Origin of the sequence: Spongisporangium articulatum (genome assembly GCF_044465595.1) — a bacterium.
In the GTDB taxonomy this organism is placed as follows: Bacteria; Actinomycetota; Actinomycetes; order Actinomycetales; family Kineosporiaceae; genus Spongisporangium; species Spongisporangium articulatum.
On the sequence record NZ_JBITLV010000004.1, the window covers coordinates 169498 to 279485 of the forward strand.

Sequence of the window (109988 nt, forward strand, 5' to 3'; positions counted from 1 at the left end):
GCACGAACGGGCAGTAGGGCAGCACCTGCTTGCCCCGGCCGCGCAGGTCGTCGAGCGTCGAGCGGATCAGCGTCGACCCGAGGCCCTGCCCGCCGAACTCCTCCCCGATCTCGGTGTGCATCAGCGCGTACGTCTCGCCCCGCAGCTCGTAGGCCGTGAAGCCGGCGAGGGCGCCGTCGACGGTGATCTCGAACCGGTTCTCCGCCGGGTTCTCCCGGACCGTGATGTCGGCCATGCGCTCATGCTCGCAGACGCGTCGCGGGCGGTCACCGGCCCGGTGGACCGGCGACCGCCCGCGGGATCTACTGGGGCGCTCCGGAGTCCCTAGTGAGCGCCGATCTCCTTGGCCCGGCGGCTGATCAGGGCCAGCGCCGCACCACCCATCGCGACCGCGACCAGGCCGAGCAGCCCGCCGCCCGAGGCGCCGCCTCGCAGCGGGGACTCGGTCAGGCCGGTGGCCCGACAGAGCCGGGCCAGGGCACTGTCGCCCGAGCCCGAGCCCGACCCGGTGCTCACGCCGGCACCGACCCCGACGCCCGAACCCGAACCGGTGGCCGGGTCGCCGATCACGCCGCTGCCGTTCCCGTTACCGCCGGGGGTGCCGTTACCGCCGGGCGTGCCGGGGGTCCCGGGCGTGCCGGGGGTGCCGGACGTGCCGGGACCCTCGACGCCCAAGTCGCCGAGCAGGCCGCCGAGGTTCAGGGACAGGAAGGCGTGGACGCCGTCGAGCAGCGTCGCGTCGACGGTCGCCGGGCTGAGGTCGCCCAGGTTCGCGTCGAGGGCGACGAGGTCGCCGACCCCGAGGCCGTCACCCGTGTCGCCGAGGGTCAGACCGTCGCCCAGATTCCCCAGCGACAGGCCGTCACCGATCGTGCCCAGCGAGAGTCCGGAGCCCGAGTCGGTGCCACCGGACGGCGTCCCGCCGAGCGACAGACCGTCGCCCAGCCCGCCGCCCAGGTCGATCACGTTGCTCAGGTCACCCAGGTCGATCGGGGCGCTCCCGCCACCGACCCCGCCGAGGTCGATCGGCAGCGCGACGGGGGTCGATCCACCGGCCCCCGGTACCGCCGTGTCGGCGGCCGAGCTGATCACGACTTTGGCCGTGCTGGGCAACAGCACCTTCAGGATGCCGTGCCGCCCGGCATCGGCCGGGTCGTCCGCGACGGTCGCCCCGGAACCGAGCCCGACGTCGACCTTCAGCCCGCCGACGTGCCCGGACCCGCCGGCCCCCGCCCCCGTGCCGGTCGACGTGGCGCCGCCGGTGGCCCTCTTCACCGTGTCGGTGGTGCTCTTCGCGCCGCCGGTGACGCGGTTGACGGTGTCGTTCACCGTGTCGGTCACCTGCTTCACCGGGTCCTTCACGGAGCCGGTGGAACCGCCCGACGAGCCGGAGCCCGCCGAACCACCGAGGTCGACCTTCAGGCCACTGTCACCACCGAGGGTGATGTGCAGGCCGCCGTCGGCCGCGGAGGCCGCCCCGGCCCCGGCCACGAGCAGCGTGCCCGCGGCGACGGATGCGGTGAGTACGCGGCGGGAGACCCCGCCGGCGCGCATGGAGTTGGTACGCATGGCTTTCACTTCCCTTGGAACAGCTTTCGAACGAACAAGTACGGGCTCTGGCGTGCGCCGTCTGCTGGACGCCGGACTTGTAGGTGCGAGAGCTGGTCAGTCGGGGGTGAAGGGCGGCGCGTCCGCGCGGTCGCGGGGATGCAGGCCGGACGGGTCGGCCGTCGTCCACCACAGCGGGGACGGCGTGAGCCCCGCCAGGCTGGGCGCGCTCACCCAGCCGAGCTGCAGGTGGAGGGAGTCGGCAGCGCCGGCCCCCGTCCCGGCGGGCAGGGCCGGGACGGGGCCGGTCGGCCGGGGCCCGGTGGGTGCGGCGGGTACCGAGGGCACCAGCGACAACGCAACCCGTTGCAGGAGCGCGACTTCGGCTCCGGCAGGGCCCTGTGGGGGCTCGTCGATCAGGAGCGCGGGGAGGGCGCGCGCGGCCAGCCCGGGCAGCAGGTCGGGCAGTTCTCCGGGCAGCTCGGCCGGCGCGAGGTGGTCGAGGGACGGTCCGTCGAGCCTCGGGTGCAGCCCGACCGGGCCGCGAGCGAGGGCAGGCATCGGCGATGCGACCCGGTCCGAGAGGTCGCGCGGAAGGGTGAGGTTGGGTTCGCCGGTGATGGTGCTCAGGAGCCTGGGGACCTCGGTCGTGGCCCGGTCGGGTTGGTCGGGGGTGACGCTCACCCTGACGTTCTTCGTGATGCTCAGCGTGGCCGGGGTCGAAGGGCTGGCGGCACAGGCGGTGGCGGCTGCTGCGGCGCAGATCCCCGCGCCGAGCAGCACGCCTCCACCTAGTCGCAGCGCCCAACGCCGGAGTGCAGACGGTTCCGGCGCCAGCCGTTGCTTCGCGTCACGAAGCATGCACACATCGTGGCTCTGCGGTCGGAATCCGGCTACTCGCGTGCGAGTGAAATCGAACGGAGCACACGTACACGCAGAGTGAACGTGAGCACGCCCGTCACGTGTGGAGCGAGCTCAGGAACGCCTGGGTCCGCGCCTGCCGTGGGGACTCGAGCACGGTGGCCGCCGGCCCACGCTCGAGCACGCGCCCGCCGTCCAGGAAGCACACCTCGTCGGCCGCCCGCCGGGCGAAACCCATCTCGTGCGTCGCGATCACCATGGTCATGCCCTCGGACTTGAGGTCCTGCAGCATGGCCAGCACCTCGCCGACCAACTCCGGGTCGAGCGCCGAGGTCACCTCGTCGAAGAGCATCAGCTTCGGGTCGTTGACCAGCGACCGGGCGATGGCCACCCGCTGCTGCTGCCCGCCGGACAACTGGTCGGGGTGGGCGGACGCGCGGTGCTTGAGGCCGACGCGCTCGAGCATGGCCAGCGCCTTCTCCTCGGCCTCGGCGCGGGCCACGCCGTGCACCTTCCGCGGGGCCAGCGTCACGTTGTCGAGGACGCTCAGGTGCGGGAAGAGGTTGAACGACTGGAAGACGATGCCCATCCGCGACCGCACCGCGTCGGCGTCGACCCGCGGGTCGGTGATGTCCTCGCCGTCCAGCTCGATCGTGCCGTCGTCGACGACCTCCAGCAGGTCCACGCAGCGCAGCAGCGTCGACTTCCCCGACCCCGACGCCCCGATCAGCACCACGCACTTGTGCGCGTCGACGTCCAGGTCCAAGCCGTCGAGAATGACGTTGTCCCCGTAGGACTTCCGTAACCCGGTGACCTTCAGCAGAGCCATCAGAGGTGGCCGCCCATCGGGAGGAACCCGCGCCGCTTCGAGTAGGCGTCGGTGAACCGGGTCAGCGGGATCGTCAGGGCCAGGAACAGCACGCCGGCCACCACGTAGGGGGTGAAGTTGTAGGTCTCGGCGGTGGCGATCTGGGCTGCGCGCACCGAGTCGATCGCCGCCCCGAGGATCGAGATGAGCCCCGAGTCCTTGGTCAGCGCGACGATGTCGTTCAGCAGCGGCGGGACGACGTTGCGCACCGCCTGCGGCAGCACGACGAACCGCATGGTGGCCGACGACGACAGCCCGAGCGAGCGGGCCGCCGCGCGTTGGGAGGGGTGCACCGACTCGATGCCGGCGCGGAACACCTCGGAGCAGTAGGCCGAGTAGGTCAGCACCAGGGCCAGGCCGCCGAGCACCGTCGGGTTGTTCGTCACGCCCTGCAGCCGCAGCCCGGGCACCCCGAAGCCGACCAGCAGCAGCACCAGGATCAGCGGCAGCCCGCGGAACACGTCGACGTAGACCGTCGCGACGATCCGCAGCGGCGTGAAGACCGGGCCCTTCAACGTCCGGGCCAGGGCCAGCAGCAGGCCGAACGTCAGCATGCAGACGGCGCTGACCGTGAAGACCTCGACGTTGATCCAGAACCCGCGCAACACGTCGCCGAACGAGTCCCGGGCCACGCCCCAGTTGAAGAACGTGTCCCGGGTGCGCTCCCAGCCCGGCGAGCTGACCACCCCGGCCACGAGCCCGCCGAGGATCACGACCGTGCTGACGACGGCGATCAGCACCGAACGCCGGGCCTGCGCCCGGCGGTAGGCGAGCCGCTCGACCTGCCGGGCCGACGGCGTCCAGCTGCTTGTACTGCCGGACGCCGTCGGGCCTGACCCGCTCACCGGTGTTACTTCAGGACGGGCGCGCCGGCGCCCTGGGCGAGCCACGTGTCGGCCAGCTGCGCGAGGGTGCCGTTGCTGCGCAGCGTGTCGACGGCCTGGGAGACGCACGGGGTCAGCGACGAACCCTTCTCCAGGACCATGCCGAACTGCTCGGGCGTGCCCGTGGTGTTCTCCAGCTGCCCGACCACCAGGCCGTCGTCGAGCTCGGCGGCGGTGATGTACAGGCCGGTCGGCAGGTCCACCACGAGGGCGTCGACCTGGCCGTTCTTCAGCGCCAGCTTGGCCTTGTCGTTGTCGTCGAAGACGGCGGGCGTCTGCGTCGGCTTGATCTGGTCGGTGATCGCCTTGTAGCTCGTGGTGCCCACCTGGGCGCCCAGCTTCAGGGCCTGCAGCCCGGCCAGCGTGGTGACGCCGTCGGCCTCGCTGCCCTTGGTGGTGATCACGGCCTGCGTGACGTCGTAGTAGCCGGAGCTGAAGTCGACGGCCTTCTTGCGCTCGTCGGTGATCGAGAACTGGTTGATGTCGACGTCGAAGCTCTTCGCGCCGGGCTGGATGACGGAGTTGAAGCTCGCGGTCACCCACTTCACCTGGTCCTGGGTGTAGCCGAGCTGCTTGGCGACCGCGTAGGCCACCGCCGACTCCAGGCCCTTGCCGTTGCTGGGCTTGTCGTCCACGAACCACGGCGGGTACGCCGGCTTGTCGGTGCCGACCGTCAGCGTGTTCGCGGTCTTCGTCTTCAGGTCCGCGGGGGAGCAGGACAGCGAGGCGGAGGGGGTCGCGGCGTCCGACGCGGAGTCGGTGGGGGCGCAACCGGCCACGGCCGCGATCAACGCGACACCGGCCAGCGGGAGGGTGACCTTCTGGATTCGCACGGTCGAGATAGTAAGGCCAGTAGAGTCTCGTTCGTGCATTCGTCACAGGTCGCTGACCAGCCCTATCTGGTCGTAGCCGCTGTTACTGCGGCCGGGGTGCTGCTCTTCGCGGGAGCCATGGCCGCGCGCCGCCTGCTGGCCCCGAGGGTGCCCACCACCGGCAAGCTGACGACGTACGAGAGTGGCGTCGACCCGGTGGGCGGCGGCTGGGCGCAGAGCCAGATCCGCTACTACCTCTACGCGTTCCTGTACGTCGTGTTCGCCGTCGACACCGTCTACCTGTTCCCGTGGGCGGTCGTGCTGAAGCGGCTGGGTTGGGCGTCGCTGGCCGAGATGGCGGTGTTCCTCGGGATCATCGCCGTGGGCCTGCTGCACGCGATCCGGCGAGGAGCCCTCCGATGGTCGTAGACCTGCCCGAGCCGAAGGTCGGCGCCGTCGGCTCGGTGGCGCCGTACCCGCTGCGGCTGGTGCTCAACTGGGGCCGCCGGTACAGCCTGTGGGTGTTCAACTTCGGGCTGGCCTGCTGCGCGATCGAGTTCATCGCCGCCTCGATGAGCCGGCACGACTTCATCCGCCTCGGGGTGATCCCGTTCGCCAACGGCCCCCGCCAGGCCGACCTGATGGTCGTGTCCGGCACCGTGACGGACAAGATGGCCCCGGCCGTGCGCCGGTTGTACGACCAGATGCCCGAGCCGAAGTACGTCATCTCGTTCGGCGCCTGCTCGAACTCCGGTGGGCCGTACTGGGATTCGTACAGCGTGACGAAGGGCGTCGACCAGCTCATCCCCGTCGACGTGTACGTGCCGGGCTGCCCGCCGCGGCCCGAGGCGCTGCTGCAGGGCATCGTGAAGCTGCAGGAGAAGATCGCCGCCGAGCACCTGGGCCGCAAGTACCGCGGCATGCGCGAGCAGCAGCGCGCGGTCAACGCCGCCGCCCTGACCCGGCCTCTCGTGCACCCGACGGGGCAGGGCCGGCAGTGAGCGAGTCCCCCCCGACCCAGCCGATCATGGTCCCGTTCCCGGACCCGCTCGCCGACACCGCGCTGAAGGTCACCTTCGCACCGGCCCTGGTCTCGCGGGACGGCGCGGGCACGCCGGTCATCGACGTGCCCGAGGGGCAGTGGATGCACTGTGCGCTGACCGCCCGGCACGAGGTCGGCATGACCTTCCTCGACTGGCTGTCGGCCGTCGACGAGCCCGACGGCGACCCGCCCGGGGTGGACGTCGTCCTGCACGTGGCCGCTCCCGGCTCGCTCAAGACCCGCGGCATGGAGCGGCTGATGCTGCGCACCCGCGTCCCGGACGGCGGCGCGCTGCCCAGCCTCACCGGCGTGTGGCCGGGGGTGGCCTGGCACGAGCGCGAGACGTTCGAGATGTTCGGTGTGCGGTTCACCGGCTTCGACGACGGCTCGGGCCTCGGCCTGCGACCGTTGCTGCTGCCCGACGGGTTCGAGGGCACGCCGCTGCGCAAGTCGTTCGTGCTCGCCGCCCGTGCGTCGAAGGCGTGGCCGGGGGCCAAGGACCCGGGGGACTCCGAGGCGAAGCCCGCCCGGCCCGGCGGCAAGGCGCCCGCGCGGCGCAAGACGCTGCCGCCCGGGGTGCCGGACCCGTCGTGGGGGCCGCGCGAGGTGGGCGAGGAGCAGGTGGACGCCGCCCCGCCCGTGCGCCGGGCCCCCGCCCGTCCCGCGGTGGTCACCCCTCCGGTCGTCGAGGCGCCGGTCGTTGAGGCGCCGGTCGTTGAGGCGCCGGTCGCCGAGGCGCCGGTCGTTGAGCCGCCCGCGCCGCGCGTGATCGACGTCGAGTCGCTGCCCGTGCTCGAACCGGCCGCCGAGCCGACCAGCGACTCCGCCGAACCGATCGACCCCTCCCCGTCCGCCTCAACGATCGTTGATCCGTCTCTCGTGGAGGCCCCGGAGGCCGAGGTCGGTGCAGATGCCGAGGCCGAACTCGAGGCCGAACCCGAGGCCGAACCCGAGGCCGAACCCGAGGCCGAACCCGAGGCGGAGGAGCCGGTCGCGGGGCGGGCGCGCGACGTCCTGCCGGCCATGCCACCGACGCCGGTGACGAGCGAGATCCCGGTGATCGCACCGCCCGTGGCCCAGGAGCCGGAGCCCGAGGACGAGCCGGAGGAGGAGTCGTGACCTTCTCCGTCGACGTCCCGCTGCTCGTCGACGTCGTGGTGCGGGCGGCGTCGGTGCTGGTCGCCTTCCTGGTGCTGCCGCTGCTGGTCGGGCAGACCGAGCACAAGGTGATGGCCCACATGCAGGGGCGGCTCGGCCCGATGTACGCGGGCGGCTTCCACGGCTGGGCGCAGCTGGTCGCCGACGGGGTCAAGTTCGCGCAGAAGGAGGACGTGATCCCGGCGGCCGCCGACCGGGCCGTCTTCAAGCTCGCGCCGGCCGTCGCGCTGGTGCCGTACATCGTCGCGCTGGCGGCCATCCCACTGTCGCCGACGCTGGTCGCCGCCGACCTGAACGCGGGCCTGCTGTTCGTGCTGGCCGCCTCGGCGGTGTCGGTGCTCGGCACGCTCATGGGGGGCTGGGCCAGCGGCAACAAGTACGCGCTGCTGGGTGCTCTGCGTTCCGCCGCACAGCTTCTCGCCTACGAGCTGCCGCTGGTGCTGGCCGCCGCGTCGGTCGCGCTGGCCGCCGGGACGCTGTCGCTGACCGGCATCGCCGCCTCCTGGCACTGGTGGTGGTTGATCTGGCAGGCGCCCGCCGCGGTGGTCTTCCTGGTGGCCGGGCTGGCCGAGGTGCAGCGCCCGCCGTTCGACATGCCGCTGGCCGACTCGGAACTCGTGATGGGCCCGTACACCGAGTACACCGGCCTGCGGTTCGCGCTGTTCCTGCTGGCCGAGTACGCGGGCATCGTGGTGCTGTCGGCGCTGACCGCCGTGCTGTTCCTCGGCGGCTGGCGCGGGCCGTTCGCCGAGTACCTGGGCCCCGTGTGGATGCTGCTGAAGACCGGGGTCGTGGCCGTCGTCGTGATCTGGGTGCGCGTCGCCTGGCCGCGGCTGCGCGAGGACCAGCTCCAGCGCCTGGCCTGGGCCGTGCTGGTGCCGGTGACCCTCGCGCAGCTGGCGATCACCGCCGTCCTCGTCGTCTGACCTCCAAGATCACCGAGAGGGTGCACTGATTGCGAGTCTGACTCGCAATCAGTGCACTCCAACGGTGATCACGGTCAGCTCAGGCCCAGGGAGTCGCACTCGGCGGCGGCCTTCTGCACCTCGGCGATCCGGTCAGGCAGGTTCTCGCGGCGGTCGAGACGCTTCTGCAGGGCGTCGGCGCGCTTCGGGAAGTTGTGCTCCTTCAGCTTCGCGAGCCGCTTCTCGGCCTTGGCCCGCGCGTCGTCGCCCTTCTCCGCCAGCGCGGCCTGACGCTTCTGCAGACGCTCGACGATCTCGTCGGAGTTCCCGCAGAACGTGGTGACCCGGGTGGCCAGCACGCTGCCGGCGGGCAGGGTGATGGACGAGCTGGACGAGCTGGACGTGGTGGTGGTCGGGGTGTCCGACGTGGTGGCGATGGCCACCCCGCTCACGGCGAGGAGACCGGCGGCGCCCACGGCGCCGAAGACGATGCGTGAGTTCATGACCTGAACCCTGCCCGCCCCGGGTGGCGGCCGGGTCAGCGCAATGTTCGGGGAATGTACGGATCGTCGGCGGGAGTCAGATCCGGGGCAGGTAGAGCACGAACGACGCGCCCCCGGCCGACGAGTGACCGGCCTTGGCCTGCCCGCCCAGGCGCCGCACCAGCTCCCCGACGAGAGCGAGCCCCAACCCGGTGCTGACCGCCCGCTCGCCCGAGTAGCGGTCGCTCAGCCGCCCGCGCTCGAACGCGACGGCCAGGTCGTCGTCGGCCAGCCCCGGACCGTCGTCGCTGACCTCCACCCAGGCCAGTCCGGGGTGCTCCCCGCAGGTCAGCTTCAACCGGGACTCCGGGGGCAGCACCCGCAGCGCGTTGTCGAGCAGGGCGTCGATCGCCTGCCGCAACCGGTCGGCGTCCGTCACCAGTGGCAGCGTCGCCGGGGCCGCGACGTCGAGCCGGACGCGGGCGTCGGTGGCCCGCGCCATCCAGGCGGCCCCGGCGGCCCGCACCAGATCGGCCAGGTCGGCCGGCGCCGGGGAGACCGTGAAGTCGTCGGCTTCCATCCGGGCCAGGGCCATCAGGTCCTCGACCCGCCGCGACAGCCGCGCCGACTCCTGCTTGATCACGACGCCGGCCCGCTCGGCCTCGAAGCCCACGATGACGCCGTCGGCCAGCCCCTCCGCGTAGCCGTTCACCGCGGTCAACGGGGTGCGCAGCTCGTGCGAGACGTCCATCAGGAAGCGCCGTTGTCGTTCCTCGCTGAGCGACAGCGCCGCGGCCAGGTCGTTCAGCGCGTGCCCGACGTCCGCCACCTCGGCCGGGCCGCCCGGCGTGACCTGAACGTCCCGCCGTCCGGCCCCGATCTCCCGCGCCCCGGCCGCCAGCCGGCGCAGGGGCGCGCCGAGCTGACGGGCCAGCAGGGAACCGACCAGGACCCCCGCCGCGAGACCGACCAGCAGGGCCAGCACGAACCGCCGGCCCACCGGCGAGGCGCCCGACGCCCCGGCCGCCGGCTCCGTGACCAGCACCGTGATGCCGTTCTCGGTGACGCCCTCGGCCAGCCACTCCTGACCGTCGAGCCGGCGTCGGTCGGACAGGCCCGCGGGCGAGCGGGCGGCCTCGCCGTCACCCGCGACGAACGGCGGGTCGACCGGCGCGGCCGGGTCGGTCAGCACCACCAGCGTGATCTGGCGCCGGGCCAGGTTCTTGGTCAGCGCGGCGGTGCGGGCCCGCAACCGGGCCGGCCGGTCGTCGAACGCGGCCAACGTGTCGGCCACCGTCTGGGCGTCGCGTCGCAGGGCCGTCGACGCCTGGTCCGAGGCGCCCGCCCGGTACAACCCGAGCGTGGTCAGGCTGGTGAACGTGACGCTGATCAGGGCCACCACCACGGTCATCCCGATCAGCCGGCGCTGCAGCGTCACGAGGGACGCTCCGAGCGCTCGACCGAGTAGCCGACGCCCCGCACGGTGCGCAGGTCGAGCGCGGCGCCGAGCTTGGCGCGCAGTTGGGCGACGTGGACGTCGAGGGTGCGCGTCGGCGTCCCGGGCGGGTAGCCCCACACGTCGGCGAGCAGTTCCTCGCGCGGGAAGACCCGGCCGGGACGGCCCATCAGGTGGCGCAGCAGGTCGAACTCGGTGGTGGTCAGCGGCACCGGTACCCCGTCGGCCTCCACCTTCCGGCTACCCGCGTCGAGCCGGACCGCTCCCACCGAGAGCACGTCGTCCACCGCGCCGGAAGGCCCGGCGGGCACCCGGCGCAGCACGGCTCGGACCCGGGCCACCACTTCGCGCGGGCTGAACGGCTTGGTCACGTAGTCGTCGGCGCCCAGCTCCAGGCCGAGCACCCGGTCGACCTCGTCGTCGCGCGCGGTGACGAACAGCACGGGGGTGGCATCGCCCGCGGCGCGCATCCGCCGGCACACCTCGATGCCGTCGATGCCGGGCAGCCCGACGTCCAGGATCACGGCCGCCGGGTGCAGCGCCGCGAGGTCGCGCAGGGCGTCCTCCCCGGTGCGGGCCAGCGCCACCTCGAACCCGTCGCGGGCCAGGTAGGAGCCGAGCAGATCGGCGATCGGCCGCTCGTCCTCGACGATCAGCACGACCTGCGCCGCCTCCTGTCCCGCCGACATCACGGGGGACATCCTGCCCGCAAACACAGGAAACGTGTGAGGGGCGATACGGGTGCACGTCACAGTGGGCGCGCGGTTGCGGCAAGATGCAGCCCGTGAGCGAGCGGGACGACGAGCAGGCGGCCGGACTGCCGGACGGGCAGCCGGCGGAGCACCCGCATCCGCGACCCCATCGACACCTGCCGGGTGCGGGGCTCGTGGCCGGTCTGGCGACGACCGCGAAGACGATGCTGCGCCCCTCGCGCACCGCCGAGTACCCCGACGTGAAGCCGCCGTTGCCGCCCCGCAGCCGCGGGGTGATCGCGCTGCTCGAGGAGAACTGCACGGTCTGCATGCTGTGCGCGCGCGAGTGCCCGGACTGGTGCATCTACATCGAGTCGCACAAGGAGACGGTGCCGGCCGCCGAACCCGGCGGTCGTGACCGGCAGCGCAACATGCTCGACCGGTTCGCCATCGACTTCTCGCTGTGCATGTACTGCGGCATCTGCATCGAGGCCTGCCCGTTCGACGCGCTCTTCTGGAGCCCCGAGTTCGAGTACGCGGAGTTCGACATCCGCGACCTGACGCACGAGAGCGACCGGCTGTCGGGCTGGATGGGCAGCGTCCCGCCGCCGCAGCTGCCCGACCACCGGGCCGCGCCGCCCAAGGAGCTCGAGACGGCCCGCGCCACCGTCGAACGAGCCGCCGAGCGCCACCAGCCGTGACCGGACTCGAGATCGTCTTCATCGCCCTCGCGGTGCTGACCGGTGCCGCGGGCCTGCTCTCCGTCACCAGCCCGCGGGTGCTGCACAGCGCGCTGTGGCTGGTGGTCGCGCTCGGCGGGTTGGCCGGGGTGTACCTGGTGCTGGGCGCCGAGGTGGTCGCCCTGGTGCAGTTGCTGGTCTACGTCGGGGCGGTCGTCGTCCTGGTCGTGTTCGCACTGATGCTCACCCGGGCCCCGGTCGCGCCCAGCGCCCGGTTGGACGCCGGCCCGACCCAGCGGCTCGCGGCTCTCGTCGCCGGGGTGGCCACCACCGCGCTGATCGCGGGCGTGCTGATCTACGCGGTCGGCAGCGCCACCGTCGAGGTCGAGGCGAACCGCGGCAACGCCGGGGCCCTCGGGACGGCGGTCTTCGCCGGGTGGGTGCTGCCCTTCGAGCTGCTGTCGGTGCTGCTCCTGGCCGCCCTCGTCGGGGCGCTGGCCATCAGCCGGGACACCGGCCGGGACGAGAAGTGATCCACCTCGTCGGGCCGCTGGTGCTGGCCGCCGCGCTGGCCGGGATCGGCGTCTACGGCATGCTCGCCCGCCGTAACGCGGTACTGGTGCTGATCGGCGCCGAACTGCTGCTGAACGCCGGCTGCCTGCTCCTGGTCACCGCCTCCAGCCTGCCCAGCGGCGGCCTCGGAGCGCTGCCCGGCGTCGGGGTCTCCGACCCGACCGAGGGGGGCGACCCGCTGCTGTCCGGGCAGTCCATGGCCGTCTTCGCCATCACCATCGCCGCCGCCGAGATCGGGCTGGCGCTGGCCGTCGTCCTGCTGCTGTTCCGGGCCCGGCGGACCGTCGAGCTGTCCGAGGTGCGCGAGCTCGGCGAGGCGGCCGAGGGCGGCGCCGTCGGCGAGCCGGTCAGCGAGGCCGAGCTCTGATGGACTACTTCACCGCTGCCAACCTGACCCCGACGACCCTGGCCGGGGCGGCCGTCCTGGTCGGCGTCTGCCTGCCCGCCGTGGCCGCCGCCACCGGGTTGTACCTCGGCAGCCGGTCGCGGGGCTTCGGCTCGGACTTCGCCGTCGTCGGCGCGTTCGTGGCGATGGTCGCGGCGTTCGTCGAGACGTACGCGGTGCTGGACGGCGGTCCGGTCGACTCGATCCCGTTCCTGGGCAGCGCGCGCACCGGGGGAGCGCTGCTCGACCTGTCCCTGCAGGCCGACGAGCTGAGCGCGTTCACGTCGCTCGCCGTGACCGTCGTCGCGTTCTGCGTGCAGCTCTACTCGGTCGCCTACCTGGCCGGCGACGGCACCCCCGAGCACCCCACCCGGTACGCCGGGTACGCGGCCACGGTCTCGCTGTTCACGTCGGCGATGCTGCTCGTCGTCCACACCGACGACCTGGTGCTGCTGCTGGTGGGCTGGGAGCTGATGGGCCTGGCCTCCTACCTGCTGGTCGGTCACCACAGCGAGCGGGAGGCCGCGCGTGCGGCCGCGGTCAAGGCCTTCCTCACCACCCGGGTCGGTGACGTCGGGCTGCTGCTGGCGGTCGTCGTCCTGTTCGCGGGGGCGGGGACGACGAGCATCGGTGGCCTGACCGCGGCGATCGCGCAGGGGGACGTCGGGCACGGCACCCTGCTCGCCGCCGCGCTGCTCGCGCTGGCCGGGGTGGCCGGCAAGTCGGCCCAGTTCCCGCTGCACACGTGGCTGCCCGACGCGATGGAGGGCCCGACCCCGATCTCGGCGCTGATCCACGCGGCGACCATGGTCGCGGCCGGCGTGTACCTCGTGATCCGGCTGCTGCCGGTCTATCTCGCGGTGCCCGGCGCCCTGCAGGTGGCCGCCGTGATCGCCGCGATCACCATGGTCGGCGCCGCCGGGGCCGCGTTCGCGCAGGACGACCTGAAGCGCCTGCTGGCCTACTCGACGATCAGCCAGGTCGCGTACATGCTGGCCGGCGTCGCGATGACCGCGGGTGACCCGGCGGGGGCGCAGGCCGGGCTGTTCCACCTGCTGTCCCACGCCGCGTTCAAGGCCCTGCTGTTCCTGGCCGCCGGCTGCGTGGTGCACCTGGTCGGCTCGACGCTGCTGGCCGACATGGGCGGGCTGTGGCACACCCACCGGTCGCTGGCCGTCCTGTTCGGCCTCGGGCTGGCCGCGCTCGCGGGAGTGCCTCCGCTGAGCGGGTTCTGGTCGAAGGAGGCCGTGCTGACGGCCGCCGAGGGCGCCGCGCACGACGGGCTCTGGACCGGGTGGCTCGTCCTGCTGGCCGGGCTGGCGACGGCGTTGCTGACCGGCCTCTACGCCGGTCGGGCCTGGACGATGGTCGCGCTGGGCGAGCCGGTGCTGCCCGGTGCGCCCGTGCGCGGCGACGCGGAGACCGAGAAGCCGCACCAGGCACTGGAACCCGGTGCCGACGAGGAGCTGGTCGAGGAGACCGGCCACGCCCACCGGCTGCCGCGCCGGATGACTTTCCCGCTGTACCTGCTCGCGGTCCCGACGGTCGGGCTGGGCCTGGTGCTGCTGCACCCACCGGCCCTGCTCGACGGGCTGGGCGTCGACGTGATCACGGGCTACACCGGGTCGGTGCTCGCGATCGCCGGTCTCGGGTGGGCCCTCTCGGCGCCGCGGCTCGGGACCGTCGACATCGCCGACACCCTGCCCGCCGACCTGCGCGGCCTGCTGCGCGACGGGTTGCGCGTCGAGGCCGCCCAGCGAGCGCTCGTCGTCCGGCCGGTGCAGGCCCTGGCCCGCTGGGTGCAGGTCGGCGACCGCGACGTCGTCGACGCCTACGTCCGGGCCACCCCCGTCGTCGTGGCGATCGGCGGGCGCACGTTGCGCCGGTTCTCGACCGGGCTGGCCACCGGCTACCTGGTCTGGGTGGCGGTCGGGGCCGTACTGGCCGGCATCGCGGGGGTGGTGCTCTCGTGATCTCCGAGAGCTGGCTCGTACCGGCGCTGTCCGTCGTGCCGATTCTTACCGCGTTCGTCGTGCTGGCCGTGCGCGGGTTCGACGGCCGCCGGCTCGAGGCACTACCCGCCTGGCTCGGCGCCGTGGCCTGCCTCGCGGTGACCGTCGTGGCCGGTGTCGCCACCGCGCTCGTCGTCGACCGGGGCTCGAGCCGACCCCGGCTCGAGGTGGACGCGCAGTGGATCCCGGCGCTCGGCGTCCGGGCGCACCTCGGCCTGGACGGCGTGAGCGCGCCGCTCGTGCTGCTCACCTCCGCGCTGGGCGTGCTCGTGTGCGTCCACCTGGCGCTCACCGCCCGCAGTCTCGACACCGGGCGGCGCCTCGTCGGCTGCGTGCTGCTCGTGGTCGGTTCCGCGAACGCCACGTTCACGGCGCTCGACCTGGTCCTGTTCTTCGTCGCCTTCGAGGGCGTGCTGATCCCGATGTGGTTCGTCATCGCCGTCTGGGGCGACGACCGGCAGTCGGCGGCCAAGCCGTACCCCGGCGCGAAACCCCTCGGGGGTGAGGCGGCCCGCCGCGACGCCGCCGGCCGGTTCGTGCTCTACACGGCCACCGGGTCGGCGCTGATGCTGCTGGGCATCCTGCTCGTCGTCCTGAAGACCGGCAGCTCCGACCTGGTCGCCCTGGCCACCGACCCGTCGTCCCTGCCCGGCGGCACGCTGTCGCAGGCGACGCAGTTCACGGCCGCCCTGCTGATCGTGGCCGGGCTCGCGGTGAAGGCGCCGATGTGGCCGCTGCACACGTGGCTGCCGCCGGCCCACACCATCGCCCCGACCGCGGGTTCCGTGCTGCTGGCCGGGGTGCTGCTGAAGCTCGGCACGTACGGGCTGGTGCGCGTCGCCGTCCCGGTGCTGCCCGACGGGTTCCGCGAACTGGCGCCCTGGCTGGGGGTTCTCGGCGCGGTGGGCGTGGTCTGGGCCGGGCTGGCCTGCCTGGTCGAGCGGGACCTGAAGCGGCTGGTGGCGTTCTCGTCGGTCGCGCACATGGGCTTCGTGCTGCTGGGCATCGCGTCGATGTCGCCGGTCGGTATGCAGGGCGCGCTGTACGCGAACATCGCGCACGGCGTCGTCAGCGCCCTGCTGTTCTTCGTGGTCGGCGCGCTGAAGGACCGGACGCACTCCGCCGACCTCGGCGAGATCGGCCCCGGTCTGCGCGACCGGGTGCCGCGGCTCGGTTGGCTGCTCGCGTTGGGCGCCGTGGCCGGGATCGGGCTGCCCGGCCTGGCCGTGTTCTGGGGCGAGCTGCTGGCTGTCGCCGGGGCCTGGCAGTCGGGTGCGGACGACGGTGCGCTCGGTGCGCTCGGCCGCCCCCTGGCCGTCGTGGCGGCGGTGGGCACGGTGATCGCGGCCGCCTACTGGTTGCGCGTGCTGCGCGAGATCTGGATGGGTGAGACCGACCCGCAGCGTGCTCGCCTCCCCGACGCCTCGCGCGGTGACACGCTGACCGTCGCGCCGCTGGCCCTGGCCACCGTCGCGCTCGGGCTGGTGCCCGGGCCGCTGCTGGCCCTGACGAGCTCCGCCGCGCGCGGGCTGCTGCAACTGGTGGGTGCGCCATGACCCTCTCGCCGCTGACCCTCTCGCCGCTGGCCGCCGGGGTGACGCTGACCGGCGTCCCCGGGATCGACTGGGGCCTGCTGGCCCCCGTCCTCGCGCCCGTGGTGGCGCTGCTGCTCGTGCTGCTCCTCGACGCTGTCGCGCCCGGGCACCGGCTCCTGCGCCCGGTGCAGGACGCCGTCACGCTGCTCGGCCTGGCCGCCGCGGCCGGGCTGGTGGCCTGGCTGTCCACCACGGAGCAGCGCTCGACCGCGTGCCTTTCCGGGTCGGACTCGCTGCTGCCGGAGTGCTCGTTCGAGGTCGACCGGCTGGCGCTGGCGCTGATGGCCGTGGTGCTGGTGGCCGCCTTCGGCTGCGTGCTGCTGGCCTTCGACTCGCCGGTCACACGCGCCGACGAGAAGGCCCACGCGCCCTACCAGGTGCTCCTGCTCACCGCGGTCGCCGGGACGCTCGCGCTGGCCGGCGCCCGCGACCTGGCCACGCTGGTCATCGCGCTGGAGACGGCGTCGCTGCCCGCCATCGCGCTCGTCGCCCTGCGCCGCGACGGGCAGGGCGCCCAGGCCGCCGTGACCATGCTGATCACCGCCGTCGGGTCGCTCGGCCTGCTGGTCACCGGGGTCGGGTTGCTCGTGCTGACCACCGGCTCGCTGCACTTCGAGGTGATCGCCACCGCGCTGTCCGGCGGCACCGCGACCGGTCCCGGCACGGGCCTCGACCCGCACCTGGCCGCCGTGGCCGGGCTCGGGGCGCTGCTGGCCCTGGCCGGGCTCGCGTTCAAGCTGTCGTTGGTGCCGTTCCACCTGTGGACGCCGGACACCTACGCGGGCGCGCCGCTGCCCGTCGCCGTGTTCCTGGCCACCGTCTCCAAGGTCGCCGGCCTGGCCGCGGTCGCGGTGTTCCTGACCATGGCCGTGATGCCGCTGGCCCACGCCTGGGCGCCCGTCCTCGCCGTCCTGGCCGGGGTGTCGATGACCGTCGGCAACCTGGTCGCGCTGCGGCAGACGCACGCCGTCCGGCTGCTGGCCTGGTCGACCGTCGCGCAGGCCGGCTGGGTGGTCCTGCCGTTCGCCGCAGCCGACGCGACGCCGGGCGGTGCGCTGCCGGTGCTGTCGGCCTCCGTCGGCTACCTGCTCGCCTACGTGGTGGCCTCGCTCGCCGTGTTCTCCGTCGTCGTCCTCGTGGCCCGGCACCAGCCCGACGGCGAGGAGCACTCGCTGGAGACCTACCGCGGGCTGTCCCGGACCGAACCGGTGGCCAGCGGGGTGCTCGTGCTCGGGCTGCTCTGCCTGGCCGGGTTGCCGCCCGGCGTGATGGGCCTGGTCGCCAAGGTCGTGGTGCTGCGGCCCGTGGTCGACGCGCAGCAGTGGGGGCTGGCCGTCGTCGCCGCGCTGAACGTGGCCCTGGGCCTCGCGTACTACCTGCGGTGGGCCGGGCTGGTCGCCGCGCGCCCGGCGTCCGGGCAGGTCCTGCTGCGCTGGAAGGTGCGCCCGGCCGAGGGGATCGCGCTCGGGGCGGCCGGCGCCGCGTGCGTGGTGCTGTCGGTGGGGGGACAGTTGATCGCGGGCTTGTTGGGCTGATCCAGCGATCGTTCAGGAAGCTCCCAGGTAGCCACGGGAACGTGCACCTGTCCGAATCCGTTGACCAGCACGTCCCCTCACGTAAGGAACCGGAGGCCCGCCTCGATGGGTCACAACCACTTCAACGGTCTCAAGACCGCTCTCCTGCTCGGTGCCATGTCGGGCATCATCCTGGCGTTCGGCTACCTGATCGGTAACTCGACCGGGCTGGTCATCGCCCTGTTCATCGCCCTCGGCATCAACTTCTACAGCTACTGGAACAGCGACAAGCTGGCCCTCAAGGCCATGCGGGCGCGACCGGTCAGCGAGGTCGAGCAGCCGGCGATGTACCGGATCGTGCGCGAGCTGTCCACGCGCGCCGGGCAGCCGATGCCCGCGCTGTACGTGTCGCCGACCGATGCGCCGAACGCCTTCGCCACGGGCCGCAACCCGCGCCACGCGGCGGTCTGCTGCACCGAGGGCATCCTGAAGATCCTCGACGAGCGCGAGCTGCGCGGCGTCCTCGGCCACGAGCTGATGCACGTCTACAACCGCGACATCCTCACCAGCTCGATCGCGGCCGGCCTGGCCACCGCGATCACCTTCATCGCCCAGTTCGCGTTCTTCTTCGGCGGCGGCGGCGACGACGAGGACCGGCCGAACCCGATCTTCGCGATCCTGTTCGCACTGCTGGCGCCCCTGGCCGCGGCCGTGGTGCAGATGGCGATCAGCCGCACCCGCGAGTACGACGCGGACGAGGACGGCGCGACGCTGACCAACGACCCGCTGGCCCTGGCCAGCGCGCTGCGCAAGCTCGAGCGGGGGACGCAGGCGCTGCCGCTGCCGCCCGAGCGGGAACTGGTCAACGCCAGCCACATGATGATCGCCAACCCGTTCCGGATGGGCGGTGTGCAGCAGCTGTTCGCCACCCACCCACCGATGTCCGACCGGATCGCCCGGCTCGAGCAGATGGCGGGCTACCGCCACTAGTTCGCTCGGGAGGAGGCGCCGCCAGGCGCCGACGGGCATGCACGACCAAGAACGCGGTGATCATGCAGAAACGCGCGGCCCCCAGGCCGGCGAGTGTTCAACCTCGCCGACCGAGGCCGCGCGTTTCTGCATGATCACCGCAGGTCGTGCATGATCACGACCGGCCCCGGCTACGCCGGGGGGTAGACGCCCATGCCCTTGGCCTTCTCGGTCTGCCAGAAGATGGCGGCGATCTCGTCGATCAGGTCGACCAGCTTCTGACCGTCGGCCGGGTCGACCGACTTCTTGGCGTTGCCGGCCTGGTTGATGGCCCGCCACACCAGGTCGTCCAGCTGCGGGAACTGCTGGCGGTGGTCCGGCGTGAAGAAGTCGGTCCACAGCACCATGATGTGGTGCTTGGCCAGCTCCGCCCGCTCCTCCTTGATGGTGATGGCGCGGGCGCGGAAGACCTCGTCGTCCGAGTCCTGGTACTTCTGCGCCGACTTCAGCACCGACAGCGCCTCGATCTTCGCCTGCGCGGGGTCGTAGACACCGCAGAACAGGTCGCAGTGCGCGTGCGCGATGGTCGGGGTTGCGAACACGTCTCCTCCTTCTGATCCGCCGGGCCGGACGGCCCGCCGGGCGCCAGGTTTGAGCAGAGCCTGGCCTCTCTACACTCGCTGCGATGCCCACTCTAGGCCGGTCGTGATGTTGAGGCGCTTCGTGGTGGCGGAGCTGTCGATGTCGCCTGCGCTACAGCCCGGCCAGGAGATCGACGCGGAACCCGCGAGCGCCCCGGGGCGCGGCGTCGTCCTGTTCTTCGCCGACCCCACCCAGGACGACTTCTGGCTGGTCAAGCGCGTGGTCGGGCTGCCGGGGGAGACGGTGACGATCGCCGACGGCGAGGTCCGGCTCGATGGGCGGCCCTACGACGACCCGTGGACGTTCGACCACACCGAGCCGCCGGGGGAGTGGCACGTCCCGCCCGGGCACGTCTTCGTGCTCTCGGATGCGCGGGGCCGCAGCCTCGCCGACTCGCGCACCTTCGGCCCGGTGCCGGTCGCGGGCGCGTACCAGCCCGTCGGCTGACCCGCGTCAGGCGTCGGGGCTCATCCGGTTCCGGCGCCGGGGGCCGCCCGGCCGCTTGGCGGCCGGGGTCACCGACTCGGGGGGCAGGGTGCCGGCCAGGACGACGTCGTCGGCGATGTCGCGCAGCTTCCGGTTGCTCTGCTGGCTGGCCTTGCTGAGCAGCATGAAGGCCTGCTGCTCGGTCACCTTGTGGATCGTCATCAGGATGCCGATGGCGGCGCCGATCTGCCGGTTGCTCTGCATGGCCCGCTGCAGGTTGGCGCTGCGCTCGCGGTCGAGGTGCGCGGTGGCCGCGGACGTCAGGTCGGCCTGGATCGTGCGGGCCACCTTGTTCAGGAACGACTGGTACTCGGCGTCGGGCGTCAGCCGGTTGCTCACCCCGAGGATGTGCACGGCGTTCGGCAGCCGCTCGTGGTCGAGGTTCGCGAAGCTGACCAGGGCCCGTTCCACCCGGTCGCCGTGGGGGCCCGCCGTCAGCCCCGGGAACCGGCGCTGCACGTCGTCCACCAGCAGAGGTTGGCCCGTGGCGATCGCCTCGGCGATCGGCCAGCCGTCCGTCGCGTCCAGGCGGATCCGCTCGGGGGCCGCGTCCGGCACGGCCCCGCTCAGCCCGGTCGCGAACTTCAGGGTGGCCGAACGGTCGGACGGCTCGATCAGGTACGCCAGCGTGAACGGGACGTCGTCGGTCGCGCCGGACAGGGCGCGGGCGAGGCGCTGGTACAGCTCGTCGACGGGGAGGTCGGCGACGCCCTGGGAGGCGATCTCGGCGAGCGTCGCGAGCCGGCGCCGGCGCAGGACCTCGACCGTCGTCTCGAAGACGGGGGCGAAGAGGCCGATGACCGTGCCGTCGTCGGCCCGCACCGGGGTGAGGGCATAGCTGAAGTAGCGGTCGAGGGTGTACGGCCCGCTCTCGATCGGCACCCACTTGTCGACGATCGTCTGCGACTCGCCGGTCCGGAAGCCATGGTCGATGAGCTCGCCGAAGACCGCCCAACCCTCCGGCCACCCGGCGGGCAGCGACTCGCCGAAGAGCTGCGGGTGCAACGCCGGGATGATGTCGGTGTAGGCCTGGTTGTAGATCATCCAGCGCTGCTCGCCCCAGATCAGGGCGGTCGGCGAACTGGACTCGAGGCACAGGTTGACCGAGGCCATCAGGCCCGCAGGCAGCCACTCGTGGCTGACCCTCCATGGCAGGTCGTCGATGGTCACGCCCTCGGGCAGCGGGCCCAGGTGGTGGCTGGGCACGGGCAGGTCGGCCGGCCCGGCTCCGGGCCCCGGCTGCTCGAGGACGACGCCGCGCACCCGACCGGACGCTCCCGTGCCGTCCGGCAGGCCGACGATCACGAGCTGGTGGGGTGCGCCGTCCTCGTCGAGGAGGCTCTCCTCGACGCTGAAGGGCAGGCCGTCGCGCAGGCAGGCCTCGACGGCTTCGACGACGGCCAGGCGCTCGGCCAGCTCACCGGTCCGCAGCCGGGGCGTACCTGTTTCGGTTGTGGGATTGCGCGGCGCGTAACCGTGGCCGCCGGCCGTCTTCTCCAGTGCCGTCCACGCCCACGAGCGCGTGTCACCGTCGTAGCTGAACTCGCCCCGGATCGTGTTCTCGGGGCCCGGTTTCCGCCTGACGTCTTCGGCTGCCTGTCGAGCTGATGCCATCGCGTTCTCCCCCGGCTGACCGGTCGACGGTGACCGTCAGAGATGCGGTAACGAGCGCGCTGTTCGACTCAGTGGTGCTGGGTACATCCCGCATCTTAGACACTTCTAATGCGTGGGCCCGTTCGCAAGGCGCAATCGCTTGTTCACTGGCAGCCATGAAGTGAGGGCCAACATCACACCACGGTTGAACAGCCGTTGAACAGGTTCCGTGGCGAGTCAGGAGTGGATGTCGACCCGGTGGTCATCACCCCGGTGCATCGACCGTAACGGCGACCCGTGAGTAGGCGGTAGGAACGACTCCCTCGTTTTCAGGCAACGTTCAGAAACGGTGGTTCGCCCGGTCGCCCCGCGTGCGGTCGTCGGGGTCGAACATCAATCGGTTGACGGGTCGGGCCCAGAGGCGGGTCAGCCTGCCGACCGGGTCGGGCCGGTGGTGCCGGACCCGGGCGTCGCGGCGATCGGCGGCCGCCGTCCACGCGTCGAAACCGCTTACCGGGTCGAGCATTTCGTCGTCGGACGGGCCGTCCCCGAGGTGCTCGCGCCACAGCGCGAGCCGCACGTCGCGCGGAAGCCGGCGGGCGCCGTCCCCGTGCCTCGTGAGATCCCGCGGTTCGCGTTCGTCGCGTTCACCATCGATCACCGCACACGTGAGCTCCGTGTCCGTCGTCCACGAGCGCAGGTTGAAGTTGTCCGACCCGCACGTCAGCCACAGGTCGTCGACGATGCACACCTTCGCGTGCACGTAGATCGGCGTGCCGTGCGCGTTGACCAGGTCGTAGACGGCGAACCGGTCGCCGCCGGCCCCGCGCAGCACGTCGATCGCGTCGAGCTGGGCGATCCGGTTCGGCGGGCCGTTCCACCGGTCGTCGGCGTCGGGGTAGCGCGGGACGACGGCGATCACCCGCAGGTCGGGCTCCCGTTCGAGCGCCTCGGCCAGGTTGCGCGCGACCTCCACCGACCACAGGTACTGGTCCTCGATGTAGATCAGGCTGCGGGCCTGCGCGAACGCCTTCGCGTAGCCCCGGGCCACCGACCGCTCGCCGTCGGGCGCGAACGGGAAGTGCGGGCGCTTGCGCGCGAACGTGCGCAGCAGCTGGACGGCGACCTCCCCCTGCGCGGGCGGGTCCGGGAACGCTTCGGGCAGGTCCTCCGGGTGCCGCGGCATGTGCTCGCGCCTCTGGATCAGCATCCGGTAGGGCGTGCGGCGGTCGAGGGGCGTGTCGTCGTCCCAGCGTTCGACGAACGTGCGCAGGAGGTCGCCCACCACCGGGCCGCGCAGCTCGAGCACCGCGTCGTGCCAGGGCGGGGTCTCGCCGTAGCGTGGGTCCATCGGCATGACCTGCGGGTCGCCGCCGTGGTGCTCGTCGTCGCGGCGCGAGTGGCACAGGTCGATGCCGCCGACGTAGGCCACGTCCTTCTGTGGTTCGTCCTGGTGGCGGATCACGAAGAGCTTCTGGTGGTGGCTGCCGAACGTGCGGACCCGCTGGTCGAGCAGCACCTCGCCGCCGGCCGCGTTGACCCGGGTGCCCAGGTGCTCGTTGTCCTGCGCGTTGTACGACAGCCTGCGGCTGTGGCTGCGCCAGAGGAGACCGCGCACCTCGACGCCCTTGCGGGCCAGGTCGGCCAGGACGTCGCCGATCTCGGTGCCGTCGTCCAGCAACAACTGGTCGGCGTCGCCGCACCAGTCGGTGAAGAAGACGCGGTCCCCGTTCTTCAGGGCGCACAGTTCGTCGTACAGACGGCGGAAGTAGTGCGCGCCGTGGACGACGACCTCCGCGTGATTGCCCGCCACCCAGGCGCGGCCGTCGTCGTGCGGCTCGCGGTCGATCTTCGTGAACGGGTTGCCGCGCTCCTCGGGGGTCAGGAACCAGCGGTCGGGGGCGTCGTCCGTCACGTCGGCATCCGTCACGCCGACATCGTGCGCCGCACCCGCGCCGGGCGCGCGCCGAACCCTTGGCGGATCTGCGACCGTTCTGGTCGCCACGGTGGGCGCAGGGACGTTCCTGGCGACCGAAACGGACGCGGATGTCGGCCTTGCCGGCCTGCGGTCGCCCCCGGTCAGCCGGGGATCAGCGGGTCGAGGTCGAGGGCCTGCATGTCGACGTCCACGTGGGCGCCCTGCCTCAGCAGCATGGCCTTCCCCTCAGAGTCCGTGACGCCGACCTCGTCGGGGAAGCCGGGCCCGTCGGTCACGAACGTGCCGGTGAAGCTGACCGTGTCACCCTGGTCGACGTCGTAGGGCGACTCCGGCGGGGGCGGCAGCAGCTGCACCCAGACCGGCTCGCTGTCCGGGTCGTCCGGGTCGACCACCCAGAACCCCTCGTCGGCCGGGACCGATTTCACCAGCAGGTCCGTGCCCGTGGCCCGCTGGCCCGCGTACCCCTTCAGACTGCCGTTGCTGTCGACCTTGGTGGCGAAGCGGCGGGGGATGACGACGTCGTCGGGGCTCGCGACCAGGGTGCCGGGGTCACCGGCCTTCGGCGTGGCTCCGGACGGCTCGGTCGAGGTGGGGGCCGCCGGTGGGAACTCGTCGCGGCGGACGACGCTCGTCGCGGACGGCGCCGGCCCACCTCCGCGGACGATGCCGTCGCTCTTGTCCGGGTCGTTGCGCGCGCCACCGCACTGGGTGACCGCCGCCAGGATGAACAGCACGGTCAGCCCCATCAAGAGCCACCAGTTCGGACGCTCGTCCATGAGGACAATTACGGACCAAAGATCACCGTAGGCAAGTCGAACCGGCCGCCCGTCCCAAGATCATCGCTAGCGCCGCGTTTCGGCGAGTCGAACTCGGTGAAACGCGGCAGCTACGGTGATCTTGACCGGCCGAACCTACGAGAACGGCCCCTCTCCCGCGCATCCGCAGGTGAGGGGCCGTTCCAGCTGGTGTGGCGGGTAGAGGATTCGAACCTCTGAAGGCGTTGCCGTCTGATTTACAGTCAGATCCCTTTGGCCACTCGGGCAACCCGCCTGGATCACCGCTGCACGCCAGACCTGCTCGTGCTGCGGCGGATGGCAGGATAGCAAGCCCGGCGGGGTGCTCGCGCCACGTGCTCGTGATGCGGACGGGTGCTGACCGGCGGGGAACCAGCCGTACCGAGAGAGGCATGCATCGTGGCAAGCGAGTCGTCGTTCGACGTCGTCAGCAAGGTCGACCGGCAGGAGGTCGACAACGCGCTGAACCAGGCGGGCAAGGAGATCTCCCAGCGGTACGACTTCAAGAACACCGACGCCTCGATCGAGTGGTCGGGCGAGAAGATCGTCATCAAGGCCAACTCCGAGGAGCGGGCCAAGGCGGTGCTCGACGTGTTCGAGACGAAGCTGATCAAGCGGCAGGTGTCGCTGAAGGCGCTGGACGCGGGTGAGCCGAAGCCGTCGGGCAAGGAGTACCGGATCGAGGCCGGCATCAAGGAGGGCCTCGACCAGGAGCACGCCAAGAAGATCGGCAAGCTGATCCGCGACGAGGGCCCCAAGGGTGTGAAGGCCCAGATCACCGGCGAGGAGATGCGCGTCTCCAGCAAGTCGCGCGACGACCTGCAGGAAGTGATCGCGCTGCTCAAGGGCGCCGACCTCGATGTCGCCCTGCAGTTCGTCAACTACCGCTGACGGAGCGGTTCCGCGGAACCGCTCGTGGTGGCAGCCCTGGTGGCAGCAATCGGGCGCAACGCCAGTGCGCCGGCTGCCACCACGTAGGTCACCACGACAAACTCAGCCGAGAGCCTCGACCAGGACCAGGGTCACCCACGAGAGCCCGCTCAGCGTCAGGGCCGCGAGGGACAACCGGGTCGTCCACCGGTGCAACGTGCTCCAGCGCCGGAACCCGAGGGCGAACCAGGCGACGACCATCATCAGGGTGAGGACCGCCGTCCAGACGAGTGCGAAGTTCTTCAGGAGCCCGCCCGCCTGCGGGCCGCCGTCCGGCGCGAAGGCCACGAAGAGCAGGAACAACAGCATCGGCAGCGTCACGACAGTCGCCAGGACGCACAGCGCGACCTTCGCCCACCCACGCCATCTCACGGGCACAGTGTGCCGTGATGCGGTGGGTGGCGAGGGGCTGAAGATCAGCGTTCCGTCACACCACGGCGGGTTCGTCGTACACGGTGGGTGCTTCTCGCGGTGCGGGGTGCCGCGCCGCGCCGCACGATGTGGTCCATGGTCACCGTGGAGCGCACGTTCGTCGTCCTCAAGCCCCGGGACGTCGTCCTCGACTACCTCAAGGACTTCGCCCACGCCGAGGAGTGGGACCCGGGCACGAAGTACTGCCGCCGGAACGACTCGGGGCCCGTCGCGGTGGGCTCGACGTGGCACAACGTGTCCGAGTTCAACGGGTCGGAGACGGAGCTGGAGTACCGGCTGGAAACGTTGGAACCGGGTCGTCTGACGTTCGTCGGCAACAACAAGACGGCCACGTCGACCGACGACATCACCCTGGTCGACAACGAGACCGGCACCACGATCACCTACCGCGCCAACATCGCGTTCCACGGGATCGCGAAGCTCGCGGGCCCCTTCCTCCAGCGGACGTTCGAGAAGCTGGCGGACGAGACCCGCGAGCAGATGACCCGCACGATCAACGCGCTCGAATGATGCGTTTGTGCATGATCACCGCAGAAATTCTGCGTTTGCGCATGATCAACGTGCGGGGGTGAGGGGGTCGGGGACGACGTCCGCCGGCTCGGGCTCGGCGGTCGCCTCCTCGCGGTGGCGGGCGGGCAGGAAGACCAGGACGGCGAGCGCGGCCACGGCGGTCAGGCCGGCCGACACCCACGAGCCGGTGCGGAACCCGTCCATGAAGGCGACGCGGACGCCGTCCACCGCCTGCGGTGAGATCGAACCCGCGACCTGGAGCCCGGCGATGATCGACTCGCGGGCGGTGTCCACGGCGGCGGCCGGGGCGCCGAGCGCGTGCAGGGCGTCGGCGACGTGCGAGCCGAACACCGAACTCATGGTCGAGCCCACCACCGCGACGCCGAGCGTGCCGCCCACCTCGCGGGTCGTGTCGTTCACCGCCGATCCGACGCCGGCCTTGGCGGCCGGCAGGGCACCCATGATGGCGTCGGTGGCGGGCCCCGCGGTCAGCGCGAGCCCGACGGCCATCAGCAGCATCGACGCGACGATCCGCCCCCAGTAGGCCGACTCGAGCCCGGTCGTCGCGGCCAGCAGGAACCCGCCGCTCATCGACGCCAGGCCGGTGGCCACGACCCGGGTCGAGCCGAGCCGGTGCATCAGCACGATCGCCACGGGCGACATCACGCCGACGACCAGCGCGAACGGCAGCGTGGCCAGGCCGGCCTTCAACGTGTCGTACCCGCGGACGGCCTGGAAGTACTGCGTGACCATGAAGATGAAGCCGAACAGCCCGAAGAACGCGGCCGTGATGGCGCCCGACCCGGCGGAGAACCGGGCGTTGCGGAACAGCCGGACGTCGAGCAGCGGGTCGGTGCGCCGCGCCTGGTGCGTGATGAACCCCGCGACCGCGGCGACCGACAGCGCGAAGCCCGCGAGCGTCGTCCCGCTGGTCCAGCCGTGGTTCGGGGCCTCGATGACCGTCCACACGAGGAGGCCGATGGCGGCTACGGAGCCCAGGGCGCCGAGGCCGTCGAAGCGGCCGGGGGCGTCGTCGCGCGACTCGGGCAGCCAGCGGCCGGCCAGCAGGGCGAGGACGACGAACGGCACGTTGACCAGGAACACCGAGTTCCAGGAGAAGTGCTCGAGCAGGACGCCGCCGCTGACCGGGCCGATCGCGACCGCGAGGCCCGAGACCCCGGCCCAGATGCCGATGGCCGCCGCGCGCTCGCGGGCGTCGGTGAACAGGTTGGTGAGCAGGCCCAGCGTGGCCGGGTAGATCAGGGCGGCCGCGGCGCCCATGGCCGCGCGGCCCGCGATCAGCTGGCCGGACGTGGAGGCCAGCGCCGACAGCGCCGAGGTGACGCCGAAGGCGACCAGCCCCGCGGACAGGAAGCGGCGGCGTCCGAACCGGTCCCCGAGGTACCCGGCGACCAGGAGGAGCCCGGCGAAGACGAGCGTGTAGGCGTCGACGATCCACTGCAGGGAACTGGTGGAGGCGTCGAGCTCGCGGCTGAGGGTCGGTAGGGCGACGTTGACGATCGTGTTGTCGACGGTGACCAGCAGGACGCTGAGGCAGAGCACCGCCAGCAACGGCCAACGGTTCGGGTGGCGGTCCATCGGAACTCCTCCGGGCTATAGAACGTTGTTATAAACTTATGGAACACTGTTCTACAGACGTCGGGGGGCGTCAAGGGCTGGGAGGATGAACAGGTGAACGGCCGGTCGGAGAGCACGCGAACGCGCAGCCGGGACGTCGAGGGCGCGCTGGTCGACGCGGCCGAGGCGGTGCTGGTGCGGGAGGGGGCGGCGGCCCTGACCGTGCGGGCAGTGGCCACGGAGGCCGGGGTGGCCCCGATGGGCGTCTACAACCGGTTCGGCAGCAAGGACGGCCTGCTCGACGCGTTGCTGGTGCGCGGTTTCCGCCGGTTCGAGGCCACGCTGCGGTCGAATCCCGAGGTGCTGCCGCTGCCCCGGCTGCGGGCGTGCGGGCAGCAGTACCGCACGTTCGCGCTGGCCAACCCCCGGTTCTACGAGCTGATGTTCCAGTACGCGGGCAGCCTGGACGCTCACTCGCAGGAGCTCGACGCGGCGGGCGGCGCGGCCTTCGGCGTCCTGGTCGAGAACGTGGTGGCGGCCCAGGCCGCCGGGGGGATCCGGCCCGGCGACCCGGCCGAACTGGCCCAGCTGATCTGGAGCGCCGTGCACGGCGCGATGTCGCTGGAGCTGGCCGGGCGGACCCTCACGCCCGACCCGGAGGCGTCCTACGAGAACCTGCTCGAGCTGATCGTCGAGGGCTTGCAGACCCGGCCCGCCGAGCACGGGTAACGATTTCTTTCCGGCGGCCTGTTGCCTGTACGCTGAACCGCCGCCGGGTAGCAGTACGCCGCCGGAGGCAGGCCCCAGTAGCTCAGTCGGCAGAGCGTCTCCATGGTAAGGAGAAGGTCTAGGGTTCGATTCCCTACTGGGGCTCTGGTCGGTGCCGCAGCCGTTGACTCGGCCGGGCGCCGGGCATGGCGGAGTAGCTCAGTTGGTAGAGCAAGCGGCTCATAATCGCTGTGTCGTGGGTTCAAGTCCCGCCTCCGCTACCGACGACAGCCCAGAATTACGAAGGAAGGCACGACCGTGGCCAGCAAGTCCCAGGATGTCCGCCCCAAGATCACGATGGCCTGCGTGGACTGCAAGGAGCGGAACTACATCACCAAGAAGAACCGCCGCAACGACCCCGACCGGCTGGAGCTGAAGAAGTTCTGCCCGCGTTGCCACAAGCACACCGAGCACCGCGAGACCCGCTGAGGTCAGCGCTCGTCGGAAGGCCGTCCCCGGGTGGGGGGCGGCCTTTCTGCCGTTTGGGACCCGGGTCACAGTGCCGGGCCGTGTGTGGTTACGGTGCCTTTCATAAAGTCGGCCCGCGCCGATCGGCGTGACCGCACACGGAGAGCGAGGGCGACATGGGCGTGAACCCGGAGATCGCCGGGCGGGTGTACCCACCTTCCCCGGCGTACGAGGTGGGCCGGGAGAAGATCCGCGAGTTCGCCGAGGCGATCAACTCGTGGGACCCGCTGCACCGCGACCCCGAGGCCGCCCGCGCCAAGGGCTACCCCGACGTGATCGCCCCGCCGACGCTGGCCGTGCTCGTGGCCCAGCGCAGCGACGCGCAGGTCATCATCGACCCCGAGGCCGGCATCGACTTCTCCCGCGTCGTGCACGGCGAGCAGCGCTTCATCCACCACCGGCCGATCGTCGCCGGGGACGTGCTCGTGGCCACGCTGCACGTCGACGAGGTCGACACCCGCGGCCGGCACGCCATGGTCAGCACGCGCGTCGAGATCGCCGACGCCGATGGTTCGCCCGTCACCACGGCCAAGTCCACGATCGTCGTCCGGGGTGCCGGCGAGGGCGCCAAGGAGGGGTCCTGATGAGCGACCAGCCGACCTACGACAGCGTCTCCGTCGGTGACGAGCTGCCCGCCGTCTCCTACCCGGTGCGCCGCTTCGACCTGATCCGTTACGCGGGCGCCAGCGGCGACTTCAACATCATCCACTGGAACGAGCGCATCGCGAAGGCCGTCGGCCTGCCCAACGTCATCGCGCACGGCATGTTCACCATGGCCACCGGCGGCCGGTTCGTCACCGACTGGGTCGGCGACCCGGGGGCGGTCGTCGAGTACGGCGTGCGGTTCACGTCGATGGTGGTCGTGCCGGACGACGACGCCGGCGCCACGGTCGAGATCAGCGGCGTCGTGGCCGAGAAGGACGACTCCTCGAAGACGGTGTCCGTCGACCTCACCGCGATCTGCGACGGGCAGAAGGTGCTGGGCAAGGCACGGGCCGTAGTTCGTCTCGCCTAGCCTTGGCGCGTGGTCTCTCTTGCTGAACTGACGACGCTGCGGGTCGGGGGGCCCGCGGGGTCGTACGTGGTGGCACGCTCGTCGGACGAACTGGTGGACGCCGTCCGCGCGGCCGACGCCGCCGGCTCGCCCGTGCTGCTGGTCGGGGGTGGGTCGAACCTCGTGGTGGCCGACGCCGGCTTCCCGGGGACGGTGATCTCGGTGGCTTCCCGAGGCGTCACGCCCGAGTCGGTGGACTACTGCGGCGGGGCCGTCGTGCGGGTCGCGGCGGGGGAGCCGTGGGACGCGTTCGTCGAGCACGCCGCCAAGTCGGAGTGGATCGGCATCGAGGCGCTGTCGGGGATCCCGGGTTCGGTCGGGGCCACACCCGTGCAGAACGTGGGCGCGTACGGGCAGGAGGTTTCCTCGACGGTCGCCCAGGTGCGGACGTGGGACCGGGTCGCGTCGAAGGTCAAGACGTTCGCCGCTGCCGAATGCGGATTCGGCTACCGGGACTCGCTTTTCAAGCGCACCCGGCTGACGTCCGGGCCCTCGGCCGGGGGGCCGCGGTACGTGGTGCTGGAGGTCGTGTTCCAGTTCGTGGTCGGGTCACGCGCCGAGCCGGTGCGCTACGGCGAGCTGTCCCGGGTGCTGGAAACGGGCGAGGGGGAGCGGGTCTCGCTGTTCGACGTGCGCGAGGCCGTGCTGGACCTGCGGCGCGGCAAGGGCATGGTGCTCGACGCTTCGGATCACGACACCTGGAGTGCCGGTTCGTTCTTCACCAATCCCGTGCTGTCGTCGGTGCCCTCGGCGGTTCCGGACGACGCGCCGCGCTGGCCCGCTGGTTCGTCGACCAAGCTGTCGGCCGCCTGGCTGATCGAGCACGCGGGGTTTGCGAAGGGCTACGGGCTGCCCGGCCCGGCGTCCCTGTCGACCAAGCACACGCTGGCCCTGACCAACCGCGGATCGGCCTCGGCCGCCGACGTGGTGCGTCTGGCGCGCGAGGTGCGCAACGGCGTTCAGGCCCGGTTCGGTGTCACGTTGGTCCCCGAACCCGAACTGGTCGGCCTGACGCTCTGAGCTGTGGCCTCAGAGCCTGTAGACCATCTGCTGTTCGGACTCTGTGGGTTGGCCATCGGCGACGAATCCCAACTGCTCAAAGATGGGCCTGCGTTCATCGTTCGAGTGAAGAACGGCGAGTCGTAGCCTCTTTCGCCCGTCTGCGGCCGCCAATCGGGCCACGTGTGCGATCAGCCGGCGGCCGATTCCCTTGTCACGGTGGGCGGGATCGATCCAGAAGGCTTCGAGGTAGTACTCGTCAGGCGCGTCGTCGTATGTGCGCGTCCGGGCCAGCCCGACCCATCGACCCTCGACTTCGGCGACGTGCCACGAGCCGTCGAAGAACGTCGCCCGCCAGCCCGCCTCGTCCCGTGCTGACCCTTGAGCGAGACTCTCCAAGAAGGATTCCGGGGAGTCGGCCAGGGCCCGCAGGCGTACGTCCTTGAGCGTGGGCCATTCGTCGACCCGTGCCACGCGACAGATGACCGCACCTCCCCGTGACGACCTCGGAATGAGACCACGGTGACACGAGTCGCCTGTTTTGGCATCAATCACTCACATTGGCGAAGATCGCGGTCTCAGCCCTTGCGATCGGCCACGGGCATATGGGCGAGCCAGCCGTCGATGTCGGCGTTCAACCGCTGCTTGGTGCCGGCCGGAGCCCGCGAGGCCTCGATCGAACCTCGAGCGAGGTCGGCGAGTGATTCGTCGTCCATGGCGTGCACGTCTCTGGCCGCCTGGTACTGGGCGGCAAGTCGCGGGCCGAACAGCAGTGGGTCGTCGGCGCCCAGGGCGATGGTCGCGCCGGCGGCCGCAAGGTCGGGCAGGGGGACGTCCTTCATGGTGTGGTAGACGCCGAGCGCCACGTTGGACGCGGGGCACACCTCAAGGGCGACCCCGTGATCGATCACCCGCTTGAGCAGGTCCGGATCCTCACCGGTCCGCACGCCGTGACCGAGTCGGTCGGGTTCGAGGGAGTCCAGCGTGTGCCGTACGTGGTCGGGCCCCAGCAGTTCGCCGGAATGGGGCACCGAGGCCAGGCCGGCCCGCTTGGCGATGCGGAAGGCGCCCGCGAATTCCTCGGTGATGCCTCGTCTTTCGTCGTTGCTGAGGCCGAACCCGACCACCGTGCCTGGTCCGTCTCCCGCGTACTGCGCGGCCAACCGGGCCAGGGTGCGGGCTTCCAGCGGATGGCGGGTGCGGCTAGCGGCGACGACGATCGCCACCTCGCAGCCGGTCGTCGCACTGGCCTCGCGGGCGGCGTCCAGCACGATCTCCAGTGCAGGCGTCAGGCCACCGACATGCGGCGCGTAGGACGTCGGGTCGACCTGCATCTCCAACCACCGGCTGCCCTCGGCCGCGTCGTCCTCGGCGGCCTCGATCACCAGCCGGCGCATGTCGTCGGCGTCGCGGACGCAAGCGCGTGCCGCGTCGTAGAGGCGTTGGAACCGGAACCAGCCGCGCTCGTCGGGGGTGAGCCGCAGGAGGTGGTGCTCGCGCAGGGTCTCGGGCAGCCGGATGTGGTGTTTGGCGGCCATGTCCTGCAGGGTCTGAGGCCGCATCGAGCCGGTGAAATGGAGGTGCAGGTGGGCCTTGGGCAGTGACGTGACGGATCGAGGCTCCTCCATGAACAGAGTGTGCCAGCAGTCGTCCGACGATCCGGCCCCGTGGCCCGGACGTCGCGTGTCACCGCCTGGCCCAGCCGGTCCGACCCGCCCCCGCGGCGGATCGGACCGGCTGTTCCTAGGGGGCGCCGCCGTTCTGCATCAGGGTCATGAAGAGGACGCCGATGACCAGCCCAGCGAACAGGATCGCGCCGAACACCCCTGAGCCGCCGCCGTTGTCGACGATCACGGTGGGGGCCCGGAAGAGGGCGCCGAGCAGGACCACGAACAGTAGGAGCCCGGCGACCCCCAGACCCATGAGGGTGAGAGCGGACGTCAGGTTCAGACCTGACTGGGGGGCGCTGCCGTAGACGTGCTCTGCGAGTGCGGTGACGGGCGACATGGTGGGCTCCTCTGCGTGGTGCGGTGCGCGGCTCCTGGGTTGATGTGATGCGGATCCTCCGCATCTGACACTTACGCGACTTGCATCGGTAAATTCAGCTGGTTTCAGTGCAACTACTGAAGCCAGTGTGAATGAGCTGAATGGGTGAGCGCAAGGCGATATCCGGAGAGGTTCTGGGGGCAAACGGAGGAGCGCCGGTCAAGTTCTTGTTACGAACCCCTTCGGATATTCGTGGCGCGGTACACCTCTGGGGTTAAGCTGCTTCAGTCGTTTCAGTTGCTGAACTGATGTGGATGGGGACCGGGATGCTCGGTAGGCGCCTGCGCGACCTCCGGACCCGCGGCATCCACGGGACCGTGTTGCAGGCGCCGGTGGCCGAGGCGCTCGGGATCAGTTCGGCTCTGCTCAGCTCGTGGGAGAGGGACCGTGCTGTCCCGCCCGAGGAACGCCTCGAAGATCTGGCCACCTTCTACGGGGTGGAGAGGTCGGTGGCCTCGTCAGGACCGCAGCTCATCCCGGTCGATGAACTCACTGAAGCCGAACGCGGTCAACGCGACGAACTCCTCCGCGAGCTGCGTGGGCTCCGGCAGTCCGAACCGGCCGTGGTCGAGGCGGGCACCGAGACACCCGGCCTGGACGGCGGCTTCTGGCACTTCCCCGATGGGCAGCCCATCACCATCCTCTGCACCCCGTTCAGTGAGGAGCAGTTCGGGGTGAAGGGTGTCGCCGAGGAGGACATGGGCCGTCTCCCTCCCGTGATCCAGTACGCGAACAACTCCACCCACCCGAACGCCGTCCGGACCCTGCTCAACGCCGACGTCGACGCACTCCTGCAGCTGGTCAGGCACCTTGCCGCGGCCAATCCTCGGTCCGAGATCCGGTGGTTGACCTTCGAGCGGGTGCTCAACGTCGATCAGTTGGTCGGACACGTCGTGATCCTGGGGGGCGGAGATCTCGCGCCCTGGCAGATGTCCAGGGACGTCTCGGCCTTCCGGACGGCCCTGCGGGTGCCGGTGCATCCGGAGTTCCCGCCGAACAGCAACGAGGAGACCGACGGTCAGTTCGTGGTCTCGTTGAACGCGGCCGGGGATCCCGACTTCGACGGCCCCGATCGCGAGACCCACCGGCCGCTCTTCCTGGCGGAGTCCGGCACCGGCGCGGCCACCGCGGCCGCCGGGGTCCAGCTGCGTGGCGCGCCCGTCCTCCTGCATGACGTCGCGCTCATAGTCCGCAAGCCGCATCCCTTCAACGCCGAGGCCACGGTCACGATGCTCTCGGGCATCTTCAGCCGCGGCACCTACGGCGCCGTCCGTGCCTTCACCCACGAGCCGTACCGGTCTCGCAATGAGGAGTGGCTTGCCTCGCTGCCCGCGTCGGATGATTTCTGGGTGCTGTTCACCGTCCCCGTCTTCGGCGGGGAGAAGACCATGACTCCCGAGCTGAGTCTGTCCGACACCATCCTGCGACTGTCCTCCTGATCGTGAGTCAGCCACGGAAGGCAGCTGCTGACAACGGGGTTTCATCATGACCAAGGTTCCATCGGCCGGCCGGCACGTGAATGCGGGCGCCGAGCGTGCCTCCCAACCGTGGGACCACCGGCCCGACCACTCGTTCCTGCTGCGCACCACGCCACTGAGCCCCTGGGCGGAGAGCGGGTCACGACGCGGAGGGCCCGATGCCGTGGTGATCCCGACGGTGGGGCCGGACCCGCGCGCCTGTCCGGGGATCCTCCTCGGGCTGAGGTTGGCGGCCGACACCGGATGTCGTGTCCTCGTCATTCGCAGCGGCCCGGCGTCGGAGGCCGACTTCCCCTGGGACCTCGTGGCACTCGATGTCCGGGCCCGCGTGCACGTGATCGACTTCGATGACGTGAACCGTAGATGGCATGCGGCACAGGACATCCTGGAGCGCGATCCGTCGGGCTACGACGTCGCGGCCAAGCGGAATCTGGCCTTGGTGGTCGCCGTGGTCCTCGGGTGGGAACAGGTGTTGTTCCTGGACGACGACATGGAGGAGAGCCCGCACTCCGACGGGCTCAATGCGGCGAACGTCGCCGAAGTCGGTGAGTGGATGCGACGCGAGCGTGTGGATGCCGTCGGCTGGTCGTGCACCGACTTCCCCGACAACTCGGTCGTGTGTCATGCACGTCGGTTGGCCGGCCGCCCTCAGTCCACCTTCATAGGTGCCGGTGCGTTGCTGGTGGCGGTGTCGGAGAAGACGCCCTTCTTCCCCGACATGTACAACGAGGACTGGTTCTTCCTCATCGCCCTGGCGGCCGCCCGGGAGGATCGGTTCGGCGCTCTGGGGCGGGTCGGCACGGTGACGCAGGAGGAGTACGACCCCTACACCCTGGACCGGGTCGAACGGCAGGAACGGGGTGACGTCCTCGCCGAGGGATTGTTGAACCTGCTCGAGGACGGCGGTGACCTCTTCGCCCCTGACTCGCAGGCGTTGCAGCCGGAGTTCTGGCGGCGGGCCGTGAGATCGCGGCTGCGCATGATCACGGCTCTGATCACGGTCCTGCACGGGTTCAGCCTTCTCCGCCCGGGCGGACGGAAGCGGCGCAACGAAGCGGTCCTGGCGTTGCGGCGGGCCGAACAACTCGCCCGCGGACTGGATCCGGTCGACCTGGCCGAATGGGTGCGGACCCAACCGCGGCACCTCGAGCGGTGGGCCCGTCATCTGCACCGCGTCCGGGCGGCGCACCGCACGGTGGACGCCGAGCTGCTGCTCAAGCAGATCGCGGTCGGGCAACCTCCGGCCGAGGTGTCCGATGACGTCCTCACGCCCGCGGATGCTCTGCTGGTGGCCCCGATAAGGCAGGCTGCGCGCCCCGCGGTCTGGACGAAAGTAGCCCGGAAGGCCCAAAATCGTTACGCGGCGATCACGGGTGGACCGCGGAGCGTGATCGCATGAGTTGACGGCGGGGCGATGACGAAGGCCTGGGGCGCTCTCGACGGTTCGGCCCTCTTCGGGCCGGTCCCCAACCCGCACCGTCACGACCACAGCCGGCTCCTCAAGCCGTTCGACGTGCCACCGGAGCGCGGTCGGGTGGACGCCGTGATCGTCCCGTCGCGCCGCCCCCCGACCATGCTGCGCACCGCCGCGCGCGTCGCCCGGAAGCTCGACGTACCGCTCGTCGTCCTGACCTCGAAGTCCTGGTCGGAGGAGGAGGCTCACGAAGTGCTGGACGGCCGGCCCGGCGCCGTCGTCCCGCTCGGCGCGAGGGTGCGTAGGCCCTTCTTCCGGCTCTCCGTCGCGCAACTGTCCGACACCCGGCGCAACCCGCACGCCGACACGGCGGCCAAGCGCAACGTGGGCTTACGACTCGCGCGTCGTCTGGGGTGGCGTCGTGTGCTCTTCCTGGACGACGACGTGGTCGACCTCCCTCGGTCTCAGGTGCTCGCCGCGGCCGGAGCCATGGAGGGGGCGGGGTTGCGCGCGGTCGGTTGGGCGCTGGCGGACTTCCCCGACAACTCCGTGATCTGCCACCTGCGTCGTGAGGTCCGGCTCGAGCAGGGGATCTTCATCGGTGGTGGCGCCCTGCTCGTCGACACCCTCGGCGAGGTGCCCTTCTTCCCGCCGGTCTACAACGAGGACTGGTTGTTCCTGCACGATCCGGTGCGCGAGGGGCGGGTGACCATGGCGGGAGAGGTGGGGCAGGAGGCGTTCAACCCGTTCAAGGTCCGGCGCGCCCGGCGGGAGGAGTTCGGAGACATCCTCGCCGAGGGCCTGTTCGGACTCATCCATGCGGAAAGACCCGTGGAGGAGGCGCTCTCGGCGGATCTGTGGCACGAGGTCCTGCGCGGCCGGGCCGTCATGCTGCAAGAAGTCCGGGAGCGGATGACTCTGCTGTTCGCCGGCCCCGGTGTCCCGGCGAGGCGCCGCCGCACCTTCGAACGCTGCTGGCAGGCGTCCGTCGAGGAGTGCACCTCCTTCGCCCCCTCGTTGTTCACCGCGTACGTCCGTGCCTGGCGCGACGACCAGGACCGGTGGGTCGAGCAGCTGGCCGAGTTGGAGGGCACGGGTGACGACCTCGGCACCGCCCTGAAGTTCGAGAACCTCACGGGCGCCCACGTGAGCGGTTAGTCCGGGCCCTCAGGTGATCCGATAGGTGGCCCACCCGGAGGAGGAACCCTTGAGGTTTCCGGCTCCGGAGAACTTCACAGACACCCGGGTCGGTACGTTCTTCGACCCGCGTAGCAGGTGGGCGTAGGCGAACCCGCGTGAGTCGGTGTTCAGGGCGAGCGTCTGGTAGGTGCGCCACTTCCCGCCGCTCTTCATCTGCCCCTTCAGGGTCACCGTGAAGAAGCCTGCCGGCTTGACCCGCAGGGTGAACTCGACGTCCTTGTAGCTGTGGAAGTAGCGGACCCCCTTGGACGTCTTGTAGAAGCCGCTCAGACCGATGCTGGTGCGGGACGCTGAGATGATCTTCGCGGTCGAGGTCGCGGGTGCGTAGTCCGCATCACCGGGCAGGGTCGCGGTGACCGAGCCACCGTGGTCGGCCCGGACACTGGTCGTCCCCGTGCCCGACGAACCGAGGGTCAACGACTTGGTACTCCTGGCGCCGCCGTCGTCGACGGCCAGCGTGACCTTCGCCCCGGCCCGGCCGGTGACTGAGACCGGTACCGCCTTGCCGAAGGCGTGAGACCCCGCTTTCACCCTGACCGAGGACGGCAGTGGTTCCCGGGTGGCGATGATCGCCAGACGCGCCGTCGGGTCGAAGGGCGAGCCGTTGGAGGCGATGGCGTACACGTGGCCGGCCGCCGCGTCGAACACGGCGGTGCCGGGTGTCATGTCCACGGAGGACTCGCCGGGGATGACGACGCGGCGACGGGTCAGCGTCGAACCGTCCGCGGTGGCGAAGACGACCATGTTCCAGTCGGAACCTGCCTGCAGCGTGCCGACCAGCTTGGTGCCGTCGGCCGAGTAGGCGGCGCCGGTGGGGTACGGCCCGGTCGTGTAGAAGGCGGTCTGCTGAAGCGTGTCGGCGTCCAGCTCGGCGAGGCCGTAGGGGGACATCTCTGCTCCCGCGATGCGGCGGCCGTCCGGGCTGAGTGCGACCGCGTTCACGAGTTCCGTACGGGCGGCAGCGGTCTCGGTCGCCGTCCCGCCGGAGAGCGAGTAGGTGGCGAGGGTCGCGGGGGTGACGCCCTGACCGAGGGCGACCAGGCGGGACTCGTTCGCCGCCAGCAGCGGCGGCCGGTACCACGTGCGCTCGAGGGACTGGGTGACGGAGGCCGTGGACCGATCAATGACGGTCACGGTGGCCTGGTTCTGATCGCAACCCTGCCCCGCGAACAGGGAAGTGCTGTTCACGGCCAGCTGGCTCACGCAGGGCAGAGAGGAGATCCGGGCCGTCTCCTTCAGGCCGACCGGATCGATGATCGAGATCGCCGAGGCGTTCTTCAGCGCTGCGTAGAGAGTTCCGTCGGCGGCCAGGGCCAGATCGGACACTCCGGCCTGCCCGGTGATGGTGGCTACCGGTCGACCGGTGCCGGAGAGGACCCGGATCTGGTCACCGGCCGCCACGAACAGGCGGGACCCGACCAGCACCATCGAGGGCGCGCTGTCCACCCCGATGTCGACCACGGTCGCCGACCCGATCGTTCCCGCGGTGGCCCTGACCGTGGGCGGTGCGGCGCTCGCCGTCCCCGGAACTGAAAGACAGGCTCCCGCGACGATCGCCGTCAGACAGACGGCGGCAGTGCGGCCGATGCTGGACCGAGACATGGGGCGTCCTTCCCGTAGGGACACTCGCTGGTGCAGCCCAGGGCATCGACGCGCGGCGGCGGGCACCTGAACCTCTCGCCTGACGTGCCCACCCGCACGGAGCAGCCGCGCAGCACGAGATCGGGCGCCGAGTGGGCGATCTCCCGCTCGATGACACGCGTTAGTGCAATGGTCGGGGTCAGGTCTCGCGCACGGAACGGCCCACCCGGGCGTAGGCGTGGCGCAGTTCAGTGGCTGCTGATCCGTCGTCCAGTGCGGTGCGGCGCGCGGCGGGCAGGGCCTCGCAGGCGACCTCGGACCAACCGAGCGGGACGGCGAAGTGCCTGCGCCACAGGCGATTCGCGAGCCGCAGCGGTACAACGGAGTCGCGTAGGACATCCGTCGCCGCCTCCACCGCGCGCAGCCGGGAGACGACGGGATCGGAGGCGTCGTCGTCCAGCAGCGAACGCACGGCGGCGAGCCAGTCGGCAGCGCGGCGCTTCACGAGCTGCCGGGACCGGATGGGTCGTATGACGAACGCCGGGACGACGGCGCACACCGCGCCGACCAGCACGGCCAGCAGGCGCTCGGCCAGCACGGAAACGCCCGACTCCGCGCCCAGAACGCCGTAGAGCAGGCCCAGGGTCGTGGTCAGCAGCAGTGCCCACCAGACGTAGCCGACGTCCCGCAGCAGCACGGCCAGCGCGAAAACCACCAGCAGTGAACCGATCCCGAGGGACCGATGCCCGCCGACGGCCTCGGCGACGAGCGCCGACAACACAGTACCCGCCGCGGCGCCACCGAGGCGTTCGAGCCCGCGGTACAGGACGTCGCCGCGCGCCCGGGCCGACACGGTCATGGTCAGCACGGTGACGGCGGTCCACGGCCAGTGGGCCGGGAAGAGTACTTGCCCCGCAACGAGTCCCAGCGCCAGCGCGACCGCGCCCTGCAGGGCCAGCGAGTCCACGGCGCGCGCGCTCGGCGGCCGCCGGGGCTGGGGCGGCGGCGCCGGTCCGGGGGAGTACGAGCCGGCCAGGGCGGCGAGCGGTGGCTCGACGTCGTGCCCGCCGTCCACCGCGACCTGCACCCGGACGACGTCCGCCCGCCCGGGTGCGTCGGGCGCCATGGTCGCGTCCACCTCGCGGGCCGCGGCGTGCGCAGCAGGGGAGCCCCGGCGGGCGGCGGCGACCAGCGTCCGCAGCCGGGACGGGGGCGGCGCCTCGCCGACGAGACGCTCGGCGACCAGCGACCAGAACGCCGCGACCAGGCAGATCGCGGTGATCAGCAGCAGGGACACGACCGGCCGGTCGCCGACCGGCACGGGGGTCATGAACATCGCCAGCAGAGGCAGCAGGGCGGCTCGACCGGCGGCGGCCACGGGCGGCGGGAACCGGCGCGAGACGATCGCCAGGCCGTAGACGGTCACCACGACGGCGTCCCCGACCGGTTCGAGGTGCGTGAGCAGGAAGCCCACGCAGGCCAGGACCACCACCACGACCGGCACCCGCAGCAGGCGGGCGAGCGGCGCCGTCCCGCGGCGGTCGAGCCGCGCCCCGGAGAGGGCGACGGCCCCCGCGGTCACGGCGTAGCTCGGGTCGAGCGGATCCCACGCGACGAGGGGCAGAACCGTGCCCAGAGTGAGGGCGACCGTCAGCAGGGCGACGAGGGCGGGGCGGGCGACGAACCGCATCGCCCGCCCCGCCCTCGAACCGGTCTCAGTGCGCCTCGGCGAGCAGCTTCTGCATCCGCGAGACGCCCTCGACGATGTCGTCGTCGCTCATCGCGTACGACAGTCGCAGGTAGCCCGACGGGCCGAAGGCCTCACCCGGGACGACGGCGACCTCGGCCTCCTCGAGGATGAGCGCGGCCAGTTCGGCGGACGTCTGCGGGGTCCGGCCGCGAATCGTCTTGCCCAGCAGGCCCTTCACCGACGGGTAGGCGTAGAACGCGCCCTGCGGGGTGGGGCAGACGACGCCGTCGATCTCGTTCAGCATCGAGACGATCAGCTTGCGCCGCCGGTCGAAGGCCACCTTCATCGCGTCGACGGCCGACAGGTCGCCCTCCAGCGCCGCGATCGCGGCGCGCTGGGACACGTTGGCGACGTTGGACGACAGGTGTGACTGCAGGTTGGTGGCGGCCTTGACGACGTCGGCCGGGCCGATCAGCCAGCCCACCCGCCAGCCGGTCATGGCGTAGGTCTTCGCCACGCCGTTCAGCACGATGCAGGTGTCGGCGAGCGCCGGGACCTCGACGACGATCGAGGCGGCCTTCACCCCGTCGTAGGTCAGGTGCTCGTAGATCTCGTCGGTGACGACCCAGATGCCGTGCTCGAGCGCCCACTCGCCGATGGCCTTGACGGCCTCGGGCGGGTACACCGACCCCGTCGGGTTGGAGGGCGAGCAGAACAGCAGCGCCTTGGTCTTCTCGGTCCGCGCGGCCTCGAGCTGCTCGACGGTGACCAGGTAGTCCTGGTCCTCCCCGGCGAACACCTCGACCGGCACGCCGCCGGCCAGGCGGGCGGCCTCGGGGTACGTCGTCCAGTACGGCGCGGGCAGCAGCAGCTCGTCACCCGGGTCGAGGATGGCGGCGAACGCCTCGTACACCGCCTGCTTGCCACCGTTGGTGACCAGCACCTGGGCCGGGTCGACCTCGTAGCCCGAGTCGCGGGCCGTCTTGGCGGCGATGGCCTTCTTCAGCTCGGGCAGGCCGCCGGCCGGCGTGTACCGGTGGTTGGCCGGGACCCGGGCCGCCTCGATCGCCGCGTCGACGATGTAGCCGGGGGTCGGGAAGTCGGGCTCACCGGCGCCGAACCCGATCACCGGACGCCCGGCGGCCTTGAGGGCCTTGGCCTTGGCGTCGACGGCGAGGGTGGCGGACTCGGCGATCTGGCTGATCCTGGTGGAGATGCGCTGGCTCACGCCCTGCATCCTTCCACCTCCGGGGAGATCGTTTCACCGGGGTTTCGGACGAGGGACGGGCCTCTGGACGTCGTCCGCCCGCCGGCGCGGGCGCCTCGCCGCCCGCCGGGCCCGGCGCTGCTGGTTCGACCCGGACCCGTACGGCTGCGTACACTCGGGGCCGGGTGGTTGCGGACCGCCATGCTTCAGGCTGCCCCAAGTCGGGCACGGCGGGCATGCACGGCACGTTCCACCCGTAGGGCAGTGGCGCAACTGGCAGCGCTCCGGTCTCCAAAACCGGCGGTTGGGGGTTCGAGTCCCTCCTGCCCTGCGGGGAGCCTTCGGGCTCCACCGACCGACGTACCAGGACTAGAGGTGAGAAGTGAGCAGCGCGTCATCGACGACGAAGAGCCGTCGCGGCGGCCCCTTGCTGTTCCTGCGGCAGGTCGTCGCGGAGCTGCGCAAGGTCGTCCGGCCGACGCGGACGGAGCTGATCACCTACACGTCGGTCGTGCTCGTCTTCGTCTTGGCCGTCATGACCTACGTGTCGGTTCTGGACTTCGGCCTGGGGCACCTCGTGCTCTGGGCGTTCGGCGGGAACGGCTGAGGTCGTTCCGCCCGGCCGGCAGCGCCGGGCCCGGCCGCCCCTCGGCGGCCGTGAAAGCCCCTCGGGGCGGACAGTACGAAAGGGAACAGGGACTACACCGTGTCCGATGAGTACCCGCAGGACGCTGCGGAGACCGAGCTCGACGCGCCCGGCGACACCGTCGTCGAGACCGAAGCACCCGACGAGGCCGGGGAGGCGGAGTCCGCGGAGTCCGCGGAGTCCGTGGACGGGGCGGCCGACGCGCCCGCCGAGGGTGACGAGGAGCCCGGTGACCCGGTCGAGGAGTTCAAGGCCGGCCTGCGCCGCGCCCTCGGCGACTGGTACGTCATCAACTCCTACGCGGGGTACGAGAACCGCGTGAAGGCGAACCTGGAGAACCGCATCGGCAGCCTCAACATGGAGGACTACATCTTCCAGGTCGAGGTGCCCATGGAGGAGGTCCGGGAGATCAAGAACGGCGTGCCCAAGCAGGTCAAGCGCGTCCGCATCCCCGGGTACGTCCTGGTCCGGATGGACCTCACCGACGAGTCGTGGGGCGCCGTGCGGCACACCCCGGGCGTCACCGGGTTCGTCGGCCACACGCACCAGCCCGTCCCGCTGAACCTCGACGAGGTCTTCTCGATGCTGGCCCCGTCGCTGGAACAGCCGGAGGCCGTGAAGAGTTCCGTCACCAAGACCGAGGTCAAGGTCGTCGACTTCGAGGTCGGCGAGACCGTGACGGTCATGGAGGGGCCCTTCGAGACCCTTCCGGCGACCATCTCCGAGATCAACGCCGACAGCCAGAAGCTCAAGGTGCTGGTCTCGATCTTCGGTCGCGAGACCCCCGTCGAACTGTCGTTCGGCGACGTCTCCAAGATCTGATCCACCAGCCCACCAGCAAGCACCCGCAACTGAAGGAAAGTCATGCCCCCCAAGAAGAAGGTCGCAGGTCTGATCAAGCTTCAGATCAACGCCGGCCAGGCCACCCCCGCCCCGCCGATCGGGCCCGCGCTCGGTCAGCACGGCGTGAACATCATGGAGTTCTGCAAGGCGTACAACGCCGCGACGGAGTCGCAGCGCGGCAACGTCATCCCGGTCGAGATCACGGTGTACGAGGACCGCTCGTTCACCTTCATCACCAAGACCCCGCCCGCCGCCGAGCTGATCAAGAAGGCCGCCGGCGTCGCCAAGGGTTCCGGTGAGCCGCACAAGACCAAGGTCGCCCGGCTCACCAACGACCAGGTGCGCGAGATCGCCCAGCAGAAGCTGGAAGACCTCAACGCCAACGACCTCGACGCGGCGAGCAAGATCATCGCCGGTACCGCCCGCTCGATGGGCATCACCGTCGAGGGCTGAGCGTCACCCCTCCAGCAACACCCCGAACCACGTGGAAGGGCCGAGCGCGGCCCGTCACACCACACCTACAGGAGCAGTGAGTAGTCATGAAGCGCAGCAAGGCCTACCGCGCCGCCGCGGAGAAGATCGACGGCGACACCCTCTACAGCCCGCTGAGCGCCGTCCGGCTGGCCAAGGAGACCTCGACCACCAAGTACGACGCGACCGTCGAGGTCGCGTTCCGGCTGGGCGTCGACCCCCGCAAGGCGGACCAGATGGTCCGCGGCACCGTGAACCTGCCGCACGGCACCGGGAAGACCGCGCGGGTGCTGGTCTTCGCCACCGGTGAGCGGGCCCAGCAGGCCGAGGCCGCGGGTGCCGACTGGGTGGGTTCGGACGACCTGCTCGCCAAGATCCAGGGCGGCTGGACCGACTTCGACGCCGTCGTGGCCACCCCCGACCTGATGGGCAAGGTCGGTCGGCTCGGCAAGGTGCTCGGCCCGCGCGGCCTGATGCCGAACCCCAAGACCGGCACGGTCACCATGGACGTCGCCAAGGCGGTCGAGGAGATCAAGGGCGGCAAGATCGAGTTCCGCGTCGACAAGCACTCCAACCTCCACTTCATCATCGGCAAGTCGTCGTTCTCCGAGGAAGCCCTCATCCAGAACTACGCCGCCGCGCTCGAGGAGGTGCTGCGGCTCAAGCCGTCCGCCGCCAAGGGCCGGTACCTGAAGAAGGCCACCATCACCACCACGATGGGCCCCGGCATCCCGGTCGACCCGAACCGCACCCGTGCGCTCGAGTCCGAGGACGCCACCGTCTGAGGCAGCAGCCCATCTGCGGTGATCATGCAGAAAGGCCCCCTGGTCCCCGTCGCGTCCCCGCGGATGCGGCGCCCCCAGGGGGCCTTTCTGCATGTCCGTCGGCGTGGCCGCCTCCTCCCGAGCCGCACCATTTCGCTACTTGTGGGTAATGTGGCCGGGGTTCTCGACCCGCCGCCGTGACGAGGAAGAAGGAGGGGCACGGATGCCCGCCCGCCGTTACCGGAACACGCTCGTGAGCGCGCTCGCGGCGTCCGCCGTCGCCCTGGCCGGCTGCAGCAGTGGCTCCCACCCCGCGCCCACGACCTCCACGTACGACCCGGTGGGCTCCGCCGGCGCGGGCACCGCCCCCGCGGCCTCACTGAGCCCGGTGCCCACCGGCCAGAGCATCGCCGGGGCCAAGGTCGCCGGGGCGATCCGGCTCGGGCTCGGCCCCCAGGTCTCGGCCAAGGTCAGGACCCGGGTCGTCGGCGGCATCGGCGCCTCCGACACCACCGCCCAGGGCGGGGACGGGGCCCTGACCGGCACCGAGACGTCCCTGCGCACCCAGCTCGACGTGCGGCAGGGCGGCCAGACCCTCCGCGTGATCAGCACCCCCGACACGGTCTACATCCGCGGCCTGCTCGGTGGTACGACGTGGGCCCGGACGACTTCGGGGCTCAGCGGTACCACCACCACCCTCGGCGGTCAGTTCCGGGCCCAGACCGACCTCGCGAACCCGTGGCGCACGCTGCCCGCGCTGACCGCCGCGACCTCGGTGCTCAGCGTCGGGCCGACCACGCTGAAGGGCACCCCGGTGAGCAGCTACAAGCTGACGCTGCGCCCGCAGGACTCGTTCGGGCTGCTGTCGCCCGAGCAGCGCACGCCCGACCTGAAGAAGGCGTTCCAGCAGCTCAAGACGGTGCTCACGGTCAGCCTCGACCGGTCCGGGCACCCGCTGCGCGTGGTGACCCGGGTCAGCGGTACCGCCACCGTCGGCGGCTCCCGCCAGCGGATCGACCAGACCACCACGGTCACCTACTCCGCGTGGGGCTCCTCGGTCGACATCGCCACGCCGCGCTCCGCCCGCAACCTCGACGCCTGATCCGGCGTGCTCCACCCCTGACCGACTCCTGAACCACCGACGCTCCAGGAGGGCTCCGATGCACGTCCCGAAGTCGCTGCGCGCCCCCGCGGGCGCCGTCCTCGCCCTGCTCCCGATGGTCCTGCTGGCCGCCTGCGGCGGCGGGTCCGACGAGACCGGCGGGACGACGTCCGTCCCGCTGCCGCCCTCCGCCTCGGTGGCGGCGAGCGCGAGTGCCGTCCCGAGCGCGACGCCGTCGGCGTCCGCGCCCAGCGCACCCGGGGCCAGCCCGTTGCCGACCGCGAAGTCCGTGAAGCTGGCCGGGTCCGCGCTGGCCGCCACCGTGACCGCGGCCGCCCGCCGGGACAAGACCGTGAAGTCCTCGGTCGACGTGAGCGGGCCGCTCTCCGTCGAGGGGAAGGGGGCGGGGCAGCAGGGCGGGCCGAAGCTCGAGTTCGGCGGCACCCTCACCGGCGGCAAGAAGATCTCCGTCGTCCGGCTCGGCGACACCGCCTACCTGAAGCTGCCCGGAGCCTCGTCCTGGTACGAGGTCGACGTCGACGGCGAAGCGGGCATGGACGGCACCTACCGGACGACGTTCTCGGGCTACGAGGTGCCCGAGAACCTGACCGCGGTGGCCAAGGTGCTGAAGAAGATGGGCACGTTCACCGTCGCGGGGCCGGCCACGGTGTCGGGCCTGGCCACGACCAAGTACACGGTCCGCACGAGCGCGACCAAGGCGTCGGCGTTGTTGCCGCCCGCCTACCAGCCCGTGAACCCGACCCGGATGAAGCAGGGCCGGGCCACGGTCACGGCCTGGGTCGATGCGCAGGGGCGGCTGGTGCGGGTGACTTCCGTGGCGTCGATCCCCAGCACCAAGCAGATCTCGCTCAAGATCACCTACTCAGGCTGGGGCGGGGCCGTCGACGTCGCCGCGCCCCCGGCCGGGCAGGTCACCCGCCTCTGATCCGCGCCGTGACCGCACCCCACGGTCTGTGCAACGCGGTCGCGGGGCCGCCACGCTACGATCGTCGCGATCACCGCCCAGGTGCCCGTCGAGTCTCCGGCGAGCGGCCGGGCGGTGCGGGAACCCACCGGGGCATGACTGGGCCGGAGGCTTGGTGTTCGAGGCGGAACCTGTGGGCTTGCACGTCGAGGCCGACGACGGGCGGCTCCTGCTCGTCGAGGACGACGACGGCGATGCCCTGCTGGTCGAGGAGATGCTCGACCTACCGGCCGGCGGGCACGGTCTGACCCGTGTCCGGACCCTGGCGCAGGCGCAGGACGCGCTGGCGTCGGAGCCGTTCAGCTGCGTGCTGCTCGACCTCGGGCTGCCCGACGGGCGCGGGCTCGAGGTCCTGGACGCCGTGCTCGGCATGGGTCATCCGGTGGCCGTGATCTGCTTCACCGGCCTGGACGACGAGCGCTCGGGCGCCGCGGCGGTCGCCGCCGGCGCGCAGGACTACCTGGTCAAGGGCCGCGTGGACGGCGAACTGCTGCGCCGATCGATCCGCTACGCGGTGGAGCGCCGCCGCTCGGAGGAGCAGCAGCGCCAGCTGTACGTGAGCCGGTTGCGGGCCGAGGAGAACGCCCGGCTGGAACGCGGCCTGCTGCCGCTGACCCAGACCCGGGACGTGGCGCTGCGGGTCAGCACCCGGTACCGCCCGCGCGAGGGCGAACTGCTCGGCGGCGACTTCTACGACGTCGTGGAGAGCGCCGACGGGCGGGTGTTCGTGCTGCTCGGGGACGTCGCGGGGCACGGCCCCGACGAGGCGGCGCTGGGGGTCAGCCTGCGGATCGCGTGGCGGGCCCTCGTGCTGGCCGGCGTCCAGGCCGACCGGCTGTTCCCCGTGCTGGAGGACGTGCTGATCCGGGAGCGCCGCTCGGAGGAGATCTTCGTCCAGGCCAGCATGCTGGTGATCGACTCCGACCGGCTGAGCGCGACGCTCTGGCTGGCCGGTCACCTGCCCCCGATCACGCTCGACCCCGAACCCGCCGAACTGCCCAGCGACCCGGCCACCGCTCCGCTCGGCCTGCTCGCCCCCGGGGCGTGGACGGGCCGGCGGCTGCCGTTGGCCGCCCAGTGGCGGCTGGTGCTCTACACGGACGGCCTGGTCGAGGGCAGCCGCGCCCCGGGCGCCTCGCAGGTCCTCGGCGTCCGGGGGCTGCTGGAGTTCGCCCGCGACGCCCGTAGCCGGGCCGAGGTGGCGGACGCCGTGGAGGACCTGCTCGACCGGGTGCAGCGGGCCCACGGTGGGGCGATGCCGGACGACGTCGCGGTGGTCGCCCTGCAGTGGCCCGCACCGGGTCCCCGGTGACCTCGGTGACCTCGGTGACTTCGTGAGGGCCCCCCGGATCGGCCTGCGGGCCCGGATCGGCATCGCGATCCTGTCCACGATCGCCCTGCTGCTGATCGTCGTCGTCGGCGGTGGGGTCCGGCTGGTGCAGACCCAGCGGCAGCAGACGTACGTGATCGACGACTTCTATGCCGCGCTGCGCAGCTCCCAGGCCTACTTCATCAACATGCTCGACACCGAGACGGCGGTGCGCGGGTACGAGCTGACCCGCGAGGAGAGCGCGCTCGACCCGATGCGTAAGGCCGGGACGCCGGAGTCCGCGAACCTGGTGCAGGTCGTGCAGGCCAGCGTCCCGCAGGAGACGCAGCTGATCGCCAAGGCCCGCGACATGGACCTGCTCGGCCGGCGCTGGTACTACGGCTGGGCGGTTCCGACCGTGGCCACGATCCGGGCGGGCGGGACGCTCAGCGACGGGCGGATCGACGAGGGCAAGGCGCAGTTCGACGAGTTCCGTGTGGCCTACGAGGACTACATCACGGTCGCGCGAAGCCAGCGCGCCGTGGCCAACGACCAGTTGCGGGCCCTGACCAACAAGCTGTTCTTCGCCGTACTCGCCGAGGTGCTGATCGCGGCGATCGCGGCCTTCATGCTGTGGCGGCTGCTGCGCCGCTGGGTGAACAAGCCGATGGCCGAGCTGGCGGGGGAGGTGCGCACGGTCAGCGGCGGCGCGTTCGAGCACGCCGTCACCACGACCGGTCCGCCCGAGTTCGTGGCTCTCGGCCAGGACGTCGAACGGATGCGCAAGCTGCTGGTGGAGCAGATCGCCCAGGTCGAGGCGGCCGGGGTGGAGATCCGCGAGGCGCACGCCCGGCTGGAGCAGCAGGCGGAGGACCTGCAGCGGTCGAACCGGGACCTCGAGCAGTTCGCCTACGTCGCGTCGCACGACCTGCAGGAGCCGCTGCGCAAGGTGGCCTCGTTCTGCCAGCTCCTGCAGCGCCGCTACGCCGACCAGCTCGACGAGCGGGCCGACCAGTACATCCACTTCGCGGTCGACGGCGCCAAGCGCATGCAGCAGCTGATCAACGACCTGTTGGACTTCTCCCGCGTCGGCCGACAGGCCGCCGAGATGTCGACGGTGTCGATGGAGGAGTGCCTGGCCCAGGCCCTCGGGCACCTGGAGTCCGCCGTCGAGGCATCGGGGGCCGAGGTGACCTCCGACCCCCTGCCCGAGGTGCGTGGCGAGCGGGGTCTCCTGGTGCAGCTGCTGCAGAATCTCATCGGCAACGCCATCAAGTTCCGCTCCGAGGACGCGCCCCGCGTACACATCGGGGTCCGTCAGACCGGCGCCCGGTGGGAGTTCACCTGCTCCGACAACGGCATCGGGATCGATCCGGCCTACAGCGAACGGGTTTTCATGATCTTCCAGCGATTGCACCCGAAGGACGAGTACACCGGCACCGGCATCGGTCTCGCCCTGTGCAAACGCATCGTCGAGTACCACGGCGGGCGGATCTGGATCGTCGACGACCACGAGGAGGGGCTGGGCGGGACGACGATCCGCTGGACGATCCCCGCGGCCGCCGAGACGCCCGTCCGCGCTCCGGTCGACTTCTCCACGGCCCGCGGTGCGGCGCCCTCGGGGGCGACGCGGAGCGTCGCCGGATGAACCGGCTCGTGATCGAGATCCTCCTGGTCGAGGACGACCCGGGCGACGTGCTGATGACCCGCGAGGCGTTCGCCGACAACAAGGTCGCCAACCGGCTGCACGTGGTCAGCGACGGCGTCGACGCCGTGGCCTTCCTGCGCAAGGAGGGCAAGTACGCCGACGCCCCGACGCCCGACCTGGTGCTGCTCGACCTCAACCTGCCCCGGATGGACGGCCGCGAGGTGCTGGCCACGGTCAAGGCCGACGAGGCGCTGCGCCAGATCCCTGTCGTGGTGCTGACGACGTCGGAGGCCGAGGAGGACGTGCTGCGCAGCTACGAACTGCACGCCAACGCCTTCGTGACCAAGCCGGTGGACTTCGAGCGGTTCATCGAGGTCGTGCGCAAGATCGACGACTTCTTCGTCGGCGTGGTCCGGCTGCCGGGGCGTTGAGGCGGCCGCTGACCAGCGATTTGGTGGGGGAGGCCCCTCTCACCTACTCTTGACCGGTTGCCAGAGACCGCTGGTTCCTGCCCCCGGGCAGGCGAAGGTCCCGCGAGAGCGGGCGTCCCGCGCAGGTGAACGGAACGGCCCCCCGGTGGTGGCGCTCGTCGTCCCGCCAGGTTCTGCGGCTCCGTGCGCCTGCGCACGGAGCCTTCTTCGTTCCCGGTGGTCGAGGCGACGCAACCGACCCGGTTTGAACGAAGGAGAACTCATGGCGAGGGCCGACAAGGCTGCAGCGGTCGCCGAGCTGACCCAGAAGTTCCGGGAGTCCAACGCCGCCGTACTCACCGAGTACCGGGGTCTCACCGTGGCCCAGCTGGGCCAGCTGCGGGCGAGCATCAGGGGCAACGCGACCTACGCGGTCGTCAAGAACACCCTGACCGCCCTGGCCGCCAAGGAGGCCGGTGTCTCGGCCTTCGACGGCGCGCTGGCCGGCCCGAGCGCGGTCGCCTTCGTCACCGGGGACCCGGTGGAGACGGCGAAGAGCCTGCGTGACTTCGCGAAGGCGAACCCGGAACTGATCATCAAGGGCGGGGTGCTGGACGGCAACGCCCTCACCGCCGACGACATCCGCAAGCTGGCCGACCTGGAGTCCCGCGAGGTGCTCCTGGCCAAGCTGGCCGGCGCGATGAAGGCGTCGCTGAACCAGGCGGCCTACCTGTTCGTCGCACCGCTCTCGCAGGCCGCCCGCACGGTGGACGCCCTGCGTCTGAAGCAGGAGTCCGGCGCCCCGGCCCCTGCCCCGGAGTCCGACACGGAGTCCGCCCCCACCACCGAGGACACCCCCGAGGCCTGAGGCCGCGGGAGCACGAAAGGGAATCATCATGGCCAAGCTGTCCACCGACGAGCTGCTCGACGCCTTCAAGGAGCTCACGCTCATCGAGCTGTCGGAGTTCGTGAAGAAGTTCGAGGAGACCTTCGAGGTCACCGCCGCCGCGCCGGTCGCCGTCGCGGCCGCCGCCCCGGCCGCGGGTGGCGCGGGTGGCGGCGACGCCGCTGCCGAGCAGGACGAGTTCGACGTCATCCTGGAGAGCGCCGGCGACAAGAAGATCCAGGTCATCAAGGAGGTCCGTGGGCTGACCAGCCTCGGGCTGAAGGAGGCCAAGGACCTCGTGGACGGCGCCCCCAAGCCCGTCCTGGAGAAGGTCGCCAAGGACGCCGCCGAGAAGGCCAAGGCCGCTCTCGAGGGCGCCGGCGCCACCGTCACCCTGAAGTGACGATCCGGCTCTAGCTCCACCTCCACTTTCCCCGTGCCAGGGCTCCGATCAGGGGCTTTGGCGCGGGGAAAGTGTCGTTTGCGGCCCGTCGCTCTTGACGGTGGCCCCCACCCTTGTCATCCTCATGGGGTGCTATTCGGCGTATTGACCTCTCAGCAGGTCCGCCGACTAGACATTGTGCGCCTCTGCGCGTAGCCTGGCGTTTTGCGCTGCCCTCTGCCTTGTCCCGCATATAGCGGCGGGACCTCAGACGCGCGCCCGTAACGCTCGAAGGCCCGTGGAAGGACTGCTGTCTCTTGGCTGCCTCGCGCACCGCGCTGTCACAAAGTTCTATGTCCCGCACGGCTTCCGGCCGTATCTCCTTCGCCAAGATTCGGGAGCCTCTTGAGGTTCCGAACCTGCTGGCTTTGCAGACCGAGAGCTTCGACTGGCTCCTCGGCAACGCGAAGTGGCAGGCCCGGGTCGCCGCGGCTCTGGAGGAGAACCGCCAGGACGTGCCCACCTCCTCCGGTCTGGAGGAGATCTTCGAGGAGATCTCCCCGATCGAGGACTTCTCCGGATCGATGAGCCTGTCGTTCCGGGACCACCGTTTCGAACCGCCCAAGTACTCGATCGACGAGTGCAAGGAGCGGGACATGACCTACTCGGCCCCGCTCTTCGTGACGGCCGAGTTCATGAACACCACCACCGGCGAGATCAAGAGCCAGACGGTGTTCATGGGCGACTTCCCGCTCATGACCGAGCGCGGCACGTTCGTCATCAACGGCACCGAGCGGGTCGTCGTCTCGCAGCTCGTCCGCTCGCCGGGCGTGTACTTCGAGCGCTCCGTCGACAAGGCGTCCGACAAGGACATCTACACGGTCAAGGTGATCCCCAGCCGCGGTGCGTGGCTGGAGTTCGAGATCGACAAGCGCGACATGGTCGGTGTGCGCATCGACCGCAAGCGCAAGCAGTCGGTCACCGTGCTGCTGAAGGCGCTCGGCTGGTCGGAGGCGGAGATCCTCGAGGAGTTCGGCGACGTCGACTCCATCCGGCAGACGCTGGAGAAGGACCACACCGCCAGCACCGACGAGGCGCTGCTCGACATCTACCGCAAGCTGCGTCCGGGCGAGCCGCCGACCCGCGAGGCCGCGCAGAACCTGCTCGACAACCTCTACTTCAACCCGAAGCGCTACGACCTCGCGAAGGTCGGCCGCTACAAGATCAACAAGAAGTTGGGGCTCGAGAAGCCGCTGTCCGACAGCGTTCTCACGTTGGACGACATCAAGGCGATCATCCGGTTCCTGGTCTCGCTGCACGCCGGCACCCCCACGATGCCGGGCACCCGTAACGGTGAGGCCGTCGACATCCGCGTCGAGGTCGACGACATCGACCACTTCGGCAACCGGCGCATGCGCACGGTCGGCGAGCTGATCCAGAACCAGGTCCGCACGGGCCTGTCCCGGATGGAGCGCGTCGTCCGCGAGCGGATGACCACGCAGGACGTCGAGGCGATCACGCCGCAGACCCTGATCAACATCCGCCCCGTGGTGGCGTCGATCAAGGAGTTCTTCGGCACCTCGCAGCTGTCGCAGTTCATGGACCAGACCAACCCGCTGGCCGGTCTGACCCACAAGCGGCGCCTGAACGCGCTGGGCCCGGGCGGTCTGTCCCGGGAGCGCGCCGGCATGGAGGTCCGTGACGTCCACACGTCGCACTACGGCCGGATGTGCCCGATCGAGACGCCGGAGGGCCCGAACATCGGCCTGATCGGTTCGCTCGCCTCGTACGCGCGGATCAACCCGTTCGGCTTCGTCGAGACGCCGTACCGGGTCGTCACGAACGGCGTCGTCTCCGACGAGCTGCGGTACCTGACCGCGGACGAGGAGGACGAGTTCGTCATCGCGCAGGCCAACGCGCCGCTCGACGCGAACGGCAAGTTCGCCGAGGCGTCGGTCCTGGCCCGCAACAAGGAGGGCGAGGCCGAGCTCATCCCGGCCGCCGACATCGACTACATGGACGTCGCCGCGCGTCAGATGGTGTCGGTCGCCACCGCGATGATCCCGTTCCTCGAGCACGACGACGCCAACCGGGCGCTCATGGGTTCGAACATGCAGCGCCAGGCGGTGCCGCTGGTCCGGGCCGAGGCGCCGCTGGTCGGCACGGGTATGGAGTACCGCGCCGCGGTCGACGCCGGTGACGTCGTCGTCGCGACCGCCCCCGGTGTCGTCACCGAGGTCTCCGCCGACGCGGTGACCGCGATGAACGACGACGGCACGCAGACCGTCTACCGGGTGGCCAAGTTCCGGCGCTCGAACCAGGGCACCTCGTACAACCAGCGCGTGGTGATCGACGAGGGTGCGCGGCTCGAGGTCGGCACCGTCATCGCCGACGGTCCCTCGACCGACGGCGGCGAGATGGCGCTCGGCAAGAACCTGCTGGTCGCGTTCATGTCGTGGGAGGGCCACAACTACGAGGACGCGATCATCCTCAGCCAGCGTCTGGTGCAGGACGACGTCCTCTCCTCGATCCACATCGAGGAGCACGAGGTCGACGCCCGCGACACCAAGCTGGGTCCGGAGGAGATCACCCGGGACATCCCGAACGTCTCGGAGGAGGTCCTCGCCGACCTCGACGAGCGCGGCATCATCCGGATCGGCGCCGAGGTCGACACGGGCGACATCCTGGTCGGCAAGGTCACGCCCAAGGGCGAGACCGAGCTGACCCCGGAGGAGCGCCTGCTGCGCGCCATCTTCGGTGAGAAGGCCCGGGAGGTCCGGGACACCTCGCTGAAGGTGCCGCACGGCGAGAAGGGCACCGTCATCGGCGTCAAGGTCTTCGACCGCGAGGACGGCGACGAGCTGCCCCCGGGCGTGAACCAGCTGGTCCGCGTGTACGTGGCTCAGCGGCGCAAGATCACGGACGGCGACAAGCTCGCCGGCCGGCACGGCAACAAGGGTGTGATCTCGAAGATCCTCCCGGCCGAGGACATGCCGTTCCTGGCGGACGGTACCCCGGTGGACGTCGTCCTGAACCCGCTCGGCGTGCCGAGCCGGATGAACGTCGGCCAGGTGCTGGAGACGCACCTGGGCTGGGTGGCCTCGCGTGGTTGGGAGATCGAGGGCGAGCCCGAGTGGGCCAAGCACATCGCCCCCGAGTTCCGCTCCGCCCCGGCCGGTACCAAGGTCGGTTCGCCGGTGTTCGACGGCGTCCGCGAGGAGGAGATCGTCGGCCTGCTGGACAGCTCGCGCAAGACGCGCGACGGTGACCGGCTGATCGACGGTTCCGGCAAGGCGCAGCTGTTCGACGGCCGTACCGGTGAGCCGCTGCCGAGCCCCGTCTCGGTCGGCTACATGTACATCCTGAAGCTGCACCACCTGGTGGACGACAAGATCCACGCCCGCTCCACCGGCCCGTACTCGATGATCACGCAGCAGCCGCTGGGTGGTAAGGCGCAGTTCGGTGGCCAGCGGTTCGGCGAGATGGAGGTGTGGGCCCTCGAGGCCTACGGCGCCTCCTACGCGCTGCAGGAGCTGCTGACGATCAAGTCCGACGACATCAACGGCCGGGTCAAGGTCTACGAAGCCATCGTCAAGGGCGAGAACATCCCCGAACCGGGGATCCCCGAGTCCTTCAAGGTCCTGATCAAGGAGATGCAGTCGCTGTGCCTCAACGTCGAGGTGCTCTCCAGCGACGGCATGTCGATCGAGATGCGTGACTCCGACGAGGACGTGTTCCGGGCGGCCGAGGAACTCGGCATCGACCTGTCGCGGCGGGAGCCGAGCAGCGTCGAGGAAGTCTGATCCCAGGTCCACACCCAGCCATCCGTATTTCAGAAACACCAGAAGAAAGCAGGCAGCGTCTTGCTGGACGTTAACTTCTTCGACGAACTGCGAATCGGCCTCGCCGGCGCCGACGACATCCGTCAGTGGTCGCACGGTGAGGTGAAGAAGCCGGAGACGATCAACTACCGCACCCTCAAGCCGGAGAAGGACGGGCTCTTCTGCGAGAAGATCTTCGGTCCGACCCGGGACTGGGAGTGCTACTGCGGTAAGTACAAGCGGGTCCGGTTCAAGGGCATCATCTGCGAGCGCTGCGGCGTCGAGGTCACTCGCGCCAAGGTCCGTCGCGAGCGGATGGGGCACATCGAGCTGGCCGCCCCGGTCACGCACATCTGGTACTTCAAGGGTGTGCCGAGCCGCCTCGGCTACCTGCTCGACCTCGCGCCGAAGGACCTGGAGAAGGTCATCTACTTCGCCGCCTACATGATCACGTGGGTGGACGACGAGGGTCGCCACCGCGACCTGCCCTCGCTCGAGGCGCAGATCGAGGTGGAGAAGAAGGAGATCGAGAACGCCCGTGACGCCGACGTCGAGGCCCGCGCCAAGCGGCTCGAGGCCGACCTCGCGGAGCTCGAGGCCGAGGGTGCGAAGGGCGACGCCCGCCGCAAGGTGAAGGAGTCGGCCGAGCGCGAGATGGCGCAGCTGCGCAAGCGCGCGGATGCCCAGGTCGACCGTCTCCAGCAGGTCTGGGACCGGTTCAAGAACCTGAAGGTCCAGGACCTCGAGGGCGACGAGATGCTCTACCGCGAGATGCGGGAGCGCTTCGGCCTGTACTTCGAGGGCAGCATGGGCGCGGCCGCGATCCAGAAGCGGCTGGAGACCTTCGACCTCGAGGCCGAGGCCGAGAACCTGCGCGAGACCATCGCCACCGGCAAGGGGCAGCGCAAGACCCGGGCCCTGAAGCGGCTCAAGGTGGTCTCGGCCTTCCTGACCACCCGCAACTCGCCGCTGGGCATGGTGCTGGACTGCGTCCCGGTCATCCCGCCGGACCTGCGCCCGATGGTGCAGCTCGACGGTGGCCGGTTCGCGACGTCCGACCTGAACGACCTGTACCGGCGCGTGATCAACCGGAACAACCGGCTCAAGCGACTGCTCGACCTGGGCGCTCCGGAGATCATCGTCAACAACGAGAAGCGCATGCTGCAGGAGGCCGTCGACGCGCTGTTCGACAACGGCCGCCGCGGCCGGCCGGTGACGGGCCCGGGCAACCGCCCGCTGAAGTCGCTGTCCGACATGCTGAAGGGCAAGCAGGGCCGGTTCCGCCAGAACCTGCTCGGCAAGCGCGTCGACTACTCCGGCCGTTCGGTCATCGTCGTCGGCCCGCAGCTGAAGCTGCACCAGTGCGGCCTGCCCAAGCAGATGGCGCTGGAGCTGTTCAAGCCGTTCGTGATGAAGCGCCTGGTGGACCTGAACCACGCGCAGAACATCAAGTCGGCCAAGCGCATGGTCGAGCGGGCCCGCCCGGTCGTGTGGGACGTGCTCGAAGAGGTCATCACCGAGCACCCGGTACTGCTGAACCGCGCGCCCACGCTGCACCGTCTGGGCATCCAGGCGTTCGAGCCGCAGCTGGTCGAGGGCAAGGCGATCCAGATCCACCCGCTCGTCTGCTCGGCGTTCAACGCCGACTTCGACGGCGACCAGATGGCGGTGCACCTGCCGCTGTCGGCCGAGGCCCAGGCCGAGGCGCGGATCCTGATGCTCTCGTCGAACAACATCCTGAAGCCGGCCGACGGTCGCCCCGTCACCATGCCGACCCAGGACATGATCATCGGCCTGTACCACCTGACGCTCGGTCGCGACGACGAGCCGACGGGCGAGGGCCGCGCGTTCACGTCGGTCGCCGAGGCGATCATGGCGTTCGACGCCGGCACGCTCGACCTGCAGGCGACGATCAAGCTGCGCTTCTCCGACGTCGTCCCGCCGGTCGGCTGGGAGGCGCCCGAGGGCTGGGCCGAGGGTGACCCGATCACCCTCGAGACCACGCTGGGCCGCACGCTGTTCAACGAGACCCTGCCGGTGGACTACCCGTTCGTGGACGTCGTGGTGGACAAGAAGGTCCTCTCGGCGATCGTGAACGACCTGGCCGAGCGCTACCCGAAGGTCGCCGTCGCGGCCTGCCTGGACGCGCTGAAGGAGGCCGGGTTCCACTGGGCCACCCGCTCGGGCGTCACGGTGTCGATCTCCGACGTCGTCACCCCGCCGCGCAAGCAGGAGATCCTGGAGGGCTTCGAGGCCCGCGCGGCGAAGGTGCAGCAGCAGTACGAGCGCGGTCTCATCACCGACAACGAGCGGCGCCAGGAGCAGATCGCCATCTGGACGGAGGCCACCGACGTGGTCGCCAAGGAGATGGAGTCGAACCTGCCGAAGACGAACTCCATCTTCAAGATGGTCTCGTCGGGTGCTCGTGGTAACTGGATGCAGATGCGGCAGATCGCCGGTATGCGTGGCCTGGTGTCGAACCCGAAGGGTGAGATCATCCCGCGCCCGATCAAGGCGAACTTCCGTGAGGGCCTGTCCGTGCTGGAGTTCTTCATCTCCACGCACGGTGCCCGTAAGGGTCTGGCCGACACCGCGCTGCGGACCGCCGACTCGGGGTACCTGACCCGTCGTCTGGTGGACGTCGCGCAGGACGTCATCATCCGCGAGGAGGACTGCGGCACCGAGCGTGGTCTGAAGCTGCCGATCGCCGAGGCGAACACCGACGGCTCGCTGCGTCGTCACGACACGGTGGAGACCAGCGTCTACGCCCGTTCGTCGGCGCAGGACGTCGTGGTGGACGGCAAGATCGTGCTGCCGGCCAACACCGACCTGGGCGACCCGAGCATCGACCTGCTCCTGTCGCACGGCGTCTCGGAGATCAAGGTCCGTTCGGTCCTGACCTGCGAGTCGAAGGTCGGCACGTGCGCCCGGTGCTACGGCCGGTCGCTGGCCGCCGGGCACCTCGTGGACATCGGCGAGGCCGTCGGCATCATCGCGGCCCAGTCCATCGGTGAGCCGGGCACGCAGCTGACGATGCGTACCTTCCACACCGGTGGTGTCGCGGGTGAGGACATCACCCACGGTCTGCCGCGTGTCCAGGAGCTCTTCGAGGCGCGCACCCCCAAGGGTGTCGCCCCGATCTCCGAGGCGGCCGGCACGGTGCGCATCGACGACACCGACCGCACCCGCAAGATCGTGGTGGTGCCGGACGACGGTTCCGAGGAGCTGTCGTACACGGTGTCCAAGCGGTCGCGGCTCCTCGTCGAGGAGGGCGGCAAGGTCGAGGTCGGCCAGCAGCTGGTGGTCGGCGCCATCGACCCGAAGCAGGTGCTGCGCATCCTCGGGCCGCGCGCGGTCCAGGTCCACCTGACGGACGAGGTCCAGAAGGTGTACCGGTCGCAGGGTGTGTCGATCCACGACAAGCACATCGAGGTGATCGTCCGCCAGATGCTGAAGCGGATCACGATCATCGAGTCCGGTGACGCCGAGCTGCTGCCCGGTGAGCTCGCGGAGCGCACGCGCTTCGAGAGCGAGAACCGGCGGGTCGTCGCCGAGGGCGGTCAGCCGGCCTCGGGTCGTCCCGAGCTGATGGGGATCACCAAGGCCTCTCTGGCCACCGACTCGTGGCTGTCCGCCGCCTCCTTCCAGGAGACGACCCGGGTGCTCACGAACGCGGCCATGGAGGGCAAGAGCGACCCGCTGCTCGGCCTCAAGGAGAACGTCATCCTGGGCAAGCTCATCCCGGCGGGTACCGGCCTTCCCCGGTACCGCAACGTCCGGGTGGAGCCGACCGAGGAGGCCAAGGCCGCCATGTACGCCATGCCGGGCTACGAAGAGGTCGACTACGGCCACTTCGGCGTCGGCACCGGCCAGGCGGTTCCGCTGGAGGAGTTCGACCTGGGGCGCTACGACCGCTGAGCCTTCGGCTCGACGTGTTCGTGATCATGCAGAAACGTCCCGTCCCCACGTCGGGGACGGGACGTTTCTGCGTCGGCCCGGGGGGACGTTTCTGCATGATCACGAACCCCCGTGGGAAGCAAACGGGTGGTGCGCACGTTGTAGACGATCGTGCGGGGGAGCCTGCCCACCCCGCGATTTGCCGCTCGGTTGGCCCAACGGGTAATCTCGCTCGTTGTGCCCGTGGCCACGGGTTGTCGTCATGCCCGGCCACCCCGCGAGGCAGCATCCACGCGGAGGGCACGAGCGTCACGGGTAAGCCAAGCGCCTGCCGCAGTGCCGGGCAGTGGCGACACGCCCGGGCGCGGGGGGCATTGAAAACAAACCGTCACACCAAGAGCAAAGAGTTCGGAGAACCGGTGCCCACGATCCAGCAGCTGGTCCGCAAGGGCCGCCAGGACAAGGTCGGCAAGACCAAGACCCCTGCCCTCAAGGGCAGCCCGCAGCGCCGCGGGGTCTGCACGCGCGTGTACACGACCACGCCGAAGAAGCCGAACTCGGCTCTGCGCAAGGTCGCCCGCGTGAAGCTGACCAGCCAGATCGAGGTCACCGCGTACATCCCCGGTGTGGGCCACAACCTCCAGGAGCACTCGATGGTGCTCGTGCGCGGCGGTCGTGTGAAGGACCTGCCGGGCGTGCGTTACAAGATCATCCGCGGTTCGCTCGACACCCAGGGCGTGAAGAACCGCAAGCAGGCTCGCAGCCGCTACGGCGCGAAGAAGGAGAAGAGCTAGTGCCTCGCAAGGGTCCCGCCCCGAAGCGGCCGCTGATCGTCGACCCGGTCTACGGCTCCCCGCTGGTCACCCAGCTGGTGAACAAGATCCTGCTGGACGGCAAGAAGTCCACCGCCGAGCGCATCGTGTACGAAGCGCTCGAGGGTGCGCGTACCAAGACCGGCAACGACCCGGTCGTCACGTTGAAGCGGGCGCTCGACAACGTGCGCCCCACCCTGGAGGTCAAGAGCCGCCGCGTCGGTGGCGCCACCTATCAGGTCCCGGTCGAGGTCAAGCCGGGCCGCGCCACGACGCTGGCGCTGCGCTGGCTGGTCGGCTACTCCCGCGCCCGGCGCGAGAAGACCATGACCGACCGTCTGATGAACGAGATCATCGACGCCAGCAACGGCCTGGGGGCCGCGGTCAAGCGCCGCGAGGACACCCACAAGATGGCCGAGTCGAACCGCGCGTTCACCCACTACCGCTGGTAGCCCACCCCGCCGGGCGGCGACGATGCCGCCGGCCGGGGTAGGACACGGCGTCCCATCACGCGAAGCACTGAGAGAGGCGACGAGCGTGGCACAAGACGTGCTGACGGACCTCAAGAAGGTCCGCAACATCGGCATCATGGCGCACATCGACGCCGGCAAGACCACGACGACCGAGCGGGTCCTGTTCTACACCGGGATCAACTACAAGATCGGCGAGGTCCACGACGGCGCGGCCACGATGGACTGGATGGAGCAGGAGCAGGAGCGGGGGATCACCATCACCTCCGCCGCCACCACCTGCTTCTGGGAAGGCAACCAGATCAACCTGATCGACACCCCCGGGCACGTCGACTTCACCGTCGAGGTCGAGCGCAACCTGCGCGTCCTCGACGGCGCGGTCGCGGTGTTCGACGGCAAGGAGGGTGTCGAGCCGCAGTCGGAGACCGTCTGGCGGCAGGCCGACAAGTACGACGTCCCGCGCATCTGCTTCGTCAACAAGATGGACAAGCTGGGTGCGGACTTCTACTTCACCGTGAAGACCATCGAGGACCGCCTGGGCGCCAAGCCGCTGGTCATCCAGCTGCCGATCGGCGCCGAGAGCGACTTCGTCGGCGTCATCGACCTGGTCGAGATGCGCGCCCTCACGTGGCGCGGCGAGACCGGCAAGGGCGAGGCGTACGAGGTCGAGGAGATCCCCGCCGACCTGCAGGCCAAGGCCGAGGAGTACCGCGAGCTCCTGCTCGAGACGGTCGCCGAGTCCGACGAGGCACTGCTGGAGAAGCACTTCGGCGGCGAGGGTCTCTCGGTCGAGGAGATCAAGGGCGCCATCCGCCGGATGACGATCAACTCCGAGCTGTACCCGGTGCTGTGCGGCTCCGCGTTCAAGAACAAGGGCGTGCAGCCCATGCTCGACGCGGTCATCGACTACCTGCCGTCCCCGCTGGACGTGCCGGACGTCGAGGGCTACAAGCCGGGCAACGAGGAGGACACCGAGACCCGGGCGGCGAGCAACGACGCCCCGTTCTCGGCCCTGGCCTTCAAGATCGCGGCGCACCCGTTCTTCGGCAAGCTGACCTACATCCGGGTCTACTCCGGCAAGGTCGCCTCCGGCGCCCAGGTCGTGAACTCCAGCAAGGGCAAGAAGGAGCGCATCGGGAAGATCTTCCAGATGCACTCCAACAAGGAGAACCCGGTGGAGGAGGCCGCGGCCGGCCACATCTACGCGGTCATCGGCCTGAAGGACACGACCACGGGTGAGACGCTCGCCGACCCGGCGAAGCCGATCGTCCTGGAGTCGATGACCTTCCCGGAGCCGGTCATCTCCGTGGCCATCGAGCCCAAGACCAAGGGCGACCAGGAGAAGCTCGGCACGGCGATCCAGAAGCTCGCCGAGGAGGACCCGACGTTCCAGGTCCAGCTCGACGAGGAGACCGGCCAGACCATCATCAAGGGGATGGGCGAGCTCCACCTGGACATCCTGGTCGACCGGATGAAGCGCGAGTACAAGGTCGAGGCGAACGTCGGTAAGCCGCAGGTGGCCTACCGCGAGACGATCCGCCGGGCCGTCGAGAAGCTCGACTACACGCACAAGAAGCAGACCGGTGGCTCGGGCCAGTACGCGAAGGTCCAGGTGACGATCGAGCCGCTGGACACCGCCTCGGGCACGTTCTACGAGTTCGAGAACAAGGTCACCGGTGGCCGCGTGCCGCGGGAGTACATCCCCAGCGTCGACGCCGGTATCCAGGACGCCATGCAGTTCGGCATCCTGGCGGGTTACCCGCTGGTCGGCATCAAGGCCACGCTGCTGGACGGCGCGGCCCACGACGTCGACTCCTCCGAGATGGCGTTCAAGATCGCCGGCTCGATGGTGCTGAAGGAGGCGGCCCGCAAGGCCAACCCCGTGCTCCTCGAGCCGATGATGGCCGTCGAGGTGCGTACGCCCGAGGACTACATGGGCGACGTCATCGGCGACCTGAGCTCGCGTCGCGGGCAGATCCAGGCGATGGAGGACGTCTCCGGGGCTAAGGTCGTGCGTGCTCTGGTGCCGCTCTCCGAGATGTTCGGGTATGTCGGCGACCTGCGTAGCAAGACCCAGGGACGGGCCAACTACACCATGCAGTTCGACTCCTACGCCGAGGTCCCCTCGACCGTGGCCGAGGAGATCATCAAGAAGGCCCGCGGCGAGTAGAGCGCGGTACCTGTCACCACCCAGCACCACCCCCGATCAGCAGGTCAGCAGGACCTACGAGACTCACACCACAGGAGGACCCCGTGGCGAAGGCGAAGTTCGAGCGGACTAAGCCGCACGTCAACATCGGTACCATCGGTCACATCGACCACGGTAAGACGACGCTGACCGCTGCCATCAGCAAGGTGCTGCACGACAAGTACCCGGACCTGAACCCGAGCACCGAGGCCTTCGACCAGATCGACAAGGCCCCGGAGGAGCGTCAGCGCGGTATCACGATCTCGATCGCTCACATCGAGTACCAGACCGAGACGCGGCACTACGCGCACGTCGACTGCCCGGGTCACGCCGACTACATCAAGAACATGATCACCGGCGCGGCCCAGATGGACGGCGCGATCCTCGTGGTCGCGGCGACCGACGGCCCCATGCCGCAGACCCGCGAGCACGTGCTGCTGGCCCGCCAGGTCGGCGTCCCGTACATCGTCGTCGCCCTGAACAAGAGCGACATGGTGGACGACGAGGAGATCATGGAACTCGTCGAGCTCGAGGTGCGCGAGCTCCTCAGCTCCTACGAGTTCCCGGGCGACGACCTCCCGGTCGTGCGCGTCTCGGCGCTGAAGGCGCTCGAGGGCGACGCCGAGTGGAGCGCCAAGCTGCTCGACCTGATGGCCGCGGTCGACGAGTCGATCCCCGAGCCGCAGCGTGACACCGAGAAGCCGTTCCTGATGCCGATCGAGGACGTCTTCACGATCACCGGTCGTGGCACCGTCGTCACCGGCAAGGTGGAGCGTGGCGTTCTCAAGGTCAACGAGACCGTCGAGATCGTCGGCATCAAGGACAAGTCGACCTCGACCACGGTCACCGCGATCGAGATGTTCCGCAAGACCCTCGACGAGGCTCTGGCGGGCGAGAACTGCGGTCTGCTCCTGCGCGGTATCAAGCGTGAGGACGTCGAGCGCGGCCAGGTCGTGGTGAAGCCGGGTTCGATCACCCCGCACACCGAGTTCGAGGCCAACGTCTACATCCTGTCCAAGGACGAGGGTGGCCGGCACACGCCCTTCTACGACAACTACCGTCCGCAGTTCTACTTCCGGACGACGGACGTCACGGGTGTCGTGCACCTGCCCGAGGGCACCGAGATGGTCATGCCCGGTGACAACACCGAGATGCGGGTCGAGATGATCCAGCCCATCGCCATGGAGGAGGGCCTGCTCTTCGCGATCCGCGAGGGTGGCCGCACCGTGGGTTCGGGCCGCGTCACCAAGATCCTCAAGTAGTACGGCTGAAGGGGAGCGTCCCGTCGGGGCGCTCCCCTTCTCCATGCCTCCCACCTGGGCGTTCACCCGATTGGCCAGGTGGGGTGCGGGTCTGGCACACTAGACCGGTTGCTCGGAGGCGGAGCGCGAGGCCTGGAGGTCTCGAAGCATCGCCAGGAGGGCGACCAGCCTGCACCACCGCCGGGCACGTCGAAAGATGTGGCCCGGTTCGCCGCTCGCGGCGTTCTCCGGATTATGGGCGACACGCCCGACCTCGGGGGCCGTAGCGGTCACCATACGATTCACGAAGGAAAGCGAGCGCAACGACGCCATGGCGGGACAGAAGATCCGCATCCGGCTGAAGGCCTACGACCACGAGGTCATCGACAGCTCGGCGCGCAAGATTGTCGACACGGTCGTCCGCACCGGTGCCACCGTGGCCGGTCCGGTGCCGCTGCCGACCGAGAAGAACGTGTTCTGCGTCATCCGCTCGCCGCACAAGTACAAGGACAGCCGCGAGCACTTCGAGATGCGCACGCACAAGCGGTTGATCGACATCATCAACCCGACGCCGAAGACGGTGGACTCGCTGATGCGGCTGGACCTGCCCGCCGGCGTGGACATCGAGATCAAGCTCTGAGGAACGTCACGATGACTACGAAGACCATCAGCAAGCCGACCACCGTCGTGGTCAAGGGCCTGCTCGGCGAGAAGCTCGGCATGACGCAGGTGTGGGACGAGAACAACCGTCTCGTGCCCGTGACCGTCATCGCCGCCGGGCCGTGCGTCGTGACCCAGGTGCGCACCGACGGCGAGGACGGCTACACCGGCGTCCAGATCGCCTACGGCGCGATCGACCCGCGCAAGGTGACCAAGCCGCTGGCCGGGCACTTCGCCAAGGCCGGCGTGACGCCGCGCCGGCACCTCGTCGAGCTGCGCACCGCGGACGCGGGCGAGTACAGCCTCGGCCAGGAGCTCTCCGTGGACACCTTCGAGGCCGGCCAGAAGGTCGACGTCGTCGGCCGGACCAAGGGCAAGGGCACCGCGGGCGTCATGAAGCGTCACGGCTTCAAGGGCCTCGGCGCCGGGCACGGCGTCCAGCGCAAGCACCGCTCGCCGGGTTCCATCGGCGGGTGCGCCACCCCTGGCCGGGTCTTCAAGGGCCTGCGGATGGCGGGGCGCATGGGCTTCGAGCGCCAGTCCGTCCAGAACCTCACCCTCCACGCGGTGGACGCCGAGCGCGGCCTGCTGCTGGTCAAGGGTGCCGTCCCCGGGCCGCGCGGCAGCGTCGTCCTGGTCCGCACTCCGGCGAAGGGAGCCTGACGTGGCCGACAACCTGACCGTGACGGTCGTCGACCCGGCGGCCGCCACGAGCGCCAAGGCGAAGACCGTGCAGCTGCCCGCCGAGGTCTTCGACGTGCAGACGAACGTCCCGCTGATCCACCAGGTCGTGGTGGCCCAGCTGGCCGCGGCCCGCCAGGGCACGCACGACACGAAGACCCGCGGCGAGGTCCGCGGCGGCGGCAAGAAGCCGTACCGCCAGAAGGGCACCGGCCGCGCCCGCCAGGGTTCGACCCGGGCGCCGCAGTTCGCCGGCGGTGGCGTGGTGCACGGCCCGACGCCGCGGGACTACTCGCAGCGGACCCCGAAGAAGATGAAGGCCGCCGCCCTGCGCGGGGCCCTCTCGGACCGGGCCCGCCACGGCCGCATCCACGTGCTCACGTCATTCGTCGCGGGGGAGACCCCCTCGGCGAAGGCCGCGCTCTCGGTGATCACCGGGCTGTCGGAGCGGAAGAACCTGCTGATCGTCGTCGAGCGTGACGACGTGGTCTCGCAGCTGAGCCTGCGCAACCTGCCGCAGGTGCACCTGCTGGTCCCGGACCAGCTGAACACCTACGACGTGCTGTGCTCCGACGACGTCGTCTTCACCGAGTCGGCCCTGGAGACCTTCCTGGCCGGCCCGATCGCGACCAAGGCCAAGGCTCAGGAGGTCAGCGCGTGAGCACCATCGGCAACGCCCACCGCGACCCGCGCGACATCCTGCTCGCGCCGGTCGTCTCCGAGAAGAGCTACGGCCTTCTGGAGGAGAACAAGTACACGTTCATCGTCGCCCCGACCGCCAACAAGACGGAGATCAAGATCGCCGTCGAGCAGGTGTTCGGCGTGAAGGTCACGTCGGTCAACACGCTGAACCGCCCGGGCAAGACCCGGCGGACGAAGGCGGGCACCGGCAAGCGCAAGGACACCAAGCGCGCGATCGTCACGGTCGGCGAGGGCACCATCGACATCTTCGGCGGCCCGGTCGCCTGACGGCGCCGACGAGAGAGATCTAGGGACTGAGTAATGGGAATCCGCAAGTACAAGCCGACGACGCCGGGCCGACGCGGCTCCTCCGTCGCCGACTTCGTGGAGATCACCCGGTCGCAGCCGGAGAAGTCGCTGGTGCGCCCGCTGTCCAAGTCGGGCGGCCGGAACAACACCGGCCGGATCACCACCCGGCACATCGGTGGCGGTCACAAGCGTGCCTACCGCGTGATCGACTTCCGTCGCCACGACAAGGACGGCGTGCCGGCCAAGGTCGCGCACATCGAGTACGACCCGAACCGCACCGCGCGCATCGCGCTGCTGCACTACGCGGACGGCGAGAAGCGCTACATCATCGCGCCGAACAAGCTGAAGCAGGGCGACCTGATCGAGAACGGTCCGGGCGCCGACATCAAGCCGGGCAACAGCCTCGCGCTGCGCAACATCCCGGTCGGTACGGTCATCCACGCGATCGAGCTGAAGCCCGGCGGCGGCGCGAAGATCGCCCGCTCGGCCGGTGCGTCGGTCCAGCTGGTCGCCAAGGAGGGCCGGTTCGCCCAGCTGCGGATGCCCTCCGGCGAGATCCGCAACGTCGACGTGCGCTGCCGCGCGACGATCGGCGAGGTCGGCAACGCCGAGCAGTCGAACATCAACTGGGGCAAGGCCGGCCGGATGCGCTGGAAGGGCAAGCGCCCCACGGTCCGCGGTGTCGCGATGAACCCGATCGACCACCCGCACGGTGGCGGTGAGGGCAAGACCTCCGGTGGTCGCCACCCGGTCAGCCCGTGGGGTCAGCCCGAGGGTCGCACCCGTCGTCCGAACAAGCCGAGCGACAAGCTCATCGTCCGCCGGCGGCGCACCGGCAAGAAGCGCTGATAGGGAGCGGTTGACAACATGCCTCGCAGCTTGAAGAAGGGTCCCTTCATCGACGACCACCTGCAGAAGAAGGTGGACGTGCAGAACGAGAAGGGCACCAAGAACGTCATCAAGACCTGGTCGCGCCGCTCGATGATCATCCCCGACATGCTCGGGCACACCATCGCCGTGCACGACGGCCGCAAGCACGTCCCGGTGTTCGTCACCGAGTCGATGATCGGCCACAAGCTGGGCGAGTTCGCCCCCACCCGCACGTACCGCGGGCACGACAAGGACGACCGCAAGGGCCGCCGCCGCTGAGCCCCGGCTCGGCACAGGCAGCAGAATCCAGAAGGTAGGAAACAGCGATGGAAGCCAAGGCGCAGGCGCGTTTCGTACGTGTCACGCCCCAGAAGGCCCGCCGCGTCGTCGACCTGATCCGCGGTCGTCAGGCGGCTGAGGCCGTCGCCGTCCTCGAGTTCGCCCCGCAGTCGGCGAGCGAGCCGGTGCGCAAGGTCGTGCAGAGCGCGATCGCGAACGCCCGGGTGAAGGCGGACAAGGCGTCCGAGCCGTTCGACGAGCGGCTCCTCGTGGTCCAGGCCGCGTACGTGGACGAGGGCCCGACGCTGAAGCGGTTCCGGCCGCGCGCGCAGGGTCGTGCGTACCGCATCCGCAAGCGGACCAGCCACATCACCGTCGTCGTCGCGCCCCGTGAGACCCGGGGCGAGGCCGGCAGCACGAACAGGAGGGCCCGATAGTGGGGCAGAAGGTCAACCCGCACGGGTTCCGGCTGGGCATCACCACCGAGCACAAGAGCCGGTGGTTCGCCGACAGCACCAAGTCCGGCCAGCGGTACCGCGACTACGTGAAGGAAGACGTCGCGATCCGCAAGCTGATGAGCAAGGGCATGGAGCGGGCCGGCATCAGCCGGGTCGAGATCGAGCGCACCCGCGACCGGGTCCGCGTCGACATCCACACCGCCCGCCCGGGCATCGTCATCGGCCGCCGTGGCGCCGAGGCCGACCGCATCCGCGGCGAGCTGGAGAAGCTGACCGGCAAGCAGGTGCAGCTGAACATCCTCGAGGTGAAGAACCCCGAGGTGGACGCCCAGCTCGTCGCCCAGGGCATCGCCGAGCAGCTGGCCAGCCGGGTCTCGTTCCGGCGGGCCATGCGCAAGGGCATGCAGTCGTCGCTGCGCGCCGGGGCCAAGGGCATCCGGGTGCAGTGCTCGGGCCGTCTCGGCGGCGCCGAGATGAGCCGCAGCGAGTTCTACCGCGAGGGCCGGGTGCCGCTGCACACGCTGCGCGCGAACATCGACTACGGCCTGTACGAGGCCCGCACCACCTTCGGCCGGATCGGCGTGAAGGTGTGGATCTACAAGGGTGACGTGACCCAGCGCGAGCTGGCCGCGCAGCAGGCGCAGGCTCCGGCCTCCCGCCCGCGGCGCGAGGGTCCGGGTGGCGGCGGTCGTGACCGCGCGGCCCGCCCGCAGCGCGCCCGCCGTCCCGAGGGCGCCTCGGCGCCCGCCGCTGCCGAGGCCCCCGCGGCCGAGGCTCCGGCGACGACCGGATCGGAGGCCTGAGCCATGTTGATCCCGCGTCGGGTCAAGCACCGCAAGCAGCACCACCCGAGCCGCTCGGGCGCTGCGAAGGGTGGCACCCAGGTGACGTTCGGCGAGTGGGGCATCCAGGCCCTCGAGCCGGCCTACGTGACCAACCGGCAGATCGAGTCCGCGCGTATCGCCATCACCCGGCACATCCGGCGTGGCGGCAAGGTGTGGATCAACATCTACCCGGACCGTCCGCTGACCAAGAAGCCGGCCGAGACCCGCATGGGTTCCGGTAAGGGTTCGCCCGAGTGGTGGGTCGCGAACGTGAAGCCGGGCCGCGTGATGTTCGAACTGTCTTTCCCCACGGAGAAGGTGGCCAAGGAAGCGCTCACCCGCGCGATCCACAAGCTGCCGATGAAGTGCCGGATCGTCCGGCGCGAGGGCGGTGACCTCTGATGGCCGTCGGTAGCCCCGACCTGACCAGCTCCAACCTGCGCGGCTTCAACGACGAGCGTCTCGTCGAAGAGCTCCGCAAGGCCAAGGAGGAGCTGTTCAACCTTCGTTTCCAGTCGGCCACCGGCCAGCTGGAGAGCCACGGCCGGCTGAAGGCCGTGAAGAAGGACATCGCCCGCATCTACACGATCATGCGCGAGCGCGAGCTCGGCATCACCGAACGGCCGGAGGCCTGAGCATGAGTGAGCAGGAGCAGTCTGCTGCTGACGCGCGCGGGTACCGCAAGGCCCGCCGCGGCTACGTCGTCAGCGACAAGATGAACAAGACCGTCGTGGTCGAGGTGGAGGACCGGGTCAAGCACCCGCTGTACGGCAAGGTCATCCGCCGCACGACCAAGGTCAAGGTGCACGACGAGCTCGAGACCGCCGGCATCGGCGACCTCGTCGTCATCTCCGAGACCCGCCCGCTGTCCGCCACGAAGCGCTGGCGGCTGGTCGAGATTCTGGAGAAGGCCAAGTGATCCAGCAGGAGTCCAGGCTCCGGGTCGCCGACAACACCGGCGCCAAGGAGATCCTTTGCATCCGCGTCCTCGGTGGCTCCGGTCGCCGGTACGCCGGCATCGGTGACGTCATCGTGGCGACCGTCAAGGACGCGATCCCCGGTGGCAACGTCAAGAAGGGCGACGTCGTCAAGGCGGTCATCGTGCGCACCCGCAAGGAGCGCCGGCGTCCGGACGGCTCGTACATCAAGTTCGACGAGAACGCCGCCGTCATCCTGCGCACCGACGGCGACCCGCGCGGTACCCGCATCTTCGGGCCGGTCGGGCGCGAGCTGCGCGACAAGAAGTTCATGAAGATCATCTCGCTGGCGCCGGAGGTGCTGTAGCGATGGCTACCAAGCAGGCGAAGACCCGGATCAAGAAGGGCGACACCGTCCAGCTGATCTCGGGCCGGTCCCAGAAGAACGGTGGGGACCGCGGCAAGACCGGCAAGGTCATCTCCGTCGACACCGAGACCGGCCGTGCGCTGGTCGAGGGCATCAACCGGGTCACCAAGCACACCAAGGTGGGCCAGTCCAACCGGGGCAGCCGCACCGGCGGGATCATCACCACCGAGGCGTCGATCCACCTGAGCAACCTGATGCTGGTGGACCCGGAGACCAAGAAGCCCACCCGCGTGGGCATCCGCGTCGAGACCGCCGACCGTGACGGCCGCCAGAAGACGGTGCGCGTCCGGGTGGCGAAGCGCTCGGGTAAGGATCTGTGAGCGAAGTGACCACCACCGACACCCGTACCAAGCCGCGGCTCAAGACGCGCTACAACGACGAGATCGCCGCCGAGCTGCTCAAGCAGTTCAGCTACGAGAACGTCATGCAGACGCCGCGTCTGGTGAAGATCGTCGTCAACATGGGGGTGGGCGAGGCCGCCCGCGACTCCAAGCTGATCGACGGCGCCATCAAGGACCTGGCCGCGATCACCGGGCAGAAGCCGCAGGTGACCAAGGCCCGCAAGTCGATCGCGCAGTTCAAGCTGCGCGAGGGCATGCCGATCGGTGCGCACGTCACGCTGCGCGGCGACCGGATGTGGGAGTTCCTGGACCGGCTGCTGAGCATCGCGCTGCCGCGTATCCGTGACTTCCGGGGTCTCAACCCGGGCCAGTTCGACGGCCGGGGCAACTACACCTTCGGTCTGAACGAGCAGTCGATGTTCCACGAGATCGACCAGGACCGCATCGACCGCGTCCGCGGCATGGACATCACCGTGGTCACGACCGCCACCAACGACGACGAGGGCCGGGCTTTCCTCAAGCTCCTCGGCTTCCCGTTCAAGGAGAACTGAGATGGCTAAGACGGCTCTCATTCAGAAGGCCGCGCGCAAGCCGAAGTTCGCGGTGCGCGCCTACACCCGGTGCCAGAAGTGCGGTCGCCCGCACTCGGTGTACCGCAAGTTCGGCCTGTGCCGGATCTGCCTGCGCGACATGGCGCACCGGGGCGAGCTGCCCGGCGTGACCAAGAGCAGCTGGTGAGCCCGATGGCGCAGCTGACCGCTCCCGGCGTCGCCCGCCGGCGTCCGACCCGCACGATGCGCACCGAGCGAGTGGTCTCGCTGCGCCAGACCATGCCGCGTGGCTACGTCACGCTGCGCAAGGAGGTCCCCACCTTCCTCACCGAGGTCGAGGGGACCGTCGAGAAGACTGCTACGCCGAAGGTCGACAGCGCGGCCCGCGCTGACGAAACCGCGGTGAGGAAGGGCGGAGAAGCCCGATGACCATGACCGACCCGATCGCGGACATGCTGACCCGCGTGCGCAACGCCAACTCGGCGTACCACGAGCAGACCGCGATGCCCTACAGCAAGCTGAAGTCCCGGGTGGCCGAGATCCTCCAGGCGGAGGGTTACATCTCCGGCTGGGAGGTGGCGGACGCCGAGGTGGGCAAGACGCTGACCATCACTCTCAAGTACGGCCCCAACCGTGAGCGCTCGATCGCCGGCATCCGGCGGATCAGCAAGCCCGGTCTGCGGGTGTACGCGAAGTCGACCAACCTGCCCAAGGTGCTCGGCGGCCTCGGCGTGGCGATCCTGTCCACGTCCTCCGGCCTGCTGACCGACCGGCAGGCCTCGAAGCAGGGCGTGGGCGGGGAAGTCCTCGCCTACGTCTGGTAAGGGAGGTCCGCCATGTCTCGCATCGGCAAGCTGCCGATCACCGTTCCGGGTGGCGTCGACGTCACCGTGGACGGCTCCGAGGTCACCGTGAAGGGCCCGAAGGGCACCCTGCAGCACAGCGTCGCCGCGCCGATCACCGTCGGCCGTGGGGACGACGGTGTGCTCCTGGTGCAGCGTCCGGACGACGAGCGCACCTCGAAGGCGCTGCACGGCCTGACCCGCACGCTGATCGCCAACATGGTGATCGGCGTGACCGAGGGCTACGAGAAGAAGCTGGAGATCGTCGGCACCGGGTACCGCGTGCAGGCCAAGGGTTCGAACCTCGAGTTCGCCCTCGGCTACAGCCACCCGATCACCGTCGAGCCGCCGGCGGGCGTGACCTTCGCGGTCGAGGCGCCCACCCGGTTCTCCGTCTCCGGCATCGACAAGCAGCAGGTCGGCGAGGTCGCGGCCAACCTGCGGAAGCTGCGCAAGCCCGACCCGTACAAGGGCAAGGGCGTCCGCTACGCGGGCGAGCAGGTCAAGCGCAAGGTCGGAAAGGCTGGTAAGAAGTAATGGCCATCGGTCTCAAGCGCAGCGGTGGCGGTTCCGTGCGTAACGGCTCCGCCGCCCGTGCCCGCCGTCACCTGCGGGTCCGCAAGAAGCTGCGGGGCTCCACGGAGCGCCCGCGTCTGGTGGTCAACCGCTCCGCCCGGCACATCGTCGTCCAGGTCGTGGACGACACCGTGGGCAAGACCCTCGCGTCGGCCTCCACCCTGGAGAAGGACGTGCGGGCGCTCACCGGCGACAAGACCGCCAAGGCCAAGCGCGTGGGCGAGCTCGTCGCCGAGCGGGCGAAGGCCGCCGGGGTCCAGACCGTCGTGTTCGACCGGGGTGGCAACCGCTACCACGGCCGGGTCGCGGCCGTCGCCGACGCCGCCCGTGAGGCGGGGCTGACCCTGTGACGACTTCCATGAACGTAGAGATGAGGAACATCTGATGCCCGGTCCTCAGCGCCGCGGCCCCGGTGGCGGCAGTGGCGGCCCCGGCGCCGGCGGGAACGAGAACTCCGGTCGCCGCGGCGGCCGTGACGGTGGCCGTGACGGTGGCCGTGGCGGTCGCGACGGTGGCGACAAGAACCAGTTCGTCGAGCGCGTCGTCGCGATCAACCGCGTCGCCAAGGTGGTCAAGGGTGGCCGCCGGTTCAGCTTCACCGCCCTGGTGGTCGTGGGCGACGGCGACGGCACCGTCGGCGTCGGCTACGGCAAGGCCAAGGAGGTGCCCGCGGCGATCGCCAAGGGTGTCGAGGAGGCGAAGAAGCACTTCTTCACCGTTCCCCGCATCCAGGGCACGATCCCGCACCCGATCACGGGCGAGGAGGCCGCGGGCGTCGTCCTGCTGCGTCCGGCGTCCCCGGGTACCGGCGTCATCGCCGGCGGTCCGGTGCGCGCCGTCCTCGAGTGCGCCGGCATCCACGACGTCCTGTCGAAGTCGATGGGTTCCGACAACGCGATCAACGTCGTGCACGCGACGGTCTCCGCGCTGCGGGGCCTGGAGCGGCCGGAGTCCGTGGCCGCGCGGCGTGGGCTGTCGATCGACGAGGTGGCCCCGGCCGCTCTGCTGCGGGCCCGCGAGGCGGGTCTGAAGGCGGGGGCGAAGAGCTGATGGCCACCACGCTGAAGGTCACCCAGATCAAGTCCCAGATCGGCACCAAGCAGAACCACCGCGAGACCCTGCGCACGCTGGGCCTGAAGCGGATCGGTCACGTCGTGACCCGGCAGGACACCCCGGAGGTCCGGGGCATGGTCCGCACGGTCCGTCACCTCGTGACCGTCGAGGAGGTTGACGAGTGATGGCGAAGGACGAGACGACCGAGGTCGCCGGCCACGCCCTGAAGGTGCACCACCTGCGCCCGGCCCCGGGCTCCCGCACCGCCAAGACCCGCGTCGGTCGTGGTGAGGGCAGCAAGGGTAAGACGGCCGGTCGCGGCACCAAGGGCACCAAGGCCCGTTACCAGGTCAGCGCCGCCTTCGAGGGTGGGCAGATGCCGCTGCACATGCGGCTGCCGAAGCTGCGCGGGTTCAAGAACCCGTTCCGCACCGAGTACCAGGTCGTGAACCTGGACCGGCTCGGCCTGCTCTTCCCCGACGGTGGCACCGTGACGGTCGAGGACCTCGTCGCCAAGGGCGCGGTCCGTGACGGGCACCTGGTCAAGGTTCTGGGCACCGGGGAGATCTCCGTGGCGTTGAACCTGACGGCGAACGCCTTCTCGGCGAGCGCCAAGCAGAAGATCGAGGCAGCCGGGGGCAGCACCACGACGCTCTGAGACGACGGCCCGGCCGGCCCGCACCAGCGCTGCGGCGCGGGTGTCCGAACCGGCCGGGCTTCGTCTCGTCCGGTGTCGCACGGCGGTCCCTGGGGGCCGTGGAGGTGCGTCACCGGGGTGTTAGGGTCACCTCGACCGGGGCCCTGCGTCATCGCTGACCGTCAGTGACGACGTCCCGGCAGACACGACTTACCGCTCGGGGCAAGGGCGGTGCTGGAGGTAGGCGTGCTCACCGCGTTCGCCAGGGCGTTCCGCACCCCGGATCTTCGCAACAAGCTTCTGTTCACGCTGGCGATCATGGCGTTGTTCCGGCTGGGGTCGTTCATCCCCACGCCGGGCGTCGACTACACCGCCGTGCAGAAGTGCATCACCGCCGCGAACTCGAGCTCCAGCGCCGACCTGTACCAGCTGGTCAACCTCTTCAGCGGCGGTGCGCTGCTGCAGCTGTCGATCTTCGCGCTGGGGATCATGCCGTACATCACGGCCAGCATCATCATCCAGCTGCTCACCGTGGTCATCCCGCGGTTCGAGGCGCTGAAGCAGGAGGGGGCCACCGGCACCTCCAAGCTGACGCAGTACACCCGGTACCTGACCATCGGTCTGGCCGTCCTGCAGTCGACGACCTACGTGGCGATCGCCCGTAACCCCGGTGGCCTGTTCCAGAACTGCTCGAACGACCTGATCCCGAACGACGGCATCATGACCATCCTGCTGATGGTCATCACCATGACCGCCGGCACCGGCCTGATCATGTGGCTGGGCGAGGTCGTCACCGAGAAGGGGATCGGCAACGGCATGTCGCTGCTGATCTTCACCTCGATCGCCGCGCAGTTCCCCACCTCGATCTGGTCGATCAAGCAGAACGGCGACCGCGGCTGGCTGGTCATGCTCGCCGTGATCGGCATCGGCCTGATCATCATGGCGCTGGTCGTGTTCGTCGAGCAGAGCCAGCGGCGCATCCCCGTCCAGTACGCGAAGCGCATGGTGGGGCGCCGGATGTACGGCGGTTCGAGCACCTACATCCCGATCAAGGTCAACATGGCCGGTGTGATCCCGGTCATCTTCGCCTCGTCCCTGTTGTACCTCCCGGCCCTGATCGCCCAGTTCCGCAAGGACGACAAGGGCGCCTGGGTGACGTGGATCAACAACCACCTGGTCCGGGGCGACCACCCGATCTACATCGTCACGTACTTCCTGCTCATCGTGTTCTTCACCTACTTCTACGTCGCCATCACGTTCGTCCCGGACGAGGTGGCCGACAACATGAAGAAGTACGGCGGCTTCATCCCGGGCATCCGGGCCGGACGGCCGACCGCCGAGTACCTGGACTACGTGCTCACCCGGGTGACCCTTCCCGGAGCTCTGTACCTGGGCCTCGTTTCTCTGATCCCATTGATCGCTCTGGTGGCACTCGATGCCAACCAGAACTTCCCGTTCGGCGGCACGTCGATCCTGATCGTCGTCGGGGTGGGTCTGGAAACGGTGAAACAGATCGAGTCCCAGCTGCAGCAGCGGCACTACGAAGGGTTCTTGCGATGAGGCTTCTGATTCTGGGGCCCCCCGGTGCCGGCAAGGGCACCCAGGCGAAGCGGATCGCCGAGCGGTTCGGCATCCCCGCCATCTCGACGGGGGACATCTTCCGCAAGAACATCGCCGAGGGCACCCCCCTCGGGAAGCAGGTCGACGAGATCGTGAAGTCCGGCGGGTACGTGCCGGACAGCCTGACCAACGACCTCGTCCGCGACCGGCTGTCCTGGGCCGACTGCACCCCCGGGTTCCTGCTCGACGGCTACCCCCGCACCGGGGCGCAGGTCGAGGAGCTCGACGCGATGCTCAAGGAACTGGGCTGCGGGCTGGACGCCGTGCTGGAGCTGACCGTCGACGCGGAGGAGATCGTCGCCCGGCTGCTGAAGCGGGCCGAGATCGAGGGTCGGGCCGACGACACCGAAGAGGTCATCCGGCACCGGCAGAACGTGTACGCCGAGCAGACCGCCCCGCTGGTCGAGGTCTACTCCGAGCGCGGTCTGCTGATCGCGGTCGACGGCATGGGCGAGATGGACGACGTCACGGAGCGCGTGATCCAGGCGCTGGAGAAGCCCGCCGCCTGACCCTCTGAACGTCCAGGCGGGGCCCCGGCGGCTAGGGTGCCGGGTATGCGCGGTCGCGACCGGATCCAGTACAAGACGCTCGACCAGGTGCGCACCATGCGCGCCGCCGGCCTGGTGGTCGCCGACGCGCTGGACGCCGTCCGCGCGGCCCTGCGCCCGGGAGTCACCACGGGAGAGCTCGACGGGATCGCCCGGGACGTGATCGCGGCGGCCGGGGCGACGTCCAACTTCCTGAACTACGGCGAGCCGCCCTACCCGGCCGTGCTGTGCATCTCGGTGAACGACGAGGTCGTGCACGGCATCCCGGGCTCCCGGGTGCTGCGGGCCGGCGACGTGGTCTCGGTGGACGGCGGCGCGGTGGTCGACGGCTGGCACGGGGACTCGGCCTTCACCGCGGTGGTCGCGGGCACGGCCGACGAACCCGACCCGCGGACCGCGCAGCAGCAGGCTGCCGACGCCGACCTGGTCGAGGTCACCCGGCAGGCGCTGTGGCACGGGATCGCGGCGATCCGGGCCGGGGCCCGGCTGAACGCGATCGGGGCAGCCGTCGAGGACCACGTCGACGACCGGTACGGGCTGGTCGAGGGGTACGGCGGGCACGGCATCGGCACCGAGATGCACCAGGACCCGCACGTGCTGAACTACCGGACCCGGGACAAGGGGCCGAAGCTCCAGCCGGGCATCTGCCTGGCCGTCGAGCCGATGCTCACGGCCGGGGGAGCGGACACCCGGATCCTGCCCGACAAGTGGACCGTCGCCACGGTCGACGGGTCGCGGGCCGCGCACTGGGAGCACTCGGTGGCGCTGCTGGACGACGGGCTGTGGGTGCTGACGGCCCGGGACGGCGGGGCGGCCGAGCTGGGTGCGCTCGGCGCCCCGGTCTCGACCCGGCTCTCCTGAGGCGTGCCGCGCCTCTCCTCCTGGTGGGCACGGTGTGACACCGCAACCACCGGGTGAGCACTGTGTGACACCGTGCCCGCCCGGGACGGAAGGGTTTGCGCTCCCACCGCGTTGAGCCACGTGGGTGAGGGCCGCCGGCCCGGCGCCCGATTTCGTTTGCACGGGGCCCGTCCCGTAGACTCGTGCGTCGGCTTGTGTGCACTCGTGCTGCCTGTGTGCCGGCGCCGAGGAGCACGGTACGGAAACAGAGAAAAGCGGAGGACATGCCGAAGAAAGACGGCGTCATCGAGATCGAGGGTTCGGTCGTCGAAGCCCTGCCGAACGCGATGTTCCGCGTGGAGCTGGCCAACGGCCACAAGGTCCTCGCGCACATCTCGGGAAAGATGCGCCAGCACTACATCCGCATCCTCCCCGAGGACCGCGTGGTGGTCGAGCTGAGCCCCTACGACCTGTCCCGGGGCCGGATCGTCTACCGGTACAAGTAAGACCCATCGAGAACCACTGCGACTGGAAAAGACAACGACTGATGAAGGTCAAGCCGAGCGTCAAGCCGATCTGTGACAAGTGCAAGGTGATCCGTCGCCACGGCCGCGTCATGGTGATCTGCGAGAACGCGCGCCACAAGCAGCGCCAGGGCTGAGTCACTCACTCCTGCGCGCCGTCCAGGCAGCACCCCGGTCCCGCACGGGACCGGACACCCCCGGGCCGCACCCGGCCGGGGACCCGCCGATCGGCGGGAGCGGTGCTGCTCCACACCAGGTGCACAACCGGAAAGAGATCTGAATCCATGGCACGTCTGGTCGGAGTCGACCTGCCCCGTGAGAAGCGGCTCGAGGTCGCGCTCACCTACATCTTCGGCGTGGGCCGCACGCGCTCGCTGCAGACCATCGCCGCGACGAACCTGGACCCGAACACCCGGGTCAAGGACCTCACCGAGGCCGACCTGGTGGCGCTGCGCGACCACCTCGAGGCCAACTTCAAGCTCGAGGGTGACCTCCGCCGTGAGGTGGCCGCCGACATCCGTCGCAAGGTCGAGATCGGCTGCTACGAGGGGCTGCGCCACCGTCGCGGTCTGCCCGTGCGCGGCCAGCGCACCAAGACCAACGCGCGTACCCGCAAGGGTCCCAAGCGCACCGTGGCCGGCAAGAAGAAGGCCGGCAAGAAGTAGTAGCGCTCGCCCCGGCCCACCCGGCCGGGGCTGATGCGTCCGACGACCTCACAGCAGCAGGAGATTCGAATGCCCCCCCAGGCACGCAAGGCAGGCGCCCGCAAGCCGCGGCGCAAGGAGAAGAAGAACGTCGCTCACGGCCACGCGCACATCAAGAGCACGTTCAACAACACGATCGTCTCGATCACCGACCCCACCGGCGCGGTGATCAGCTGGGCCTCCGCCGGCCAGGTCGGCTTCAAGGGCTCGCGCAAGTCGACCCCCTTCGCCGCCCAGATGGCCGCCGAGGCCGCCGCCCGCCGCGCGCAGGAGCACGGCATGCGCAAGGTCGACGTGTTCGTGAAGGGCCCGGGTTCGGGCCGCGAGACCGCGATCCGTTCGCTGCAGGCCACCGGCCTCGAGGTCGGCGCCATCCAGGACGTCACGCCGACGCCCCACAACGGCTGCCGCCCGCCCAAGCGTCGCCGCGTCTAGTGCGGTGATCATGCACAGACGTGCATGATCACTTGCACGGGCACGACCAGTCCGCGGTGCGCATGCACGTCTGTGCATGATCACCGCGGAACGAGAACAGCAGGAGCCGGCCCGGGGACCGAGACCCGGGACGGCGCAACAAACAGGCGTCATATAGCGGTCGCCTGAGGAGAGGAAATTCCGTGCTCATCGCCCAGCGCCCCGTCCTCACCGAGGAGGCAGTCTCCGAGCACCGGTCGCGGTTCGTCATCGAGCCGCTCGAGCCGGGCTTCGGGTACACCCTCGGCAACTCGCTGCGTCGCACCCTGCTGTCGTCCATCCCGGGCGCGGCCGTGACCAGCATCCGCATCGACGGCGTCCTCCACGAGTTCACCACCATCCCGGGGGTGAAGGAGGACGTCACCGAGCTGATTCTCAACATCAAGCAGCTCGTCGTCTCCAGCGAGCACGACGAGCCCATCGTGATGTACCTGCGCAAGCAGGGCCCCGGCGTCGTCACCGCCGCCGACATCGCGCCCCCGGCCGGGGTCGAGGTGCACAACCCCGACCTGCACATCGCCACCCTGAACGCCAAGGGCAAGCTCGAGCTGGAGCTGACCGTCGAGCGGGGCCGCGGCTACGTCTCGGCGAACCAGAACAAGTTCGCGGAGCAGGAGATCGGCCGGATCCCGGTCGACTCGATCTACTCGCCCGTGCTGAAGGTGACGTACAAGGTCGAGGCGACCCGCGTCGAGCAGCGCACCGACTTCGACCGGCTGATCGTGGACGTGGAGACCAAGCCCTCCACCCAGCCGCGCGACGCCATGGCCAGCGCCGGCAAGACCCTGGTCGAGCTGTTCGGTCTCGCCCGCGAGCTGAACCTCGAGGCCGAGGGCATCGACATGGGCCCGTCCCCGTCGGACGCCGCGCTGGCGGCCGACCTGGCCCTGCCGATCGAGGAGCTCGACCTCACGGTCCGCTCGTACAACTGCCTCAAGCGCGAGGGCATCCACACCGTCGGCGAGCTGGTCGGCCGGTCCGAGGCCGACCTGCTCGACATCCGCAACTTCGGCGCCAAGTCCATCGACGAGGTCAAGGCGAAGCTGCACGGCATGGGCCTGGCCCTCAAGGACAGCCCGCCCGGGTTCGACCCGAGCCTCGTCGTCGACAGCTTCCCGGCCGACGACGACATGTCCTACGCCGAGGACGAGCAGTTCTGACCACCCCCTGAGCCGGTGCCCGGCCGCTTTCGCAGCGGCCGGGCACCGAGCCAGTACTCCGAGGAGAACAAGTCATGCCCACCCCCACCAAGGGTCCGCGGCTGGGCGGTGGCCCGGCGCACGAGCGGCTCCTGCTGGCCAACCTGGCCACCCAGCTGTTCGCGCACCGCAGCATCACCACGACCGAGGCCAAGGCGAAGCGGGTCCGCCCGCTGGCCGAGCGCCTGATCACCTTCGCCAAGCGGGGCGACCTCGCCTCCCGGCGTCGCGTCCTGACCGTGGTCAAGGACAAGGGCGTCGTGCACGAGCTCTTCACCGAGATCGCGCCGACGATGGCCGAGCGGCAGGGCGGCTACACCCGGATCACCAAGATCGGTAACCGCAAGGGTGACAACGCCCCGCTGGCCGTCATCGAGCTCGTCCTCGAGCCGCTGACCGCCAAGCAGGAGACCGTCCGCGAGGCCGAGGCCGCCACCAAGTCGGCCGCCAAGAAGGCTCCCGCGAAGAAGGCCGCCGCGAAGAAGGCGGCCGAGGCTCCGGCCGAGGCGCCCGAGGAGACCCCGGCCGAGGCCGAGACCGCCGACGCGGTCGAGTCGTCCCAGACCGCCGAGGTCGCCGCTGAGGCCCCCGAGGCCCCTGCGGAGGAGACGGCCGAGGAGAAGCCGGCCAAGAAGGCCGCCGCGAAGAAGGCTCCGGCCAAGAAGGCCGCCGCGAAGAAGGCCGCCGAGAAGCCGGCCGAGTAACAACCCCGCACCACAGGCACGTCATGACCGCTGCCGTCGTGACCCGGGTCCGTTTGGACCTGGGCTACGACGGCAGCGGCTTTTCCGGCTGGGCCGCGCAGCCCGGCCGCCGCACCGTCGAGCAGACCCTGGCCGAGGCGCTCGCGCAGGTGCTGCGCCTCGAGGCGCCCCCCAAGCTGGTCGTCGCCGGCCGCACCGACGCCGGGGTGCACGCCACCGGCCAGGTGGCCCACGTCGACCTCCCGGCCGAGGCGCTGGCCCGGGCCCCGGGTCGCTCCGACCGGGAACCGGCGGCCGCGCTGCTCACCCGGCTGTCCGGCGTCCTGCCCCCCGACCTGCGCGTGCACGGCGTCGAACCGGCCGCGCCCGGGTTCGACGCCCGGTTCTCGGCGCTGCGCCGGCACTACGCCTACCGGCTCACCGACGAGCCGTCGGGGGTCGCGCCGCTGCGCCGCCACGACGTCGTCGGGCACCGCCGCCCGCTGGACGTCGAGGCCATGGACGACGCGAGCGCGCGGCTGGTGGGCCTGCGCGACTTCGCCGCGTTCTGCAAGCTGCGGGACGGCGCCACCACCGTCCGCACGCTGCTCACCTACTCGTGGGCGCGCGACGCCGGGCTGATCGTCGGCACCGTCGTCGCCGACGCGTTCTGCCATTCGATGGTGCGGGCGCTGGTCGGCGCGGTGCTGCCGGTGGGGGAGGGACGGCGTCCGGCCGGGTGGCCGCTCGAGGTGCTCACCGCCGGGGTGCGCGACCCGCACGTCACGGTCGCCCCGCCGCACGGGCTGGTCCTCGAGCGGGTCGACTACCCGGACGACGACGGCCTCGCCGCCCGGGCCGCGCAGGCCCGGGCCGTGCGCACGCTGGACTGACCCGCCCGTTCACCCGCTGGAAAGGTGCATAACGGGCGACTCTCGCCTTCCGGTGGCACCCTGATCGCCATGACGACGAGGGGACGGCTCACCGCGGGCCTGACGGGGACGCTGATCGCATCGCTGCTCGGGGCCGGGGCCGTCGCGGCCCCGGCGCAGGCCGCCGCCTGCACCGGCACCACCACGCCGATCGGCGCCGTCCAGGGCAGCGGCCCGGACGCGGCGATCACCGGCCCGGTCACCGTGCGCGGCGTCGTGGTCGGCGACTACGAGGGGTCGAGCCCCGCCCTGCGCGGCTTCTACCTGCAGGACCCGGTCGGGGACGGCGACCGCGCGACCTCCGACGGGATCTTCGTCTTCGAGGGCAGCGGGGCGGCCGTCCAGAACGGCGACTCGGTCGAGGTGACCGGCTCCGCGGGGGAGTTCCAGGGGCAGACCCAGATCACCTCGACGACCGTCACGGTGTGCGGGCCGGGGGCCGCCGTGAAGCCGGTCGACGTGCGGCTGCCGGTCGCCTCCGGCACGGCCCTCGAGCGGTACGAGGGCATGCTCGTCCGCCTCCCGCAGACCCTGTCGGTCACCGAGCACTTCCAGCTCGGCCGGTTCGGGCAGGTGCTGGTCTCGGCAGGCGGCCGGCTCCGCCAGCCCACCTCGCTGCTGCGGCCCGGCCCGGTGGCGGCCGCCCTGCAGGACCTGAACGACCGCAACCAGTTGCTGATCGACGACGCGACCAACGCGCAGAACCCGGACCCGATCGTCTTCGGCCGGCTCGGGCAGCCGTTGAGTGCGGGGAACACCCTGCGCGGGGGCGACACGGTGACCGGAGCGGTCGGCGTCCTGACCTACACCTGGGCCGGAAACGCGGCGTCCGGCAACGCCTACCGGCTCCGCCCGGTCGGTGCGCTCGGCGGGAAGGCGACCTTCGCCGCGGCGAACCCGCGCCCGACCGGCGTCCCCGACGTCGGGGGAACGGTGAAGGTGGCCAGCGCCAACCTGCTCAACTACTTCGTCCGGTCGACCGGCTGCACCCTCGGGGTCGCGGGCCCCGCGACCGGCTGCCGGGGCGCGAACAACGCGGCCGAGCTGGAGCGGCAGGCGGCCAAGGAGGTCGCCGCGCTGACGTCGCTGCAGGCCGACGTGGTCGGCGTGATGGAGATGGCCAACGACGGTTACGGGCCGGGCAGTTCGATCGCCGACCTCACCGCCCGGCTCAACGCCGCGGGCGCCGGGACGTGGTCGTACGTCGACCCGGACGCCGCGCTCGGGGTCACCGACGTCGTCTCGGACGACGCCATCAAGGTCGCGCTGCTGTACCGGGCCGACCGGGTCACGCCGGTCGCCGGGACGACGCTCGTGGACACCGGTTTCGACGGCTACGACCGCCGCCCGCTGGCCCAGACCTTCACCCGCACGTCGGGGCCGGGCCGGTTCAGCGTGGTCGTCAACCACCTCAAGTCGAAGGGGTGCGACGCGGCGACCGGCGACGACGCCGACCGCGGCGACGGCCAGGGTTGCTGGAACGCCCGCCGGGTCGCGCAGGCCCAGGCCCTGACCGCCTTCGTCCGGCAGGGGGTCGTGCCGACCGCGAAGGATCCCGACGTCCTGGTGATCGGCGACCTGAACAGCTACGCCGAGGAGGACCCGGTGGTCACGCTGGAGGGCGCCGGTTTCCGCAACCTCGTGCAGCGGGAGAACCCGCTGGCCTACTCCTACGCCTTCGACGGCCAGTGGGGGTACCTCGACCATGCGCTGGCCTCGCCGTCGCTGGCCGGACAGGTGACCGGCGCGGCCGACGTGCACATCAACGCCGACGAGCCCGCCGTGCTCGACTACAACACGGAGTTCAAGAGCGCCGGGCAGGTCGCCTCGCTGTACGCGCCCGACCGGTTCCGGACCTCCGACCACGACCCGGTCCTGATCGGCCTGCGCCTGCGCTGAGCCGCCCGGCAAAGCGGACGCGGGCCCCGCCGCGTGAACGGCAGAGGCCCGCGTCGTGCGCACCCTGGGGCCCTGACCCCTCCGGGTGCATCTCCCGCCCTTCGTTCAGCCCGGACCAGGGGCACGTCGGGCGGTGAGTTCATCGAGGAAGCCGAGCAGTTCGCGGTTGTACTCCTCGGGCTTCTCGAACATGGGGCCGTGCCCGCACTCGTCGATGACGTGGATGCGCGCGTCCTGCATCAGCGGGGTGGCCTCCTCCCATTCCTCGGCGGGGGTGATCTCGTCCTGCCGACCCCAGATGAACAGCTTCGGGGTGGGCAGCTCCATCACGATCTTGCGTGAGTTGTAGCGGCTGATCGCCTTGAGCGCGCCCAACATCGAGACGACGGTGGCCGGCTTCGACAGCTCCTTCACCGTGGCCTGGTAGCGCTCCTCGTCGATGTCGTGCGCCGACGGGTCGTACATCAGCTTGGCCATGAAGTTGTCGGCGTACTGCTGCGGGGTGTGGGCGCCCTCGCCGACCTCGCGCGCGATCTGGCTGACCGTGGTGTTCAGCCCCGGGGCCCCGCTGGCCACGATGCCGGCCGTCCGGTCGGGGAACGAGCGGGCGAACTCGAAGGCCACCAGCCCGCCGAGCGAGTCACCGGCCACCACGAGGTCGCGGTCGGTGAAGCTGCGGCAGACCTCCATGATCCGGGCGGCCATCCGGTTGATCGAGCGGGCCGTCTTCCGGTCGACCAGCGAGATCGACTCGGTGAACTGCACGATCGGCCAGCCGGCCGCCTTCAGCGCCTCGAACTGCTTCTCCCACATCCATTCGCCGATGAACAGCGCCGGCAGCAGGACGAGGGCCAGCGGCTTGTCGCCCGGGGTGTAGGTGCCGGTGAACGCGTAGGTGTCGGCGTCGGCGCCCTTGGCCAGCTCCTCCTTCGCCCCGGAGCGGCCGTAGGCCTGCAACCACGTCATGACCGATCTCCTTCGTAGCGAGCGCCCGGCGACTCCATCCGCGGGGCAAGGGGATGCACGGGTGCGACCGGCGGTTCCGGACGCCGGCCGTGCCAGGTGTCGTAGGAGAGCCGGGTCCCCAGCGGCTTGCGCCGGGCCGGCTTGAAGACCGTGCGGGTCAGGTGGGCGACCGGCATCAGACCGGCCTGCACCACGCTCGGCGGCAACTCGAGGATCTTGGCGGCCTGGCCCTCCATCGCGAGGTGCATGACGGTCATGACGGTGCCCAGGCCCCGGGCCCGCAGGGCGAGCTGGAACGACCAGGCGGCCGGGAAGATCGACCCCCAGTGGGCGGCCAGCATGGGGCCCATCTCGTCGTCGCTGATGCCCCCCTCGCGCATCAGCCACCACCACATGGCCGCCTTCTCCTCGGGGCTCGGTCCGGTGATGCAGGGCACCACCATCACCGGCACCTCGTGGATGTGCTCGGCCAGCCAGACCGCGGAGTCCTGGCTGCGGGCCATCGACTGGTCCGCGCCGCGGATCCGGCGGGCCCGGCGCGACGCGAACTGGGTGGAGGCGTCCCAGGCGCGCTTGTACAGGTCGGCGAGCGCGGCCCGCTTCTCCAGGTCGGTGACGACCAGCCAGTGCCACCGCTCGTCGTTGTGCGAGACCGGGGCCTGCAGCGCGACGTCCAGGCACTCCTCGACCACGGACAGGTCGACGGGGCGGTCGAGGTCGAGCGTCCGCCGGGTGGCCCGGGTCGTGGTGAGCACCCAGTCCAGGACGGACAACTCCTCGGGGGTGGGCCTCCCGTCGTCCCAGACCGATCCGCCGTCCGCGCGGGTGGCCAGGCGGGGAGGGTCGTAGGTCATCGGACCGCCCCGAGCAGCGCGGCCGCGTGCAGCGACCCGATGCTCGTCGCGGTGGCCACGGCGGCCTCGATCCGGACGTCGTCCCCCGGGGCGGTCACGTACCGGACCCCCGGCAGCGGGTCGCCGAGGTTCGCCGTGGCGGGTACCAGCCCCTCGGAGACGGCCAGCGCCGCGCACAGCAGCGAGATCCCGCCCGAGGCGGCGCCGCAGTCCCCGGTCAGCGAGGCCGGTGCGGTGAGCAGGACCTGCGGCCCCAGCAGCCGGGCGACAGCGCGCATCTCGGCGTCGTCGTCCACCGCCCCGCGACCGGACCCGACCACCAGGTCGACGCCCCCGGCGTCCACCCCGCTGCGCGCGAGCAGCGAGCCGAGCGCCCGTGCGGCGGCACCCTCCAGCGAACCCCCGGTCACGCCGGACTGGGCCGTGCCGAGCACTCGCGCGTAGGCCTTCCCGCCACGCTCGCGCGCCGACGCCGCGTCCTCGAGGAGGATGCCCACGGCGGCCGCCCCCAGCGCGGTGCCGGTGCGGCCGATGTCGTAGGGCCGCACGATCCCGTCCGGCGCCAGCGCCTCCCGCGCCGCCCGGTGCCGGACGATCCCCTCGTGCAGCTCATCGACGGCCAGCAGCATCACGCGCCGGGCCTGTCCGGTCCGGATGAACTGCAGCGCGACGTCGAGCGCGATCAGCGCCGAGGCCCCACCGGTGGCGATCGTGGTGGTCGGGCCGCGCATGACGAGCCCGAGACCGACGGCCCCGGCGGCCGCGTTCACGGTCGCGTTCGAGAAGGCCCGGGCGCTGAGCCCTTCCGGCGTCCCCTCCTGCGCCTGCAGCGCGGCGCCCACGGCGACCGGGCCGTAGCAGGTCGCGAACGACAGGCCCACGTCCTCCCGGTCGAGCCCGCTGGTGGCGATCCCGGCGTCCCGGAACGCGTAGGCGGCGACCGCGGCCGAGGCGCGGGCGAACTCCGGCAGCTGGCGCCACAGCGACGCCGCGACCAGGGGCTTGCGGTCCAGGGTGAACGACGAGCCGAACGTGGGCCGCCCGTCGACCCGGTACTGCTCGTCCAGCGGGCCGATCGCGGTGCGGCCGGAGCGCACGCCCGCGCGCCAGGCGTCGACGCCCAGGCCGAAGCCGGACACCACGCCCAGACCCGAGATCACGACGTCCGGCTCGGCGCCGGTCGCGGGCCGGTCCGGCAGCAGGCCGGGCCGGGCCAGCACCAGTGAGCAGTTGTTGCCGCCGAAGGCGTAGTTGTTCGACAGGGTCACGTCGATCTGCGCCGGGCGCCCGACGCCGGGCACGAAGTCGAAGCCCTCGGGCCCGGGCCCGTCGAAGTTCACGGTCGGCGGCAGGGTGCCGCTGCCCAGGGCCAGCACGCAGGTCACGGCCTCGATCGCGCCGGACGCACCGAGGCTGTGGCCGAGGGCGGCCTTGGTGCTGGAGATCGGCACCTGCGCCACCCGGTCCTCGCCGAACAGGGTGATCATCGCGGCCTGTTCCATGGCGTCGTTGGCGGGCGTGCCGGTGCCGTGCCCGTTGACGTAGGAGACGCGGTCCGCACCGATGCCCGCCTCGTGCAGGGCGTGCTGGACGGCCCGCAGCGGCCCGGCGCCGGTCGGGTCGGGCGCGGTCGCGTGGTAGCCGTCGGCGGACAGGCCGTACCCGCCGACCTCGGCCAGGACGGTCGCGCCGCGGGCCGCCGCGTGCGCGGCGGTCTCGAGCACGAGGAACGCGGCGCCCTCGCCCAGGCTCAGCCCGTCCGAGCGTGAGTAGGGCGCGGTCGGGCCGTCGGCGATGGCGGACAGCACCGAGAACCCGAGGTGGCTGCCGCGCTGCAGGTTGTCGGTGCCGCCCGCGAGGACGACGTCGGCCTGGCCGTCGAGCAGCAGGTCGCGCCCGGCGCCGACGGCGTTGGCGCCGGCGGCGCACGCGTTGGACAGCACGATCCGGGGGCCCACCAGGCCCCACTGCTCCGCGACCGAGTCGGCCGGGGCGTGGAACGGCAGGAACTCGTGCGGGTCGTCGGTGTCGGTCATCTGGCACTGCCCGACGACCACCCCGACCCGCTCGCCGCCGGTGTCGAGACCGGAGCTCAGCCTCGCCCGGGTGAGAGCCTCGCGGGCGGCGACCAGCGCGAGCGCCGACAGCCGGTCCTGCGGTTTGGCGCCCGCGGGCAGTCCCTCGTCCAGCCAGGCGTCCTCGACCTCGCCGACCCAGACGCCGTCCAGACCGTCGAACGACCTCTGGGTGGCCGGCCGCACGCCCGAGCGGCCCGCGACGAGGTTGGCCCAGAACTCGGTCGTGTCCCGGCCGAGGGCGCAGATCAGCCCGACGCCGGTGACGACGACCCGCTCGTGTGCGTCCGTCATCGCCGTCAGGACCGCGCCCAGCTGGCCGGGGTCAGGTACGGCGCCACGAGCGTCAGGCCCGCGCGGTCGCCGTCCAGCCCGAACTCCTGGCCCGGCGCCACGAGCTCCGGCTCGATCCGGGCCAGCCCGAGGACCTTGCCCAACCCCGGGCTGTACACGCTGTGCAGGACCAGGCCCACGGCCTCGTCGCCGAGCCGCACGTCGCTGCCGGCGGCCACGGGCTCGGTGCCCTCGGTGGTGAAGCCGACCGTCTCGGCGCGGGCCCCGCCCTCGAAGGCGTCCATCAGGGCGGCGCGCCCGACGTAGTCGTCCTTGGTCACGTCGACCAGCCAGGACCAGCCCAGCTGCAGCGCGTTGCCCGCGGCGGGCAGCTCCTTGTGGGCGATCGGCTGACGGACCTCGAGCATCGCCGTCTCCAGGGCCTGCGAGCCGGCCGGGGTCAGGTCCTGGAGCGCGTCCCAGACGGCGGCCGCGTGCTCGGTGGCCACGAAGAACTTGTAGCCGTACTCACCCGTGAACCCGCTGCGGACCAGGGTCACCGGGACCCCGCCGAGCTCGGCCTTGCGCACGCCCATCAGCGGCATGGCCGGGATGTCGCGGTGGATCGCGCCGCCCAGCAGCGTGGCGACCTTCGGACCCTCGACCAGGATGATCGTCGTCTCGGGGTTGCCCAGCCGGAACCCGACGTCGAGGCCGACCCGCTCGGCCAGGCCCTTCAGGTGCTCGATCACGGCGGGGCCGGTGCCGAGCGACGTCTCCAGCCGGAAGCCGTCGCCGACGTTGTAGGCGGTGACGATGTCGACGGGGTGGCCGTCGTCGTCGAGCAGCGCGCCCACGAGCGACTGCTCGGGCGTGACGAACTCCAGGTCGCGGGTCAGCGCGCCCTGGACCAAGTCGAAGGCGTCGGGTCCGGTGACCTCGACCAGCCCGGCGCCGGACAGGTCGATGCGCGCGCCGTGGGAGCGCAGCCCCAGGTACTCGGACGCGGCGTCGCCGTAGTGCCGGACGACGTCGGCCGCGCCGATGCGCTCGACCACGGCGGTGGCGGGGTGCCGGTCGGCGAGCGGGGAGGTGAGGATCTCGGGGTTCCCGGTGGCGACGCTCATGCCTGCGGCTCCTTCAGGTCGATGCCCAGCACGGCGGCGATGTCCTCGCCGGCCGCCTCACGGTTGGTGGTCAGGTGGCTGAGGAAGGAGCCCACGGAGCCGAAGATCGACATGTCGTCCTCGTAGACCGGCATGTGGAACTTCTGGTCGATCGCCATCGACAGCTCGAGGGCGTCGATGCTGTCCAGCTCCAGGCCGCGGCCGAACAGCGGCTGGTCGTCGGTCAGCCACTCGGGCGGGACGGGGAGGTCGAGCCGGTCGATGATCACGGCCTTGATCTCGGAGGTCATCGCCTGCCAGTGCGCGGCGTGGGCGAGGGCGGCCTCGCGCAGCGGGGTGGTCATGGGTGCATGCCTTTCGTCAGGAGGAGAGACGGTCGGGGGAGGGGGACGGCGCGGTGAGCGATCGGCGGGGTCGCCCGGAGGACTGGCTGGACATCGCCCGTTTGCGGGGGCCGGTCCCGTCGCGGTCCTCGAGGATCGTGGTCATGACCATGCCGAGCGTCGCGCCGCCGTTGACCGGGATGTCGGCGCCCGTCACGTAGGAGGCGCCGTCGCTGCACAGGAAGGTCACGACGGTGGCCACCTCTTCGGGCCGGGCCGCCCGGCCGAGGGCCACCCGGTCGACGAACGCCTTCTGCACCGCGGGCCCCATGGCGCCGACCATGTCCGTGTCGACCAGCCCGGGGGAGACGGTGTTGACCCGGATGCCGACCGGGGCCAGTTCCGCGGCCAGACTCTTGGCCAGCGTGGCCACGGCCCCCTTGGAGGTGGCGTAGTTGACGACGGCCGGGGCACCGAGGGCGGTCAGCGAGGAGATCGTGACGATGGCGCCCCGGCGGGCGCTCAGCATGACCTTGGTGGCCTCGCGGCAGCACAGGAACGTGCCGAACACGTTGGTGTCCATGACCCGCCGGAACTCCTCGGCGTTCATCCGGACCACCATGTTGTCGGCGGTGATCCCGGCGTTGGCCACAAGGATGTCCAGCCGTCCGTGGCGCTCGCGCACGCCGGCGAACATCGCGCGCACCTCGTCCTCGTCGGCGACATCGGCCCGGACGGCCTCCGCCCTCCCCCCGAGGGACTCGATCCGGGCGACGACGTCCAGTGCGGCGGCCTCGTCCGACCGGTAGTTGACGACGACGGTCGCGCCGTTGCGGCCGAGGTCGACCGCACAGGCGGCCCCGATGCCTCGGGAGGCTCCGGTGACGAGAGCGACCGTGCCGGGGACGAGGCTGCTCATGGACGGGACTTTTGCTGAAATAAATCGTTCTGTCCATCCTTTTCGCCAGACCTGACCGACGGTCGCGTCGCGTCCCGTCCCGGGTCAGGGGGTCTGACCTGCGATTGCTGATGTGATTCGGCCTACGCCGGTGGCGTACATCTCAGTTGATGGCCCATCATGGGGCGCAGGCCGGCGCCGGAAGGTCGGCGAAGGAGGAACGGGGTGTTCGTGAAGTGACCCAGGAGCGCAGCCTGGCCGACCGGCTGGAGACGCTGTTCCGCACGGTGCACCCCGCGGGCCGGGGCGAGTACACCAACAAGGAGGTCGCCGACGCGATCGCGGCCGACGGCGGGGCGACCATCTCGGTCACCTATCTCTGGCAGCTGCGCAACGGTCAGCGCGACAACCCGACCATGCACCACCTCGAGGCGATCGCGAAGTTCTTCGGCGTCCCGCCGTCATACTTCTTCGACGACGAGGCTGCGGCCCGGCTGGACGAACAGCTGGGGGTCCTGACCGCGTTGCGGGATGCGAACGTCCGCGGGGTCGCCCTGCGCACGTTCGGTCTCTCACCCGCGGGCGTGGAAGCGGTCACGGCCATGATCGAGCAGGTGCGGCGGCTGGAGGGGCTCAGGGATGACGCCGAGGAGGGGTCCGGTGCGCCGGGCTGACCGGCGGATGCGGCGCCGCTGCGCCGAGCTGGTCCGCGACCTCGTGCTGAGCGACCCCTTCGACCTGGACGACGTCGTCGCCCAGGTCTCGACCGCCCGCGGCCGCCCGATCCGGCTGCTGCCGATGAACCGGGGGGCCTGGCACGCGGTCTGCGGGGTCTGGGTCACGGGCGAGTCCGAGGACTTCATCTTCGTCGACGGCCAGGCCACCGGCGTGCACCGCGAACACATCGTGCTGCACGAGCTGGCCCACATGCTGTGCGGTCATCGCTCGGGGCTGGCCGAGTCCCGGTTCGCCGACGTCTCCGCCCTGGTGCCTGATCTCGACCCCGAGACCATCCGCCGGGTGCTGGCCCGCAGCGACTACGAGGACGACCAGGAGCGCGAGGCCGAGCTGCTGGCCTCGATGCTGCGCGGCCGGGCGGGCGTGCCGCCGCCGCCGCTGACCTCCTCGGCCGCCGAGGAACTGGCGGCCCGGCCCGACGCCCGGCTCGATGCTTGACGGTCGCGGTTCCCTCGGCACCGACGCGTGGGTGCACGTCGTCCTGGCCCTGGCCTGCTGGACCGTGGTCCTGCTGCGCCGCCCGGAACCCGAGACCGGCCGGGTCGGACGGCTGATGTGGGCCGGTCTGGTGGGGCTCGCGGCCGGGTCGACCTTCGACGCCTGGCCCCTGAACCATCGGCTCGACGGCCTGCTGCCCGGCCGTCCGGTGGCGGGGGCGTTGTACGGCGGGGCGACCATGCTGGGCTGCGGGCTCGGCGTGCTGGCGATCATCGAGTGGGCGGCCCCCGACTGGCTCGACCGGCGGGCCCGCCGCATCGTCTACGCGCTGCTGGCCCTGGTGGTGACGGCCGAACTCGTCGCCCTCCTGAGCCTGCCCGCGGCCGTCACGGTCGTCGACGTGCCGGACCACCGGCTGGCCGAGCAGCTGGCCCTGCACCCGCAGGCGTACGTGTCGCTGGTGATCTCGTCGCCGTTGCTGACCGTGGGGCTGATCATCACCAGCCGGTGCTGCCTCTGGTACCGCCACCTGGCCCCCGACGGCCCGTCGGCCCGGGCGCTGCAGCGCATCCTGGTCGCGAACGCGCTGCTGACCGGCTGGATGGTGCTGCGCCTGATCGGGCTGGTCCTGGTGATCGGCGGCAGCCGGATCGACGTCGGGGGTTTGTTCCGCGCTTCCGACCTCTCGTTCGAGCTGGCCATCCTCGGTTACCTGGCCGCGTTCCTCAGCCTGCGCGACGCGTGGGGCCGACTGCGGGCGGCCGTGGTCGACCGCCGGGCGCTGCGCCGGATGCGACCGCTGTGGTCGCGCACCGTGGCGGTGCACCCCCAGGTCGTGCTGCGCACCGACGGCTGGCTGCGGGACGCCGTCGACCCGCGCGACCTGGGGATGCGCCGCTACCGTCGGGTGATCGAGTTCCGGGACGCCGTGCTGCTCCTGCTGCCGTTCCTGGACGCCGGGCGCCGGGGTCGGGTCCGGGCCTGGCTGGAGCCGCGGGTCGCCCCGCCCGATCTGGACCTGATGGCCGACGCGGTGGAGCTGGAGCTGGCCCGTCGGGACGCCCTGCGGGGCCGCCCGAGCGCGTGGCCGGGCGCCGACCCGGGTGACCTCGCGCGCTTCGGCCCACTGCTGCGCGGCGGTCACGACGTCGAGGCCGAGGTCCGGGTGCTGCTTCGGGTGGCCGCTCTGGCGGGGGACGTCGACCGGGTGGTCGAGCGGTTCGCCGCGGGTCCCGACATGACGGGCGGGCGGGCTGGCGTCGCCGCCCGCGGGGTGGGAGGTTAGGCCCGTGAGCGATGCGATCTACGAACCCAGCGACGGCGACGTCGAGAACGACGTCGTGGACCTGGACCAGGCCTTCGGTGACGACAACGTCGACGACATCTACGACACCAGCTACTCCCCGCCCGACCGGGAGCCGACGAACACCAAGTTCGGCACCACGTGGGCCGAGGAGAGCGCCGGTGAGACGCTCGACCAGCGCATCGCCCAGGAGGAGCCGGACCCGACGTCCCGCTACGAGACGGACGAGGACGTCGACGCGGTGAACGAGGACGAGCTGGAGCCGGAGGAGCTGCGCTACAGCGAGGTCGGCAGCGGTCGGGCGGGGCGCCTGGTCGACCCCGACGAGGGCGCGCACGAGGACCGTGAGAAGGACCTGGTCGGCGACGACGTCGGGCTCGACGGCGGTGCGGCCAGCGCCGAGGAGGCCGCCGTCCACGTCATCGACGAGTGAGCCGCTCCTTCCGCCTGATGTAGAGCTGCTTGCGCACCGTGGCGACCACGGTCCCGTCGGTGCCCACGACGTCCACCGAGAACCACTCGAGGTGCTTGTCGCCGGCGTCGGCGGCCGCCCGGAACGCCGCCACCTGCGCGTCGGACAGGGTGATGTGGGCGGTGACGTCGGTGCGCCCGGGGGTGACGAACCGGATCTCCCCGGCCCGGTCCCAGACGATGTAGTCGCGCCCGACCCGGTTCATCATCAGGATCATGAAGAACGGGTCGGTCATCGCGAACAGCGAGCCCCCGAACGCCGTCCCGACGTAGTTGCGGTTCCAGCGGCGCAGCTTCAGGCGGACCCGCGCCTCGCGCCACTCGTCGTCCACGTGCTCGACGCGGATGCCGGAGAAGAGCATCGGCGGCCACCAGTTCATCAACCGCCGCAGCCGGGCCGGGGTCATCGCGGTGTACCTCATCCGGGGACTCTAACTAAGTAAGCGCTTGCTCACCAGGGTGGACGTCCCCAGGCGGTTTCCAGGAACCGCGCCTAACCTGGCGATCATGCAGGCTGCGCTGGTGGTGAACGCGGCGTCGCGGTCCGGGCACGAGGCGTTCGAGACGGCCGAGAAACGGCTCCGGGAGCGGGGTCTCGACCTCACCCACGCCCGCGAGGTGACCGACCCCGAACACCTGGCGGACGTCGTCCGGTCGGTGGTGGACGAGGGGGCCCGGCTCGTCGTGCTGGGGGGTGGCGACGGCACGGTCAGTTCGGTGGCCGCGTTGTTGCCCGAGGCGGGCATCACCCTGGGGCTGCTGCCCACCGGCACCGCGAACGACCTGGCCCGCACCCTCGGCCTGCCCACCGACCTCGTCGCGGCCTGTGACGTGGTGGCCGACGGCCGGCCGGCCCGGGTCGACCTGGGCGTGGTCGGCGACGACGTCTACCTGAACCTGGCCTCGGTCGGGCTGGCCGTCGAGGTGACGAAGTCCCTGTCGCCGCGCCTGAAGCGCCGGCTCGGGGCCGCGGCCTACCCCGTCGCGGCCCTGCGGGCCTACCTGCGGCACCGGCCGTTCGCCGCGGCCCTGCACTTCCCCGACGGCGATCATCCCGACGTGGAGCTGGGCGACCTGCTGCAGGTCGGGGTGGCCAACGGGCGGTACTACGGCGGGGGAGCGGTCGCCGCGCCCGAGGCGGAGATCGACGAGGGGTTGCTCGACGTGTACGCGATCCCGCGCGGCACGGCGGGGCAGCGGCTGGGCGTGGCCCGGCACTTCGTGTCCGGGGCCTTCACCCGGGCCGACCACGTCCTGCACGTGCGGACCCGGCGGGTGCGGCTGACGACGTCCCCCTCGCTGCCCGCGAACGTGGACGGCGAGCTGTCGGCGCGCACCCCGCTCGACTTCGGAGTGCGGCCGGGGGCGCTGCGCGTGCTCGTACCGGCCGATTCCCCGGCGCCCTAGGGGCAGGTCTCGCCCTGGGGGTGGGCGCGCAGCTGCAGGCCGAGCGCATCCATCACGCAGAGCACCTTGTCCAGCCGCACGGTGGGCTTCCCGTTCTCCAGTGCCCCGATGAACCGCGCGGAGGTCCCGGCCAGCCCGGCGAGCTCCTCCTGACGCAGCCCCAGCTCTCGGCGTCTGCGGCGGAGGTCGTGACCGAGAGTGTTGGTGGAGACGTCGTCGGTCATCCGGACCTCCGGGCGGGTTCACGAGAATTCCAGAGAAGGGAATGTGCGACGGAAATGGGCACCAAGAATTCTCGCCGACTGTTCCGGTGCGCGGCGAAAATGATGCATCAAAGAGACTCGTTCCGCATTTCGGAACGAGCGTGCCGATTTCTTTGCCCCCCGTCGAAGGGCGTATCGCGTCGGCCACCCCGGAGGGGGTAGGCAGTGGGTCAGGGGTTCCTCCGGGGTGACGTCCGCGCAGCGTATGGCCTAGATGGCCCAGCCGAGCCAGTGCAGCGCGGCAGCAGCGGCCTGGGCTCCGACGACGGTCAGGTGGGCCAGGAAGCTGGTCAGCATGGGAACCTCCATTGGTTTTCCGATATCGACGAGGCACATATCTAGCCAGAATTACTGAGGGTCACAAGACACGAATTGGCTACGTGCGGGTAACGGTAATTCCACGTACCAGGCCCGGCCGAAGAAAGAACCGGTCGCGCGCGGGTGTGCGACAGGATCGGTTGCGCACACGGTCCGTGACGCGCGAATGTCCGGTACGTGCCTGTTCCGGGTGTCGAAGAATTTTTCCCGAGCGGTCGTGGTCCGGGCCGTCCTGGCCGGCGGGATCAGCCGGAGAGCGACCGGCGACGGTCCCGCAGGGCCCGGCGGAGGTCGTTGAGCTGACGCACGGTGAACGGCGGCGCCGCGGCGACGAGCCGGTCGTACAGGTCGCTGGTGGCGGCCAGCAAGGCGTCGAGGATGCGCACCGCCGCCCGTTCCGGCAGCCCGATCTCCTTCGCGAAGGCGAGGAACGTCCTGCGGGACAAGCCCGACTCCTTGCCCTGCAGGCGCAGGGCCATGGTGTGGTCGCCGTAGGGCAGGGTCGACGGCAGGTCGTAGGCCGGGGCCACGCGCCACTCGCCGCCCGGGGTCGCGAGGACGGACAGGTTCTTGGCGTGCACGTCGCCGTTACCGGTCAGCCAGGCGAACACCAGCTGGGCGAACAGTGTCTGCAGGGCCACCGGCCGGGCCGGGCACAGGTCGGCCAGGGCGGTCACGACCTCCTCGGCGCTGACGGCGTACTTGTCGGCCGGGTAGCGCCCGAGGGCCTGCGCGCCGTCCTCCACCGCGAGCCGTCGCCCGTCGGCCGGCCGGTCGAAGCGTTCGACGAGCAGCCCGGGCCGTCCGGCGAAGTCCCGCACGACCTCGGCACCGGCCGTCGCGATCCCGGCCCGCCGGGACTCGGCGAGGAAGAACGCCTCCGCCTCCACCAGGCCGGGGTACTGCGCCGGTTCGAACTTCAGGAGGTGCCGCCCGGTCCCGGCCGAGGCCTTGTCCTGGACGCCGGGCAGTCCGGCCCGGTCGACGACCCCGGTCCCCGCCCGGTAGGCCCGGAAGTCGACGTCCGAGTACTGGGCCACCGCCATCAGGGCCGTCGACCGGCCCGGGCGCGCCCCGCCGGGCACGACCTGTACGTCGCCCACGAGATCCGACCCCACGGCCAGCAAGAGGCTCAGCTCGTCGTCCCGGGACGTGCCGACCGCGTGGGCCAGGTCGCTCAACCGCGGCCCCTCGGGGAGCAGCCCGGCGAAGAAGGCCGGCACGGCGCCCGCCCGGGTCAGGGTCGGGGCGGCCACCAGCGGGAGCGTGGTGGCGACCGGCGCGGTCGCCGTGGCCAGGTACTCGGGCAGGTAGGCGAAGCGGACGCCGTCCACGGTGCGGGTCAGCCGCGCGGCCCGGCGGCCGGCCTTGAAGACGTCGGCGTGCGGCGTCGTGCGCGCGACCCTCAGGTCCTGGACGTCTTCCGAAGCTGTGCTCACCGTCCGGGCAGAATAGGACGATCGCGGTGCCCGTCGTCGGCGTTTTGACCCTCCATCCGGCTCGGCGGTAGGCTGTTCAACCGTCGTGTGACCCGTTCGTCATGCGCCCGGAACGTGCGGGCCGCTGGTCGCGGGACCGACCCCATGTCAGACATAGATCTAGAACGAGGCTGCCACCGTGCGTACGTACACCCCGAAGCCTGGCGACGTCGAGCGCCGCTGGCACGTCATCGACGCCAACGACGTCGTGCTGGGCCGGCTGGCCACCCAGGCTGCGGTGCTGCTGCGCGGCAAGCACAAGCCGACCTTCGCGCCGCACGTCGACACGGGCGACTTCGTCATCATCATCAACGCCGAGAAGGTCGCCCTGACCGGCTCGAAGCGTGAGCAGAAGAAGGCGTACCGGCACTCCGGCTACCCGGGCGGTCTGCGGGCCGTCGGCTACGTCGAGCTGCTGGAGAAGCACCCCGAGCGGGCCGTCGAGAAGGCGATCCGCGGGATGATCCCGAAGAACTCCCTGGGGCGTCAGGTGCTGAGCAAGCTCAAGGTCTACGCCGGCCCGGAGCACCCGCACGCGGCCCAGAAGCCCGTGCCTTTCGAGATCACCCAGGTCGCGCAGTAAGCCCCGCCGCGGCGCATACCGAGAAACGTAGAACCGAGGAGAACCGTGGCTGAGCCCACCATCGACGACGTGACCGACGAGATCGAGGCCGAAGAGCTCGACGAGTCGGGCAGCTACACCACTGCCACCCCGGCCCCCAAGGGCACCGGCTCCAGCATCACCGCGCCGGGTGCCGCGACGGGTCGCCGCAAGGAGGCCATCGCCCGGGTCCGCTTGGTGCCGGGCTCCGGCAACTGGACGATCAACGGCCGCACCCTCGAGGACTACTTCCCCAACAAGGTGCACCAGCAGCTGGTCAACGACCCGTTCCGGGTGACCGAGCTCGAGGGCCGCTTCGACGTCATCGCCCGCATCCACGGCGGCGGCAGCTCCGGCCAGGCCGGCGCGCTGCGCCTCGGCGTGGCCCGGGCCCTGAACGAGATCGACGCCGAGGCCAACCGGCCGGCGCTGAAGAAGAACGGCTTCGTCACCCGTGACCCCCGGGTCAAGGAGCGCAAGAAGGCCGGTCTCAAGAAGGCGCGCAAGGCTCCTCAGTACTCCAAGCGCTGATCCGGCGCTCGCGTCGTGGCGAGGCTCTTCGGCACGGACGGCGTGCGCGGGCTGGCGAACCGGGATGTCACCGCCGAGATGGCGTTGGACCTGGCGGTCGCCGCCGCGCACGTGCTCGGCGAGGCGGGGGAGTTCGCCCAGGGACGACGTCCACGGGCCATCGTCGGGCGTGACCCGCGCGCCTCGGGCGAGTTCCTGTCCGCGGCCGTGGTCGCGGGCCTGGCCAGCGCGGGCGTGGACGTCGAGGACGTCAGCGTGATGCCCACCCCGGCGGTCGCGACGCTGGTCGCCGACACCGGGGCGGACCTGGGTGTGGTGCTGTCGGCGTCGCACAACCCGATGCCCGACAACGGGATCAAGTTCTTCGGGCGCGGCGGGCACAAGCTGTCCGACGACGTCGAGGACGAGATCGAGAAGCGGATGGGCGAGCCCTGGGCCCGCCCGACCGGGGGTGACGTCGGCCGCGTCCGGCGGATGCCCGACGCGGGCGCCCGCTACGTCTCGCACCTGCTCGGCGAGCTGCCAGGAGGCCTCGACGGGCTGCGCATCGTCGTCGACTGCGCGCACGGGGCCGCGAGCGCCGTGTCGCCCCGGGCGTTCCGCGAGGCCGGCGCCGACGTGGTCGTCATCGGGGCCGACCCCGACGGGCTGAACATCAACGACGGCTACGGCTCGACCCACCTCGACCGGTTGCGCGACGCCGTGGTCAGCCACGGCGCGGCCGCGGGGATCGCGCATGACGGCGACGCGGACCGCTGCCTGGCCATCGACCACCTGGGCCGCGACGTCGACGGCGACCAGATCATGGCCATCCTCGCGCTGGCCTTCCGCGAACGCGGCGAACTGGTCGACGACACCCTCGTCACCACCGTGATGAGCAACCTCGGCCTGCGCCTGGCCATGCAGCGCGAGGGCATCAACCTCGTCCAGACCGCGGTCGGCGACCGCTACGTGCTCGAGGCGCTGCGCGACGGCGGCTACACGCTCGGCGGCGAGCAGTCCGGCCACGTGCTGATGCTGAACCACTCGACGACCGGCGACGGCGTCCTCACCGGCCTGCACCTGATGGCCCGCATCGCGCAGACCCGCAAGAGCCTCGCCGAGCTGGCCTCGGTGATGGAGCGGCTGCCGCAGGTACTGATCAACGTCTCGGGCGTCGACCGCACCCGTACGGACGACGAGGTACTGCTCGCCGCCGTCACCGCGGCCGAGGAGAAGCTCGGCAACGACGGGCGCGTGCTGCTGCGCCCCAGCGGCACCGAGCCGCTGGTGCGGGTGATGGTCGAGGCGGCCCACGCGGACGACGCACGCGCGGTCGCGGCAGACCTGGCGGCGGTCGTCCGGGACCGGCTGTCTCTGAGGTGATCTCACAGTGATCGAGTACCACTCGCCCCGCGAGATCGAGCAGATGCGCCCGGCCGGAAGCTTCGTGGCGAGCGTGCTGACGGCGCTCGAGGCCGCCGCCGACGTCGGTGTGAACCTGCTCGAGCTCGACGCCTTGGCGCACGAGATGATCCGCTCGGCCGGCGCCGAGAGCTGCTACATCGACTACCACCCGTCGTTCGGCGCGTTCCCGTTCGGCAAGGTGCTGTGCACGTCGGTCAACGACGCCGTCCTGCACGGCCTGCCGCACGACTACCGCCTGCGGGACGGCGACCTCGTGTCGTTCGACTTCGCCGCCTCGCTCGAGGGCTGGGTGTCGGACTCGGCGCTGTCGGTGGTCGTCGGCACGCCCGACCCGCGCGACCTGGCCCTGATCGACGTCACGCAACGCGCGCTGGCCGCCGCCATCGAGGTGTTCCGGCCCGGCAACCGGATGGGCGACATCTCCGCGACCATCGGTGCGGTGGCTCGCGAGGCCGGCTTGAGCGTCAACCTGGAGTTCGGCGGGCACGGCGTGGGCCGCACCATGCACGGTGACCCCCACGTCGCCAACGACGGGCGTCCCGGTCGGGGGCTGGTGCTCAAACCCGGCCTGGTGCTCGCGATCGAACCGTGGTTCCTGCAGAGCACCGACAAGCTGCGGATGGACTCCGACGGCTGGACGCTGCGCAGCGCCGACGGCTCCCGCGGCGCGCACAGCGAGCACACGATCGCCCTCACCGAGGACGGCCCGCTGGTCCTCACCGCCCGCTGACGTCCATCAGTTCGTGATCATGCACAAACGCATCATCTGCGCGGTGATCATGCACAAACGCATGCTCAACGCCTGGGGTTGCGGGCCGGCCTGAACCGCGGGTCGGTGAGCACGCGTTGCACGGCCAGCACGACGGCACCGGCGACGACCATCCCCAGCAGATTGACGCCCAACTGCGTCGCCGCCCCGCCGATCTCCGCCACCATTCGCGGCTGATCGACGAAAGCCAGGGCCAGGGCCAGGTTTCCGGCGGCCGGCACCGTCGTCACGGAGATGAACACCCCGACCAGGGCGTTGCCGCGCCCGGCGGTCAGCGACAGCACCCCGGCCGCTCCGGCCAGCAAGGCCACCACGACGGACCACCGGTCGGGTCGCCAGACGAACCCGGTCTGCGGCCGCGGCGCCAGCACGTCGGCCGCCGAGACCCAGTCCGCCGCCCGGGCCAGCACCGCCAGCACCGCGACCAGCAGGATCGCCACCGCGAACCCGATCAGCAGCAGTTGTCCGGCGCCGGCCAGCAGGTGCCGCCGCCGTAGCACGAGCCCCACGGCGATCGCCGAGACCGGGCCGAACTCGGGGCCGACGACCATCGCGCCGACGATCAGGATCGGCGAGTCGGTGATCACCGCGACCGCCGCGATCGCGGTGGCCAGGGTCAGGAACGCGAAGTACGACCACGAGAGCCGTGCGTCGTCCGCAGCCCGGCGGCGGACGACGTCCCAGACGATTCCGTCCTCCGGCGCCCCGGGGGCGGCCCGCTCGGCGCGGGCTGCCGCAGGGGAGTCGACCGCCTCGACCTCCTCGATGACGATCCCGGCCTCGGTATGCAGCCCGGCCGCCCGGACCTGCGCGATCACGTCGCTGGCCGCCTCGCGGGCCACCAGGCAGATGAGAGTGTCGCCCCGGTCGAGACCGGGCCCGCAGAATGAGGTCCCGGTGAGCAGGACGACGTGCGCCACGCGCGGTTCCGCCTCGAGCAGGTCCAGCACGGCCGGGGGCATCGGCCCGGGGACGACGATCCGCAGGTCGATCACGCCGTCACGCTACCGGCCCCTCATGTCCGGTCTTGATCGTGTGTCAGCGCATCATGCGTTCGTGCATGATCACCGCAGAGATGATGCGTTTGTGCATGATCAACAACAAGGGGGAGGGTCACAGCTTGCGCAGGCGGATGCGGCGGACGCTGTGGTCGCCGCCCTTGGTCAGCACGAGCGTGGCCCGTCCGCGGGTGGGCAGCACGTTCTCGACCAGGTTCTTCTCGTTGATCTCCCGCCAGATGCGTTGGGCGGTGTCCACGGCCTCGTCGTCGGTCAGCGACGCGTAGCGGTGGAAGTACGACTCGGGGCTGGCGAACGCCGTCTCCCGCAGGCGCAGGAACCGGTCGGTGTACCAGGTGCGCACGTCGTCGGTGCGCGCGTCGACGTAGATCGTGAAGTCGAAGAAGTCGCTGACCGCCACACCCTGCCGGCCGTCGGAGCGCACACGGGCCGGCTGCAGCACGTTCAGCCCCTCGACGATCAGCACGTCCGGTCGCCGCACGACCACCTCGGCGCTCGGCACGATGTCGTAGGTCAGGTGCGAGTAGACCGGCGCCCGGACCTCCTCGACCCCTGACTTCACGTCGGAGACGAACCGGGTCAGCTTGCGCCGGTCGTACGACTCGGGGAAGCCCTTGCGCTCCATCAGCCCGCGCGCCGCCAGCTCGGCGTTGGGCAGCAGGAACCCGTCGGTGGTGACCAGCTCGACCCGCGGGGTGTCGGGGAAGGCGGCCAGCAGCTCCTTCAGGATGCGGGCGATGGTCGACTTGCCGACCGCCACCGAACCGGCGATGCCGATCACGAAGGGGGTGCGCTCGCCCTCCTCGTGCAGGAACGTCGAGGTGGCGGCGTGCAACTGGTCGACGCCGGCGTTGTACAGGTTCAGCAGCCGGGCCAGGGGGAGGTAGACCTCCTCGACCTCGTGCACGTCGATCCGGTCGCCGAGGCCGCGCACCCGGGCCACGTCCCGGGCGTCCAGGGTCATCGGGGTGCTGGCCCGCAGGGCGCTCCACGACTCCCGGTCGAGCTCGACGTACGGGGTGTGACCGGTGGACTTGATGCCGCCGACCGCGTCTGCCGTGCTCACCCCGGCATTGTGCCCGCCCACCGGTCCCCGGCCACCCAGGGAGGGTGTGACGTTCACTCAGGCGCCCCACGCGGGCCACCGACTACCCTCTTCCCCATGTGCGGAATCGTGGGTTACACCAGCACGGGGGCGCCGGGCGACGCGGACGCGCTGGACGTCGTCCTGGAGGGCCTGCGCCGGCTGGAGTACCGCGGCTACGACTCGGCGGGTGTGGCCCTGCAGATCGCCGGCCGGGCGCACGGCGCGCTGTACACGGAGAAGAAGGCCGGCAAGCTGGCCCGGCTGGAGGAGGCCCTCGAGGAGCAGCCGCCCCCGCCCTCCCGTACCGGCATCGGCCACACCCGGTGGGCCACCCACGGCGGGCCGACCGACGAGAACGCCCACCCGCACCTGGGCGGCGGCGTCGGCCCGGACGGCGTGGCCCGGGTCGCCGTGATCCACAACGGCATCATCGAGAACTTCGCCGCGCTGAAGCGTGAGCTGCTCGCCGAGGGCGTGACGTTCACCAGCCAGACCGACACCGAGGTGGTCGCCCACCTCCTGGCCAAGGCCCACACCGGCGACCTGGCCGAGGCCATGCGCACCGTCGTCCGCCGGCTCGAGGGCGCGTTCACGCTGCTGGCCGTGCACGCGGACCTGCCGGACGTCGTCGTCGGCGCCCGCCGCAACTCGCCGCTCGTCGTGGGCGTGGGGGAGGGCGCGAACTACCTCGGCTCCGACGTGGCCGCCTTCATCGGTCACACCCGCGAGGCGATCGAGCTCGGCCAGGACCAGATCGTCACCATCACCCCGGCCAGCGTGACCATCACCGACTTCGCCGGGAACCCGGTGCAGGGCCGCCGGTTCCACGTCGACTGGGACGCCGCCGCCGCCGAGAAGGGCGGCTTCGACAGCTTCATGGCCAAGGAGATCGCCGACCAGCCGCAGGCGGTCGCCGACACCCTGCTCGGCCGCAGTGACGAGGACGGCCGGCTGATCCTGGACGAGCTGCGCGTCGACGAGGCGGCGCTGCGCGAGATCGACAAGATCGTCGTCGTCGCCTGCGGCACCGCCGCCTACGCGGGGATGGTGGCCAAGTACGCGATCGAGCACTGGTGCCGCATCCCGTGCGAGGTCGAGCTGGCCCACGAGTTCCGCTACCGGGACCCGGTGGTGAACGCGAGGACGCTGGTGGTGGCCATCTCCCAGTCCGGCGAGACGATGGACACGATCATGGCCGTGCGGCACGCCCGCGAGCAGGGCGCCCGGGTGATCGCCATCTGCAACACCCACGGCTCGACGATCCCGCGCGAGTCCGACGCCGCGCTGTACACGCACGCGGGCCCGGAGATCGCGGTGGCCAGCACCAAGGCGTTCCTGGCCCAGATCACCGCCTGCTACCTGCTCGGCCTGTACCTGGCCCAGCTGCGCGGCAACAAGTCGCCCGGCGAGGTCACCGACATCCTGGGCCAGTTGCACGCGATGCCCGACAAGATCGCCAAGACCCTCGAGGGCCTCGACCAGGTCCGCCGGATGGCCCGGTGGATGGCCGACACCCGCTCGGTGCTGTTCCTGGGCCGGCACGTCGGCTTCCCGGTCGCGATGGAGGGCGCCCTGAAGCTGAAGGAGCTCGCCTACATCCACGCCGAGGGGTTCGCGGCCGGCGAGCTGAAGCACGGCCCGATCGCGCTGATCGAGCCCGGGCAGCCCGTCTTCGTCGTGGTGCCCTCGCCGACCAGCCCGCTGCACCCCAAGGTGGTCTCCAACATCCAGGAGATCAACGCCCGGGGGGCCCGGACCATCGTGATCGCCGAGGAGGGCGACGAGGACGTCGTCCCCTACGCCCAGGAGGTCGTCCGGGTGCCGCAGACGCCCGCCCTCCTGGCCCCGCTGGTGACCGTCGTGCCGCTGCAGGTCTTCGCGTGCGAGCTGGCCGGGGCCAAGGGGCTGGACGTCGACCAGCCCCGCAACCTCGCGAAGTCCGTCACCGTCGAATAGCCGCTACGGGCGGACGAGTTCACCGGCCAGCACGTCCATCAGCAGCCCGTCGCGCCAGACGCCCTCGGGCGAGCGCTCGTACTGGCGCATCACCCCGCACGGCTGGAAGCCCACGGCCGTGTAGGTCGCGATCGCCGCGGCGTTCTCAGCGCAGGGGTCGATCACCACCCGGTGATGGCCCCGGACGTCGAACAGGTGGGCCGCGACCGTGGCCACCACCTCGCGGCCGTAGCCCTGCCCGTGCACCGCGGGGTCGAGGAACAGGTCGATGCCGCCGTGGTGGTACATCGGGTCGTTCTCCTCGTAGAACTGCACGTAGCCGATCACCCGGTCGCCGAGCAGCACCGTGTAGGGGACGGTCTCGTCGTCGGTGTCGAAGGGGAAGTCCGGCTCCGGGGTGGACCACCAGGCGTGCACCTCGGGGGTCCGGACGATCCTCTGCAGCGCCTCGACGTGGTCGCCGGTGACGGCGGCCAGCGTGACCCGCGGACCGTCGATCCGGGCGACGGGTGGCGGGTGGGGTGACGTCGTCGGCATGACCGCATGGTGACGTGCCCGGGCGCTCCCGGCGACCGGTGGACGGCCGGGCGGGTTCAGGCGGCGGTGCGCTCGAAGAACCGGCGGGCGGTCGGGCGCCACTGGTGGCCGGACAGCGACGGCTCGAGCAGGGACGCCGCGACCGTGTACTTGCTGACCGACACCGGCCGCACCCCGACGTCCAGCAGGATCCGGTCGGCGTGCGAGGGGCGCAGCCCGCCCTTCGTCTCCACCAGGACATGGTCGGGCCGCATCCGCACGACCCGGCCGCCGAGGCTGGCCACGAGCCCGCCGTCGATCGTGAGCCGGGTGGCCTCCCCGAGGTTGCACAGCGTGGCCCGGGCGTAGTCGATCCGGACGCCGGGTCGCAGCCCGTCGACGTCGACCTGCAGGTCCTGGGCGGCGGCCCGCTCGAGCAGGAAGTCACGGGCCTCGGGCGTGAGTCCGCCGAAGGCGGTCGCGGGCAGCTCCAGGGCCTCCTTCACGGTGAAGCCGCGCCCGTCCTTGGTCTTCAGCTCCAGACGGCACAGGTCGTCCTCGAGGTACGTCCGGGTGCGGATCTTCCAGCGCCGCCGGCGGCCCTGGGCGTGGGCGCGGAAGGACTGCCAGTCGGGGGAGTCGAAGTAGACGCTCGCGTAGGCGCTGGAGCGCCGTCCGTCGATGCCCAGGACGTGGTGGGTGCTGCGCAGCCGCTCGACGAGCACGTGCGCCGCGCGCACGTCGAGGAGGTACTTGCGGTCGACCCGGGTCTGCAGCGCGGCGACCGCACTCACCTCGGCCAGGGTCGCGGTGGCCAGGCGGCCCAGGTCGAGGGCCGCGAGCACGCGGTCGCTGTCGGGCCGGTACCCGTGGAGGGCGACGCGCTCGTCGAGCGCGGTCATGCCGCGCCCGTCTCGCCGGCGGAGGCCTCGCGGGGCCGGGCGAGCGCCGGCCAGGCCCCCACGGAGCCGCCGGTGCGGAAGGTCGCCGCCACCCGGGTGGTCTCGCGGACGAAGTCGACCTCCTCGATCTCGAGGTCGACCACCGTCACGCCGAGCCGGGCGGCGACGTCGGCGCGCACGGCCGCCGGGCCGGGGTAGAGCCGGTCCAGGACGACGACGGTCCGGGACGTCTGCGGGGGCTGCCACCGGGGGTGGTCGGCCGCCGCCGTGACCAGGGTCAGCAGGCCGACCAGGCTGACCGTGACCCACAGCGGCAGGGCCAGCAGCCCGCAGACCAGCCCCACGACGATGACCAGGAACGCGTAGGCCATGTCGGCCGAGGTGAACGAGGCGCTGCGCAGGCGGATCAAGGACAGCACGCCGAACAGGCCGAACCCCGCCCCGGCGGTGAAGGCGTCTCCCGAGATGGCTACCAGCACCGCGAACAGGCCCAGGTTGAGCACGGTCAGCGCGAACATCATCTCGGCGTCGGAGCGGCGCCGGCGGTAGGCGAAACCGACGAGCGCGACCAGGGCGAGCACGTCGACGAGGAGGTGGGTCAGCAGCGGACCCGCCGTCACGCCGTTCGTCGCGCCGGCGGCCAGCCCGGCGGCGAGGTGGGGAACGGGCACGAGTCATCCCTCCTGTCGTGGGCCGGAGCCGTCGTCGACGGCGGTGCGCAACCCCCGAGCGTCCCCCTCGACACCCGTAGTTACCCGCGCGTTAACCAATCGGGATGAAGAACAGGATGGGCGCTCGGGTCCGATCCCGCACGTCGTTGGATGTGTTTCGTGACACATCGACCCAGGGGCCAAGATGGGTTCGTGCAGCTTGAGCAGGACCGACGGCCCGCCGTGGCGGCCCACTCCGTGGCCGCCGTCCGGGCGGCTGAGGGGGCGGCGCTCGCCGGGCTTCCGCCGGGTGCGCCGGATGCGCTGATGCAGCAGGCGGCCACCGCGGTGGCGGTCACGGCCGCCCGGGCATTGCGGGAGGCGACGGGCGGGATCGCCGGGCGGGCCGCCGTCCTGCTGGTCGGCTCGGGCGACAACGGTGGGGACGCGCTGTGGGCCGGGGTGCGGCTGCGGCGTCGCGGCGTCGCGGTCACGGCGCTGCTGAGCGCCGACACGGCGCATCCCGCGGGGCTCGCGGCGGTGCGCGTGGCGGGTGCCCGGGTGCTGCGGGTGTCCTCGCCGCCCTCGGCGACCGACCTGGCGCCGCTGGCGGCCGCGGACCTGGTGATCGACGGGCTGGTCGGGCTGGGCGGGCGTCCGGGCCTGCGGGAGCCGGCCACGTCCCTGGTCGACCGGATCCCCGCGTCGGCGGTCGTGGTGGCGGTGGACGTGCCGAGCGGTGTCGACGTCGACTCCGGCGCCCTGCCGGGCCCTCACGTGCAGGCCGACGTCACCGTGACCCTGGGCGCCGCCAAACGGTGCCTCCTGCTGCCGCCCGCCTCGACCGCGGCGGGCCGCGTCGAGGTGTTCGACCTCGGTTTCGACGTGCCGCCCGCGCCGCTGCGGCGCCTGGACGCGGCGGGGGTGGGGGCGCTGTGGCCCGTGCCCGCCCCAGGGGCGGACAAGTACCGCCGCGGTGTTCTCGGCATGGTCGCCGGGTCGGCCGGCTACCCGGGCGCGGCCGTGCTCGCCACGTCCGGCGCGGTGCGGGCCGGGGTCGGGATGCTCCGCTACGTCGGCCCGGACGACGCCACGCGGGCCGTGCGCTCGGCCCACCCGGAGGTGGTGGCGGGGGCCGGGCGGGTCCAGGCGTGGGCCCTCGGTTCGGGGGTGAACCCCGACGCGGACGACGACCAGCCCGCCGCGATCCGCTCGGCGCTGGACTCGGGCCTGCCGTGCCTGCTCGACGCGGGTGCGCTCGAGGTGTGGGCGGCCGGGGTGCACCGCGACCCCGACGACGCCTCCGACCGGCTGCTGCTCACCCCGCACGCCGGTGAGCTCGCCTCGCTCCTGGGCACTCTCGGCCTGCCCCGGGAGCGGGCGGACGTGGAGGAACGGCCCTTCGAGCACGCCCACGCCGCCGCCGAGCTGACCGGGGCCTGCGTGCTGCTGAAGGGCGCCACCACCCTGGTGGTCACCCCCGACGGTGAGGCGCGCAGCCAGGCCGAGGCGCCGGCGTGGCTCGCGACCGCGGGCGCCGGGGACGTCCTGGCCGGGGTGGCGGGCGCGCTGCTGGCGGGCGGCGTCCGGCCCCTCGACGCGGGCGCCGCGGCCGCCTGGGTGCACGGTCGCGCGGCCACCCTCGCGTCCCGGGCCGCCGGGGGAGGCGGTGGCCCGATCGCCGCCTCCGACGTCGCCGCGCACGTCCCCGCCGCGGTCGCCGAGGCCCTCGCCCCCTGACGCCGATCGGGCGAGCGTTCTCGGATCGGCCACCGTGCGGTGGGGGTGGCAGGCGTGATGGCAGCGAACCCGCCGGAAGCCGTGACGTTCGCTGCCATCAGCGCTGCCATCAGCGCTGCCATCAGCGCTGCCATCAGCGATGCCATCAGCGCTGCCATCAGCGCTGCCATCAGCGCTGCCATCAGCGATGCCATCAGCGATGCCATCAGCGATGCCGTCAGCGATGCCGTCAGGATCCGCGGAGCGGACTGAAGGATCCGGTCGTCATCGGTGCACGCTCGTTGCAGTCAGCCCTGCGGATCGCCCTGTGATCAAGATCCCGGGTGGGTGGGCACAACCGCGGTTGATCCCGCCCGATCGCACCTGCGGGCTCGGGCATGATGGGCGCCCGCAGAGGGGGATCACGTGACACGACGGGGAAGTGCGCTGCTGGTCGGCGTCCTGCTGACAGTGGCGCTCCTGGGCAACCGGCAGGCGATGAGTGACACCTGGCAGGAGTGGTACGGGCCGAAGGTCCAGGCCGCCATGTCGGCGCAGGACTTTCCCGACGGTCCACTGGCCCGCCGTCGTGACGCGTCGGGTGTGTGGACGGGCTACGCCGCCAACCACGGCCATGCCTACACCGTGAAGATCACCGGCTGAGTGCACTCATTGCGGGTGGAACCGCGAATCCCGGCACCCTTTCAGCGATCTTGATGGACCACCCGGCCCGCGGCGACCGTCAACTCGACCCGGGTCTCGGCCAGCGCCTCCGCGAGATCGGACGCGGCGAAGAGGTCTGAGCTCAGCACGGCCAGGTCGGCGCGCGACCCGGCGCGCAGCACGCCCGCGTCGTCGTCGTGGCACGCGAACGCCGACCCCGCGGTGAAGGCCGTCAACGCCTGCTCCAGGGTCAGCGCCTCCTCGGGCAGGAACGGTGCCGCCGCACCGTGTTCCGAGCGATGCACGGCCACGTCGATCTGCGCCAGCGGCGCGGGCGTCGACACCGGCCAGTCCGAACCCATCGCCAACCGCGCCCCGGCGGCGGCCAGCGACCCGAACGGGTACTGCTGCGCCGAGCGTTCCGGCCCGAGGAACGGCAGCGTCAGCTCGGTCATCGGCGGCTCGTACTGCGCCCACAGCGCCTGGCAGTTCGGCACCGCGCCGAGCGCCGCGAACCGCGCGACGTCGTCCGGGTGCACCACCTGCAGGTGGGCCAGCGTGTGCCGGTTCGCGCCCGGCGACCCGTTGCGCGCCGCTGCCACCTCGACCGCGTCCAGTCCCACCCGCACGGCCCGGTCACCGAGCGCGTGGAAGTGGACCTGGAAGCCCAGCGCGTCGAGTCGGGTGACCGCCTCCGTCACCACCCCGGGTTCGACGTACAACCGCCCGGCATGGTCGCCGTCGTGGACGTGCAGGTACGGCGCGAGCATCGCCGCCGAGTGGTTCTCGACCACCCCGTCCAGCATGATCTTCACGGTCCGGACCACCAGTCGCTCGCGCCCGCCCGCCTCGCCGCGGGCCGCCACGAACCCGTCGATCTGTTCCAGTCCCCGCGTCCGCTCCCACCACAGCGCCGCCGACACGCGCGCGGTGAGGCGGCCGTCGTCCGCCAGGTCCTCGTAGGCGCTCAGGAGTTCGGGCGTCACCCAGGCGTCCTGCCAGCCGGTGATCCCCAACGAGTGCAGGAACTCCTGGGCCACCAGCAGCGCAGCCTCGCGCTCGACCGGTGTGGGCCCGGGCACGAACCGGGCCTCGAAGGCGTACGCGGCGCCCTCGTACAACCGCCCGGTCGGCGTGCCGTCGCCGTCGCGCTCGTACCACCCGCCGGCCGGGTCGGGCGTGTCCGCCGTGATCCCCGCCCGCCGCAGCGCCGCCGTGTTCACCCAGGCCTCGTGCACGCTCGCGTTCAGCAGGAACACCGGCCGGTCGGGCACCACGTCGTCGAGGAGCGCGGCGCTCGGCGGCACGCCGTCCAGACCCGTGATCTCCCAGCCGCTGCCGTACACCCACGGCCGGTCCGGGTGGGCCCGCGCGTAGGCCCGGACGGCGCCGAGCACCGCCGCGAGGCCGCTCACCTCGTGCAGGTCGCAGGTCAGGCGGAACCGCCCGCCGAAGGACGGGTGCACGTGGGCGTCATGGAACCCCGGGACGACGAGCCGCCCGGGGGCCTCGACGCGGCGGGTGCGCGGCCCGGCCAGGGCGGCCACGTCGTCCGCCGGTCCCACCGCGACCACCCGGTCCCCGGAGACGGCGAGCGCCTCGGCCCAGGGCGTCGCCGCGTCGCCCGTCCAGATCCGGGCGTCGGAGACGATCAGGTCGGCGGGCACGGGCTAAGCCTCGCACCGGGAAGGACCGCGGTCAGGTGGTGACCGCGGTCCTTCCCGATCTCCGGGTGACGCGACGCGAGCCGGTCTGCGAGAGACTGACCCCGTGACCGGCCCAGAGATCGAGAAGGCGATCGAGACCGCGCTGCCGCCCGGAGCCCCCGCCGCGGCGGTCGTCGACCTGGCCGCCATCAGGCACAACGTCGCCTCGCTGGGGGCCCGCGCGGGGGCTCCCGTGATGGCCGTGGTCAAGGCCGACGCCTACGGGCACGGGCTGTTGCCCTGCGCCCGGGCCGCCGTCGAGGGCGGCGCCACCTGGCTCGGGGTGGCCCAGCTGGCCGAGGCCCTCGAGCTGCGCCGGGCCGGGATCACCGCGCCCGTCCTGGCCTGGCTGACCGTGCCCGGGGACGCCTTCGCCGAGGCCGTCGAGCGGGGCGTCGACCTGGCCGTCAGCGCGCCGTGGGCGCTCGCCGAGATCGCCGCGGCCGCCCGCGCGACGGGCCGCACCGCGCGGATCCAGCTGAAGGTCGACACCGGGCTGAACCGCAACGGCGTGACCGTCCCCGACTTCCCCGACCTGCTCGAGGCGGCCCTGAAGCTGGAGGCCGAGGAGGTCGTGCGGGTCGCCGGGCTGTTCAGCCACTACGCCTGGGCCGACGCGCCGCGGCACCCGACGGTGGCCCGGCAGACCGACCTGTTCACCGAGGCCGTGGCCCTGGCCGAGGCCCGGGGCGCGCGGCTGGAGGTCCGGCACCTGGCCAACTCGGCGGCCACGCTGACCAACCCGGCGGCCTCGTTCGACCTGGTCCGGCCCGGGTTGGCGGTCTACGGGCTGTCGCCGGCCCCCGACCTCGGCAGCCCCGCCGACTTCGACCTGCGCCCGGCGATGTCGCTGCTGGCCCGGGTCGCCAACGTGAAGGGCG

122 protein-coding genes and 4 tRNA genes (2 of these 126 only partly in view) are annotated in these 109988 nt (G+C 71.1%); 89 read left to right on the forward strand and 37 right to left on the reverse strand.

Annotated elements, in window-relative coordinates; translation table 11 throughout:
- The 6 genes from ACIB24_RS13305 to ACIB24_RS13330 all read right to left on the reverse strand — a co-directional run.
- Positions 1 to 235, reverse strand: partial view of a GNAT family N-acetyltransferase gene (locus ACIB24_RS13305; RefSeq protein ID WP_398280889.1) — the 5' portion only. The gene continues 83 nt to the left of window position 1, outside the view; only the first 235 of its 318 coding nucleotides appear in the window; it begins with the start codon at positions 233 to 235; its stop codon lies beyond the left edge, outside the window.
- 89 nt (positions 236 to 324) lie between these two features.
- Positions 325 to 1569: a hypothetical protein gene (locus ACIB24_RS13310; RefSeq protein ID WP_398280892.1), complete on the reverse strand. Its 1245-nt coding sequence runs from the start codon at positions 1567 to 1569 to the stop codon at positions 325 to 327.
- 96 nt (positions 1570 to 1665) lie between these two features.
- Positions 1666 to 2409 carry a hypothetical protein gene (locus ACIB24_RS13315; RefSeq protein ID WP_398280895.1) on the reverse strand — a complete coding sequence of 248 codons (744 nt, stop codon included), beginning with the start codon at positions 2407 to 2409 and terminating at the stop codon, positions 1666 to 1668.
- A gap of 97 nt (positions 2410 to 2506) precedes the next feature.
- The gene (locus ACIB24_RS13320; RefSeq protein WP_398280898.1) at positions 2507 to 3238 is read right to left on the reverse strand and encodes an amino acid ABC transporter ATP-binding protein; all 732 of its coding nucleotides are present in this window, start codon (positions 3236 to 3238) and stop codon (positions 2507 to 2509) included.
- A complete protein-coding gene (locus tag ACIB24_RS13325) occupies positions 3238 to 4122 on the reverse strand; it encodes an amino acid ABC transporter permease (RefSeq protein ID WP_398280901.1) in 885 nt (294 codons plus the stop codon). Before ACIB24_RS13325 ends, ACIB24_RS13320 begins: the two co-directional genes overlap by 1 nt.
- Positions 4123 to 4127: 5 nt before the next feature.
- Positions 4128 to 4994, reverse strand: a complete 867-nt coding sequence (locus ACIB24_RS13330) for an ABC transporter substrate-binding protein (protein ID WP_398280904.1) — start codon at positions 4992 to 4994, stop codon at positions 4128 to 4130.
- A gap of 33 nt (positions 4995 to 5027) precedes the next feature.
- Between ACIB24_RS13330 and ACIB24_RS13335 the strand changes: the two genes are divergently transcribed.
- The 4 genes from ACIB24_RS13335 to nuoH are packed head-to-tail and all read left to right on the forward strand — an operon-like array spanning position 5028 to position 8099.
- Complete coding sequence (locus ACIB24_RS13335) at positions 5028 to 5402, forward strand: NADH-quinone oxidoreductase subunit A (RefSeq protein ID WP_398280907.1); 375 nt, start codon at positions 5028 to 5030, stop codon at positions 5400 to 5402.
- Positions 5393 to 5974 (forward strand): NADH-quinone oxidoreductase subunit B, encoded by a 582-nt coding sequence (locus ACIB24_RS13340; protein ID WP_398280910.1) that lies wholly within the window; start codon positions 5393 to 5395, stop codon positions 5972 to 5974. Before ACIB24_RS13335 ends, ACIB24_RS13340 begins: the two co-directional genes overlap by 10 nt.
- A complete protein-coding gene (locus tag ACIB24_RS13345) occupies positions 5971 to 7134 on the forward strand; it encodes an NADH-quinone oxidoreductase subunit C (RefSeq protein WP_398280914.1) in 1164 nt (387 codons plus the stop codon). The genes ACIB24_RS13340 and ACIB24_RS13345 overlap by 4 nt, the downstream gene beginning before the upstream one ends.
- A complete protein-coding gene (gene nuoH, locus ACIB24_RS13350; protein WP_398280917.1) occupies positions 7131 to 8099 on the forward strand; it encodes an NADH-quinone oxidoreductase subunit NuoH in 969 nt (322 codons plus the stop codon). The genes ACIB24_RS13345 and nuoH overlap by 4 nt, the downstream gene beginning before the upstream one ends.
- A 74-nt stretch (positions 8100 to 8173) precedes the next feature.
- Here the strand turns inward: nuoH and ACIB24_RS13355 are convergent, their stop codons facing one another.
- The 3 genes from ACIB24_RS13355 to ACIB24_RS13365 all read right to left on the reverse strand — a co-directional run bounded on the left by ACIB24_RS13355 (position 8174) and on the right by ACIB24_RS13365 (position 10705).
- On the reverse strand, positions 8174 to 8581 hold the full coding sequence (locus ACIB24_RS13355) for a hypothetical protein (RefSeq protein WP_398280920.1): 408 nt from the start codon (positions 8579 to 8581) through the stop codon (positions 8174 to 8176).
- Between the two features lie 76 nt (positions 8582 to 8657).
- The gene (locus tag ACIB24_RS13360) at positions 8658 to 9998 is read right to left on the reverse strand and encodes a sensor histidine kinase (RefSeq protein ID WP_398280923.1); all 1341 of its coding nucleotides are present in this window, start codon (positions 9996 to 9998) and stop codon (positions 8658 to 8660) included.
- Complete coding sequence (locus ACIB24_RS13365; RefSeq protein ID WP_398280926.1) at positions 9995 to 10705, reverse strand: response regulator transcription factor; 711 nt, start codon at positions 10703 to 10705, stop codon at positions 9995 to 9997. The genes ACIB24_RS13360 and ACIB24_RS13365 overlap by 4 nt, the downstream gene beginning before the upstream one ends.
- A gap of 227 nt (positions 10706 to 10932) precedes the next feature.
- On the opposite strand from ACIB24_RS13365, the gene ACIB24_RS13370 reads away from it, so the two are divergent.
- From ACIB24_RS13370 to htpX, 7 genes are all read left to right on the forward strand, one after another.
- Positions 10933 to 11409 (forward strand): 4Fe-4S binding protein, encoded by a 477-nt coding sequence (locus tag ACIB24_RS13370; RefSeq protein WP_398281887.1) that lies wholly within the window; start codon positions 10933 to 10935, stop codon positions 11407 to 11409.
- Complete coding sequence (locus ACIB24_RS13375; protein WP_398280929.1) at positions 11406 to 11921, forward strand: NADH-quinone oxidoreductase subunit J; 516 nt, start codon at positions 11406 to 11408, stop codon at positions 11919 to 11921. Before ACIB24_RS13370 ends, ACIB24_RS13375 begins: the two co-directional genes overlap by 4 nt.
- Complete coding sequence (locus ACIB24_RS13380; protein ID WP_398280932.1) at positions 11918 to 12328, forward strand: NADH-quinone oxidoreductase subunit NuoK; 411 nt, start codon at positions 11918 to 11920, stop codon at positions 12326 to 12328. Before ACIB24_RS13375 ends, ACIB24_RS13380 begins: the two co-directional genes overlap by 4 nt.
- A complete protein-coding gene (locus ACIB24_RS13385) occupies positions 12328 to 14319 on the forward strand; it encodes an NADH-quinone oxidoreductase subunit L (RefSeq protein ID WP_398280934.1) in 1992 nt (663 codons plus the stop codon). Before ACIB24_RS13380 ends, ACIB24_RS13385 begins: the two co-directional genes overlap by 1 nt.
- On the forward strand, positions 14316 to 15914 hold the full coding sequence (locus ACIB24_RS13390) for a NuoM family protein (protein ID WP_398280937.1): 1599 nt from the start codon (positions 14316 to 14318) through the stop codon (positions 15912 to 15914). The genes ACIB24_RS13385 and ACIB24_RS13390 overlap by 4 nt, the downstream gene beginning before the upstream one ends.
- Positions 15911 to 17488, forward strand: a complete 1578-nt coding sequence (locus ACIB24_RS13395) for an NADH-quinone oxidoreductase subunit N (protein WP_398280940.1) — start codon at positions 15911 to 15913, stop codon at positions 17486 to 17488. The genes ACIB24_RS13390 and ACIB24_RS13395 overlap by 4 nt, the downstream gene beginning before the upstream one ends.
- A gap of 105 nt (positions 17489 to 17593) precedes the next feature.
- The gene (gene htpX / locus ACIB24_RS13400) at positions 17594 to 18457 is read left to right on the forward strand and encodes a zinc metalloprotease HtpX (RefSeq protein ID WP_398280943.1); all 864 of its coding nucleotides are present in this window, start codon (positions 17594 to 17596) and stop codon (positions 18455 to 18457) included.
- A gap of 170 nt (positions 18458 to 18627) precedes the next feature.
- Here htpX and sodN read toward each other — a convergent pair whose 3' ends face one another.
- Complete coding sequence (gene sodN, locus ACIB24_RS13405) at positions 18628 to 19038, reverse strand: superoxide dismutase, Ni (RefSeq protein ID WP_398280946.1); 411 nt, start codon at positions 19036 to 19038, stop codon at positions 18628 to 18630.
- A 106-nt stretch (positions 19039 to 19144) separates the two neighbouring features.
- Here sodN and lepB point away from each other — a divergent pair, with 106 nt between their 5' ends.
- The gene (gene lepB / locus ACIB24_RS13410; RefSeq protein WP_398280949.1) at positions 19145 to 19525 is read left to right on the forward strand and encodes a signal peptidase I; all 381 of its coding nucleotides are present in this window, start codon (positions 19145 to 19147) and stop codon (positions 19523 to 19525) included.
- A 6-nt stretch (positions 19526 to 19531) separates the two neighbouring features.
- Here the strand turns inward: lepB and ACIB24_RS13415 are convergent, their stop codons facing one another.
- The 4 genes from ACIB24_RS13415 to ACIB24_RS13430 all read right to left on the reverse strand — a co-directional run bounded on the left by ACIB24_RS13415 (position 19532) and on the right by ACIB24_RS13430 (position 24146).
- Positions 19532 to 21178 (reverse strand): GAF and ANTAR domain-containing protein, encoded by a 1647-nt coding sequence (locus tag ACIB24_RS13415; RefSeq protein WP_398280952.1) that lies wholly within the window; start codon positions 21176 to 21178, stop codon positions 19532 to 19534.
- Positions 21179 to 21497: 319 nt separating this feature from the next.
- A complete protein-coding gene (locus tag ACIB24_RS13420) occupies positions 21498 to 23087 on the reverse strand; it encodes a phospholipase D family protein (protein WP_398280954.1) in 1590 nt (529 codons plus the stop codon).
- A 149-nt stretch (positions 23088 to 23236) separates the two neighbouring features.
- Entirely contained in the window at positions 23237 to 23872 is a 636-nt protein-coding gene (locus ACIB24_RS13425) for a hypothetical protein (RefSeq protein WP_398280956.1), read from the reverse strand.
- A gap of 192 nt (positions 23873 to 24064) precedes the next feature.
- Positions 24065 to 24146 (reverse strand) — tRNA-Tyr (locus tag ACIB24_RS13430).
- A 143-nt stretch (positions 24147 to 24289) separates the two neighbouring features.
- Here ACIB24_RS13430 and ACIB24_RS13435 point away from each other — a divergent pair.
- On the forward strand, positions 24290 to 24781 hold the full coding sequence (locus ACIB24_RS13435) for a YajQ family cyclic di-GMP-binding protein (RefSeq protein ID WP_398280959.1): 492 nt from the start codon (positions 24290 to 24292) through the stop codon (positions 24779 to 24781).
- A gap of 102 nt (positions 24782 to 24883) precedes the next feature.
- On the opposite strand, the gene ACIB24_RS13440 is transcribed toward ACIB24_RS13435, so the two are convergent.
- Positions 24884 to 25192: a hypothetical protein gene (locus tag ACIB24_RS13440; RefSeq protein ID WP_398280962.1), complete on the reverse strand. Its 309-nt coding sequence runs from the start codon at positions 25190 to 25192 to the stop codon at positions 24884 to 24886.
- Between the two features lie 135 nt (positions 25193 to 25327).
- Here ACIB24_RS13440 and ACIB24_RS13445 point away from each other — a divergent pair, with 135 nt between their 5' ends.
- Positions 25328 to 25762, forward strand: a complete 435-nt coding sequence (locus tag ACIB24_RS13445) for an SRPBCC family protein (protein WP_398280965.1) — start codon at positions 25328 to 25330, stop codon at positions 25760 to 25762.
- Between the two features lie 45 nt (positions 25763 to 25807).
- Here ACIB24_RS13445 and ACIB24_RS13450 read toward each other — a convergent pair whose 3' ends face one another.
- Positions 25808 to 27361, reverse strand: coding sequence for a DHA2 family efflux MFS transporter permease subunit (locus tag ACIB24_RS13450; RefSeq protein ID WP_398280968.1), 1554 nt, complete (start codon positions 27359 to 27361; stop codon positions 25808 to 25810).
- 93 nt (positions 27362 to 27454) lie between these two features.
- Here ACIB24_RS13450 and ACIB24_RS13455 point away from each other — a divergent pair, with 93 nt between their 5' ends.
- The 7 genes from ACIB24_RS13455 to ACIB24_RS13485 all read left to right on the forward strand — a co-directional run bounded on the left by ACIB24_RS13455 (position 27455) and on the right by ACIB24_RS13485 (position 30650).
- Entirely contained in the window at positions 27455 to 28069 is a 615-nt protein-coding gene (locus ACIB24_RS13455) for a TetR/AcrR family transcriptional regulator (RefSeq protein WP_398280971.1), read from the forward strand.
- Positions 28070 to 28140: 71 nt separating this feature from the next.
- Positions 28141 to 28213 (forward strand) — tRNA-Thr (locus tag ACIB24_RS13460).
- 43 nt (positions 28214 to 28256) lie between these two features.
- Positions 28257 to 28329 (forward strand) — tRNA-Met (locus ACIB24_RS13465).
- 37 nt (positions 28330 to 28366) lie between these two features.
- Positions 28367 to 28537 carry a 50S ribosomal protein L33 gene (rpmG, locus tag ACIB24_RS13470; protein ID WP_398280974.1) on the forward strand — a complete coding sequence of 57 codons (171 nt, stop codon included), beginning with the start codon at positions 28367 to 28369 and terminating at the stop codon, positions 28535 to 28537.
- A gap of 155 nt (positions 28538 to 28692) precedes the next feature.
- Complete coding sequence (locus tag ACIB24_RS13475; protein WP_398280977.1) at positions 28693 to 29160, forward strand: FAS1-like dehydratase domain-containing protein; 468 nt, start codon at positions 28693 to 28695, stop codon at positions 29158 to 29160.
- A complete protein-coding gene (locus tag ACIB24_RS13480) occupies positions 29160 to 29591 on the forward strand; it encodes a MaoC/PaaZ C-terminal domain-containing protein (RefSeq protein ID WP_398280980.1) in 432 nt (143 codons plus the stop codon). The genes ACIB24_RS13475 and ACIB24_RS13480 overlap by 1 nt, the downstream gene beginning before the upstream one ends.
- A 9-nt stretch (positions 29592 to 29600) precedes the next feature.
- Positions 29601 to 30650 carry a UDP-N-acetylmuramate dehydrogenase gene (locus tag ACIB24_RS13485; RefSeq protein ID WP_398280983.1) on the forward strand — a complete coding sequence of 350 codons (1050 nt, stop codon included), beginning with the start codon at positions 29601 to 29603 and terminating at the stop codon, positions 30648 to 30650.
- 9 nt (positions 30651 to 30659) lie between these two features.
- Here the strand turns inward: ACIB24_RS13485 and ACIB24_RS13490 are convergent, their stop codons facing one another.
- From ACIB24_RS13490 to ACIB24_RS13500, 3 genes are all read right to left on the reverse strand, one after another.
- Positions 30660 to 31103, reverse strand: coding sequence for a GNAT family N-acetyltransferase (locus tag ACIB24_RS13490; RefSeq protein ID WP_398280986.1), 444 nt, complete (start codon positions 31101 to 31103; stop codon positions 30660 to 30662).
- A gap of 104 nt (positions 31104 to 31207) precedes the next feature.
- Entirely contained in the window at positions 31208 to 32257 is a 1050-nt protein-coding gene (locus ACIB24_RS13495; protein ID WP_398280989.1) for an adenosine deaminase, read from the reverse strand.
- A gap of 115 nt (positions 32258 to 32372) precedes the next feature.
- Positions 32373 to 32636 carry a hypothetical protein gene (locus tag ACIB24_RS13500; protein ID WP_398280991.1) on the reverse strand — a complete coding sequence of 88 codons (264 nt, stop codon included), beginning with the start codon at positions 32634 to 32636 and terminating at the stop codon, positions 32373 to 32375.
- A gap of 305 nt (positions 32637 to 32941) precedes the next feature.
- Here ACIB24_RS13500 and ACIB24_RS13505 point away from each other — a divergent pair, with 305 nt between their 5' ends.
- The 3 genes from ACIB24_RS13505 (at position 32942) to ACIB24_RS13515 (ending at position 36725) form a co-directional block, all read left to right on the forward strand.
- Entirely contained in the window at positions 32942 to 34114 is a 1173-nt protein-coding gene (locus tag ACIB24_RS13505; protein WP_398280994.1) for a helix-turn-helix domain-containing protein, read from the forward strand.
- A 202-nt stretch (positions 34115 to 34316) separates the two neighbouring features.
- Positions 34317 to 35552, forward strand: coding sequence for a hypothetical protein (locus ACIB24_RS13510; protein WP_398280997.1), 1236 nt, complete (start codon positions 34317 to 34319; stop codon positions 35550 to 35552).
- 15 nt (positions 35553 to 35567) lie between these two features.
- Entirely contained in the window at positions 35568 to 36725 is a 1158-nt protein-coding gene (locus tag ACIB24_RS13515) for a hypothetical protein (protein WP_398280999.1), read from the forward strand.
- 9 nt (positions 36726 to 36734) lie between these two features.
- Here ACIB24_RS13515 and ACIB24_RS13520 read toward each other — a convergent pair whose 3' ends face one another.
- From ACIB24_RS13520 to ACIB24_RS13530, 3 genes are all read right to left on the reverse strand, one after another.
- Positions 36735 to 38369, reverse strand: a complete 1635-nt coding sequence (locus tag ACIB24_RS13520; protein ID WP_398281002.1) for a hypothetical protein — start codon at positions 38367 to 38369, stop codon at positions 36735 to 36737.
- 178 nt (positions 38370 to 38547) lie between these two features.
- Positions 38548 to 40038 carry an FUSC family protein gene (locus tag ACIB24_RS13525; RefSeq protein WP_398281005.1) on the reverse strand — a complete coding sequence of 497 codons (1491 nt, stop codon included), beginning with the start codon at positions 40036 to 40038 and terminating at the stop codon, positions 38548 to 38550.
- 25 nt (positions 40039 to 40063) lie between these two features.
- Positions 40064 to 41266: a pyridoxal phosphate-dependent aminotransferase gene (locus tag ACIB24_RS13530; protein WP_398281008.1), complete on the reverse strand. Its 1203-nt coding sequence runs from the start codon at positions 41264 to 41266 to the stop codon at positions 40064 to 40066.
- 237 nt (positions 41267 to 41503) lie between these two features.
- Here ACIB24_RS13530 and ACIB24_RS13535 point away from each other — a divergent pair.
- From ACIB24_RS13535 to ACIB24_RS13785, 51 genes are all read left to right on the forward strand, one after another.
- Positions 41504 to 41576: transfer RNA gene (locus ACIB24_RS13535), tRNA-Trp, on the forward strand.
- A gap of 51 nt (positions 41577 to 41627) precedes the next feature.
- The gene (gene secE / locus ACIB24_RS13540) at positions 41628 to 41852 is read left to right on the forward strand and encodes a preprotein translocase subunit SecE (RefSeq protein ID WP_398281011.1); all 225 of its coding nucleotides are present in this window, start codon (positions 41628 to 41630) and stop codon (positions 41850 to 41852) included.
- A gap of 99 nt (positions 41853 to 41951) precedes the next feature.
- Positions 41952 to 42713: a transcription termination/antitermination protein NusG gene (gene nusG / locus ACIB24_RS13545; protein ID WP_398281014.1), complete on the forward strand. Its 762-nt coding sequence runs from the start codon at positions 41952 to 41954 to the stop codon at positions 42711 to 42713.
- A 42-nt stretch (positions 42714 to 42755) separates the two neighbouring features.
- On the forward strand, positions 42756 to 43187 hold the full coding sequence (gene rplK / locus ACIB24_RS13550) for a 50S ribosomal protein L11 (RefSeq protein WP_398281017.1): 432 nt from the start codon (positions 42756 to 42758) through the stop codon (positions 43185 to 43187).
- 86 nt (positions 43188 to 43273) lie between these two features.
- Entirely contained in the window at positions 43274 to 43990 is a 717-nt protein-coding gene (rplA, locus tag ACIB24_RS13555; RefSeq protein ID WP_398281019.1) for a 50S ribosomal protein L1, read from the forward strand.
- A 202-nt stretch (positions 43991 to 44192) separates the two neighbouring features.
- Positions 44193 to 45071: a hypothetical protein gene (locus ACIB24_RS13560; RefSeq protein ID WP_398281022.1), complete on the forward strand. Its 879-nt coding sequence runs from the start codon at positions 44193 to 44195 to the stop codon at positions 45069 to 45071.
- Positions 45072 to 45129: 58 nt separating this feature from the next.
- A complete protein-coding gene (locus ACIB24_RS13565) occupies positions 45130 to 46017 on the forward strand; it encodes a hypothetical protein (RefSeq protein WP_398281025.1) in 888 nt (295 codons plus the stop codon).
- 172 nt (positions 46018 to 46189) lie between these two features.
- Entirely contained in the window at positions 46190 to 47368 is a 1179-nt protein-coding gene (locus tag ACIB24_RS13570) for a PP2C family protein-serine/threonine phosphatase (protein ID WP_398281028.1), read from the forward strand.
- 22 nt (positions 47369 to 47390) lie between these two features.
- Positions 47391 to 49013 carry an ATP-binding protein gene (locus tag ACIB24_RS13575; protein ID WP_398281031.1) on the forward strand — a complete coding sequence of 541 codons (1623 nt, stop codon included), beginning with the start codon at positions 47391 to 47393 and terminating at the stop codon, positions 49011 to 49013.
- A complete protein-coding gene (locus tag ACIB24_RS13580; RefSeq protein ID WP_398281034.1) occupies positions 49010 to 49444 on the forward strand; it encodes a response regulator in 435 nt (144 codons plus the stop codon). The genes ACIB24_RS13575 and ACIB24_RS13580 overlap by 4 nt, the downstream gene beginning before the upstream one ends.
- 262 nt (positions 49445 to 49706) lie before the next feature.
- On the forward strand, positions 49707 to 50291 hold the full coding sequence (gene rplJ, locus ACIB24_RS13585) for a 50S ribosomal protein L10 (RefSeq protein WP_398281037.1): 585 nt from the start codon (positions 49707 to 49709) through the stop codon (positions 50289 to 50291).
- A 28-nt stretch (positions 50292 to 50319) separates the two neighbouring features.
- Positions 50320 to 50712 carry a 50S ribosomal protein L7/L12 gene (gene rplL, locus ACIB24_RS13590; RefSeq protein WP_398281040.1) on the forward strand — a complete coding sequence of 131 codons (393 nt, stop codon included), beginning with the start codon at positions 50320 to 50322 and terminating at the stop codon, positions 50710 to 50712.
- A gap of 296 nt (positions 50713 to 51008) precedes the next feature.
- A complete protein-coding gene (gene rpoB / locus ACIB24_RS13595; RefSeq protein ID WP_398281042.1) occupies positions 51009 to 54494 on the forward strand; it encodes a DNA-directed RNA polymerase subunit beta in 3486 nt (1161 codons plus the stop codon).
- 60 nt (positions 54495 to 54554) lie between these two features.
- The gene (locus tag ACIB24_RS13600; RefSeq protein ID WP_398281045.1) at positions 54555 to 58430 is read left to right on the forward strand and encodes a DNA-directed RNA polymerase subunit beta'; all 3876 of its coding nucleotides are present in this window, start codon (positions 54555 to 54557) and stop codon (positions 58428 to 58430) included.
- Positions 58431 to 58828: 398 nt separating this feature from the next.
- Positions 58829 to 59203: a 30S ribosomal protein S12 gene (gene rpsL, locus ACIB24_RS13605; protein ID WP_398281048.1), complete on the forward strand. Its 375-nt coding sequence runs from the start codon at positions 58829 to 58831 to the stop codon at positions 59201 to 59203.
- A complete protein-coding gene (rpsG, locus tag ACIB24_RS13610; protein WP_398281051.1) occupies positions 59203 to 59673 on the forward strand; it encodes a 30S ribosomal protein S7 in 471 nt (156 codons plus the stop codon). The genes rpsL and rpsG overlap by 1 nt, the downstream gene beginning before the upstream one ends.
- Before the next feature lie 85 nt (positions 59674 to 59758).
- Positions 59759 to 61861: an elongation factor G gene (gene fusA, locus ACIB24_RS13615; RefSeq protein WP_398281054.1), complete on the forward strand. Its 2103-nt coding sequence runs from the start codon at positions 59759 to 59761 to the stop codon at positions 61859 to 61861.
- 83 nt (positions 61862 to 61944) lie between these two features.
- The gene (tuf, locus tag ACIB24_RS13620) at positions 61945 to 63141 is read left to right on the forward strand and encodes an elongation factor Tu (RefSeq protein WP_398281057.1); all 1197 of its coding nucleotides are present in this window, start codon (positions 61945 to 61947) and stop codon (positions 63139 to 63141) included.
- 310 nt (positions 63142 to 63451) lie between these two features.
- Positions 63452 to 63760, forward strand: coding sequence for a 30S ribosomal protein S10 (gene rpsJ / locus ACIB24_RS13625; RefSeq protein WP_052530780.1), 309 nt, complete (start codon positions 63452 to 63454; stop codon positions 63758 to 63760).
- Between the two features lie 11 nt (positions 63761 to 63771).
- A complete protein-coding gene (gene rplC, locus ACIB24_RS13630) occupies positions 63772 to 64443 on the forward strand; it encodes a 50S ribosomal protein L3 (protein WP_398281060.1) in 672 nt (223 codons plus the stop codon).
- 1 nt (position 64444) lies between these two features.
- Positions 64445 to 65122 carry a 50S ribosomal protein L4 gene (gene rplD / locus ACIB24_RS13635; RefSeq protein ID WP_398281062.1) on the forward strand — a complete coding sequence of 226 codons (678 nt, stop codon included), beginning with the start codon at positions 64445 to 64447 and terminating at the stop codon, positions 65120 to 65122.
- 5 nt (positions 65123 to 65127) lie between these two features.
- On the forward strand, positions 65128 to 65430 hold the full coding sequence (gene rplW / locus ACIB24_RS13640; protein WP_398281891.1) for a 50S ribosomal protein L23: 303 nt from the start codon (positions 65128 to 65130) through the stop codon (positions 65428 to 65430).
- A gap of 33 nt (positions 65431 to 65463) precedes the next feature.
- Entirely contained in the window at positions 65464 to 66300 is an 837-nt protein-coding gene (gene rplB / locus ACIB24_RS13645; protein ID WP_398281065.1) for a 50S ribosomal protein L2, read from the forward strand.
- Positions 66301 to 66318: 18 nt separating this feature from the next.
- Entirely contained in the window at positions 66319 to 66600 is a 282-nt protein-coding gene (gene rpsS / locus ACIB24_RS13650) for a 30S ribosomal protein S19 (RefSeq protein WP_398281068.1), read from the forward strand.
- A gap of 47 nt (positions 66601 to 66647) precedes the next feature.
- On the forward strand, positions 66648 to 67037 hold the full coding sequence (rplV, locus tag ACIB24_RS13655; protein ID WP_398281070.1) for a 50S ribosomal protein L22: 390 nt from the start codon (positions 66648 to 66650) through the stop codon (positions 67035 to 67037).
- Entirely contained in the window at positions 67037 to 67861 is an 825-nt protein-coding gene (gene rpsC, locus ACIB24_RS13660; RefSeq protein ID WP_398281073.1) for a 30S ribosomal protein S3, read from the forward strand. Before rplV ends, rpsC begins: the two co-directional genes overlap by 1 nt.
- A gap of 3 nt (positions 67862 to 67864) precedes the next feature.
- Positions 67865 to 68284, forward strand: a complete 420-nt coding sequence (gene rplP, locus ACIB24_RS13665; protein WP_398281076.1) for a 50S ribosomal protein L16 — start codon at positions 67865 to 67867, stop codon at positions 68282 to 68284.
- The gene (gene rpmC, locus ACIB24_RS13670) at positions 68284 to 68517 is read left to right on the forward strand and encodes a 50S ribosomal protein L29 (protein WP_398281079.1); all 234 of its coding nucleotides are present in this window, start codon (positions 68284 to 68286) and stop codon (positions 68515 to 68517) included. The genes rplP and rpmC overlap by 1 nt, the downstream gene beginning before the upstream one ends.
- 2 nt (positions 68518 to 68519) lie before the next feature.
- Positions 68520 to 68801: a 30S ribosomal protein S17 gene (gene rpsQ, locus ACIB24_RS13675; RefSeq protein WP_398281082.1), complete on the forward strand. Its 282-nt coding sequence runs from the start codon at positions 68520 to 68522 to the stop codon at positions 68799 to 68801.
- A complete protein-coding gene (gene rplN, locus ACIB24_RS13680; protein WP_398281085.1) occupies positions 68798 to 69166 on the forward strand; it encodes a 50S ribosomal protein L14 in 369 nt (122 codons plus the stop codon). Before rpsQ ends, rplN begins: the two co-directional genes overlap by 4 nt.
- A gap of 2 nt (positions 69167 to 69168) precedes the next feature.
- Positions 69169 to 69546, forward strand: coding sequence for a 50S ribosomal protein L24 (rplX, locus tag ACIB24_RS13685; RefSeq protein ID WP_398281088.1), 378 nt, complete (start codon positions 69169 to 69171; stop codon positions 69544 to 69546).
- 5 nt (positions 69547 to 69551) lie between these two features.
- Positions 69552 to 70118, forward strand: a complete 567-nt coding sequence (gene rplE, locus ACIB24_RS13690; RefSeq protein WP_398281091.1) for a 50S ribosomal protein L5 — start codon at positions 69552 to 69554, stop codon at positions 70116 to 70118.
- A 1-nt stretch (position 70119) separates the two neighbouring features.
- Positions 70120 to 70305: a type Z 30S ribosomal protein S14 gene (locus ACIB24_RS13695; RefSeq protein ID WP_398281094.1), complete on the forward strand. Its 186-nt coding sequence runs from the start codon at positions 70120 to 70122 to the stop codon at positions 70303 to 70305.
- Between the two features lie 5 nt (positions 70306 to 70310).
- The gene (locus ACIB24_RS13700) at positions 70311 to 70547 is read left to right on the forward strand and encodes a hypothetical protein (protein WP_398281097.1); all 237 of its coding nucleotides are present in this window, start codon (positions 70311 to 70313) and stop codon (positions 70545 to 70547) included.
- A complete protein-coding gene (gene rpsH / locus ACIB24_RS13705; protein WP_398281100.1) occupies positions 70544 to 70942 on the forward strand; it encodes a 30S ribosomal protein S8 in 399 nt (132 codons plus the stop codon). The genes ACIB24_RS13700 and rpsH overlap by 4 nt, the downstream gene beginning before the upstream one ends.
- Before the next feature lie 12 nt (positions 70943 to 70954).
- Positions 70955 to 71497, forward strand: a complete 543-nt coding sequence (rplF, locus tag ACIB24_RS13710) for a 50S ribosomal protein L6 (protein ID WP_398281103.1) — start codon at positions 70955 to 70957, stop codon at positions 71495 to 71497.
- Positions 71497 to 71886 (forward strand): 50S ribosomal protein L18, encoded by a 390-nt coding sequence (rplR, locus tag ACIB24_RS13715; RefSeq protein ID WP_398281106.1) that lies wholly within the window; start codon positions 71497 to 71499, stop codon positions 71884 to 71886. The genes rplF and rplR overlap by 1 nt, the downstream gene beginning before the upstream one ends.
- 34 nt (positions 71887 to 71920) lie before the next feature.
- The gene (rpsE, locus tag ACIB24_RS13720) at positions 71921 to 72586 is read left to right on the forward strand and encodes a 30S ribosomal protein S5 (RefSeq protein WP_398281109.1); all 666 of its coding nucleotides are present in this window, start codon (positions 71921 to 71923) and stop codon (positions 72584 to 72586) included.
- Positions 72586 to 72774 carry a 50S ribosomal protein L30 gene (gene rpmD / locus ACIB24_RS13725; protein WP_398281112.1) on the forward strand — a complete coding sequence of 63 codons (189 nt, stop codon included), beginning with the start codon at positions 72586 to 72588 and terminating at the stop codon, positions 72772 to 72774. The genes rpsE and rpmD overlap by 1 nt, the downstream gene beginning before the upstream one ends.
- Complete coding sequence (gene rplO, locus ACIB24_RS13730; protein ID WP_398281115.1) at positions 72774 to 73247, forward strand: 50S ribosomal protein L15; 474 nt, start codon at positions 72774 to 72776, stop codon at positions 73245 to 73247. Before rpmD ends, rplO begins: the two co-directional genes overlap by 1 nt.
- A 225-nt stretch (positions 73248 to 73472) precedes the next feature.
- The gene (gene secY / locus ACIB24_RS13735; protein ID WP_398281118.1) at positions 73473 to 74786 is read left to right on the forward strand and encodes a preprotein translocase subunit SecY; all 1314 of its coding nucleotides are present in this window, start codon (positions 73473 to 73475) and stop codon (positions 74784 to 74786) included.
- Positions 74783 to 75355: an adenylate kinase gene (locus ACIB24_RS13740; protein ID WP_398281121.1), complete on the forward strand. Its 573-nt coding sequence runs from the start codon at positions 74783 to 74785 to the stop codon at positions 75353 to 75355. Before secY ends, ACIB24_RS13740 begins: the two co-directional genes overlap by 4 nt.
- 45 nt (positions 75356 to 75400) lie before the next feature.
- A complete protein-coding gene (map, locus tag ACIB24_RS13745; protein WP_398281123.1) occupies positions 75401 to 76255 on the forward strand; it encodes a type I methionyl aminopeptidase in 855 nt (284 codons plus the stop codon).
- Positions 76256 to 76518: 263 nt separating this feature from the next.
- Entirely contained in the window at positions 76519 to 76740 is a 222-nt protein-coding gene (infA, locus tag ACIB24_RS13750) for a translation initiation factor IF-1 (protein ID WP_398281126.1), read from the forward strand.
- 41 nt (positions 76741 to 76781) lie between these two features.
- Positions 76782 to 76895: a 50S ribosomal protein L36 gene (gene rpmJ, locus ACIB24_RS13755; protein ID WP_398281129.1), complete on the forward strand. Its 114-nt coding sequence runs from the start codon at positions 76782 to 76784 to the stop codon at positions 76893 to 76895.
- Between the two features lie 147 nt (positions 76896 to 77042).
- The gene (gene rpsM, locus ACIB24_RS13760) at positions 77043 to 77423 is read left to right on the forward strand and encodes a 30S ribosomal protein S13 (RefSeq protein WP_398281132.1); all 381 of its coding nucleotides are present in this window, start codon (positions 77043 to 77045) and stop codon (positions 77421 to 77423) included.
- Positions 77424 to 77492: 69 nt separating this feature from the next.
- The gene (gene rpsK / locus ACIB24_RS13765; protein WP_398281135.1) at positions 77493 to 77897 is read left to right on the forward strand and encodes a 30S ribosomal protein S11; all 405 of its coding nucleotides are present in this window, start codon (positions 77493 to 77495) and stop codon (positions 77895 to 77897) included.
- A 182-nt stretch (positions 77898 to 78079) separates the two neighbouring features.
- On the forward strand, positions 78080 to 79096 hold the full coding sequence (locus ACIB24_RS13770) for a DNA-directed RNA polymerase subunit alpha (protein WP_398281138.1): 1017 nt from the start codon (positions 78080 to 78082) through the stop codon (positions 79094 to 79096).
- Positions 79097 to 79170: 74 nt separating this feature from the next.
- Positions 79171 to 79839, forward strand: a complete 669-nt coding sequence (gene rplQ / locus ACIB24_RS13775) for a 50S ribosomal protein L17 (RefSeq protein WP_398281141.1) — start codon at positions 79171 to 79173, stop codon at positions 79837 to 79839.
- A 23-nt stretch (positions 79840 to 79862) separates the two neighbouring features.
- Positions 79863 to 80711 (forward strand): tRNA pseudouridine(38-40) synthase TruA, encoded by an 849-nt coding sequence (gene truA / locus ACIB24_RS13780; protein WP_398281144.1) that lies wholly within the window; start codon positions 79863 to 79865, stop codon positions 80709 to 80711.
- Between the two features lie 69 nt (positions 80712 to 80780).
- On the forward strand, positions 80781 to 82649 hold the full coding sequence (locus tag ACIB24_RS13785; RefSeq protein WP_398281147.1) for an ExeM/NucH family extracellular endonuclease: 1869 nt from the start codon (positions 80781 to 80783) through the stop codon (positions 82647 to 82649).
- A gap of 105 nt (positions 82650 to 82754) precedes the next feature.
- Here ACIB24_RS13785 and ACIB24_RS13790 read toward each other — a convergent pair whose 3' ends face one another.
- From ACIB24_RS13790 to ACIB24_RS13815, 6 genes are read right to left on the reverse strand one after another with little or no spacing between them, the layout of a single operon-like run.
- Positions 82755 to 83615: an alpha/beta fold hydrolase gene (locus tag ACIB24_RS13790; protein ID WP_398281150.1), complete on the reverse strand. Its 861-nt coding sequence runs from the start codon at positions 83613 to 83615 to the stop codon at positions 82755 to 82757.
- Positions 83612 to 84469: a nitroreductase family protein gene (locus tag ACIB24_RS13795; RefSeq protein WP_398281152.1), complete on the reverse strand. Its 858-nt coding sequence runs from the start codon at positions 84467 to 84469 to the stop codon at positions 83612 to 83614. Before ACIB24_RS13795 ends, ACIB24_RS13790 begins: the two co-directional genes overlap by 4 nt.
- Positions 84466 to 86838, reverse strand: a complete 2373-nt coding sequence (locus ACIB24_RS13800) for a beta-ketoacyl synthase N-terminal-like domain-containing protein (protein ID WP_398281155.1) — start codon at positions 86836 to 86838, stop codon at positions 84466 to 84468. Before ACIB24_RS13800 ends, ACIB24_RS13795 begins: the two co-directional genes overlap by 4 nt.
- A 5-nt stretch (positions 86839 to 86843) precedes the next feature.
- On the reverse strand, positions 86844 to 87944 hold the full coding sequence (locus ACIB24_RS13805; protein WP_398281158.1) for a glycine cleavage T C-terminal barrel domain-containing protein: 1101 nt from the start codon (positions 87942 to 87944) through the stop codon (positions 86844 to 86846).
- Positions 87941 to 88288 carry a phosphopantetheine-binding protein gene (locus ACIB24_RS13810; RefSeq protein WP_398281161.1) on the reverse strand — a complete coding sequence of 116 codons (348 nt, stop codon included), beginning with the start codon at positions 88286 to 88288 and terminating at the stop codon, positions 87941 to 87943. The genes ACIB24_RS13805 and ACIB24_RS13810 overlap by 4 nt, the downstream gene beginning before the upstream one ends.
- 16 nt (positions 88289 to 88304) lie before the next feature.
- The gene (locus ACIB24_RS13815; protein WP_398281164.1) at positions 88305 to 89186 is read right to left on the reverse strand and encodes a 3-oxoacyl-ACP reductase family protein; all 882 of its coding nucleotides are present in this window, start codon (positions 89184 to 89186) and stop codon (positions 88305 to 88307) included.
- A 215-nt stretch (positions 89187 to 89401) separates the two neighbouring features.
- On the opposite strand from ACIB24_RS13815, the gene ACIB24_RS13820 reads away from it, so the two are divergent.
- The 4 genes from ACIB24_RS13820 to ACIB24_RS13835 are packed head-to-tail and all read left to right on the forward strand — an operon-like array spanning position 89402 to position 92077.
- Positions 89402 to 89839 carry a helix-turn-helix domain-containing protein gene (locus ACIB24_RS13820; protein ID WP_398281167.1) on the forward strand — a complete coding sequence of 146 codons (438 nt, stop codon included), beginning with the start codon at positions 89402 to 89404 and terminating at the stop codon, positions 89837 to 89839.
- Positions 89826 to 90341, forward strand: a complete 516-nt coding sequence (locus ACIB24_RS13825; protein ID WP_398281170.1) for a hypothetical protein — start codon at positions 89826 to 89828, stop codon at positions 90339 to 90341. The genes ACIB24_RS13820 and ACIB24_RS13825 overlap by 14 nt, the downstream gene beginning before the upstream one ends.
- A complete protein-coding gene (locus ACIB24_RS13830) occupies positions 90334 to 91626 on the forward strand; it encodes an MAB_1171c family putative transporter (RefSeq protein WP_398281173.1) in 1293 nt (430 codons plus the stop codon). The genes ACIB24_RS13825 and ACIB24_RS13830 overlap by 8 nt, the downstream gene beginning before the upstream one ends.
- Before the next feature lie 4 nt (positions 91627 to 91630).
- The gene (locus ACIB24_RS13835) at positions 91631 to 92077 is read left to right on the forward strand and encodes a DUF5709 domain-containing protein (RefSeq protein WP_398281176.1); all 447 of its coding nucleotides are present in this window, start codon (positions 91631 to 91633) and stop codon (positions 92075 to 92077) included.
- On the opposite strand, the gene ACIB24_RS13840 is transcribed toward ACIB24_RS13835, so the two are convergent.
- Positions 92064 to 92537, reverse strand: a complete 474-nt coding sequence (locus ACIB24_RS13840) for a DUF4442 domain-containing protein (protein ID WP_398281179.1) — start codon at positions 92535 to 92537, stop codon at positions 92064 to 92066. The two genes, ACIB24_RS13835 and ACIB24_RS13840, sit on opposite strands and share 14 nt — an antisense overlap.
- Positions 92538 to 92622: 85 nt before the next feature.
- On the opposite strand from ACIB24_RS13840, the gene ACIB24_RS13845 reads away from it, so the two are divergent.
- Positions 92623 to 93522, forward strand: coding sequence for a lipid kinase (locus ACIB24_RS13845; protein WP_398281182.1), 900 nt, complete (start codon positions 92623 to 92625; stop codon positions 93520 to 93522).
- Here ACIB24_RS13845 and ACIB24_RS13850 read toward each other — a convergent pair.
- The gene (locus ACIB24_RS13850; protein ID WP_398281185.1) at positions 93519 to 93746 is read right to left on the reverse strand and encodes a type II toxin-antitoxin system Y4mF family antitoxin; all 228 of its coding nucleotides are present in this window, start codon (positions 93744 to 93746) and stop codon (positions 93519 to 93521) included. The two genes, ACIB24_RS13845 and ACIB24_RS13850, sit on opposite strands and share 4 nt — an antisense overlap.
- Before the next feature lie 602 nt (positions 93747 to 94348).
- Entirely contained in the window at positions 94349 to 95542 is a 1194-nt protein-coding gene (locus ACIB24_RS13855; RefSeq protein ID WP_398281188.1) for a type II toxin-antitoxin system HipA family toxin, read from the reverse strand.
- A 178-nt stretch (positions 95543 to 95720) separates the two neighbouring features.
- Between ACIB24_RS13855 and rplM the strand changes: the two genes are divergently transcribed.
- The 4 genes from rplM to map (ACIB24_RS13875) are packed head-to-tail and all read left to right on the forward strand — an operon-like array spanning position 95721 to position 98850.
- Positions 95721 to 96164, forward strand: coding sequence for a 50S ribosomal protein L13 (gene rplM / locus ACIB24_RS13860; protein WP_398281191.1), 444 nt, complete (start codon positions 95721 to 95723; stop codon positions 96162 to 96164).
- A gap of 45 nt (positions 96165 to 96209) precedes the next feature.
- A complete protein-coding gene (rpsI, locus tag ACIB24_RS13865; protein ID WP_398281194.1) occupies positions 96210 to 96713 on the forward strand; it encodes a 30S ribosomal protein S9 in 504 nt (167 codons plus the stop codon).
- 15 nt (positions 96714 to 96728) lie between these two features.
- A complete protein-coding gene (gene glmM, locus ACIB24_RS13870; protein WP_398281197.1) occupies positions 96729 to 98078 on the forward strand; it encodes a phosphoglucosamine mutase in 1350 nt (449 codons plus the stop codon).
- A gap of 7 nt (positions 98079 to 98085) precedes the next feature.
- Positions 98086 to 98850 (forward strand): type I methionyl aminopeptidase, encoded by a 765-nt coding sequence (gene map, locus ACIB24_RS13875; RefSeq protein ID WP_398281200.1) that lies wholly within the window; start codon positions 98086 to 98088, stop codon positions 98848 to 98850.
- A gap of 65 nt (positions 98851 to 98915) precedes the next feature.
- On the opposite strand, the gene ACIB24_RS13880 is transcribed toward map (ACIB24_RS13875), so the two are convergent.
- Together ACIB24_RS13880 and coaA are read right to left on the reverse strand one after the other, a co-directional pair.
- On the reverse strand, positions 98916 to 99884 hold the full coding sequence (locus ACIB24_RS13880; RefSeq protein ID WP_398281203.1) for a DUF389 domain-containing protein: 969 nt from the start codon (positions 99882 to 99884) through the stop codon (positions 98916 to 98918).
- A gap of 118 nt (positions 99885 to 100002) precedes the next feature.
- The gene (coaA, locus tag ACIB24_RS13885) at positions 100003 to 100974 is read right to left on the reverse strand and encodes a type I pantothenate kinase (RefSeq protein WP_398281206.1); all 972 of its coding nucleotides are present in this window, start codon (positions 100972 to 100974) and stop codon (positions 100003 to 100005) included.
- Between the two features lie 96 nt (positions 100975 to 101070).
- Between coaA and glmS the strand changes: the two genes are divergently transcribed.
- Positions 101071 to 102951, forward strand: coding sequence for a glutamine--fructose-6-phosphate transaminase (isomerizing) (glmS, locus tag ACIB24_RS13890; protein WP_398281209.1), 1881 nt, complete (start codon positions 101071 to 101073; stop codon positions 102949 to 102951).
- A gap of 3 nt (positions 102952 to 102954) precedes the next feature.
- Here the strand turns inward: glmS and ACIB24_RS13895 are convergent, their stop codons facing one another.
- From ACIB24_RS13895 to ACIB24_RS13905, 3 genes are read right to left on the reverse strand one after another with little or no spacing between them, the layout of a single operon-like run.
- On the reverse strand, positions 102955 to 103488 hold the full coding sequence (locus ACIB24_RS13895) for a GNAT family N-acetyltransferase (protein ID WP_398281212.1): 534 nt from the start codon (positions 103486 to 103488) through the stop codon (positions 102955 to 102957).
- Between the two features lie 56 nt (positions 103489 to 103544).
- The gene (locus tag ACIB24_RS13900) at positions 103545 to 104369 is read right to left on the reverse strand and encodes a VTC domain-containing protein (RefSeq protein ID WP_398281215.1); all 825 of its coding nucleotides are present in this window, start codon (positions 104367 to 104369) and stop codon (positions 103545 to 103547) included.
- The gene (locus tag ACIB24_RS13905; RefSeq protein ID WP_398281218.1) at positions 104366 to 105040 is read right to left on the reverse strand and encodes a DUF4956 domain-containing protein; all 675 of its coding nucleotides are present in this window, start codon (positions 105038 to 105040) and stop codon (positions 104366 to 104368) included. The genes ACIB24_RS13900 and ACIB24_RS13905 overlap by 4 nt, the downstream gene beginning before the upstream one ends.
- Before the next feature lie 192 nt (positions 105041 to 105232).
- On the opposite strand from ACIB24_RS13905, the gene ACIB24_RS13910 reads away from it, so the two are divergent.
- The 3 genes from ACIB24_RS13910 (at position 105233) to ACIB24_RS13920 (ending at position 107401) form a co-directional block, all read left to right on the forward strand.
- A complete protein-coding gene (locus tag ACIB24_RS13910; protein WP_398281221.1) occupies positions 105233 to 106759 on the forward strand; it encodes an NAD(P)H-hydrate epimerase in 1527 nt (508 codons plus the stop codon).
- Positions 106760 to 106813: 54 nt separating this feature from the next.
- A complete protein-coding gene (locus ACIB24_RS13915) occupies positions 106814 to 107011 on the forward strand; it encodes a hypothetical protein (protein WP_398281224.1) in 198 nt (65 codons plus the stop codon).
- 153 nt (positions 107012 to 107164) lie between these two features.
- Positions 107165 to 107401, forward strand: a complete 237-nt coding sequence (locus tag ACIB24_RS13920; RefSeq protein WP_398281227.1) for a hypothetical protein — start codon at positions 107165 to 107167, stop codon at positions 107399 to 107401.
- A gap of 41 nt (positions 107402 to 107442) precedes the next feature.
- Here the strand turns inward: ACIB24_RS13920 and ACIB24_RS13925 are convergent, their stop codons facing one another.
- On the reverse strand, positions 107443 to 109068 hold the full coding sequence (locus ACIB24_RS13925) for an amidohydrolase (protein WP_398281230.1): 1626 nt from the start codon (positions 109066 to 109068) through the stop codon (positions 107443 to 107445).
- 103 nt (positions 109069 to 109171) lie between these two features.
- Here ACIB24_RS13925 and alr point away from each other — a divergent pair, with 103 nt between their 5' ends.
- Positions 109172 to 109988: the 5' portion of an alanine racemase gene (gene alr / locus ACIB24_RS13930; RefSeq protein ID WP_398281233.1), read on the forward strand. 386 nt of this gene lie beyond the right edge of the window; the window shows 817 of its 1203 coding nt (coding positions 1–817); the start codon lies at positions 109172 to 109174; its stop codon lies off the right edge, out of view.

Excerpts from the sequence above, each read along its gene's own strand:
- ACIB24_RS13340 (WP_398280910.1), top strand. The coding sequence starts at position 5,393 with ATGGTCGTAGACCTGCCCGAGCCGAAGGTCGGCGCCGTCGGCTCGGTG.
- ACIB24_RS13355 (WP_398280920.1), bottom strand. The coding sequence starts at position 8,581 with ATGAACTCACGCATCGTCTTCGGCGCCGTGGGCGCCGCCGGTCTCCTC.
- ACIB24_RS13500 (WP_398280991.1), bottom strand. The coding sequence starts at position 32,636 with ATGTCGCCCGTCACCGCACTCGCAGAGCACGTCTACGGCAGCGCCCCC.
- rplF (WP_398281103.1), top strand. The coding sequence starts at position 70,955 with ATGTCTCGCATCGGCAAGCTGCCGATCACCGTTCCGGGTGGCGTCGAC.
- rpsJ (WP_052530780.1), top strand. The coding sequence starts at position 63,452 with ATGGCGGGACAGAAGATCCGCATCCGGCTGAAGGCCTACGACCACGAG.
- ACIB24_RS13450 (WP_398280968.1), bottom strand. The coding sequence starts at position 27,361 with ATGGACCGCCACCCGAACCGTTGGCCGTTGCTGGCGGTGCTCTGCCTC.
- ACIB24_RS13830 (WP_398281173.1), top strand. The coding sequence starts at position 90,334 with ATGCTTGACGGTCGCGGTTCCCTCGGCACCGACGCGTGGGTGCACGTC.
- ACIB24_RS13740 (WP_398281121.1), top strand. The coding sequence starts at position 74,783 with ATGAGGCTTCTGATTCTGGGGCCCCCCGGTGCCGGCAAGGGCACCCAG.
- ACIB24_RS13445 (WP_398280965.1), top strand. The coding sequence starts at position 25,328 with ATGGTCACCGTGGAGCGCACGTTCGTCGTCCTCAAGCCCCGGGACGTC.
- rpsS (WP_398281068.1), top strand. The coding sequence starts at position 66,319 with ATGCCTCGCAGCTTGAAGAAGGGTCCCTTCATCGACGACCACCTGCAG.
- ACIB24_RS13895 (WP_398281212.1), bottom strand. The coding sequence starts at position 103,488 with ATGCCGACGACGTCACCCCACCCGCCACCCGTCGCCCGGATCGACGGT.
- ACIB24_RS13580 (WP_398281034.1), top strand. The coding sequence starts at position 49,010 with ATGAACCGGCTCGTGATCGAGATCCTCCTGGTCGAGGACGACCCGGGC.
- ACIB24_RS13795 (WP_398281152.1), bottom strand. The coding sequence starts at position 84,469 with ATGACCTACGACCCTCCCCGCCTGGCCACCCGCGCGGACGGCGGATCG.
- ACIB24_RS13810 (WP_398281161.1), bottom strand. The coding sequence starts at position 88,288 with ATGACCACCCCGCTGCGCGAGGCCGCCCTCGCCCACGCCGCGCACTGG.
- rpmJ (WP_398281129.1), top strand. The coding sequence starts at position 76,782 with ATGAAGGTCAAGCCGAGCGTCAAGCCGATCTGTGACAAGTGCAAGGTG.
- ACIB24_RS13425 (WP_398280956.1), bottom strand. The coding sequence starts at position 23,872 with ATGGACGAGCGTCCGAACTGGTGGCTCTTGATGGGGCTGACCGTGCTG.
- rpmD (WP_398281112.1), top strand. The coding sequence starts at position 72,586 with ATGGCCACCACGCTGAAGGTCACCCAGATCAAGTCCCAGATCGGCACC.
- ACIB24_RS13800 (WP_398281155.1), bottom strand. The coding sequence starts at position 86,838 with ATGACGGACGCACACGAGCGGGTCGTCGTCACCGGCGTCGGGCTGATC.
- ACIB24_RS13525 (WP_398281005.1), bottom strand. The coding sequence starts at position 40,038 with ATGCGGTTCGTCGCCCGCCCCGCCCTCGTCGCCCTGCTGACGGTCGCC.
- ACIB24_RS13315 (WP_398280895.1), bottom strand. The coding sequence starts at position 2,409 with ATGCTTCGTGACGCGAAGCAACGGCTGGCGCCGGAACCGTCTGCACTC.
- map (WP_398281123.1), top strand. The coding sequence starts at position 75,401 with ATGCGCGGTCGCGACCGGATCCAGTACAAGACGCTCGACCAGGTGCGC.
- ACIB24_RS13695 (WP_398281094.1), top strand. The coding sequence starts at position 70,120 with ATGGCTAAGACGGCTCTCATTCAGAAGGCCGCGCGCAAGCCGAAGTTC.
- ACIB24_RS13805 (WP_398281158.1), bottom strand. The coding sequence starts at position 87,944 with ATGAGCGTCGCCACCGGGAACCCCGAGATCCTCACCTCCCCGCTCGCC.
- rpmC (WP_398281079.1), top strand. The coding sequence starts at position 68,284 with ATGGCCGTCGGTAGCCCCGACCTGACCAGCTCCAACCTGCGCGGCTTC.
- ACIB24_RS13900 (WP_398281215.1), bottom strand. The coding sequence starts at position 104,369 with ATGACCGCGCTCGACGAGCGCGTCGCCCTCCACGGGTACCGGCCCGAC.
- lepB (WP_398280949.1), top strand. The coding sequence starts at position 19,145 with ATGTTGAGGCGCTTCGTGGTGGCGGAGCTGTCGATGTCGCCTGCGCTA.
- htpX (WP_398280943.1), top strand. The coding sequence starts at position 17,594 with ATGGGTCACAACCACTTCAACGGTCTCAAGACCGCTCTCCTGCTCGGT.
- rplL (WP_398281040.1), top strand. The coding sequence starts at position 50,320 with ATGGCCAAGCTGTCCACCGACGAGCTGCTCGACGCCTTCAAGGAGCTC.
- ACIB24_RS13320 (WP_398280898.1), bottom strand. The coding sequence starts at position 3,238 with ATGGCTCTGCTGAAGGTCACCGGGTTACGGAAGTCCTACGGGGACAAC.
- ACIB24_RS13560 (WP_398281022.1), top strand. The coding sequence starts at position 44,193 with ATGCCCGCCCGCCGTTACCGGAACACGCTCGTGAGCGCGCTCGCGGCG.
- rplX (WP_398281088.1), top strand. The coding sequence starts at position 69,169 with ATGGCTACCAAGCAGGCGAAGACCCGGATCAAGAAGGGCGACACCGTC.
- ACIB24_RS13365 (WP_398280926.1), bottom strand. The coding sequence starts at position 10,705 with ATGTCGGCGGGACAGGAGGCGGCGCAGGTCGTGCTGATCGTCGAGGAC.
- ACIB24_RS13845 (WP_398281182.1), top strand. The coding sequence starts at position 92,623 with ATGCAGGCTGCGCTGGTGGTGAACGCGGCGTCGCGGTCCGGGCACGAG.
- rpsK (WP_398281135.1), top strand. The coding sequence starts at position 77,493 with ATGCCCCCCCAGGCACGCAAGGCAGGCGCCCGCAAGCCGCGGCGCAAG.
- ACIB24_RS13515 (WP_398280999.1), top strand. The coding sequence starts at position 35,568 with ATGACGAAGGCCTGGGGCGCTCTCGACGGTTCGGCCCTCTTCGGGCCG.
- ACIB24_RS13700 (WP_398281097.1), top strand. The coding sequence starts at position 70,311 with ATGGCGCAGCTGACCGCTCCCGGCGTCGCCCGCCGGCGTCCGACCCGC.
- ACIB24_RS13395 (WP_398280940.1), top strand. The coding sequence starts at position 15,911 with ATGACCCTCTCGCCGCTGACCCTCTCGCCGCTGGCCGCCGGGGTGACG.
- ACIB24_RS13370 (WP_398281887.1), top strand. The coding sequence starts at position 10,933 with ATGCTGCGCCCCTCGCGCACCGCCGAGTACCCCGACGTGAAGCCGCCG.
- ACIB24_RS13415 (WP_398280952.1), bottom strand. The coding sequence starts at position 21,178 with ATGGCATCAGCTCGACAGGCAGCCGAAGACGTCAGGCGGAAACCGGGC.
- rpsH (WP_398281100.1), top strand. The coding sequence starts at position 70,544 with ATGACCATGACCGACCCGATCGCGGACATGCTGACCCGCGTGCGCAAC.
- glmS (WP_398281209.1), top strand. The coding sequence starts at position 101,071 with ATGTGCGGAATCGTGGGTTACACCAGCACGGGGGCGCCGGGCGACGCG.
- rplO (WP_398281115.1), top strand. The coding sequence starts at position 72,774 with ATGGCGAAGGACGAGACGACCGAGGTCGCCGGCCACGCCCTGAAGGTG.
- ACIB24_RS13480 (WP_398280980.1), top strand. The coding sequence starts at position 29,160 with ATGAGCGACCAGCCGACCTACGACAGCGTCTCCGTCGGTGACGAGCTG.
- ACIB24_RS13310 (WP_398280892.1), bottom strand. The coding sequence starts at position 1,569 with ATGCGTACCAACTCCATGCGCGCCGGCGGGGTCTCCCGCCGCGTACTC.
- ACIB24_RS13790 (WP_398281150.1), bottom strand. The coding sequence starts at position 83,615 with ATGACGTGGTTGCAGGCCTACGGCCGCTCCGGGGCGAAGGAGGAGCTG.
- ACIB24_RS13505 (WP_398280994.1), top strand. The coding sequence starts at position 32,942 with ATGCTCGGTAGGCGCCTGCGCGACCTCCGGACCCGCGGCATCCACGGG.
- rplA (WP_398281019.1), top strand. The coding sequence starts at position 43,274 with ATGAAGCGCAGCAAGGCCTACCGCGCCGCCGCGGAGAAGATCGACGGC.
- ACIB24_RS13840 (WP_398281179.1), bottom strand. The coding sequence starts at position 92,537 with ATGAGGTACACCGCGATGACCCCGGCCCGGCTGCGGCGGTTGATGAAC.
- rplP (WP_398281076.1), top strand. The coding sequence starts at position 67,865 with ATGTTGATCCCGCGTCGGGTCAAGCACCGCAAGCAGCACCACCCGAGC.
- rplJ (WP_398281037.1), top strand. The coding sequence starts at position 49,707 with ATGGCGAGGGCCGACAAGGCTGCAGCGGTCGCCGAGCTGACCCAGAAG.
- rplB (WP_398281065.1), top strand. The coding sequence starts at position 65,464 with ATGGGAATCCGCAAGTACAAGCCGACGACGCCGGGCCGACGCGGCTCC.
- rpsQ (WP_398281082.1), top strand. The coding sequence starts at position 68,520 with ATGAGTGAGCAGGAGCAGTCTGCTGCTGACGCGCGCGGGTACCGCAAG.
- infA (WP_398281126.1), top strand. The coding sequence starts at position 76,519 with ATGCCGAAGAAAGACGGCGTCATCGAGATCGAGGGTTCGGTCGTCGAA.
- ACIB24_RS13385 (WP_398280934.1), top strand. The coding sequence starts at position 12,328 with ATGGACTACTTCACCGCTGCCAACCTGACCCCGACGACCCTGGCCGGG.
- rplK (WP_398281017.1), top strand. The coding sequence starts at position 42,756 with ATGCCCCCCAAGAAGAAGGTCGCAGGTCTGATCAAGCTTCAGATCAAC.
- ACIB24_RS13495 (WP_398280989.1), bottom strand. The coding sequence starts at position 32,257 with ATGGAGGAGCCTCGATCCGTCACGTCACTGCCCAAGGCCCACCTGCAC.
- rplV (WP_398281070.1), top strand. The coding sequence starts at position 66,648 with ATGGAAGCCAAGGCGCAGGCGCGTTTCGTACGTGTCACGCCCCAGAAG.
- rplC (WP_398281060.1), top strand. The coding sequence starts at position 63,772 with ATGACTACGAAGACCATCAGCAAGCCGACCACCGTCGTGGTCAAGGGC.
- rpsM (WP_398281132.1), top strand. The coding sequence starts at position 77,043 with ATGGCACGTCTGGTCGGAGTCGACCTGCCCCGTGAGAAGCGGCTCGAG.
- ACIB24_RS13520 (WP_398281002.1), bottom strand. The coding sequence starts at position 38,369 with ATGTCTCGGTCCAGCATCGGCCGCACTGCCGCCGTCTGTCTGACGGCG.
- rplQ (WP_398281141.1), top strand. The coding sequence starts at position 79,171 with ATGCCCACCCCCACCAAGGGTCCGCGGCTGGGCGGTGGCCCGGCGCAC.
- truA (WP_398281144.1), top strand. The coding sequence starts at position 79,863 with ATGACCGCTGCCGTCGTGACCCGGGTCCGTTTGGACCTGGGCTACGAC.
- ACIB24_RS13475 (WP_398280977.1), top strand. The coding sequence starts at position 28,693 with ATGGGCGTGAACCCGGAGATCGCCGGGCGGGTGTACCCACCTTCCCCG.
- ACIB24_RS13815 (WP_398281164.1), bottom strand. The coding sequence starts at position 89,186 with ATGAGCAGCCTCGTCCCCGGCACGGTCGCTCTCGTCACCGGAGCCTCC.
- rpsE (WP_398281109.1), top strand. The coding sequence starts at position 71,921 with ATGCCCGGTCCTCAGCGCCGCGGCCCCGGTGGCGGCAGTGGCGGCCCC.
- ACIB24_RS13565 (WP_398281025.1), top strand. The coding sequence starts at position 45,130 with ATGCACGTCCCGAAGTCGCTGCGCGCCCCCGCGGGCGCCGTCCTCGCC.
- ACIB24_RS13850 (WP_398281185.1), bottom strand. The coding sequence starts at position 93,746 with ATGACCGACGACGTCTCCACCAACACTCTCGGTCACGACCTCCGCCGC.
- ACIB24_RS13785 (WP_398281147.1), top strand. The coding sequence starts at position 80,781 with ATGACGACGAGGGGACGGCTCACCGCGGGCCTGACGGGGACGCTGATC.
- rplR (WP_398281106.1), top strand. The coding sequence starts at position 71,497 with ATGGCCATCGGTCTCAAGCGCAGCGGTGGCGGTTCCGTGCGTAACGGC.